Origin of the sequence: Parageobacillus caldoxylosilyticus NBRC 107762, from assembly GCF_000632715.1 — a bacterium.
In the GTDB taxonomy this organism is placed as follows: Bacteria; Bacillota; Bacilli; order Bacillales; family Anoxybacillaceae; genus Saccharococcus; species Saccharococcus caldoxylosilyticus.
Window position 1 is genome coordinate 1 of sequence record NZ_BAWO01000008.1, and the last position, 100,372, is coordinate 100,372.

Annotated in this window: 114 protein-coding genes, 1 pseudogene and 1 riboswitch; of the genes and pseudogenes, 28 read left to right on the forward strand and 87 right to left on the reverse strand. The window is 44.5% G+C overall.

The window, feature by feature from the left end:
- Nucleotides 1-22: 22 nt before the first annotated feature.
- Nucleotides 23-529, reverse strand: coding sequence for a pantetheine-phosphate adenylyltransferase (coaD, locus tag GCA01S_RS03430; protein ID WP_017434683.1), 507 nt, complete (start codon nt 527-529; stop codon nt 23-25).
- 4 nt (nt 530-533) lie between these two features.
- Nucleotides 534-1,103, reverse strand: coding sequence for a 16S rRNA (guanine(966)-N(2))-methyltransferase RsmD (gene rsmD / locus GCA01S_RS03435; RefSeq protein WP_017434682.1), 570 nt, complete (start codon nt 1,101-1,103; stop codon nt 534-536).
- Between the two features lie 395 nt (nt 1,104-1,498).
- Between rsmD and GCA01S_RS03445 the strand changes: the two genes are divergently transcribed.
- Complete coding sequence (locus GCA01S_RS03445; RefSeq protein ID WP_017434680.1) at nt 1,499-1,888, forward strand: DUF7147 family protein; 390 nt, start codon at nt 1,499-1,501, stop codon at nt 1,886-1,888.
- A gap of 58 nt (nt 1,889-1,946) precedes the next feature.
- Here the strand turns inward: GCA01S_RS03445 and GCA01S_RS03450 are convergent, their stop codons facing one another.
- The 8 genes from GCA01S_RS03450 to GCA01S_RS03485 form a co-directional block, all read right to left on the reverse strand.
- Nucleotides 1,947-2,228 carry a YlbG family protein gene (locus tag GCA01S_RS03450; protein ID WP_017434679.1) on the reverse strand — a complete coding sequence of 94 codons (282 nt, stop codon included), beginning with the start codon at nt 2,226-2,228 and terminating at the stop codon, nt 1,947-1,949.
- Between the two features lie 21 nt (nt 2,229-2,249).
- The gene (locus GCA01S_RS03455) at nt 2,250-2,696 is read right to left on the reverse strand and encodes a YlbF family regulator (protein WP_042407271.1); all 447 of its coding nucleotides are present in this window, start codon (nt 2,694-2,696) and stop codon (nt 2,250-2,252) included.
- A gap of 116 nt (nt 2,697-2,812) precedes the next feature.
- On the reverse strand, nt 2,813-3,202 hold the full coding sequence (locus tag GCA01S_RS03460) for a hypothetical protein (protein WP_042407273.1): 390 nt from the start codon (nt 3,200-3,202) through the stop codon (nt 2,813-2,815).
- A gap of 39 nt (nt 3,203-3,241) precedes the next feature.
- Nucleotides 3,242-3,475 carry a YlbE-like family protein gene (locus tag GCA01S_RS03465; RefSeq protein WP_017434676.1) on the reverse strand — a complete coding sequence of 78 codons (234 nt, stop codon included), beginning with the start codon at nt 3,473-3,475 and terminating at the stop codon, nt 3,242-3,244.
- Nucleotides 3,476-3,486: 11 nt separating this feature from the next.
- Nucleotides 3,487-3,876, reverse strand: a complete 390-nt coding sequence (locus GCA01S_RS03470; protein ID WP_042407274.1) for a YlbD family protein — start codon at nt 3,874-3,876, stop codon at nt 3,487-3,489.
- A 103-nt stretch (nt 3,877-3,979) separates the two neighbouring features.
- Nucleotides 3,980-4,996: a CAP domain-containing protein gene (locus GCA01S_RS03475; RefSeq protein ID WP_042407276.1), complete on the reverse strand. Its 1,017-nt coding sequence runs from the start codon at nt 4,994-4,996 to the stop codon at nt 3,980-3,982.
- 131 nt (nt 4,997-5,127) lie between these two features.
- Nucleotides 5,128-5,553: a CBS domain-containing protein gene (locus tag GCA01S_RS03480; RefSeq protein ID WP_017434672.1), complete on the reverse strand. Its 426-nt coding sequence runs from the start codon at nt 5,551-5,553 to the stop codon at nt 5,128-5,130.
- Nucleotides 5,554-5,617: 64 nt separating this feature from the next.
- Nucleotides 5,618-5,869, reverse strand: coding sequence for a CAP domain-containing protein (locus GCA01S_RS03485; protein WP_375781792.1), 252 nt, complete (start codon nt 5,867-5,869; stop codon nt 5,618-5,620).
- Nucleotides 5,870-6,064: 195 nt separating this feature from the next.
- Between GCA01S_RS03485 and GCA01S_RS03490 the strand changes: the two genes are divergently transcribed.
- The gene (locus GCA01S_RS03490; RefSeq protein WP_017434670.1) at nt 6,065-6,424 is read left to right on the forward strand and encodes a YugN family protein; all 360 of its coding nucleotides are present in this window, start codon (nt 6,065-6,067) and stop codon (nt 6,422-6,424) included.
- A gap of 85 nt (nt 6,425-6,509) precedes the next feature.
- Here the strand turns inward: GCA01S_RS03490 and GCA01S_RS03495 are convergent, their stop codons facing one another.
- The 8 genes from GCA01S_RS03495 to cyoE form a co-directional block, all read right to left on the reverse strand.
- Nucleotides 6,510-6,806 carry an Asp23/Gls24 family envelope stress response protein gene (locus tag GCA01S_RS03495; RefSeq protein ID WP_042407277.1) on the reverse strand — a complete coding sequence of 99 codons (297 nt, stop codon included), beginning with the start codon at nt 6,804-6,806 and terminating at the stop codon, nt 6,510-6,512.
- A gap of 122 nt (nt 6,807-6,928) precedes the next feature.
- Nucleotides 6,929-7,384, reverse strand: a complete 456-nt coding sequence (locus GCA01S_RS03500; RefSeq protein ID WP_042407279.1) for a DUF420 domain-containing protein — start codon at nt 7,382-7,384, stop codon at nt 6,929-6,931.
- 43 nt (nt 7,385-7,427) lie between these two features.
- Nucleotides 7,428-8,330 carry a cytochrome c oxidase assembly factor CtaG gene (gene ctaG / locus GCA01S_RS03505; RefSeq protein ID WP_042407282.1) on the reverse strand — a complete coding sequence of 301 codons (903 nt, stop codon included), beginning with the start codon at nt 8,328-8,330 and terminating at the stop codon, nt 7,428-7,430.
- Nucleotides 8,331-8,432: 102 nt separating this feature from the next.
- Entirely contained in the window at nt 8,433-8,765 is a 333-nt protein-coding gene (ctaF, locus tag GCA01S_RS03510; protein WP_017434666.1) for a cytochrome c oxidase subunit IVB, read from the reverse strand.
- A gap of 4 nt (nt 8,766-8,769) precedes the next feature.
- Nucleotides 8,770-9,390 (reverse strand): cytochrome c oxidase subunit III, encoded by a 621-nt coding sequence (ctaE, locus tag GCA01S_RS03515; protein ID WP_042407285.1) that lies wholly within the window; start codon nt 9,388-9,390, stop codon nt 8,770-8,772.
- A complete protein-coding gene (ctaD, locus tag GCA01S_RS03520) occupies nt 9,390-11,261 on the reverse strand; it encodes a cytochrome c oxidase subunit I (RefSeq protein ID WP_017434664.1) in 1,872 nt (623 codons plus the stop codon). The genes ctaE and ctaD overlap by 1 nt, the downstream gene beginning before the upstream one ends.
- Before the next feature lie 28 nt (nt 11,262-11,289).
- Nucleotides 11,290-12,357, reverse strand: coding sequence for a cytochrome c oxidase subunit II (gene coxB, locus GCA01S_RS03525; RefSeq protein WP_017434663.1), 1,068 nt, complete (start codon nt 12,355-12,357; stop codon nt 11,290-11,292).
- A 92-nt stretch (nt 12,358-12,449) separates the two neighbouring features.
- Nucleotides 12,450-13,370 carry a heme o synthase gene (gene cyoE, locus GCA01S_RS03530; RefSeq protein ID WP_042407288.1) on the reverse strand — a complete coding sequence of 307 codons (921 nt, stop codon included), beginning with the start codon at nt 13,368-13,370 and terminating at the stop codon, nt 12,450-12,452.
- Nucleotides 13,371-13,838: 468 nt separating this feature from the next.
- Here cyoE and GCA01S_RS03535 point away from each other — a divergent pair, with 468 nt between their 5' ends.
- Nucleotides 13,839-14,798, forward strand: coding sequence for a COX15/CtaA family protein (locus GCA01S_RS03535; protein ID WP_153018055.1), 960 nt, complete (start codon nt 13,839-13,841; stop codon nt 14,796-14,798).
- A 30-nt stretch (nt 14,799-14,828) separates the two neighbouring features.
- Here the strand turns inward: GCA01S_RS03535 and pyc are convergent, their stop codons facing one another.
- The 3 genes from pyc to GCA01S_RS03550 all read right to left on the reverse strand — a co-directional run bounded on the left by pyc (nt 14,829) and on the right by GCA01S_RS03550 (nt 19,969).
- Complete coding sequence (gene pyc, locus GCA01S_RS03540; RefSeq protein ID WP_042407290.1) at nt 14,829-18,272, reverse strand: pyruvate carboxylase; 3,444 nt, start codon at nt 18,270-18,272, stop codon at nt 14,829-14,831.
- A 64-nt stretch (nt 18,273-18,336) separates the two neighbouring features.
- Nucleotides 18,337-19,548 (reverse strand): FtsW/RodA/SpoVE family cell cycle protein, encoded by a 1,212-nt coding sequence (locus tag GCA01S_RS03545; protein ID WP_017434659.1) that lies wholly within the window; start codon nt 19,546-19,548, stop codon nt 18,337-18,339.
- Nucleotides 19,549-19,675: 127 nt separating this feature from the next.
- Complete coding sequence (locus GCA01S_RS03550; protein ID WP_081161298.1) at nt 19,676-19,969, reverse strand: YlaN family protein; 294 nt, start codon at nt 19,967-19,969, stop codon at nt 19,676-19,678.
- A gap of 231 nt (nt 19,970-20,200) precedes the next feature.
- Between GCA01S_RS03550 and GCA01S_RS03555 the strand changes: the two genes are divergently transcribed.
- Nucleotides 20,201-20,710, forward strand: coding sequence for a hypothetical protein (locus GCA01S_RS03555; protein ID WP_042407293.1), 510 nt, complete (start codon nt 20,201-20,203; stop codon nt 20,708-20,710).
- A 38-nt stretch (nt 20,711-20,748) separates the two neighbouring features.
- Here the strand turns inward: GCA01S_RS03555 and GCA01S_RS03560 are convergent, their stop codons facing one another.
- The gene (locus GCA01S_RS03560) at nt 20,749-22,080 is read right to left on the reverse strand and encodes a PhoH family protein (protein WP_052510012.1); all 1,332 of its coding nucleotides are present in this window, start codon (nt 22,078-22,080) and stop codon (nt 20,749-20,751) included.
- Between the two features lie 140 nt (nt 22,081-22,220).
- On the opposite strand from GCA01S_RS03560, the gene GCA01S_RS03565 reads away from it, so the two are divergent.
- Both GCA01S_RS03565 and GCA01S_RS03570 read left to right on the forward strand, forming a co-directional pair.
- Complete coding sequence (locus GCA01S_RS03565; RefSeq protein WP_017434655.1) at nt 22,221-22,820, forward strand: YhcN/YlaJ family sporulation lipoprotein; 600 nt, start codon at nt 22,221-22,223, stop codon at nt 22,818-22,820.
- A 183-nt stretch (nt 22,821-23,003) separates the two neighbouring features.
- Nucleotides 23,004-23,204, forward strand: a complete 201-nt coding sequence (locus GCA01S_RS03570) for a YlaI family protein (RefSeq protein WP_017434654.1) — start codon at nt 23,004-23,006, stop codon at nt 23,202-23,204.
- A gap of 88 nt (nt 23,205-23,292) precedes the next feature.
- On the opposite strand, the gene GCA01S_RS03575 is transcribed toward GCA01S_RS03570, so the two are convergent.
- From GCA01S_RS03575 to typA, 3 genes are read right to left on the reverse strand one after another with little or no spacing between them, the layout of a single operon-like run.
- Entirely contained in the window at nt 23,293-23,586 is a 294-nt protein-coding gene (locus GCA01S_RS03575; protein ID WP_017434653.1) for a hypothetical protein, read from the reverse strand.
- A gap of 12 nt (nt 23,587-23,598) precedes the next feature.
- Entirely contained in the window at nt 23,599-23,916 is a 318-nt protein-coding gene (locus tag GCA01S_RS03580) for a YlaH-like family protein (protein ID WP_017434652.1), read from the reverse strand.
- 14 nt (nt 23,917-23,930) lie between these two features.
- Entirely contained in the window at nt 23,931-25,775 is a 1,845-nt protein-coding gene (gene typA, locus GCA01S_RS03585) for a translational GTPase TypA (RefSeq protein WP_017434651.1), read from the reverse strand.
- Nucleotides 25,776-25,901: 126 nt separating this feature from the next.
- On the opposite strand from typA, the gene GCA01S_RS03590 reads away from it, so the two are divergent.
- Nucleotides 25,902-26,087, forward strand: a complete 186-nt coding sequence (locus tag GCA01S_RS03590; RefSeq protein WP_017434650.1) for a YlaF family protein — start codon at nt 25,902-25,904, stop codon at nt 26,085-26,087.
- A 31-nt stretch (nt 26,088-26,118) separates the two neighbouring features.
- On the opposite strand, the gene GCA01S_RS03595 is transcribed toward GCA01S_RS03590, so the two are convergent.
- The 4 genes from GCA01S_RS03595 to GCA01S_RS03610 all read right to left on the reverse strand — a co-directional run bounded on the left by GCA01S_RS03595 (nt 26,119) and on the right by GCA01S_RS03610 (nt 28,642).
- Complete coding sequence (locus GCA01S_RS03595; RefSeq protein WP_042407299.1) at nt 26,119-26,913, reverse strand: inositol monophosphatase family protein; 795 nt, start codon at nt 26,911-26,913, stop codon at nt 26,119-26,121.
- A gap of 125 nt (nt 26,914-27,038) precedes the next feature.
- Nucleotides 27,039-27,227 carry a hypothetical protein gene (locus GCA01S_RS03600; protein WP_017434648.1) on the reverse strand — a complete coding sequence of 63 codons (189 nt, stop codon included), beginning with the start codon at nt 27,225-27,227 and terminating at the stop codon, nt 27,039-27,041.
- Nucleotides 27,228-27,392: 165 nt separating this feature from the next.
- Complete coding sequence (locus GCA01S_RS03605) at nt 27,393-27,665, reverse strand: UPF0223 family protein (RefSeq protein ID WP_017434647.1); 273 nt, start codon at nt 27,663-27,665, stop codon at nt 27,393-27,395.
- Nucleotides 27,666-27,682: 17 nt separating this feature from the next.
- Entirely contained in the window at nt 27,683-28,642 is a 960-nt protein-coding gene (locus GCA01S_RS03610; RefSeq protein ID WP_017434646.1) for an NAD(P)H-dependent flavin oxidoreductase, read from the reverse strand.
- A gap of 176 nt (nt 28,643-28,818) precedes the next feature.
- On the opposite strand from GCA01S_RS03610, the gene GCA01S_RS03615 reads away from it, so the two are divergent.
- A complete protein-coding gene (locus tag GCA01S_RS03615) occupies nt 28,819-30,291 on the forward strand; it encodes an aminotransferase class I/II-fold pyridoxal phosphate-dependent enzyme (RefSeq protein ID WP_042407301.1) in 1,473 nt (490 codons plus the stop codon).
- A gap of 133 nt (nt 30,292-30,424) precedes the next feature.
- Here the strand turns inward: GCA01S_RS03615 and GCA01S_RS03620 are convergent, their stop codons facing one another.
- A complete protein-coding gene (locus GCA01S_RS03620) occupies nt 30,425-30,550 on the reverse strand; it encodes a GapA-binding peptide SR1P (protein ID WP_017434644.1) in 126 nt (41 codons plus the stop codon).
- A gap of 218 nt (nt 30,551-30,768) precedes the next feature.
- Between GCA01S_RS03620 and GCA01S_RS03625 the strand changes: the two genes are divergently transcribed.
- Entirely contained in the window at nt 30,769-31,191 is a 423-nt protein-coding gene (locus GCA01S_RS03625; RefSeq protein WP_042407304.1) for a DUF1885 family protein, read from the forward strand.
- Between the two features lie 29 nt (nt 31,192-31,220).
- Here the strand turns inward: GCA01S_RS03625 and GCA01S_RS03630 are convergent, their stop codons facing one another.
- From GCA01S_RS03630 to GCA01S_RS03655, 6 genes are all read right to left on the reverse strand, one after another.
- Entirely contained in the window at nt 31,221-31,463 is a 243-nt protein-coding gene (locus tag GCA01S_RS03630) for a hypothetical protein (RefSeq protein WP_017434642.1), read from the reverse strand.
- A gap of 134 nt (nt 31,464-31,597) precedes the next feature.
- Nucleotides 31,598-33,010 carry a dihydrolipoyl dehydrogenase gene (gene lpdA / locus GCA01S_RS03635; protein ID WP_017434641.1) on the reverse strand — a complete coding sequence of 471 codons (1,413 nt, stop codon included), beginning with the start codon at nt 33,008-33,010 and terminating at the stop codon, nt 31,598-31,600.
- Between the two features lie 5 nt (nt 33,011-33,015).
- The gene (locus tag GCA01S_RS03640; RefSeq protein ID WP_042407307.1) at nt 33,016-34,323 is read right to left on the reverse strand and encodes a dihydrolipoamide acetyltransferase family protein; all 1,308 of its coding nucleotides are present in this window, start codon (nt 34,321-34,323) and stop codon (nt 33,016-33,018) included.
- A 76-nt stretch (nt 34,324-34,399) separates the two neighbouring features.
- Nucleotides 34,400-35,377 carry a pyruvate dehydrogenase complex E1 component subunit beta gene (gene pdhB / locus GCA01S_RS03645; RefSeq protein WP_017434639.1) on the reverse strand — a complete coding sequence of 326 codons (978 nt, stop codon included), beginning with the start codon at nt 35,375-35,377 and terminating at the stop codon, nt 34,400-34,402.
- Between the two features lie 3 nt (nt 35,378-35,380).
- Nucleotides 35,381-36,493: a pyruvate dehydrogenase (acetyl-transferring) E1 component subunit alpha gene (pdhA, locus tag GCA01S_RS03650; RefSeq protein WP_017434638.1), complete on the reverse strand. Its 1,113-nt coding sequence runs from the start codon at nt 36,491-36,493 to the stop codon at nt 35,381-35,383.
- 409 nt (nt 36,494-36,902) lie between these two features.
- Entirely contained in the window at nt 36,903-37,532 is a 630-nt protein-coding gene (locus tag GCA01S_RS03655; RefSeq protein WP_244380864.1) for a YkyA family protein, read from the reverse strand.
- Between the two features lie 117 nt (nt 37,533-37,649).
- On the opposite strand from GCA01S_RS03655, the gene def reads away from it, so the two are divergent.
- A complete protein-coding gene (def, locus tag GCA01S_RS03660) occupies nt 37,650-38,204 on the forward strand; it encodes a peptide deformylase (protein WP_026078418.1) in 555 nt (184 codons plus the stop codon).
- 43 nt (nt 38,205-38,247) lie between these two features.
- Here the strand turns inward: def and GCA01S_RS03665 are convergent, their stop codons facing one another.
- Nucleotides 38,248-39,024 carry a Cof-type HAD-IIB family hydrolase gene (locus GCA01S_RS03665; RefSeq protein ID WP_017434635.1) on the reverse strand — a complete coding sequence of 259 codons (777 nt, stop codon included), beginning with the start codon at nt 39,022-39,024 and terminating at the stop codon, nt 38,248-38,250.
- A 190-nt stretch (nt 39,025-39,214) separates the two neighbouring features.
- On the opposite strand from GCA01S_RS03665, the gene GCA01S_RS20805 reads away from it, so the two are divergent.
- The 3 genes from GCA01S_RS20805 to rnjA all read left to right on the forward strand — a co-directional run bounded on the left by GCA01S_RS20805 (nt 39,215) and on the right by rnjA (nt 41,398).
- Nucleotides 39,215-39,337 carry a hypothetical protein gene (locus GCA01S_RS20805; RefSeq protein ID WP_017434634.1) on the forward strand — a complete coding sequence of 41 codons (123 nt, stop codon included), beginning with the start codon at nt 39,215-39,217 and terminating at the stop codon, nt 39,335-39,337.
- Between the two features lie 181 nt (nt 39,338-39,518).
- The gene (locus tag GCA01S_RS03670; RefSeq protein ID WP_017434633.1) at nt 39,519-39,728 is read left to right on the forward strand and encodes a DNA-dependent RNA polymerase subunit epsilon; all 210 of its coding nucleotides are present in this window, start codon (nt 39,519-39,521) and stop codon (nt 39,726-39,728) included.
- Nucleotides 39,729-39,730: 2 nt separating this feature from the next.
- Nucleotides 39,731-41,398, forward strand: a complete 1,668-nt coding sequence (gene rnjA / locus GCA01S_RS03675) for a ribonuclease J1 (protein ID WP_017434632.1) — start codon at nt 39,731-39,733, stop codon at nt 41,396-41,398.
- Nucleotides 41,399-41,432: 34 nt separating this feature from the next.
- On the opposite strand, the gene GCA01S_RS03680 is transcribed toward rnjA, so the two are convergent.
- The 7 genes from GCA01S_RS03680 to GCA01S_RS03710 form a co-directional block, all read right to left on the reverse strand.
- Nucleotides 41,433-42,098 (reverse strand): potassium channel family protein, encoded by a 666-nt coding sequence (locus GCA01S_RS03680; protein ID WP_017434631.1) that lies wholly within the window; start codon nt 42,096-42,098, stop codon nt 41,433-41,435.
- 108 nt (nt 42,099-42,206) lie between these two features.
- Complete coding sequence (locus tag GCA01S_RS03685) at nt 42,207-42,668, reverse strand: TlpA family protein disulfide reductase (RefSeq protein ID WP_017434630.1); 462 nt, start codon at nt 42,666-42,668, stop codon at nt 42,207-42,209.
- Between the two features lie 262 nt (nt 42,669-42,930).
- The gene (locus GCA01S_RS03690) at nt 42,931-43,482 is read right to left on the reverse strand and encodes a peroxiredoxin (RefSeq protein WP_017434629.1); all 552 of its coding nucleotides are present in this window, start codon (nt 43,480-43,482) and stop codon (nt 42,931-42,933) included.
- 325 nt (nt 43,483-43,807) lie between these two features.
- Nucleotides 43,808-44,050, reverse strand: coding sequence for a YkuS family protein (locus GCA01S_RS03695; RefSeq protein ID WP_017434628.1), 243 nt, complete (start codon nt 44,048-44,050; stop codon nt 43,808-43,810).
- Between the two features lie 55 nt (nt 44,051-44,105).
- On the reverse strand, nt 44,106-45,239 hold the full coding sequence (locus tag GCA01S_RS03700) for an N-acetyldiaminopimelate deacetylase (RefSeq protein WP_042407313.1): 1,134 nt from the start codon (nt 45,237-45,239) through the stop codon (nt 44,106-44,108).
- Nucleotides 45,240-45,304: 65 nt separating this feature from the next.
- A complete protein-coding gene (dapD, locus tag GCA01S_RS03705) occupies nt 45,305-46,015 on the reverse strand; it encodes a 2,3,4,5-tetrahydropyridine-2,6-dicarboxylate N-acetyltransferase (RefSeq protein ID WP_017434626.1) in 711 nt (236 codons plus the stop codon).
- Between the two features lie 73 nt (nt 46,016-46,088).
- Nucleotides 46,089-46,961, reverse strand: a complete 873-nt coding sequence (locus tag GCA01S_RS03710; RefSeq protein ID WP_042407316.1) for a LysR family transcriptional regulator — start codon at nt 46,959-46,961, stop codon at nt 46,089-46,091.
- Between the two features lie 116 nt (nt 46,962-47,077).
- On the opposite strand from GCA01S_RS03710, the gene GCA01S_RS03715 reads away from it, so the two are divergent.
- Nucleotides 47,078-47,821, forward strand: a complete 744-nt coding sequence (locus GCA01S_RS03715) for a sulfite exporter TauE/SafE family protein (protein ID WP_042407319.1) — start codon at nt 47,078-47,080, stop codon at nt 47,819-47,821.
- Here the strand turns inward: GCA01S_RS03715 and cbpB are convergent.
- The 5 genes from cbpB to fadH all read right to left on the reverse strand — a co-directional run bounded on the left by cbpB (nt 47,796) and on the right by fadH (nt 51,386).
- Entirely contained in the window at nt 47,796-48,254 is a 459-nt protein-coding gene (cbpB, locus tag GCA01S_RS03720) for a cyclic-di-AMP-binding protein CbpB (RefSeq protein ID WP_042407322.1), read from the reverse strand. The genes GCA01S_RS03715 and cbpB overlap by 26 nt on opposite strands.
- A 116-nt stretch (nt 48,255-48,370) precedes the next feature.
- Nucleotides 48,371-48,565 (reverse strand): antirepressor AbbA, encoded by a 195-nt coding sequence (gene abbA / locus GCA01S_RS03725; RefSeq protein ID WP_042407325.1) that lies wholly within the window; start codon nt 48,563-48,565, stop codon nt 48,371-48,373.
- Nucleotides 48,566-48,782: 217 nt separating this feature from the next.
- Nucleotides 48,783-49,016 carry a hypothetical protein gene (locus GCA01S_RS03730; protein ID WP_042407327.1) on the reverse strand — a complete coding sequence of 78 codons (234 nt, stop codon included), beginning with the start codon at nt 49,014-49,016 and terminating at the stop codon, nt 48,783-48,785.
- A 54-nt stretch (nt 49,017-49,070) separates the two neighbouring features.
- Entirely contained in the window at nt 49,071-50,288 is a 1,218-nt protein-coding gene (locus GCA01S_RS03735) for an EAL domain-containing protein (protein ID WP_042407328.1), read from the reverse strand.
- Between the two features lie 333 nt (nt 50,289-50,621).
- Nucleotides 50,622-51,386 carry a 2,4-dienoyl-CoA reductase gene (gene fadH / locus GCA01S_RS03740; RefSeq protein WP_017434618.1) on the reverse strand — a complete coding sequence of 255 codons (765 nt, stop codon included), beginning with the start codon at nt 51,384-51,386 and terminating at the stop codon, nt 50,622-50,624.
- 147 nt (nt 51,387-51,533) lie between these two features.
- Here fadH and GCA01S_RS03745 point away from each other — a divergent pair, with 147 nt between their 5' ends.
- Together GCA01S_RS03745 and GCA01S_RS03750 are read left to right on the forward strand one after the other, a co-directional pair.
- The gene (locus tag GCA01S_RS03745) at nt 51,534-52,409 is read left to right on the forward strand and encodes a metallophosphoesterase (RefSeq protein ID WP_042407330.1); all 876 of its coding nucleotides are present in this window, start codon (nt 51,534-51,536) and stop codon (nt 52,407-52,409) included.
- 147 nt (nt 52,410-52,556) lie between these two features.
- Complete coding sequence (locus GCA01S_RS03750) at nt 52,557-52,991, forward strand: YkyB family protein (RefSeq protein ID WP_042407333.1); 435 nt, start codon at nt 52,557-52,559, stop codon at nt 52,989-52,991.
- Nucleotides 52,992-53,119: 128 nt separating this feature from the next.
- Here GCA01S_RS03750 and GCA01S_RS20810 read toward each other — a convergent pair whose 3' ends face one another.
- From GCA01S_RS20810 to corA, 6 genes are all read right to left on the reverse strand, one after another.
- Nucleotides 53,120-53,512 (reverse strand): GGDEF domain-containing protein, encoded by a 393-nt coding sequence (locus GCA01S_RS20810; RefSeq protein ID WP_071997930.1) that lies wholly within the window; start codon nt 53,510-53,512, stop codon nt 53,120-53,122.
- Entirely contained in the window at nt 53,481-53,723 is a 243-nt protein-coding gene (locus GCA01S_RS18970) for a hypothetical protein (protein WP_052510014.1), read from the reverse strand. Before GCA01S_RS18970 ends, GCA01S_RS20810 begins: the two co-directional genes overlap by 32 nt.
- A gap of 87 nt (nt 53,724-53,810) precedes the next feature.
- On the reverse strand, nt 53,811-54,716 hold the full coding sequence (locus tag GCA01S_RS03760) for a chemotaxis protein (protein ID WP_042407335.1): 906 nt from the start codon (nt 54,714-54,716) through the stop codon (nt 53,811-53,813).
- A 156-nt stretch (nt 54,717-54,872) separates the two neighbouring features.
- A complete protein-coding gene (locus GCA01S_RS03765) occupies nt 54,873-55,523 on the reverse strand; it encodes a glycoside hydrolase domain-containing protein (protein WP_017434612.1) in 651 nt (216 codons plus the stop codon).
- Nucleotides 55,524-55,607: 84 nt separating this feature from the next.
- Nucleotides 55,608-56,162 carry a TIGR00725 family protein gene (locus GCA01S_RS03770; RefSeq protein ID WP_017434611.1) on the reverse strand — a complete coding sequence of 185 codons (555 nt, stop codon included), beginning with the start codon at nt 56,160-56,162 and terminating at the stop codon, nt 55,608-55,610.
- A 67-nt stretch (nt 56,163-56,229) separates the two neighbouring features.
- Nucleotides 56,230-57,210: a magnesium/cobalt transporter CorA gene (gene corA / locus GCA01S_RS03775; RefSeq protein ID WP_017434610.1), complete on the reverse strand. Its 981-nt coding sequence runs from the start codon at nt 57,208-57,210 to the stop codon at nt 56,230-56,232.
- A 205-nt stretch (nt 57,211-57,415) separates the two neighbouring features.
- On the opposite strand from corA, the gene GCA01S_RS03780 reads away from it, so the two are divergent.
- Both GCA01S_RS03780 and GCA01S_RS03785 read left to right on the forward strand, forming a co-directional pair.
- Nucleotides 57,416-57,643, forward strand: a complete 228-nt coding sequence (locus GCA01S_RS03780; protein ID WP_017434609.1) for an IDEAL domain-containing protein — start codon at nt 57,416-57,418, stop codon at nt 57,641-57,643.
- Nucleotides 57,644-57,822: 179 nt separating this feature from the next.
- On the forward strand, nt 57,823-58,980 hold the full coding sequence (locus GCA01S_RS03785; protein WP_042407338.1) for an aminotransferase A: 1,158 nt from the start codon (nt 57,823-57,825) through the stop codon (nt 58,978-58,980).
- Between the two features lie 31 nt (nt 58,981-59,011).
- On the opposite strand, the gene GCA01S_RS03790 is transcribed toward GCA01S_RS03785, so the two are convergent.
- The 14 genes and pseudogenes from GCA01S_RS03790 to GCA01S_RS03850 all read right to left on the reverse strand — a co-directional run bounded on the left by GCA01S_RS03790 (nt 59,012) and on the right by GCA01S_RS03850 (nt 75,499).
- Complete coding sequence (locus GCA01S_RS03790; RefSeq protein WP_042407341.1) at nt 59,012-59,986, reverse strand: quinone oxidoreductase family protein; 975 nt, start codon at nt 59,984-59,986, stop codon at nt 59,012-59,014.
- Between the two features lie 212 nt (nt 59,987-60,198).
- Entirely contained in the window at nt 60,199-60,966 is a 768-nt protein-coding gene (locus tag GCA01S_RS03795; protein WP_017434606.1) for a 2-phosphosulfolactate phosphatase, read from the reverse strand.
- Nucleotides 60,967-60,975: 9 nt separating this feature from the next.
- Nucleotides 60,976-62,031, reverse strand: coding sequence for a phosphotransferase family protein (locus GCA01S_RS03800; protein ID WP_042407343.1), 1,056 nt, complete (start codon nt 62,029-62,031; stop codon nt 60,976-60,978).
- 108 nt (nt 62,032-62,139) lie between these two features.
- Nucleotides 62,140-62,241: pseudogene (locus GCA01S_RS19165) on the reverse strand (3-hydroxyacyl-CoA dehydrogenase NAD-binding domain-containing protein); the annotation flags it as partial.
- Between the two features lie 80 nt (nt 62,242-62,321).
- Complete coding sequence (locus tag GCA01S_RS03805) at nt 62,322-62,873, reverse strand: TetR/AcrR family transcriptional regulator (protein WP_081587203.1); 552 nt, start codon at nt 62,871-62,873, stop codon at nt 62,322-62,324.
- A gap of 129 nt (nt 62,874-63,002) precedes the next feature.
- On the reverse strand, nt 63,003-64,622 hold the full coding sequence (locus GCA01S_RS03810; RefSeq protein WP_017434602.1) for a long-chain-fatty-acid--CoA ligase: 1,620 nt from the start codon (nt 64,620-64,622) through the stop codon (nt 63,003-63,005).
- A gap of 16 nt (nt 64,623-64,638) precedes the next feature.
- A complete protein-coding gene (locus tag GCA01S_RS03815) occupies nt 64,639-65,418 on the reverse strand; it encodes an SDR family oxidoreductase (protein ID WP_042407346.1) in 780 nt (259 codons plus the stop codon).
- Nucleotides 65,419-65,434: 16 nt separating this feature from the next.
- Nucleotides 65,435-66,643, reverse strand: a complete 1,209-nt coding sequence (locus GCA01S_RS03820; RefSeq protein WP_017434600.1) for an acyl-CoA dehydrogenase — start codon at nt 66,641-66,643, stop codon at nt 65,435-65,437.
- Between the two features lie 128 nt (nt 66,644-66,771).
- On the reverse strand, nt 66,772-67,665 hold the full coding sequence (locus tag GCA01S_RS03825; protein WP_255212255.1) for an NAD(P)-dependent oxidoreductase: 894 nt from the start codon (nt 67,663-67,665) through the stop codon (nt 66,772-66,774).
- Nucleotides 67,666-67,732: 67 nt separating this feature from the next.
- Nucleotides 67,733-68,518 carry an SDR family oxidoreductase gene (locus GCA01S_RS03830; RefSeq protein WP_042407350.1) on the reverse strand — a complete coding sequence of 262 codons (786 nt, stop codon included), beginning with the start codon at nt 68,516-68,518 and terminating at the stop codon, nt 67,733-67,735.
- Between the two features lie 205 nt (nt 68,519-68,723).
- A complete protein-coding gene (locus tag GCA01S_RS03835) occupies nt 68,724-68,954 on the reverse strand; it encodes a hypothetical protein (protein ID WP_042407354.1) in 231 nt (76 codons plus the stop codon).
- 133 nt (nt 68,955-69,087) lie between these two features.
- Complete coding sequence (gene odhB, locus GCA01S_RS03840; protein WP_042407357.1) at nt 69,088-70,368, reverse strand: 2-oxoglutarate dehydrogenase complex dihydrolipoyllysine-residue succinyltransferase; 1,281 nt, start codon at nt 70,366-70,368, stop codon at nt 69,088-69,090.
- 26 nt (nt 70,369-70,394) lie between these two features.
- Nucleotides 70,395-73,253: a 2-oxoglutarate dehydrogenase E1 component gene (locus tag GCA01S_RS03845; RefSeq protein ID WP_017434592.1), complete on the reverse strand. Its 2,859-nt coding sequence runs from the start codon at nt 73,251-73,253 to the stop codon at nt 70,395-70,397.
- A gap of 269 nt (nt 73,254-73,522) precedes the next feature.
- Nucleotides 73,523-75,499: a methyl-accepting chemotaxis protein gene (locus GCA01S_RS03850; protein ID WP_026078414.1), complete on the reverse strand. Its 1,977-nt coding sequence runs from the start codon at nt 75,497-75,499 to the stop codon at nt 73,523-73,525.
- 166 nt (nt 75,500-75,665) lie between these two features.
- Between GCA01S_RS03850 and GCA01S_RS03855 the strand changes: the two genes are divergently transcribed.
- The 3 genes from GCA01S_RS03855 (at nt 75,666) to yyaC (ending at nt 77,248) form a co-directional block, all read left to right on the forward strand.
- Nucleotides 75,666-75,848, forward strand: a complete 183-nt coding sequence (locus GCA01S_RS03855; protein ID WP_026078413.1) for a DUF5370 family protein — start codon at nt 75,666-75,668, stop codon at nt 75,846-75,848.
- A 92-nt stretch (nt 75,849-75,940) separates the two neighbouring features.
- Nucleotides 75,941-76,612, forward strand: coding sequence for a GNAT family N-acetyltransferase (locus GCA01S_RS03860; protein WP_017434589.1), 672 nt, complete (start codon nt 75,941-75,943; stop codon nt 76,610-76,612).
- Between the two features lie 84 nt (nt 76,613-76,696).
- The gene (gene yyaC, locus GCA01S_RS03865) at nt 76,697-77,248 is read left to right on the forward strand and encodes a spore protease YyaC (RefSeq protein WP_017434588.1); all 552 of its coding nucleotides are present in this window, start codon (nt 76,697-76,699) and stop codon (nt 77,246-77,248) included.
- A 41-nt stretch (nt 77,249-77,289) separates the two neighbouring features.
- On the opposite strand, the gene ptsP is transcribed toward yyaC, so the two are convergent.
- From ptsP to glcT, 4 genes are all read right to left on the reverse strand, one after another.
- Nucleotides 77,290-79,011, reverse strand: coding sequence for a phosphoenolpyruvate--protein phosphotransferase (gene ptsP, locus GCA01S_RS03870; RefSeq protein WP_042407364.1), 1,722 nt, complete (start codon nt 79,009-79,011; stop codon nt 77,290-77,292).
- Entirely contained in the window at nt 79,011-79,277 is a 267-nt protein-coding gene (locus GCA01S_RS03875; protein WP_017434586.1) for a phosphocarrier protein HPr, read from the reverse strand. Before GCA01S_RS03875 ends, ptsP begins: the two co-directional genes overlap by 1 nt.
- 106 nt (nt 79,278-79,383) lie before the next feature.
- The gene (gene ptsG, locus GCA01S_RS03880; protein WP_042407366.1) at nt 79,384-81,414 is read right to left on the reverse strand and encodes a glucose-specific PTS transporter subunit IIBC; all 2,031 of its coding nucleotides are present in this window, start codon (nt 81,412-81,414) and stop codon (nt 79,384-79,386) included.
- Nucleotides 81,415-81,663: 249 nt separating this feature from the next.
- A complete protein-coding gene (gene glcT / locus GCA01S_RS03885) occupies nt 81,664-82,521 on the reverse strand; it encodes a glucose PTS transporter transcription antiterminator GlcT (protein WP_017434584.1) in 858 nt (285 codons plus the stop codon).
- 179 nt (nt 82,522-82,700) lie between these two features.
- Here glcT and GCA01S_RS03890 point away from each other — a divergent pair, with 179 nt between their 5' ends.
- On the forward strand, nt 82,701-83,465 hold the full coding sequence (locus tag GCA01S_RS03890) for an alpha/beta fold hydrolase (protein ID WP_042407369.1): 765 nt from the start codon (nt 82,701-82,703) through the stop codon (nt 83,463-83,465).
- Nucleotides 83,466-83,488: 23 nt separating this feature from the next.
- Entirely contained in the window at nt 83,489-83,617 is a 129-nt protein-coding gene (locus GCA01S_RS20815; protein ID WP_017434582.1) for a hypothetical protein, read from the forward strand.
- Between the two features lie 45 nt (nt 83,618-83,662).
- Here GCA01S_RS20815 and GCA01S_RS03895 read toward each other — a convergent pair whose 3' ends face one another.
- On the reverse strand, nt 83,663-84,811 hold the full coding sequence (locus GCA01S_RS03895) for a cation:proton antiporter (protein ID WP_042407372.1): 1,149 nt from the start codon (nt 84,809-84,811) through the stop codon (nt 83,663-83,665).
- A gap of 262 nt (nt 84,812-85,073) precedes the next feature.
- On the opposite strand from GCA01S_RS03895, the gene GCA01S_RS03900 reads away from it, so the two are divergent.
- Nucleotides 85,074-85,712, forward strand: coding sequence for a nitroreductase family protein (locus GCA01S_RS03900; RefSeq protein WP_017434580.1), 639 nt, complete (start codon nt 85,074-85,076; stop codon nt 85,710-85,712).
- Nucleotides 85,713-85,758: 46 nt separating this feature from the next.
- Here the strand turns inward: GCA01S_RS03900 and GCA01S_RS03905 are convergent, their stop codons facing one another.
- From GCA01S_RS03905 to GCA01S_RS03920, 4 genes are all read right to left on the reverse strand, one after another.
- Nucleotides 85,759-87,021 carry an ATP-binding protein gene (locus GCA01S_RS03905; RefSeq protein ID WP_017434579.1) on the reverse strand — a complete coding sequence of 421 codons (1,263 nt, stop codon included), beginning with the start codon at nt 87,019-87,021 and terminating at the stop codon, nt 85,759-85,761.
- A 113-nt stretch (nt 87,022-87,134) separates the two neighbouring features.
- Nucleotides 87,135-87,380 carry a YueH family protein gene (locus GCA01S_RS03910; protein WP_042407376.1) on the reverse strand — a complete coding sequence of 82 codons (246 nt, stop codon included), beginning with the start codon at nt 87,378-87,380 and terminating at the stop codon, nt 87,135-87,137.
- Nucleotides 87,381-87,440: 60 nt separating this feature from the next.
- Nucleotides 87,441-88,190 carry an SDR family NAD(P)-dependent oxidoreductase gene (locus GCA01S_RS03915; protein ID WP_017434577.1) on the reverse strand — a complete coding sequence of 250 codons (750 nt, stop codon included), beginning with the start codon at nt 88,188-88,190 and terminating at the stop codon, nt 87,441-87,443.
- 149 nt (nt 88,191-88,339) lie between these two features.
- Nucleotides 88,340-89,005, reverse strand: a complete 666-nt coding sequence (locus tag GCA01S_RS03920) for a hypothetical protein (protein WP_042407377.1) — start codon at nt 89,003-89,005, stop codon at nt 88,340-88,342.
- Between the two features lie 172 nt (nt 89,006-89,177).
- Here GCA01S_RS03920 and GCA01S_RS03925 point away from each other — a divergent pair, with 172 nt between their 5' ends.
- From GCA01S_RS03925 to GCA01S_RS03935, 3 genes are all read left to right on the forward strand, one after another.
- The gene (locus GCA01S_RS03925; RefSeq protein WP_017434575.1) at nt 89,178-89,372 is read left to right on the forward strand and encodes a hypothetical protein; all 195 of its coding nucleotides are present in this window, start codon (nt 89,178-89,180) and stop codon (nt 89,370-89,372) included.
- A 192-nt stretch (nt 89,373-89,564) separates the two neighbouring features.
- Complete coding sequence (locus GCA01S_RS03930) at nt 89,565-90,155, forward strand: cell wall hydrolase (protein ID WP_017434574.1); 591 nt, start codon at nt 89,565-89,567, stop codon at nt 90,153-90,155.
- Nucleotides 90,156-90,265: 110 nt separating this feature from the next.
- Nucleotides 90,266-90,454: a YkvS family protein gene (locus GCA01S_RS03935; protein WP_026078411.1), complete on the forward strand. Its 189-nt coding sequence runs from the start codon at nt 90,266-90,268 to the stop codon at nt 90,452-90,454.
- 22 nt (nt 90,455-90,476) lie between these two features.
- Here GCA01S_RS03935 and GCA01S_RS19170 read toward each other — a convergent pair whose 3' ends face one another.
- The 9 genes from GCA01S_RS19170 to GCA01S_RS03975 form a co-directional block, all read right to left on the reverse strand.
- Complete coding sequence (locus GCA01S_RS19170; protein WP_223845317.1) at nt 90,477-90,641, reverse strand: hypothetical protein; 165 nt, start codon at nt 90,639-90,641, stop codon at nt 90,477-90,479.
- A gap of 115 nt (nt 90,642-90,756) precedes the next feature.
- On the reverse strand, nt 90,757-91,254 hold the full coding sequence (gene queF / locus GCA01S_RS03940; RefSeq protein ID WP_017434571.1) for a preQ(1) synthase: 498 nt from the start codon (nt 91,252-91,254) through the stop codon (nt 90,757-90,759).
- A 32-nt stretch (nt 91,255-91,286) separates the two neighbouring features.
- Nucleotides 91,287-92,018 carry a 7-carboxy-7-deazaguanine synthase QueE gene (gene queE, locus GCA01S_RS03945; protein WP_042407380.1) on the reverse strand — a complete coding sequence of 244 codons (732 nt, stop codon included), beginning with the start codon at nt 92,016-92,018 and terminating at the stop codon, nt 91,287-91,289.
- Nucleotides 92,018-92,455 carry a 6-carboxytetrahydropterin synthase QueD gene (gene queD / locus GCA01S_RS03950; RefSeq protein WP_017434569.1) on the reverse strand — a complete coding sequence of 146 codons (438 nt, stop codon included), beginning with the start codon at nt 92,453-92,455 and terminating at the stop codon, nt 92,018-92,020. The genes queE and queD overlap by 1 nt, the downstream gene beginning before the upstream one ends.
- On the reverse strand, nt 92,452-93,117 hold the full coding sequence (queC, locus tag GCA01S_RS03955; RefSeq protein WP_042407383.1) for a 7-cyano-7-deazaguanine synthase QueC: 666 nt from the start codon (nt 93,115-93,117) through the stop codon (nt 92,452-92,454). Before queC ends, queD begins: the two co-directional genes overlap by 4 nt.
- Nucleotides 93,118-93,195: 78 nt before the next feature.
- Nucleotides 93,196-93,241, reverse strand: a riboswitch (PreQ1 riboswitch).
- Between the two features lie 66 nt (nt 93,242-93,307).
- Nucleotides 93,308-94,402 carry a GerAB/ArcD/ProY family transporter gene (locus GCA01S_RS03960; protein WP_042407386.1) on the reverse strand — a complete coding sequence of 365 codons (1,095 nt, stop codon included), beginning with the start codon at nt 94,400-94,402 and terminating at the stop codon, nt 93,308-93,310.
- A 25-nt stretch (nt 94,403-94,427) separates the two neighbouring features.
- Complete coding sequence (locus GCA01S_RS03965; RefSeq protein ID WP_042407389.1) at nt 94,428-95,513, reverse strand: Ger(x)C family spore germination protein; 1,086 nt, start codon at nt 95,511-95,513, stop codon at nt 94,428-94,430.
- A 14-nt stretch (nt 95,514-95,527) separates the two neighbouring features.
- Complete coding sequence (locus GCA01S_RS03970) at nt 95,528-97,042, reverse strand: spore germination protein (RefSeq protein ID WP_042407391.1); 1,515 nt, start codon at nt 97,040-97,042, stop codon at nt 95,528-95,530.
- Nucleotides 97,043-97,289: 247 nt separating this feature from the next.
- Complete coding sequence (locus GCA01S_RS03975) at nt 97,290-98,333, reverse strand: YkvI family membrane protein (RefSeq protein ID WP_042407394.1); 1,044 nt, start codon at nt 98,331-98,333, stop codon at nt 97,290-97,292.
- Nucleotides 98,334-98,599: 266 nt separating this feature from the next.
- Between GCA01S_RS03975 and GCA01S_RS03980 the strand changes: the two genes are divergently transcribed.
- Nucleotides 98,600-100,270 (forward strand): IS200/IS605 family accessory protein TnpB-related protein, encoded by a 1,671-nt coding sequence (locus GCA01S_RS03980; protein WP_042407397.1) that lies wholly within the window; start codon nt 98,600-98,602, stop codon nt 100,268-100,270.
- The last annotated feature ends 102 nt before the right edge of the window (nt 100,271-100,372 follow it).

The following is a 100,372-nucleotide window of genomic DNA, read 5'->3' on the forward strand; positions in this document are numbered from 1 at the left end:
AAACGCTCTTTTAAGTCAGCTGTTAATTGCCATCCCCGTTAGAAGCAATAGCAGCAAATTTCCTTTTCAGCGCTTCTTCGACGACAGGCGGCACTAAATCGGAAATATCGCCGTTATATTTTGCTACTTCTTTCACAATGCTCGAACTTAAAAAAGCGTACTGGCTGTTTGTCATCATAAAAAACGTTTCGATGTTTTCATCAAGGACACGGTTCATCGATGTGATTTGCATTTCGTATTCAAAGTCAGAAACAGCCCGCAGCCCACGCAAAATGGCATTGGCGTTTTTGCTGCGCGCATAGTCGACAAGCAGGCCGTGGAACGACTCTACATATACATTAGGAAACGGACGCGTGACCTCCCGCAATAGCTCTATCCGCTCTTCAACGGAAAACAGCGGTTTCTTGGAAGAGTTGTTCAAAACCGCCACATACACTCGATCAAACACTTTTGCGCCCCTTTTAATAATATCTAAATGGCCATATGTAACTGGGTCAAAGCTTCCTGGACAAACTGCAATGCTCGCCATTTTCCTATTCCCCTTTCTCCTCATCCGTATACCGGTAAATCGAAACCGCGGTAATCCCATACGTCTCCTGTTTCCATTTGTACAGGCCTCCTACCTGTTCAGGAAGGTGTATTTCCGCAGCATGTTCGGCAACGACAACACCGTCTTTTTCCAGAAGATGATGCGCATCAATAAAGGAAAGAAGCGATGGCAACTTTTGCTCTTTGTATGGCGGATCAAGAAAAATCACATGAAAGCAAAGCCCGCGTTTGACAATCGCCTTTAACGCCCGTTCAGCATCATTGCGATATATTTCGGCCTGATCTTGCAGTCCGCATGCCGCTACGTTTTTTTTGATCGTTTTCACCGCCTTGGCGTCATAGTCGACAAAAATGACCAGATCGAGCCCACGGCTTAATGCTTCAATTCCAAGACCACCGCTGCCGCCGAATAAGTCAAGGCCAACACCGCCGGAAAAATACGGACCGATCATATTAAATATTGCTTCCTTCACTTTATCCGTCGTTGGTCTTGTCGACATTCCTGGAACCGCTTGCAGATGTCTGCCTTTACATTTTCCGGAAATGACTCTCATCGTTTTTCACCACGTTTTAACTTTGATGCTATTCAACGTTAATCCTATCATAAACTTTATTATAGTAAAACAGGCGAATTTTTCATAGTGGCATGTATAGAAATCAACAAACTGTCCATAATGAGTAATGACAACATCCACGCGGATGTTGTTGCCAACCACGGAGAAGACTTACGTTTCCCCATAAGTTCTTCCTCCGGTTTCTCCTCTCCCTTTTCTTTTCCTTTCGTTTGCTTGTTCCTCCGATGCGCGGAGGAAAGCAAATGTAAAGGACCCCTGCAGACAAAGTGCTGCAGGGCTTTTTTTGTTTTGGAAACAAACGCGAAATTTTTATTTGAAATTTTGCTAAACAATGATTAAAGTTATGTATGAACCATATCATAAGGGGGATATCCATGATTCAGCGTTTTATCGAGCTAGGTGAAGGCTATTCGGATATATATGAATTAATAGAGCTGGCCCGAGCAAATCGCCATCGTTTATCCGGGCTTTTTGCTTTTCATACAGTGAAAAACGGAAAACCGGTAACGTCCTGCGTCGTCGTCCTGCATCCGACCGATCCAGGGGATTTCCAACCGCTTTACATCTGCCGCGAAGGGATTCCTAATCCATCTGTAAAACCAAACAAGCGCTATGAGCTATTTGCCCAGCTGGCAAAAGAGCTGGGAACGGAGATTATTCATTTGGAAGTAAAACCTTCCACCCTTTTCGCAGAATTGGATCTATATTACCAGCATTTAATCGGCATTATGCGAATGAACCGCTTTATCCCTCCCCTCCAATAGGAAAAAGAAGAGAGGCTGACTTAAAGGCCGGATTAGCAGCCTGCCGGGTCAGCCTCTCTTAGTCGGTCGAATATCCTAACGGATAAGAGGAGTCTTTTTCTTTTTCCTCTTTGGATTCAAACTCCAATTTTAAAAATGGGCGGTAAGATGGTTCTACCCGTTTGACAAACGGTAAGGAAGCAAGCTTTTTCATCATTTCATCGACTTGCTCCATATCGCAATATAAAACGACATATTTTAGCCGTTTCGAAATATAATGAATGTTGCCGAATTTCCGCAAATGTCTACTATGCTTTAATGAATGAAGCCAAACGATAATTCCTTGTCGTTTTGGAAACATATCACCATTCCCCTTTTTATGCTATATGCGGCAACCGCAGCTTCCTCCCGCTCCGCAGCCGCCGGAACAGCTTGCGGACAAAAAGTACGGGTTTCCCGTTGGGACTTTAATTTGCTCGGATACCGCCTTGCCAATTAAGACACTAATCTCGTCCAGCAGCTCCTGAACCGCGTTTTCCGCTTTTTTAAAAGCGGCAATCGTCTCATGAAAATCAAGCTCGCGCTTTGCTTCACGTACTTCTTTCATCACTTGATAATAATCAGGATGATACTTTCCAAAGCGCTGCACCTCTTCATATCGCTCCTTCGCTTTCGCAAAACGAGCGATAATATCTTGGGCAGCGCGGTCTTGCTTCAGCCGTTGCAAGCAGCGGCGGTATTCTTCCGCCACTTCCGATTGTACAACCATTTTCGCTAATGCTTCTGCTTTATCTAAAATCTCGATGCGCTCGAGAGTTGCAATAATCACGTAATTAGCACCTCCACTGTAATGATACCATGAGAAGAAGGAAAATGAGAAGTGAGGAGGATCAGTTGAACAGGCGGTTAACATAAAAAAAGTCTGACTTCCCCGTCAGACTTCTCTTATGGAATCGTTATGGAAAATTCATGCAACATTCCAGTGATTTTTCCATCATTATAAACGAGTTCAAGCCGGATGACATGTTTTCCGGCCGGTAATCCACGCAACATAAATGCTGCTGTATATACCTCATTGATTTTCTGGCCGTTTAAATAGACGTTAATATGCCCGCCATTTTTCCCTTTTTGGAACGGAAAATTGGCGGCGACGCACTCAATCAATACGTCTTTCCCTTTTACACGATGTTTAACCTGGAACGATTTGCTGACTCCTGTCATCGCGTGTACGACGTTAGGCATATTTGTTTGCGGCGTCGGTTTATCATTCCCGCACGCGCCTAACAAAACTACGAAAAATAAACATAACATCATTATTCGTTGCGGCAAAGACATCACTCCTTTGAGAAATAGTCTTTGCCTTTTTGCAAAAAATTAGTCACGCATCGCCTGAAACATATGCAGCATTAAGGAAGCCATCTGCAAAGAATTAGCAATTTTCTCTACTTTATGCGGAATCGTCTGCTTATAGTAATGCAGCGCTTCTAGCTCAAACGAAGGCAGCTTGTGCGGGTAGCGGGAGAGAAGGCGATACCAACGCGGCTGTTCGCGAATAAACGATTGCAGCATTTTTTTCTGGCGAATATATTGCATTACTTCTTTCCTCATTGGCGCCCCCCTTAATCTTTGCGAAACGAAAATGGATGTTCATCTTTTGCCGCACTTATATGCTGCTTTTCCGGCCCTTGAAATTGAGTAATAATATTTTGGATGGCAGCAATCGCTTGCTGAACGCTCGCCAAATGTTTCTGTACCTCATCTGAGTCCATATTTTGCAATATATTAGAAATTTTCTCAAGCCATTTGCTGCTTCCTTTCTCTTTTTGCTTCGCCGGTGACTGCTCTTGTTTATACGGTTCCCACATTTCATCGTCCTCGCCAAATAAATACCAATCTTCGTAAAACTCTTTCCACGTCTTTTTTCCGCTGCGTACTTCCTGAATAATTTTCGGATGTTTTTTTACAAACTGCTTAAACTTTTCCACCGAAGGATGTAGATGTTTGGCCATCGAATACCTACTCCCCCTTTATCCACTCATGCCTATCTACCATATACTATCGCATATATTGGATTGACGTGCGCCCATTTTTTCTACCATGATGGAAAAGTCATCATTCCTTTTGTTCCCACGTCTTTAAAAAGTCTTGCGTATAATAATCACCGGAAACGCCAACGCCAAGATCAGTAAATTGCTCGTTTAATAATGTTTCGCGATGACTTTTGCTGTTCAGCCACTCCTCTACTGCTTCAATGCCGTCCACCTGATGCGCGGCAATATTTTCCCCAGCCATTTGAAATTTTATATTTGCCGTCAATAGTCGATCTTGCAGATCTCCGTGCTTTGGCGATTCATGAGAGAAAAAATGGTGGTCTTGCATATCTTTGCTATGCATGTAAGCGGCGATTGCCGCTTTCTCATGCCAGCGGACCGGATCTACGCGATGGCGGTGCCGGATGACATTCGTAATATCAAAAATTTGCCTTGCGTTCGCCAATTCGACTTCCCGCTGCTTTTTTGCGGATAAAGGAGCGGGATTGGGCAAGATGCCGCGGTATACAAGCTCATACGGCCGCATTTTTACAAATGTTTCCTTTGTCATTAGACGAATGCTTGAAACCTTTCCCGTAAAACGATCGACATATAATTGCGCATAGACATCGCCGATTTTGACAATCGGCCGAGAGGCATAATCCTGTTCCGATAACTCGAAGCGGTATGTTCCCGTGCTTAATTTTATTTCCACATTGGACAAAACAGGCATCATCTTAAATAATTCCGAAAGTGGTTGACCAATGTAAAACGGTTTTGCATTTACATGTTCTCCGCATACAAATGCCGTAACAACCTTTCCGTCCATCATCCCTATTTGGAAGTATTCGCTCGCCTTTCGATTATAAATCCACCATTCATAGTCATAGGCAGAAGCGTCGATTCTGGTTGGCGTGCCAAACTTCTTTTTTACATCTTTTTCTGTTTTTCCAATCAGCGAAACAATGCCGCTTTCGACCTTCGGCTCTTTTACGATATGTTTGTTCGATTCTTCTTGCGGCGGGCTAAGTGGAGAGGGGCTTGGTGCAAAATAATAAAATCCAATTAATAATAACAAAACAAGGAAAAACCATTTCACATGGCAACTCTCGCTTTCCGAAAAAGATATCCTATTGTCATTATAGCCTTTTTCCCACCGCAAAAAAACGCAAAAAGAAAACGAATCCCCCGCTCTTTCAGGGGAATTCGCCTATACAAACTAATTGCATTTTAATGGAGAAAATCCCGTTCCGAAATTTCGGTTAATGCCCGACCGGCGCTTTCATCGGAATAACGGTTTGTGGCAAGGTCGCCAAGGGAAACGATCCCTACAAGCCGGCCGTTTTCCACCACCGGAAGACGGCGGATTTGATGACGCGCCATTTGCTCTGCCGCTTCTTGTACAGAAGCATCAGGAGTTACTGTAATTAATTGATCGCTCATTACTTCCGTCACTTGGGTAGAACCTGGTCGCTTTTCAGCGATTCCGCGCACGACTAAATCACGGTCTGTAATCATTCCGATCAATCGTCCATGATCAACGACCGGAATCGCTCCAACGTTTAAATCACGCATTTTTACTGCTACTTCGTATACGTTATCGACAGGTGTGCAATATTCCACATTGGTTGTCATCACATCACGCACTGTTTGCATGATCCTTCTCTCCTTAATATTTAGTTAGCTATTTCCCAATGAACATTTGTGTCCAATAATGGCCTTATGAACCGCCTTTTGCATAACCGACTCCAATATGAGTAAAATTTTTGTTTAAAATATTGGCACGATGGCCTGGGCTATTCATCCATGCGTTGACTACTTCTTGCGGAGTGCGCTGACCTGCAGCAATATTTTCTCCAGCTGTACAGTAACGAATTCCAAAATTTTTCATCATCGTAAATGGCGATCCATGCTTGGCGTGCCGGCTCCCCATTTCCTGCAATGAATAATAAAACAAGCATGAGTTTTTCATGGCTTACGCCGCCACCTTTTCGCTTTTAGTCTCACCAAATTTTAAAAAAATAACAAATAAAATTTATTTCAAATGGCAAAATGCCGCAAAATAGTAAACAATTCATTGAAAATCCAACCACTTTCATACTATTATAAATGAAGGAATATCTTCTTTTTCGCGTACTAGCATATCGTGTTGTTAGGAGGAATAGAGATGAAATTTGAAAATACTGGAATTGAAAATCAAACCGTCGAGCTTTCCCGCTTAGATGACGTAATGGAACGATTTGGATTCGTTAGAGCCGCCCAATGGGACTATGAAAGAGTTACATACGACCGCAAATTCCAAATCAAGGGAGATATTTTTTATCTGCGCGTGCAAGGATATGCAGTCGAGGGAGACGTCGATTCCCGCTATGCCTTGATCAAATTGCTTACTCCTATTTTAGGCAAATATTATTATCCGCACGGCGTCGAATACGGGGAGGATGAACATTTCCCTTCTTCCCTTGTCAATCAATGTCAAACGATTTTAGCGCAAGTAAAAGAAGAGCTTGACAAAATTCAAGACTAAATGGCTAGTTTCCAGGAAGAAAAACTGTTGCCACGAAATTAGCCCATATCAATATAAAAACGCATGAGCGATTTCTCATGCGTTTTTATATCGCCAAGCGTTTCACCACTACATGTACTGCATTCACGGTAAAAGGAGTCATAAATGCGATTTCCTCTGCAATATGCTTTTGTATTTGCTGGCACAATAAAAGAAGCGGTCCTTCCTGCTTCATCACTAATGATACTGTAACCGTGCAGCGGCCATCATCGGTAACAACGACATGCACTTCACAATCATCAGCGATGATTTCATTTCGGCCTTGCAGACACATCATCACAATCGTGTACAGCGTAGCTTGTGCGGCACTCCATTTGCGGAGGCGGGCGGCAACCGTTTTCATCCCTATCTCCCTCCTGCTTTCTCGCCTCACACCAATCATCGGATGTTTTATAAATAAAATATATGCCGTTTTTCCTCAAGCTGCCACTATGAAGAAAAAACCCGACAAAACGGCTGCCGGGTTTAAAAACCTAAAATCGCCTTAATCATCGACGTCGTTTCCCCACCTTTATAAAATACGTAAAGAAGCAAATAAACAACAACACCGGTTATAGCTGTAAAAAACCATATGACACTGGTAACCGGCCCAAGCCGTCTATGACGGGTCCGTACATCTTTTAAGCCCGTCCAAAGTGTGACAATGCCAAAAATTGCTCCAGCCATAGCCAAAATAATATGAAACACAAGAAAGATCGTATAATACACTTTCACATTGTCAGGACCGCCAAAACTCGTGTTCCCAATAAAAATCGTTCGCGATAAATAAATAATAAAAAACAATAAAGCGAACATCGCTGCAGTTAACATTACCTTTTTATGGGCATCAATGTTTCTCCTCCGTATTAAATACCATCCATACGCTACTAATGCTGCACTAATGACAATACAGCCCGTGCTGATCGTCGGCAAAATCGGCATTTTGTTTCCCCTTTCACGTTATCCACTTTTTTCTCTATTCATATTACTTACCTGGCTGTGGAGAGATAATGGTTTCCACCGACTCTTTTTCCCGCTCTTTTCGATACCAGTCAATAAAAATGAAAAATAACATTGTGCCGTACACAATCTCTTGAATAATTTTCATTAGCACGCCGCCAAGCTGCTGATCATACAGCGGTGGCATCGATAAAAACATTTGCGGACCAGTTAAATTCAACGACGCTAATGTTCCTTTCGGAACACATAATTGTAAGGAGGTAAGCCATGCTTGTGGGTCTGTAAACGTTTGGTACAACGGCGAATTCGCAAAAATAATTAATGCGCATGCCGGCGTCAACAATACCCCATCAGCGAAAATAAATCCAACCTTTCTTAGGCCTGAAAGTGTTTGCCATTGCGGCAATTTGTTTACTAGCGGCCACCACATAAAAAACGCTACGATAAAAATGGCAATCGTGACGACCGCATGATATAAGGCATTGGTGTTAAGAAAATCAAAAATCAATGGAACGTGGTAAAACGAAAACAATCCATTAAACAATAGGAGAGCAACAAGTGGTTTGGTAAAGAACAAAAAAATTCTTTTCACCGCTCTCACTTCGAGCATGCGTTCATATAACCAGTTTGGAATTCCTAAAATAAAACACTGTGGAATAATCAGATATAATATAGCCATTTGGATCATATGTGCGCTAAACATCAAATGACTAAGCAAATCAAGCGGCGATCCTTTACAAAGGTAAAGAAGAACAATCCCTGTTAAAAAATAAGCTTTTTGTTTCGGTGTAGCTGGCCCTTCTTTTGTAAATTTATGATGCCATGGGCCAACAATAAGCATATACATAACCGCGATGCATAAGAGAAACAAAAGAAAAAACGGGCTCCATAATGCACGGAATCCGAACATTTGCAACGATGCAATCATTATGTTCACCTCAATTCTTTTCAAGCAACATTATACTACATAGTCATTTCTTATTCCATGTTGAAAAAGGGGAATCAGCAATACGCTGATTTCCCCTCTTTTTTACCACCAAACAACCGTCACAAATGCCCAAACGGTAAGAAACGCAACAAATACACCTGCATAAATAAACAGCGCTGGAAGTTCGTGTCCTTTATGGCTCATATGCATGAAATAGTACAATTGGAATGCTACTTGCACTACTGCAAGAAGAAGAATAAATGGAATTGAAAACCAATGAGAAAATTCATCATAACCGACCGCAGCAAACGAAATTAATGTTAGCAAAATCATTAATACAAAGGAAATAACTTGATGTTTCATTTCCTCCGCGTTTTTTCTGCGGCGATATGCTAAATCAACACGCTCGTTTCCGGAGTTTGTTTGATTCACCATATATTCACCCCACCATTCCCATTAGGTATACGACGGTAAAAATGAATACCCATACAACGTCGATAAAGTGCCAATATAAACTTGCCACGTAAAATTTTGGCGCGTTATACAAGTTTAACCCGCGTTTGGCATTGCGAATCATTAATGTCAAAATCCAGGACAGCCCGAACGCAACGTGGCTTCCATGCGTTCCGACTAACGTATAAAATGCAGAAGCAAATGCACTTTTCGTGAATACGTGGCCCTCATGAACGTATTCATTAAACTCGTAAATTTCCAACCCTAAAAATCCTGCTCCTAACAAGACGGTGATGCCAAACCAAAGCATCATTTTCTTAAAATCGAAATTTTTCATATGATAAATCGCATAGACGCTTGTTAAACTGCTCGTTAAAAGAAGCATCGTTGCCACAAAAACAAGCGGCATTTGAAACAATTCGTCCGCAGAAGGCCCACCGGCGGTCTTATCTTTCAGCGCCAAGTAGGTAGCAAAGAGGGAGGCGAAAAGAACCGTCTCTCCCCCTAAGAATAACCAAAAGCCAATAAATTTATTTTTTCCTTCGAGGGTGGCTCTTTCTGGTGAAGACGGGAACGTTTCCGCCGTTAATTTTTCTTCCACTTGCATTATGCTTTAGCCCCCTTTTTCTCCAATTCAAGAACTTCTTCTTTATGAATATGGAATCCGTGATCATCAATTACCGAACGCAAGAACATCGAACCGAATGTAATCAGCAATCCGATAATGCCGACCGGCAATCCCCAAGAATGATCGTTGTGGTACGTAAAACCGAATGCAGCAACAAACAAACCAAATGAAATGATAAACGGCAGGAAGGAAGAGTTTGGCATATGAATGTCCCCAAGCGGTTCGGCTGGTGTCAGCTCTTTCTTTCCTTCCATTTTTTCAATCCAATATGCATCCAGCCCACGTACAAGCGGAGTTTGCGCAAAATTATATACCGGAGGTGGCGAAGAAACCGCCCATTCGAGCGTACGGCCGTCTCCCCAAGCATCCGCTTCCGCTTTTTCGCCTTTTACTGTTGTAATAACAATATTAATTAAAAGAATTACCGTTGCTGCTGCCATAAAGAACGCACCAATCGTACTGATAAGGTTGCCTGTTTCCCAACCTTGGTTCGGCAAGTACGTAAAGACGCGGCGCGGCATTCCCATTAATCCAAGGAAATGCTGAATGAAGAATGTTAAATGGAAACCGATAAAGAATAGCCAGAATGTAATTTTACCAAGCGTTTCATTTAACATTTTACCGAACATTTTTGGCCACCAATAATGGGAGCCTGCTAATAGAGCAAACACAACCCCACCGACGATAACATAGTGGAAGTGCGCTACAACGAAATAACTGTCATGATATTGATAATCCGCTGCTGCTGCTGCGTTCATTACTCCTGTTACACCGCCCATGACGAAAGACGGAATGAACGCGACCGCATAATGCATCGGTGTTGTAAATCGGATATTTCCGCCCCACATCGTAAAGAGCCAGTTAAAGATTTTAATACCTGTAGGAACAGCAATTGCCATCGTCGCAACCGCAAAAATTGCGTTCGCAACTGGCCCCATACCGGTTGTAAACATATGGTGCGCCCATACCATGAATCCTAAAAATCCGATTAACACAGTCGCAAACACCATGGAAGAATAACCGAATAGACGCTTTTTGGAGAACGTCGCAAAAATTTCCGAGAAAATACCGAACGCCGGCAGTACAAGAATATACACTTCCGGATGCCCGAAAATCCAGAATAAATGCTCCCAAATGATCGTATTTCCGCCCGCAGCCGGGTTAAAGAAATTACCGCCAAACAAACGATCCATCATCATAAAAATGAAACCAACGGTAAGCGGCGGAAAGGCAAACAGAATAAGCGCAGAAGTAACAAACGTCGCCCATACGAACATCGGCATGCGCATGTACGTCATGCCCGGAGCACGCATGTTAATAATCGTGACAAGGAAGTTGATCCCGCCCATTATTGTACCAAAACCGGAAATTTGCAAACCGAGCACGTAAAAATCAATGCCATGGGTTGCTTTCGATTCAAGAGATAATGACGCGTATGATGTCCAGCCAGCGTCTGGCGCTCCACCTAAAAACCAAGAACAGTTCAAGAAAAGACCGCCGAAGAAGAACAACCAAAAACCTAACGCGTTTAAGAATGGGAACGCGACGTCACGCGCACCAATCTGAATCGGAACGACTGCGTTCATCATCGCGAAAACAAGAGGCATCGCTGCCAAGAAAATCATTGTCGTACCGTGCATGGTTAATACTTGGTTATATAAACCACCGACTAGAAAATCATTGTTCGGCTTTGCCAGCTGAATGCGGATGAGCAGTGCCTCAATACCGCCCATTATGAAGAAAAGACCACCAGCAATCAAATAAAGATGGGCGATTTTTTTATGGTCTACCGTTGTCAGATAATCCCAAATAACGGCACCGACACCCTTTTTACGTGCTAAGGTACTCACAGTGAAACCTCCCTTTGTTCAATCTCTTTTACTCTACTTTTAAGCTCATTAAATATTTCGCAAGAGCATTAATTTGCTCTTCTGTCAATTTACCATATGTACCTGTCATTTTGTTTCCAGGTTTTACACTTTCAGGATTTCTCAACCATTTCTTTAAGTTTTCTTCATTGTGGTCCAAAATGCCAGCAATGCGCTCGCGATCGCCAAAGTTGGCCAAGTTTGGCGCTGTACGCGCTTGTTCTGGACGTTTGTCAACTGGAGTAACAGCGTGACAGCCAATACAGCTTTTATTGAAAATTGCTTCTCCTTGCTTAGCAACCGGATCCGTAACAACCGGTTTCGCATTTTTCATTTTTTCAATCCATTGATCGAATTCTTTTCTAGGAACTGCTTTTACTTTGAAGTCCATCAATGCATGGGAAGGACCGCAAAGCTCCGCACATTTACCGTAGAAAACGCCGCCTGCTTTGTCAGCCGCTTTTTGGTCAAACTCAAGCCAGAATTGGTTTTTGTTCTCTGTATTTGTATCCATTTTTCCACCAACAGCTGGAATCCAGAACGAGTGTTTTACATCGGATGCTTTCAGATTAAAATACACCCGTTCGTTGGTTGGAACGACTAAATCTTGGCTTGTGATAACCCCATAGTCTGGATATTCAAATTCCCACCAATAAAGGTTTGCACGAACATTGACAACAAGCGTATCTTTATCGCGCTTTTCTTTGTTCATCGGTTTGACATCCGCCAGCTTAAACGTTGCGGAAACCGTTGGAACTGCCAAGATAAGCAATAGAATAATTGGAATGACAGTCCAAATGATTTCAAGTTTATGGCTTCCTTCCACTTGTTTAGGAATTTTGTTTTCCTCGCCTTTACGTTGCCGGAATCGAATGACAACGTATACAAAGATAATCGTTACAACAACAATAACGAGAACCATAATGGCCGTGCTAAGCAGCATCAGCGAATATTGCATGTCTGCTACTTCGCCTGCCGGCTGAAGCGTCGATAAAAACGGCTTTCCACAGCCGGCTAACAGAAGCGCCATCACACTGAAAAGAGAAAACAAGCGCCAGTTACGTAGCCATTTCTTCATAGCCTAATCAAACCCCTCTTTCTACTTGATGAAATAAAAATAAATTTATATGAATTCTTTCTCTTATGGAAAGAATTTTAAACCGCTTTTGTTTACCACAGGGTGGCGATGACCATCGTCACAAATAAAATCGTCAAATAGTTAAGTGAATAAATAAACATCCATTTTGCCCACTTTAAATCATCTTTCATTTTAAACCCATAAAGCCCCAGCGCAAGCCACCCCACGTTTAATAACGTAGCAACAGTTAAAAACGGCACGCCTAATGAAAACAAATAAAACGGTAGCGGCAATAAGCACGCAACCCATACAATGATTTGCCGTTTCGCCATCGCAAAACCATGGACAACAGGAAGCATTGGGATGCCTGCAGCACGGTATTCTTCGCACCGCTTCATTGCTAGTGCCAAAAAGTGTGGCGGCTGCCATATGAACATGATTAAAAATAGAATGAGCGGAACAACATGGAAGCTTGGATCTACCGCTGTCCATCCAATTACCGGCGGCACTGCACCAGAAATGCTGCCGATAACAGTATTAAGCGTATAATTCCGCTTTGACCACATCGTGTACAAAAATACGTAAGTTACCATTCCGATCAGCCCAACGACAGCAGCGGTGGCCGTCGTCATTAGCAAGCTAATCGTTCCTACCGTTACTAGAGCGACTCCAAGCCAAAGCACCCGCTTTGGTTCTATCGTTCCCGTTACGGTCGGCCGTGTTTTTGTCCGTTCCATAAACTGGTCGATATCGCGGTCGATAAAGTTATTAATGCTGCATGAACCTGCTATAACAAGCGCAGCACCAAACAACGTAAAGAATACAATATGGAGGTTTTCCAAAAAACCTTCCCCCGTAAAATAGAGAGCCAACCATAGTCCGGTAAAAGTGGTGATTAAATTCGAGTTGACGATTCCTATTTTTATGACGGAGGAAAGCTCTTTCCAAATGGTCCCTATATTTACACGCGGGCGATCTCCCGCATGGGCAGTATTTGTTTTTAAATTTGACATTCTCCTGTTCCTCCTCATCACACCGCCAACTTTTATACGCTCAATGAACGGTGCCATATAAAAAATTTTCTTCATTTCCATCATATCATAATGCATTAGCAATCATCTTTGCAGGAAAATATTTCTTACATTAGAACAAATAAACCTATTTTCTCTTTATATTAAATCACATTTTCACGACATAATGTGAACTTTTTTTGAATAATTTGTGTCAAATTTTCGAATCAAAAAAAACACATTTATTCTCTTCTATCAGCAGAAAACGCTTTTACTACTTATCCCACTAATATTTCTAACAAACTTATTCAACTTATTCAATATGTAAACGTCATTTTGTTTTCTGCGTATCATCATGTAAAATTGTATTTGGCTAAATTGCCGTTTTTATTTCTTTTTTGTAAGATAAATGTATACTTTACTAAAATTATTGACAAAATAATGATTTCTCATTACAAGAAGGTGAAGATTTTGCAACGGTCTTTAAAATGGTTTGCATCGGCTACGACATTGGCAATGCTATTTGTCCTTATCGGCGGGGCACTCGTAACAAAAACCGGATCCGGCATGGGGTGCGGACGATCATGGCCGCTTTGCCACGGTCAATTCATTCCTTCGCAAATTACCCCTGAACTCGTCATTGAATTAAGCCACCGGCTCGTATCCGGTTTAGCTGGAATAATGGTGCTTGTCCTATCTGTCTGGACATGGCGAGCAATCGGGCATATTCGCGAAACAAAGTTTTTAGCGATCGTTTCCTTTGTCTTTCTCGTGTTGCAAGGATTAATCGGCGCCGCTGCCGTCGTCTGGGGGCAATCTGATTTTGTCCTTGCGCTGCATTTCGGCATCTCCCTCATTTCGTTCGCAGCCGTTTTTTTGCTAACGCTTCTTATTTTTGAAATCGACAAAAAATTTGACGCCGAGTCGCTCGTATTGGATCGAAAAATGAAATTTCACATTTACGGCGTCATCACTTATTCCTATATCGTTGTTTATACTGGCGCATTGGTCCGCCACATGCAGGCAAGTTTAGCGTGTCCAAGCTGGCCAATTTGCGCGAAAGCACGCATCATGCCTGTGCAGCTTCATGAATGGGTGCAAATGGGGCATCGCCTTGCTGCAGCGCTTATTATTGTTTGGATTTCGGTAGCAACGATCCAGGCAGTGAAATATTATAAGCAGCAGCGCGTTGTCTACTGGGGATGGATTATTTCTCTCATCCTTGTTTTGTTACAAATGATAACGGGCGCGCTGATCGTATTGACTCAATTAAATTTATATATCGCTTTAGCGCATGCGTTCTTTATTTCTTGTTTATTCGGCGTGCTCAGCTATTTGATGATGCTCGCGCTGCGCAGCAATCACCATCAGCAGCAAGTGAAGGAAACCAATGAGCCGACTAAATCAGTTCCATCAATATTGCTAAAATAAAGCGCTTGGGACAAACCCAAGCGCTTTATTTTATTTCGTCAATTCGATTAACAGGTCACCAGCCTGAATGGCGTCACCATTTTTTACATAAATGTCTTTGACAATACCCGAGAACGGCGCCTGCACTGTCGTTTCCATCTTCATCGCTTCCGTAATCATTAAATGGTCGCCTTTATTCACTTTTTCCCCTTTTTCGACGAGCACTTTCACGACCGTTCCTGGCATTGTCGCCGCAATATGATTCGGATTGGCACGATCTGCTTTAATGCGTTCGACGACTGCCGATTTAATGCTTTCATCGCGGATAATCACTTCGCGCGGCTGTCCGTTTAATTCAAAGTAGACGACGCGCGTTCCGTCCGCCTGCGGCTGCCCGATCGAAACGAGCTTGACAATGAGCGTTTTTCCTTTTTCGATTTCCACTTCGATTTCTTCGCCAAGACGCATTCCATATAGGAAAGTCGGCGTGTCCAACACCGAAATATCGCCATATTTTTTGACCGTTTCCGCATATTCTAAAAATACTTTCGGGTAAAGAGCGTAGGCCAGCACATCAAAATCGGTCACTTCACGGTCAAGAGCATGGTATAATTCTTCTCTTAATCGATCAAAATCTACCGGCTCTAGCAATTCCCCAGGCCGAACGGTAATCGGCTCGCGCCCTTTTAAAATAATGCGCTGCAATTCTTTCGGGAATCCGCCGTGCGGCTGTCCTAAATATCCTTCAAAAAACTCCACAACCGAATCCGGGAAGTCAAGCGTTTCACCGCGCTCGAAAATATCTTGTTCCGTCAAATTGTTTTGCACCATATAAAGCGCCATATCGCCGACGACTTTGGATGACGGCGTTACTTTGACGATATCGCCAAACAAGTCATTGACGCGGCGGTACATTTCTTTCACTTCATCCCAGCGGTCACCAAGCCCAACCGCTTTAGCCTGCTGCTGCAGGTTGCTGTATTGTCCGCCCGGCATTTCATGCATATACACTTCCGTATGCGGAGAATTCATGCCGCTTTCAAACTCTTGGTAAAACTTCCGAACGTCTTCCCAATAGCGGGAAAGCTGCTCGAGTCCATGTATATTGATCTCCGGCGCGCGCTTCGTTCCTTCTAACGCGTAATAAAGCGTATTGGCGCTCGGCTGCGACGTTAAGCCCGCCATGGAGCTAACAGCAACGTCAACGATATCTACTCCTGCTTCAATCGCCTTCGCATACATATAAATGCCATTTCCGCTCGTATCGTGCGTATGAAAATGAATTGGAATATCCACCGTTTCTTTCAACGCGGAAATAAGCACATAAGCCGCCTCCGGCTTTAATAAGCCAGCCATATCTTTAATTGCCAAAATATGCGCTCCCGCCTGCTCCAGCTCTTTGGCGATTGTTTTATAATAATCGAGATTATACTTCGGACGGCTTGGATCTAAAATATCTCCTGTATAGCAAACGGCCGCTTCAGCAATTTTGCCTGTTTGCCGAACGGCGTCAATGGCCACCGTCATTCCTTTTACCCAGTTTAAGCTATCAAAAATGCGGAATACATCAATGCCGGCTTGTGCTGATTTTTCGACAAATTCACGAATGACATTATCTGGATAGTTTTTGTAGCCGACAGCGTTGGCAGAGCGCAGCAGCATTTGGAACAAAATATTTGGAATTCGTTCCCTCAATTTTAACAAACGGTCCCACGGATCTTCTTTTAAGAAGCGGTACGCAACGTCAAACGTCGCCCCGCCCCACATTTCAAGTGAGAACAAATTTGGCAGCAGGCGCGCCGTCGGTTCGGCGATACGAACTAAATCGACCGTGCGCACACGCGTTGCCAGCAGTGATTGATGGGCGTCGCGGAATGTCGTATCCGTCAGCAATACGCGGTCTTGCTCTTTTATCCATTGAACGAGCCCTTCCGGCCCTTTTTCATCTAAAATTTGCTTCGTCCCGCCCGGAACCGGTTCAGCATAACTTACTTTCGGGATGCGCGGTTTATCAAATACCGGTTTTTTCTTTTTCCCGATTCCAGGAAAGCCGTTTACCGTAACCGTTCCAATATAGGTCAACATCTTCGTCCCGCGGTCTTTCCGGCGTGGGAAGACGAACAGTTCCGGCGTCGTATCAATAAACGACGTATCATATTCTCCCGATAAAAACTTTGGATGTTGCACGACATTTTCTAAAAATGGAATATTTGTTTTAATTCCACGGATTCGGAACTCCCGCAAGTTTCGCAACATTTTTCTTGCTGCTTGCTCAAACGTAAGCGCCCATGTGGACAATTTCACAAGCAAAGAATCGTAATATGGCGTAATCACTGCCCCTTGGAAACCGTTGCCCGCGTCCAAACGAACGCCAAATCCGCCGCCAGAACGGTATGCCATAATTTTTCCGGTATCCGGCATAAAATTGTTGAGCGGGTCTTCCGTCGTTACGCGCGACTGAATCGCATACCCGTTGATGCGAATATCTTCTTGCTTTGGAATGCCGACCTCTTTGCTATGAAGCGAATAACCGTCGGCAATCAAAATTTGCGATTGGACGATATCGATTCCTGTGATCATTTCCGTAATCGTATGTTCCACTTGAATGCGCGGATTGACTTCAATGAAATAAAAATCGTTTCCGGATACAAGAAACTCTACCGTCCCCGCGTTCACATAGCCTACATTTTTCATAAGTTTGACCGCAGCTTCACATATTCTTTGCCGCAATTCATCTGATAGCGAGACGCTAGGCGCCACCTCTACCACTTTTTGATGCCGGCGCTGTACGGAGCAGTCCCGTTCATAAAGGTGGACGATATTCCCTTCGTAATCCCCCAAAATTTGCACTTCAATATGTTTCGGTTTTTCAATCAGTTTTTCCACGTACACATCATCGCTGCCAAACGCCGCTTTCGCTTCGGATTTGGCGCGCTCGAACGCTTCTTTTACTTCCGATTTCGCCCGGACGATACGCATGCCGCGGCCGCCGCCGCCCAACGCCGCTTTAATAATGATTGGATAGCCATACGTTTCCGCAAAGCGCACGACCTCCTCCAAACTACGCACCGGCCCGTCGCTTCCCGGAATGACCGGAATCCCCGCCAATTCCGCCTGATGGCGGGCTTTTACTTTATCGCCGAACATATCTAAATGCTCTTCGTTCGGACCGATAAAAATAATTCCCTCTTCACGGCAACGTTTAGCGAATTGAATATTTTCCGAAAGAAAACCGTATCCTGGATGAATCGCATCGACATCGTGGGCTTTGGCAATCTCAATAATTCCTTCAATATCTAAATACGCTTCAATCGGCTTTTTTCCTTCGCCGACTAAATACGCTTCATCCGCTTTATAGCGATGATAAGAACCAGTGTCTTCCTTCGAATAAATAGCGACCGTACGGATGCCAAGTTCCGTGCAGGCACGGAAGACACGAATGGCGATTTCTCCACGGTTTGCGACAAGTACTTTGTTAATTCGACGTGTTTTCATATGTTTCTCCTCTCCTCCTTTCTAATAAAACTATAACGGTTTTCGCTTTTTGTAAATACGTTCTCTAAAAAGTCAGACCTTTTTTTTGCACTTTTTTCACAGTTTTTACCTTTCGTTTATAGTTTTCTTCGTATTTCGTAAACATCGATATGTTGACAAGCACTCCAAGAGAGGTCATAAACAGCATAAGCGAGGATCCTCCATAACTAACAAGCGGCAATGGAACTCCAGTAAGTGGAATCACTCCTGTTACGCCTCCCACATTAATAAACGTTTGAATGCCAATCATGACAGAAATTCCAATCGCAAGAAGACTGCCAAACGCGTCATTGCATTTTCTCGCAATCCACAATCCTCTTAACACAATGAAAGCTAAAAGGCCTAATGTAAATACTACCCCAAAAAGCCCTAGTTCTTCAGCAATAATTGCTATAATAAAATCGGTGTGCGACTCAGGTAAATAGCCATATTTTTGAATGCTTTTTCCTAATCCTAATCCTTTTATTCCTCCTAATCCAATTGCCAAATAGGAATTAACGAGCTGAAACCCTTCGTCATTAGCATATTTAAACGGATCTAAAAAGCTATAAATCCGTGACATCCGCTCCTTGGAAAAAATTTTATCGCCAAGGATAGGGATAATAATCGGGGACACGATAATGAACATAAGCATAAAGAACAGCAGCTGCTTAAACAACAAACGGAGCCGCAGCCCTGATGACAAAATTAAACACGAAGCAATCGCCAACACAATCATCGCTGTGCCAAAGTCGGGCTGAATCGCAATTAAAAAGCAAATAAACAACGTATAGTAAATCGGAAATAAATTGCTTTTTACAGGCTGGGATAATCTTTTTTGTTTATTGGCAAATGCTGCCGCTAAGTAAACGATCAGTCCGAACTTTGCCAGCTCGGCTGGCTGTAAGCTTAACGCGCCGACCCGAAACCAGCTTGTTGCGTTGTTCGCTGTATGTCCAAGAAACGCCACTGCGATTAACAGAAGCGGGGAGACAAAAAAGATTAATTTAACTAACTTTTCCTTCGCCCATACTTTATAAGGAATAATCAGTGTGATGAAAAATCCAATAAATGCTATAACAAGCCATAGCTTTTGCCGCTGATAAAAATAGTCGCTCGGCACCTCGAAGCGAATGACGGCAGTGATCATGCTCGAACTATAGACCATAATCAAGCCGAACAATGAAAGCATCACCACTGCGATAATCAACGGATAGTCGTAACACTTTAGCACCTTTTTCATGAGTTCCTTATCCATCATTCCTCTTCCTTATTTGCTAGTATGTACATTAAAATCATTCGTAATTGCCCTTTGTTTTCCTTCTTAAAAACAGAAAAACTCAAACGATTGCAACTTACCAACCGTTTGAGTTAACGATTTATTTTTATCGTACGCGCTTTTTTGTTACCGCCTCATGCAATGCGGAAAGCTCGCGCTCGAGCCGGTCGAGCAGCGCTTTGCCTTCCTTCTCATTCACCAGACCGAGACGCACGGCAAAATCAATTTCCCGTGATAGACCGAACATTTGCGTATCAAGCACTTCCTCATAGAGTGGACATTGCGGCATCGTCAAATTATCCATTTGCACTTGAATTAGCTTTACAATTTTATCGGCATCCGCTTGCAGAAGCGCGTACGCTTTTTCGCGATAGTTAATTGCATCGCCTGTCACATCCATCCCTCCGTTCTCCCCTAATCCTTCTTTAAATCTTAACGTGAAACATGCAATTTTGCAAGTTGAAACACTTGTCAATTGGAATGATAGAAGCGAATGAACAGCTTTGAGCATCAGCCGTAAACATTCTCCTCATAGTAATAGGAAAAAGATATGAACGCACATTACACATGACAAACTATCCATTTACCATTATACTAAAAACAGCAGCCGATGTAGAGGAGAGGATCAAAAATGAACGATATTATTCTGATAACGGGAAATGTAAAGTTTACCATTACGCTGGACCCGGGAGTATGGATTTTTGATGATCGTAAAATAGATTTACACACATACTTTTTAAACCCTTCCCATGGGCAGCAGCATGAGCAACAGGAAGAAGAAGAGGAAATCAAAAAGTTATCTGCTTTTTGGGATCGGGAAATTCAGGAAGGTGCCGTTTCTCCGCCTACGTTAAAGACAGAAAAACGCTTTTTGAAGGAAAAAATCATTACGGGGACGTTTGCAATGCCGCTCGCTCCCTTTTTGCGCAATGCGGAGCCGCTGCCGGATGCAAAGGAGCTGACAATCGTAACCGAGCATGATGAAATAACGATTTCGCTTCAACAAGCATATGAAGCGATTCTCGGCTTTTCTAAAGATGGAAAACCGTTAAGGGAAGACGGGCCCGTACATTTTTATTTTGGCGACGGTTCCAACCGCGAAACGCCGATTACCCATGTTCGCCGCTTTGTTGTCCGCTAAAGCTGGATGCCCCAGCGCCCTGGGGCATCCAGCTTTTTTTACAGTATATCCGCAGCAAGCTGCGCCAATGCAGAGCGCTCTCCTTTGATCAGGCGGACGTGCCCGGCAATCTTCTGGTCTTTAAATTTCTCCACGACGTACGTGAGGCCGTTGTTATATTCGTCCAAATATGGGTGATCGATTTGCTCCGGATCGCCCATCAAAATGATTTTGCTTTTCTCGCCGACACGCGTTAAAATCGTTTTTACTTCGTGTTTCGTTAAATTTTGTGCCTCATCAATGATAATAAACTGCTCTGGCAGGCTGCGGCCGCGTATATAGGTGAGCGCTTCTACTTCAATCGAACTCATTCCCGCTAAAATTGCATCTAATTCCCCTGTTTTTTTTGTGTTAAACAAGTATTCTAAATTATCAAAAATCGGCTGCATCCACGGGCGCAACTTTTCTTCCTTTTCCCCCGGCAAAAAGCCGATATCTTTTCCCATGGGGACGATTGGTCTGGCGACAAGCAGCTTTTTGTACGTGCGTAAATCTTCCGTCTGCATCAATCCCGCCGCAAGAGCAAGCAGCGTTTTTCCCGTTCCCGCTTTGCCAATCAAGGTGACAAGCTGGATGTCATCGCGCGTAAGCAGTTCAAACGCCATCGTTTGCTGCACGTTGCGCGGGCGAATCCCCCATATATGTTCATGATGAAACACAAGCTTTTTCACTTTTTTGCCGCTGTGATCGACAATGCCTATGGCAGAGGCGGAACCGCCAAACGCATCTTTCATAATGATAAATTGGTTTGGGTAAAAAGGATGATTGGCAATGTCGGCTAAAACGAGTTCTCCTTTTTCATAAAATCGTTGCAAGTGCTCTGTCCCTATGTATAGCTCGAGAAACCCAGTATAAATATGGTCCACATCGACAACGCGGTCGCTTAAAAAATCTTCTGCTTGCAAGCCAATTGCATCTGCCTTCACGCGCACAAGCGCGTCCTTGCTGACTAAAATAACAGAACGTCCATTTTCTTTTGCCTGTTCCTCGATAGATAAGTTTTTTGCTACCGCTAAAATGCGGTTGTCATTTGTTTTTTCCACAAAAATTTCCTGCAGTTGCTGAAAAGAGCGATGATTTAATTCAATGCGCAGCACTCCGCCGTTTTCGAGCGGAATTTTTTCATGCAGCTTTCCGTTTTCGCGCAGACGGTCGATCAGCTTCGATACTTGCCGAGCGTTTCTGCCGATTTCGTCCATGTACCTTTTTTTCGAATCAACTTCCTCGAGCACGACCGCCGGAATGACCACTTCATTGTCTTCAAACGAAAAGATGGAATATGGATCTTGCAGCAGCACATTTGTATCTAATACATATATTTTTTTTCCCAAATTACCACTCTCCCCATTTTTCATTTTTTACTTTCCACTATTGGACAGGAATGGTTGTTATATAAGATATGAAAAAATGCATAAAGATAGAAGAATGTTTGCAAAATAAAGTAAAAAAATGAGATAGAGGTGTGCAAACGATGAACTGGATCCGGTATTTGTTGGTTGCCTTATGCATTTGCTTATTGGGTGGATGTAATATAGGAAATGATGAGCGTGCCAATGACACAGAACGCTCGCTTGTTCGTGTCAAAAACACGACAGATGAAAAAATAACGAACAAGGCAGGCCAAGACATTGCCCACCGCCTCGCTGACTTAGCCAAGCGCGTGCCAAACGTAAACGATGCGACCGTGCTTGTGGTCGGAAAATACGCCATTGTTGGCATCGATATCGATGCAAATATGGATGCTTCGCGGGTCGGAACGATTAAATATTCCGTTGCTGAAGCGCTGCAAAAAGATCCTTATGGAGCTAACGCCATTATCATCGCTGATCCTGACCTGTATGCCCGCTTGAAAAACATCGCCAGACAGGTGGATAACGGTCGGCCTGTTCAAGCGTTTATGAACGAAATTGCCGACATCGTCGGACGGGTCATGCCGGAAGTGCCTAGCGATTTATTGGAAACGACACCACCGGAGCCAACCGACGAAAATGATTCGCAACTAAACAAGAAAGAGGAGCAGCAGCTTCATCGCCGTCAGGAAAAACAATCGAATGAATACTTAAATCAATAAAGAGCTTAGCTCAAAGCTAAGCTCTTTATTGATGAATGGCGTTGCATTGCCGCATATGTATCATCCATGTTCGGATTCATGATATAATAAAATTAAGACAACTCTTCTTCGGCTTACCCATCGGTTAAAGGGAAGTCTTCTTATTTTTCTGATACAAATTTGTATGAGCCAACGAGGTGGACAATGAGAGTTAAATGTGTTCTTTGCGACCGAATCGATACGATTGATGATGAATCGCTGCTGGCAAAACGGCTACGAAACCGCCCTATTCACACCTATATGTGTAAAGAGTGCTACGATCGCATCGCCGAAAAAACGAAGGCGCGGCTAGCAACTGGAAAATTTCGCATATATCGTTCCACATTGTCCGACGATGAATGGTAAATGTCGGTGTAGCCAGCCTTCTTTCCCGCTTGCCAGCAGCATCCTGGATTTTGCATCAAAAAAGCCGGGGACAAAAAACCCGGCTTTTTTAGGAAAGATAGTTGCGATATTTTTCTGGATTCTTTTCTATTTGCTCCAACATCACATCAATCAGTTCCACCGGAAACCGCGCCATTTGTTTTTCCCCGTTTCGCTCGTAGTGAACGATATACATTTCCCCGGCTCCATCTTTGTTGACTTGCAGTTCGGTAATTTGAAAATCGTGCCTTAGTATTTCGTAAAAAAAGGAAGCTGTCTCTTGGGCCGCCATATCGTCCGGACGCGCCTGTGCCACCACATAAATCGTCAGCCAATTATAAAGGGCATCTTGCAACGATTTCATCGCTTCACCGCCTTATTTTTCTTCTTTCATCTCGTGTCCTTTGGATTGGTATAGGCGGACTTTATAAATAATTAATACGAGAGCGGCGACCACCAATCCTTCCGCAATCGGCAAAAATACGGCAAAAAAGGTTAAAATCGTGCAGCCTAACGCCAACAACACATAGATAATGACGTTTTTAAGCAAGGGAAGCTTCTTGGCAAAACCGAGACGGTACACAACGGCAGCCAAAACAAAAATTGTAATGTAAAGAAGCCACATCCCTTTCTCCGGATTTGCGTCCACTTTATATAGCGATGCAAAAAACGTCAGGCGTTCTAAAACATCCACCAAATTCCCCCCCCTTATTTCGCCTGCTGCGCTGCTTTCTTTTTCTTCTCCACCTTTTCGCGCTCGCTTTTATTTAATATTTTTTTGCGCAGGCGAATCGATTTTGGCGTTACTTCGCAATATTCGTCGTCATTTAAATATTCAAGCGCTTCTTCAAGCGTCATTAAACGCGGCTTTTTCATCGTAACCGTTTGCTCTTTTGTCGACGAGCGGATGTTCGTCATATGTTTTTCCCTGCAAATATTGACGACCAAATCGTTTTCGCGATTGTGCTCGCCGACAATCATTCCTTCATATACCTCCGTCCCCGGCTCGACAAAAATCGTTCCTCGGTCTTCTAGCTGCATAATACCATACGCCGTTGCTTTGCCGGTTTCCATGGAAATGAGCACTCCTTGGCGGCGGCCGCCCACTTGCCCGCTTTGCGCCGGCGCATAATGGTCAAATGAATGATTTAAAATTCCATATCCGCGCGTTAATGACATAAATTCCGTTCGATAACCAATCAATCCACGCGAAGGCACCATAAAGACGAGGCGCACTTGCCCATTTTCATTATGGACCATATCCACCAGCTCGCCTTTGCGGGCCCCGATCGATTCCATAATTGCACCGGTGTATTCTTCAGGAATATCAATAATAACCCGTTCCACTGGCTCGCAAAGCACGCCATCAATTTCTTTCATAATTACTTCCGGCTTGGATACTTGCAATTCATATCCCTCGCGGCGCATGTTTTCGATCAAAATCGATAAATGGAGCTCACCGCGCCCGGAAACGATCCACGCATCAGGAGAATCGGTGTTTTCCACGCGCAGGCTGACGTCCGTCTCGAGCTGGGTGCGCAGGCGCTCTTCCAGCTTTCTTGCCGTTACATATTTGCCTTCTCGTCCGGCAAACGGGCTATTGTTCACTAAAAACGTCATTTTCAAAGTCGGTTCATCAATGCGAAGCGGCGGCAATGCTTCTTGATGATCAAGCGGGCATACCGTTTCCCCGACGTTAATATCTTCCATTCCCGCCACCGCGACAATATCTCCTGCTTCTGCCTCGGTAATTTCTATCCGTTTTAAGCCAATAAACCCAAACAATTTGGTGACACGGAACGTTTTCACGGAACCATCCAATTTCATTAGCGCCACTTGCTGTCCGACTTTCATCGTCCCGCGAAAGATACGGCCGATGCCGATGCGCCCAACGTACTCGTTGTAATCAAGCAGCGCCACTTGAAATTGCAGCGGTTCCTCCCGATTGTCCACCGGCGCTGGAATATGATCGATAATCGTTTCAAATAATACACTCATATCTTTCTCTTGTTTGTGAGGATCCAAGCTGGCTGTTCCGTGCAGCGCCGAAGTATAGACAACCGGAAACTCAAGCTGGTCTTCCGATGCTCCTAATTCAATAAATAAGTCAATCACTTCGTCAACGACTTCCTCTGGCCGCGCAAACTCACGGTCAATTTTATTGACGACGACAATCGGGACGAGCTGCTGCTCAAGCGCCTTTTTCAGCACAAAGCGCGTCTGCGGCATGCAGCCTTCATAAGCGTCGACTACCAATAAAACACCATCGACAAGCCGCATAATCCGCTCTACTTCACCGCCGAAATCAGCATGTCCCGGCGTGTCTAAAATATTAATGCGCGTCCCTTTATACTGAACGGCAGTATTTTTGGCTAAAATGGTAATTCCACGTTCTCTTTCTAAATCGTTCCGGTCCAAAGCACGCTCTTCTACGTGTTCGTTTTCACGGAACGTTCCCGATTGCCGCAATAATTGATCCACCAACGTTGTTTTGCCATGGTCTACGTGTGCGATAATTGCAATATTGCGAAGATCTTCTCTTCTTTTTGTCAAGGTGTGTCACTCCTATGTGTAAACTGCTCGTTTATTATATCATAAAGATAGAAAAGCGGCATATTTTCCTGTACACTAAAGAAAACGCAAAATTTTACCGTAAGCACACGAAAGGAGAATAGACAAATGAAGCAAATCCAACCGATTCCGCTTTTATTAGCGATATTCGCGGTCATCGCCATTATGGCCGTCGGCATTTTTATCGCGGAACAAAGCATCATCGGTGTTATTTTATCTGTCGTCGCTTTATTTGTGATTGTCGGCATCGGATTTGCCCGCAAAAAACGAATGCGCGAAAAAGGAATGCTATAGAAAATGGGACAACTTTTCAGTTTGTCCCATTCTAATGATGAATATATTTTTTTAAAATTTCCTCATGCAATCCCGGCTTTGACACAAATACGGAGTTTCTTTCCAGGAGACGAAGCGGCTCACCATATAAATTTGTCACAATGCCGCCGACTTCCTGCACAAGCACAAGCCCACCGGCGAAATCCCACGGCGACAGGCGCATCGTAATATAGGCGTCCAAGCGGCCTGCGGCAACATATGCCATTTCAAGCGCCGCCGATCCGTATGAACGCGTTCCTCTCGCATCTTTGACAAGCGGAGCCAATACGCTCGGATCGATTCGTTTATTTTCGGTCACCCATGTAGCATTTAGCGAGATGAGCGCTTCAGAAACAGATACCGGTTCCAAAGGGGAAAGCGGCTTATCGTTCAAAAACGCCCCTTCGCCTTTGCGTGCGGCATACAGCTCATCCTGCACGACATCGTACACATATCCCAACATTCCGACTCCCTTTTCAAACACACCGATCGAAATCGCAAAGTTTCGCTGCTGGTGGACAAAATTCATCGTCCCATCGATCGGATCAATAATCCAAACAATGCCTTCGAGGGTGGTGATATTATCGCCGAATCCCTCTTCCCCTAAAACACGATGATCAGGAAATGTTTTTCTTATATTTTCAATAAAAAAGCGCTCTGTTTCACGGTCGACATTGGTGACGAGATCGTTGCGGTGCGATTTCGTTTCCACCGTCAGCTTTTCTGCAAATGTAGCGCGGATTCTCGCCCCTGCTTCCCTTATCCATTGTCGGGCATAATGATCAATTTCTTCCCATTTCACTTGCATATCCAGTCCTCCTGCTTTTACGAAATATGTACGCATCAAAAATATTTCCGTCATTAACGAAAGGGATGCTGACACAATTCAAGAAAAAAACGAACCGCTGAGGTGGTTCGCCTTAAAATGTGTTGTCATACTTGAAGGCGCATTAATTCTTGACGCAGTTTTTCCAATCTTCGTTTGCATTCTTTTTTCTTTTCTTCATCGTTTTCCATCATCGCTTCATACAGCGTCGCTAACTCATAATCTAGTTCTAACCGCAATACCGCCATGCGCTTCTCTCCATCAGTACGCTTCACCGAATTCATTGTTTTTTTCATGTGCATAGCACCCCTTTCGCTATGATCCCGAAAATCCTTTTGTATAAATAACGGAATTTTCTGATAGCTATTTTGTTTTATATATATTATGTGAAAAAAAGGGGGTATGCAACAAATTTGTGTATTCACCTACTTTTCGCGCTGTACCATCTCTATGCGGCGCATTCATTCCATGTGAATCCAATCACCGTTTTTTGCTGCTTTCGCTTTTTTCATTACTTGATAGGATGAATAGCCGCTTGCCTGTTCAAATTCATCGCATAACTTTTTTTCTTCGCTTTTGCTTGGAACAATTTCTTTAAAGCGGCGGTATGTGTTCATTAGTTTTTCCCGTTCCATTCCTTTTTCATAGACGGTTTCAATCGCTTCAAAAAATTTGATGACATCAATAATTTCTTGCGTCGACCAGTCATAGGAAAACGGGTAGGAATAATTCATCGCCCACACCTCCAACGTTAGTTTGCCCATCTGCGCCGGATTTGTTCCGCTTCGCCAATCATGCGCGCAAATAATTCTGCTACCGTTGGAACATCTTTAATTAATCCCATTACTTGCCCGGCCCAGGCAAACCCTTCGTTTATTTTTCCTTCGTAAATAAAGCGCCGGTTCGCTTCGCCGCTGATATATTCTTTCAGCTGCTCGTAGGTGCCTCCCTTGTCCTCGATCTCTAATATTTTTTGCGTCCACTCATTGGCAATCGCACGGCCTGGCGCTCCTAACGTCCGTTTAATGACAACAGTATCATGCTCCGATCCTTTCACCAGCATTTCTTTATAGATCGGATGAGCATGGACGCATTCCTTTGTCGCAATAAATCTCGTTCCCATCTCAATGCCTTCCGCCCCAAGCGCCAACGCCGCCATCAAACCGCGCCCGTCGCCGATGCCGCCTGAAGCGATAACCGGAATCGACACCGAATCGACTACTTTCGGAATCAGAACAAACGTCCCTGTATCGTATTTTCCTAAATGGCCGCCCCCTTCCTGGCCGACCACCATCACTGCATCGGCGCCAAGCTCTTCTGCTTTGACCGCTTGGCGAACAGCGGCAACCAACACCAATTTTTTCACGTTTGTCCCCTTTAGTTGTTCAAAAAACGGGGCCGGATTTCCTCCCGTGACGGAAACAACGGGCACACCTTCCTCCAATGCGGCTTCGAGCATATGCTGAAACGGACGGCCGTGCTGCCCGATCGCAAAATTGACGCCAAATGGACGATCGGTTTTTTCTTTTACCTTGCGAATTTCCTCGCGCAATCGCTCCGGGCTTTCCAGCGACATCGCCGTAATTTGTCCTAAGCCTCCGGCGTTAGAGACCGCGGCCGCCAAATCGGCGTATGCTAAATAGGCAAGCCCTCCTTGAATAATTGGATATGTAATGCCAAGCAACTCTGTTACTCTCGTTTTCCAAATCATGCTTATCCCTCCTTCTCACTAAGTATACTATTTTTCTTGTTGACATGGCTATTTTCCTCTTTTATTCTCAATCTATGTAATAGAAATTTTACAATCGATTCATGCTTTGCAAATAAAAAAATACATGCTATAATGCATTTGTTTTATTTTTATGCAAAAAGAGGTGTGAAAAAACATTGTCACAGTTTGAAACACCATTATTTACTGGACTATTGGAACATATTAAGAAAAATCCTACTCAATTTCATATTCCTGGTCATAAAAAAGGAGCAGGGATGGACCCTGAGTTTCGAGATTTTATTGGAGAAAATGCGTTATCGATGGATTTGATTAATATCGGTCCACTTGATGACCTCCATCACCCAAAAGGCATTATCAAGCGCGCTCAAGAACTAGCCGCTGAAGCATTCGGGGCTGATTATACATTTTTTTCCGTCCAAGGAACAAGCGGTGCCATTATGGCAATGGTGATGTCGGTTGCGGGTCCCGGCGATAAAATTATCGTTCCGCGTAACGTGCATAAATCGGTCATGTCTGCCATTGTCTTTTCTGGTGCAACACCAATTTTCATTCATCCGGAAATTGATAAGGAGCTCGGGATTTCTCATGGAATTACACCTGAAGCGGTAGAAAAAGCACTTAAGCAACATCCCGAGGCAAAAGGAGTTCTCGTTATTAATCCGACTTATTTTGGCATCGCCGGTGATTTAAAGAAAATTGTTGAAATCGCTCATTCCTATCATGTTCCTGTTCTTGTTGATGAAGCACACGGTGCCCATATTCATTTTCATGAAGCTCTTCCGCTTTCTGCAATGCAAGCTGGAGCGGATATGGCGGCAACAAGCGTTCATAAACTAGGCGGTTCTTTGACGCAAAGCTCTATTTTAAACGTACGTGAAGGGCTTGTATCTGCCAAACACGTACAAGCTGTTTTAAGCATGTTAATGACTACATCTACTTCTTATTTATTGCTAGCCTCTTTGGATGTTGCACGCAAACAGCTTGCTACACGAGGACGGGAGCTTATCGAAAGAGCTATTCAGCTTGCTGAAAAAACTCGGAAACAAATAAACGAAATTCCTTATCTTTATTGTGTAGGAAAAGAAATTTTAGGAACGGAAGCAACATATCATTACGACCCGACCAAACTGATTATTTCCGTTAAAGAGTTGGGATTAACGGGATATGACGTCGAAAAATGGTTAAGAGAAGCATATAACATTGAAGTAGAGCTGTCCGATTTGTATAACATTTTATGTATTATTACTCCTGGAGACACCGAACAGGAAACGGACATGCTTGTCCGTGCGCTTCGCCATTTGTCGGAGCAATTCCGCCATCAGGCGGCAGAAGGAGTAAAGCCGAAAGTATTATTGCCGGACATCCCTGCTCTTGCTTTAACTCCGCGCGACGCGTTTTACGCGGAGACGGAAGTCGTGCCATTTGACGAATCGGCAGGACGAATTATCGCGGAATTTGTCATGGTATATCCGCCGGGAATCCCGATTTTTATTCCTGGGGAAATTATTACCCAAGAAAATTTAAATTATATCAAAAAGAATTTAGAAGTCGGTCTGCCGGTGCAAGGGCCGGAAGACGACACGCTACAAACATTGCGGGTGATTAAAGAGCATAAGCCAATCCGATGAACCTCTCCTGAAAAAAGCGCAGGCCAAATACTGGCTTGCGCTTTTCTTGTTCTTTATAAAAGTAAAAGGCGCGCATGTGCCCCTTTCACATGCGCGCTATGTGCAAACCTTCCCCCACCGTTTGACCGTTTCTTTATTCTTCCTCTTCTGCAGTCTCATCGCTATTGCATTTGCAACATTTTCCGTAAAGCGTTGTCACTTTTTCGTCTTCAAAATGTGCAATGGTCGCATCACATGTTTGACATACGATTGTGCCCATCCCCAAAACTCCTTTGTGATGATATATTCGTTCGTTAATTTCATAATAATATATCACATTTATGATGTCAATAGCATATTTGTATGTCACATTTATTTTTTATTAAGCAAAATAGGAGTGTTCTTTCACCATTCTAAAAATAAATAAAAATCAATAACCCGCCTTTGCGTAAACATGGTACAATAAAAATCAGGATATTCACGATAGGGGGAGAGAATATGGCGACACATGCTTACATAAAGCTCGTTCCTGCGTCGAAACAGAAAACGATTACATTAGAAGAAGTAAAACAATTGTTTCACTATTACCGAGATATCTTAAGCAAAACAGGGGAGCAGCTCGGTTGGAGGTACGAACAGGCCGCCTTTCCTTATCAGCTGGCGGAAACGGACGAAGGAAAGGGAAAATGGTTTTACTTAAAAGGGGACGGCCACCGGTATCGAGCAATAATCATCGGTGTCGGGCCGCATACGGAAACAGACTCGGAAGCAGAATCATCACTGATTCAAATTACGTTGCCAAACGAGGCGACATACGGTGATAAGGGGAAAGCGAACGAATTCTGCAAGTTTCTCGCCAAAAAACTAGAAGGCGAGCTTCATCTGTTTAACGGAAAGGTGATGTACTTTTGCAAGCGATAGTGGTTCCCGCTATCGTTTTTTATTTTTTCTTATCGAAACGCTTCCCAGACAAAATGCTGACAAGTAAAGTACGTAACAGCCGTCAATGCCGTTGTCCAAAACGCTTTCCGGGTGCGTAAGCCAAGTTTTCGCGCTAATAAAAAGGCCATATATAAAAACACGCAAAGCATCATCCCTTTAAAAAATGGCCGGTCGCGCCCTGACAGCCATTCGATCAGGGAAAAACTGCTCCAAATCATCATGTGCAGTAAAAATGCCACATATTCTTTCATCGATCATCCCCCGCATCTCCTCTACCATAACGATATGAACGAGCAAGGGAAAATATTATTGATCAGTGGACAAGAAAGGTCATTTATAGAACAAAAATAGGTTTCAGACATTTGTCTGAAACCTATTTGTCCACTTACTTAGTGATAATATGGATTGGAGTGCCAAGAACAGCTTCTGCTGCTTCCATTGCAATTTCGCCTAACGTTGGGTGAGCGTGAATCGTTAACGCGATATCTTCCGCCGTCATTCCCGCTTCGATGGCAAGCCCAAGTTCCGCGATCATATCGGAAGCATTCGGACCGACAATTTGCGCGCCGATGATGACACCGTCTTCTTTGCGAGCGACGAGCTTCACAAATCCGTCTGTATCGTTCAAAGAAAGCGCACGGCCGTTTGCGGCAAACGGGAATTTTGCCGTTACCACATCGATTCCTTCGTCTTTTGCTTGTTGTTCAAAATAGCCGACAGAAGCGCATTCCGGATCGGAGAACACAACAGCTGGAATTGCGATGTAATCCACTTCAGACGGTTTTCCGGCGATCGCTTCGGCAGCGATTTTTCCTTCATAAGACGCCTTATGGGCAAGCGCCGGTCCCGGAACGATATCGCCGATGGCGAAAATATTCGGAACGCTTGTCCGGCATTGTTTATCCACTTCAATTAAGCCGCGGTCCGTCATTTTGATGCCGATTTGTTCTAAACCGAGCTCATCAGTATTCGGACGGCGTCCTACCGTTACGAGCACATAGTCTGCGTCAATCGTTTTCGCTTCCCCTTTTACTTCAAAGGTAACCGTCACGCCGTCTTCCCGCTCTTCCACACCTTTAGCAAGCGCATTGGTGAAGATTTCGACGCCTTTTTTCTTTAAGCGGCGTTTCACAATGGCCGTCATTTGTTTTTCAAAGCCGGATAGAATTTCGTCTGCACCTTCAATAATCGTTACTTTAGTGCCAAAGTTCGCATACGCAGTGCCTAATTCCACGCCGATATAGCCGCCGCCAATAACGACAAGCGATTTTGGAATTTCCTGCAAGTTAAGTGCGCCGGTGGAATCAAGCACACGTGCGGAAAACTTAAAGTTAGGAAGTTCGATCGGACGGGAGCCCGTTGCGATAATAGCGTTTTTGAATGTATATGTTTGCGCGCTATCCCCGTTTACGACACGCACCGTATTGGCATCGACAAAATATGCTTCGCCGCGCACAATTTCCACTTTATTTCCTTTCAACAAACCTTCGACGCCGCCAGTTAACTTTTTCACGACGCTTGCTTTCCATTGTTGCACTTTCGAAAAATCAACGGTAACATTTTCCGCTTTAATGCCAATATCTTCCGAATGTTTCGCTTCTTCATAACGATGGCTTGCGGAAATAAGCGCTTTAGACGGGATACATCCGACGTTTAAGCATACTCCGCCAAGGTTGCCTTTTTCTACAATGGTTACTTTTTGCCCCAGCTGGGCTGCGCGAATTGCAGCCACATAACCGCCAGGGCCTGCACCGACAACAAGCGTTTCTGTTTCAATTGCAAAATCGCCAACTACCATGTTTTTTACGCCTCCATTAATAATAATTCAGGGTCATTTAATAGACGTTTAATGTGATTCAACGCTTTTTGCGCTGTAGCACCGTCAATCATGCGATGGTCAAAGCTTAACGACAGCGCTAATACCGGAGCGACTACGATTTCGCCGTCACGGACAATCGGTTTTTCGGCAATGCGTCCAATGCCAAGGATGGCTACTTCCGGATGGTTAATGACCGGAGTAAACCATTGACCGCCGGCAGAACCGATATTGGTGATCGTGCAAGACGCACCTTTCATTTCGTTTGGCATTAGTTTTCCTTCGCGTGCTTTTGTCGCAAGTTCATTAATTTCTTTTGCAAGTGCAAAAATTGGCTTGCGATCCGCGTGTTTGATAACCGGAACGAGCAAACCGCGGTCCGTATCGGCAGCAATGCCGATGTTGTAATAATGTTTATGAATGATTTCTTCCGTTGCGTCGTCAATGGATGTATTTAAAACTGGGAATTCACGCAGCGCTGATGTCAATGCTTTTACCACATATGGCAAGAATGTAAGCTTGATGCCTTTTTCCGCTGCAATCTCTTTGAATTTTTTGCGATGTGCCACCAGTTTTGTCACATCCACCTCGTCCATTAAAGTGACATGTGGCGCCGTATGTTTCGAATTGACCATCGCTTTGGCAATCGCACGGCGGATGCCGCTCATTTTCTCGCGAGTTTCTGGGAACTCGCCTTCTAGCACAACAGGTTGTTGAGCTGCTGCAGCCGCTGCTTTTTCTTCTTTTGCGGTTGGCGCTTCTTGTTTTTGCGCCGCTGCCGCACCGCCGGCAAGGAATGCGTCAATATCGCTTTTTAACACGCGGCCATTTTTCCCGGTTCCTTGCACAAGGCGAATATCGACACCTTTTTCACGGGCGTATTTACGCACAGAAGGCATCGCAATGACACGACGGTTTGGATCGACTTCCGGCTGTCCAGCTGGTTCTGTTTGCGGAGCTGCCGCTTCGCTCTTTTCTTCTTTCGACACTTCTTGCGGTTTTTCCTGCTGTTTCGTCTCATCTTGTTCTTGGCCTTTAAACGTCATGTTTTCATATCCAGGCGCATCAAACGTAATTAACGTTTGGCCAACGGTTGCTACCGTTCCTTCTTCGACTAAAATTTCCAGTACTTTCCCTTTTACCGGAGACGGAATTTCCACAACCGCTTTATCGTTTTGCACTTCGCACAAAACATCGTCTTCATTGACTTCATCGCCAGGTTTGACAAACCATTTGACGATTTCCCCTTCATGAATGCCTTCGCCGATATCCGGCAGCTTAAATTCAAATGCCACTGTTTGTCGACCTCCTATTGTTTTCCAAAAAGTATGAGGGGGGAAGAAGCAATGCGCTTCTTCCTAATTGTCACTCTTAGAAGTTAATGACTTTTTTCGCCGTTTCAATCACATCTTTGAAGTTAGGCAGCCATACGGATTCTGCTTGCGCGAACGGGTAGACCGTATCCGGTGCGGTGACGCGCAACACAGGAGCCTCGAGGCTTAAAATCGCCCGTTCATTAATTTCTGCTACAACGTTTGCGGCAATTCCGGCTTGTCTTTGCGCCTCTTGCACTACGATCGCCCGTCCGGTTTTTTCGACAGAACCGATAATCGTTTCAATATCTAACGGCTGAACGGTGCGCAAGTCGACCACTTCGGCAGAAATGCCTTCTTTTTCTAATTCTGCCGCCGCTTTTAACGATTCATGCACCATTGCGCCATAAGCGATGATCGTGATATCTTTTCCTTCCCGCTTAATGTCCGCTTTGCCGATTGGAATTGTATATTCTCCTTCCGGCACTTCTTGGCGGAACGAACGATACAATTTTAAGTGTTCTAAGAAAATAACCGGGTCGTTGTCGCGGATGGCTGAAATCAGCAATCCCTTCGCGTCGTATGGAGTAGACGGAATGACGACTTTTAATCCAGGCTGTTGTGCAACTAAGCCTTCCAAACTGTCAGAGTGCAGTTCCGGTGTATGAACGCCGCCGCCAAACGGAGAACGAATCGTAATCGGCACGTTGTAGCGGCCGCCGGAACGATAGCGGATGCGCGCCATTTGTCCGCAAATCGCATCCATTGCCTCATAAACAAACCCGAAAAATTGAATTTCCGGAACCGGGCGGAATCCTTGCAGAGCCAGTCCGATCGCAAGCCCGCCAATTCCCGATTCAGCAAGAGGCGTATCAAATACCCGGTCTTCGCCAAACTCCGCCTGCAATCCTTCCGTCGCCCGGAATACGCCGCCGTTGACCCCAACGTCTTCCCCGAATATTAGCACGTTCGGATCGTTTTTCAACTCGATGCGCAACGCATCCGTGATCGCTTGAATCATTGTCATTTGCGCCATGGCTTACTTCGACTCCTTCTCTTTATAAATTTCATACTGCTCTTTTAGGTTAAATGGCAGTTCTTCGTACATAATGCTAATTAAATCCGTTACTTTTTGCTTCGGCGTTTCGTCCGCCTTTTTAATCGCTTCTTTAATTTCTTCTTTCGCTTGTTCAATTACTTTGTTTTCTTCTTCTTCGCTCCATAAGCCTTTGTTTTCCAAAAACTTGCGGAAGCGGACAAGCGGATCTTTTTTCTCCCATTCGTTTTCCAATTCTTTTGTACGATAGCGAGTTGGGTCGTCTCCTGACATCGTATGCGGCCCATAACGGAAGCACAATGTTTCGATAAGCGTCGGGCCTTCGCCATTGATCGCGCGCTCGCGAGCAGCACGCACAGCCGCATATACGGCCAATGGGTCCATGCCGTCGACTTGAATTCCAGGAATCCCCGCTGCTACCGCTTTTTGCGCAAGCGTTTTGGCCACCGTTTGTTTTTCTACTGGAGTGGAAATGGCAAAACGGTTGTTTTGCACGACGAAAATGGCTGGCGCTTTAAATGCTCCCGCAAAGTTGATCCCTTCATAGAAATCCCCTTGCGATGTACCGCCGTCACCTGTATATGTAATCGCTACCGCTTTTTTGCCGCGTTTTTTCAGTCCTAGCGCTACGCCTGCTGCTTGAATATATTGCGCTCCGATGATAATTTGCGGCGGCAGTACGTTTACTCCTTCCGGAATTTGATTGCCGTGGAAGTGACCGCGTGAGAACAGAAACGCTTGATAAAGCGGAAGACCGTGCCAAATAATTTGCGGAACATCACGGTATCCAGGCAAAATAAAATCCTCTTTTTCCAATGCAAAATGGCTCGCGATTTGGCTCGCTTCTTGTCCCGCTGTCGGCGCATAGAAACCTAAACGGCCTTGGCGGTTTAACGAAATCGAGCGCTGGTCAAGAATGCGGGTGTACACCATGCGGCGCATTAATTCTTTAAGCTGGTCGTCGCTTAAATCCGGCATTGCCGCTTCGTTTACTACTTCCCCTTCTTCGTTTAAGATTTGAAATGTCGGAAATTGTTCAGCAATCTTTTCAAGCTGCTCCGTAAAATTGAATCGGGATGCTTTTTTTACACCCATTCTGTTCACCTCTACCTTTCGTAAATTTAAAAATAAGGATTCATTGCAACGACAACGTTGATTCATATAGCATTAATTTACCCAAAATCATAAATAAATAAAAAACAGCTGTTTTTGTTCCACGGCGTAAACGGGCGAACACTGCTGAAAAATACCTGTATTAATCATTTTAATTATTGTAATTAGTACAATTTTGTCCGCGCTTTTAAGTTTACACTTTATTTTACCAATCGTCAATCACTTTGATTTATCATTATTTTTTATAATTTAACTGCTTTTTATTGGAATGGAAAGATATCTATTTAGAATGTGTTATATTACAACACAAAACTCTGTATTAATCCTGTTTTATATTTTTGCAAAATATAAAAGGGGGGGAAAAATACAGCCCCCGCTTTCCTAAATTATGTTATTTCCACATATGATATAATTGCTTTTTTTCCCTATTATACTTTTTTGTATAGGCATTAAATTGTCCGTTTATATCCATTATGTTCCGATAACGTTCATTAATTCGGTCGATTTGCTGCTGAAGCCGTTCGGCCGTTACATCTTTATTTTGCAATAAAATATAAAGTTCTTTTTCTAATGTCAGCATCTCTTTATACTGGACATACAGCTTGTCATACGTTTCATAGCGTTGTTCCGCGACTTCAATGAATTGGTTGATCTGTTGTTTTGCATGTTCATCGTGAAGCCCGCTCATTTCTCTTTTGATCAAATTTAACTGCCGTTTTCCTGAATGCATTGCCTTATATTCTCCGGCAAGATATTTTCTCCGCTCCTCTATGATCGTTAATGCTTCTTTCGCTAACTGCTCCACTTTTGTAAAATGTTTGAAGCCGTACGACATCATGCGGGCATATAATGCATTTTGTTTTTGTTCCAATTCCGTTAGTTTTTTCTGCTCTTCTATTGCGTCCTTTTCATAGGCAGCCATTTTCTGAACAGCCGAAAGAACCTCTTGCTTGCCAATAAGATGACTGCAGCCGGCAAGCAGCAGTAATGCGGCAATAAATCCCATCCACCTTTGCATCATCTTTTGCAACGTTTTCTCTTCCTTTCCCATGTATCTGTTTCATTTTAGTTTACGTCCAAAATATATTTTTGTTAGACTTAATTCAGACATCAACGTCATACAGGGAGTGAAGACATGATGATTACGATGAAAGATATTATTAAAGAAGGACACCCGACGCTGCGGAAAGTAGCCGAACCTGTTCCTCTTCCTCCATCGGAAGAAGATAAACGAATTTTGCAAAGCCTGCTTGATTATGTAAAAATGAGTCAAAACCCGGAACTTGCTGAAAAGTACGGATTGCGTCCCGGAATTGGACTGGCCGCTCCGCAAATCAATGTATCGAAGCGAATGATTGCCGTTCATGTGACCGACGAGAAAGGCACGTTATATAGCTATGCGCTATTTAATCCGAAAATCGTCAGCCATTCTGTTCAACAATGTTACTTAACGAGCGGTGAAGGATGTTTATCGGTCGACCGCGACGTTCCGGGATACGTGCCGCGCTATGCCCGCATTACTGTGACCGGAACGACAATCGACGGCGAAGAAGTAACCCTGCGCTTAAAAGGGTTGCCCGCCATTGTCTTTCAACATGAGATCGATCATTTAAACGGCATTATGTTTTATGACCATATCGATCCACAAAATCCTTTTAAAGTGCCGGACAATGCTATTCCCATCGAACGTTAAACGTAAAAAGGGCTATATCCTGCACTGGATATATGCCCTTTTTTTACGGAATTAACTCAAGCTGCTTTAATCCGTATAATATCCCTTCTTCTCCAACCGGCTTCGTAATGAAATCGGCCGCTTTTTTCACTTCCTCCTGTGCGTTGCCCATCGCAACGCCAGTTCCCACGAACTTTAACATTTCAATGTCATTCAACCCGTCGCCGAACGCGTACACATCCTCCTTGGCAATGCCGAGTTTCTCAATCATTCTCCGGATTCCCTCCGCTTTCGATCCTCCTACCGGCAATACGTCAGTAGATACATTATGCCAACGGACAAAGCGAAACTGCGGATATGCTTTTATATATGTTTGTTCTTCTTCTGCCTTGCAAAATAAAAGCGCTTGATAAATGTCTTCATTTTCATAATAAAGCGGATCAAACGGAGGGTGGGAAAATTTCAAGCTCCCCATGCTGACATGGATATACGGATGATTTTCCATGCTCGCTCTCATCTCATTCGCATTCATAAAAACGAGCGGATGGCCGTTTTGATGCGCGTCTTCTTTTAATTCATGCAATTTTTGCCGTTCAAGCGGATGCTTATAAATAACATCCCCTTCGAATACTACATATTGCCCGTTGAAACTGACGAAAGAATCAATTCCTAGCTGCTTTCGCAAGTTAGCAAACATAAACGGCGCTCTGCCTGTGGCAATCGCTACATACACATTCGCCTTTTTCAATTCCTGAATGGCCCTTACTGTCGACGGCGGGAGCTGTTTTTCATCATCAAGCAGCGTGCCATCAATGTCAAAAAATACAATTTTTCGCTTCACAGTCTCTCCCCTTAACGCTTAATTTCTTCATTCTTTACCGTACTGAAAAAAGCTGAAAATGTCAAACAGCAGGCAAAAGCCTCGTTCCACTTTTATCCATGAAAAACAAGCCTTTGTTCACATATAATATAATATAGAAGAAGGACATTTACTTTCACCAAGAAATGAGTACAATAGGAAGTAAGGAGTGATGAAAAATGTTGAAAAAGCTGAAAAAGAAGCTGCTTCAACAATGGAAAGATCTGCTCCGGAAAAAATCGATCGCCTAACCTTTATGATAACAGCCCTTCCCCTAAGAAGGGCTTCTTTCTAAAAAGCGAATGAAAACATAAAAATTCGTCAAAGATGTTACATATCATGTTTTTCCCCTATCCTTTCTTTTTCCCATTTTCTTTATCCTATATAATATAGTGAAAAAAACATGAAAACCATCCTTACTTTATATATAATAAAAAGGTTAAAGGAATAATCGTTCAATAAGGAGAGATTTTAGAATGATTTTTAAAGTGTTTTACCAAGAAAATCCTGATGAAGTGCCTGTGAGAGAAAAAACAAAAACGCTCTATATTGAAGCGGAGTCGGAACGGGAAGTACGCCAAAAACTGCGCGGTCGTACGATGAATATCGAATATATTCAGCCGTTAGAGGGAGCCCACCTAGAATATGAAAAGAAAAATCCTGATTTTAAAGTATTGGAGATTTGAATATGAAATTTTTAAATGATCAACAAGTCGGTGTATTTGCCCTCGGCGGATTAGGTGAAATCGGAAAAAATACATATGGCGTACAATTTCAAGATGAAATTATTGTCATTGACGCGGGAATTAAATTTCCTGAAGATGAACTGCTCGGAATTGACTACGTCATTCCTGATTACACGTATTTAGTAAAAAACGCAGAGAAAGTAAAGGGACTGTTTATTACTCACGGGCATGAAGACCATATTGGCGGAATTCCATACTTGCTTAAACAAGTGAATATTCCAATTTACGGCGGAAAATTAGCGCTCGGGCTAATCCGCAACAAACTTGAAGAACACGGGCTCCTCAGACAAGCGAAACTTATTGAAATTCGCGAAGATGATGTCATTCGCTTTCATAAAACAGCGGTGACATTTTTCCGGACGACGCACAGCATTCCTGACAGCTATGGAATTGTCGTCAAAACTCCGGTTGGCCAAATTGTTCATACAGGAGACTTTAAGTTTGACTTTACCCCGGTCGGCGAACCGGCAAACTTAACGAAGATGGCGGAAATAGGAAAAGAAGGGGTCCTTTGTCTGCTTTCTGACAGCACCAATAGTGAAATTCCGCATTTTACCATGTCGGAACGCCGCGTTGGGGAAAGCATTCACGATATTTTCCGGAAAGTGCAAGGACGCATTATTTTTGCTACCTTTGCCTCTAACATTCATCGGCTGCAGCAAGTAACGGAAGCAGCCGTAATGAATAATCGCAAAATTGCTGTATTCGGAAGAAGCATGGAGGCTGCGATTGAAATCGGACAAGAACTCGGTTACATTAGATGTCCTAAAGATACTTTTGTCGACGCAAACGAAATTAATCGCCTTCCTGCCAATCGTGTGACGATTTTGTGTACCGGCAGCCAAGGAGAACCAATGGCCGCGCTGTCGCGCATCGCCAATGGCACCCATCGCCAAATCCAAATTATGCCTGGCGATACAGTTGTCTTCTCTTCTTCGCCAATTCCGGGCAATACGGTAAGCGTCAATCGAACGATTAACATGCTGTACCGCGCCGGGGCCGAAGTCATCCATGGGCCGCTGAACGATATTCATACCTCCGGACACGGCGGGCAAGAAGAGCAAAAGTTAATGATCCGTTTAATGAAACCGAAATATTTTATGCCGATTCACGGCGAATATCGCATGCAAAAAATGCATGCCAAGCTTGCAGTCGATTGCGGAGTGCCGGAAGAAAACTGCTTCATTATGGATAACGGCGAAGTGCTTGGGCTAAGCGAAAATGACGCACGCATCGTCGGCAAAATTCCATCCGGCTCCGTCTACATTGACGGCAGCGGAGTCGGCGATATCGGGAATATCGTCTTGCGCGACCGCCGCATTCTATCGGAAGAAGGCCTTGTCATCGTCGTTGTCAGCATTAACATGAAAGAGTTCAAAATCGCAGCCGGTCCGGATATTATTTCGCGTGGATTCGTGTATATGCGCGAATCGAGCGATTTAATTAATGAAGCGCAGTCCCTCATTACGAAACATCTTGAAAAAGTGCTTGAGCGCAAAACGAATCAATGGTCGGAAATTAAAAACGAAATTACGGAAACCCTTGCGCCATTCCTATATGAAAAAACAAAACGGAGACCGATGATTTTACCAATTATTATGGAAATATAAATAAAACAGCTGTTCCGGTTTAGGAACAGCTGTTTTATTTGCTTACTACTTTTTCTTCAAAACGGTCGATGTCTTCATCGGCGCCGATGACCACTAAAACATCGCCTTTGCGGATAATTTCGGATGCTAACGGCGACACGATCACATTTGTACCGCGCCGGATCGCAACAATGTTGATTCCATAACGTGCGCGAATATCAAGTTCTAGCAGCGAATGTCCATCTAAGCGCTCACTGGCGACGATTTCCACAATGCTATGCTTATCCGAGAGCTCCAGATAGTCAAGAACATTGTTGGAAATCAAGTTATAGGCAATTCGCTCTCCCATGTCCCGCTCTGGATGGACAATTTGATCGGCGCCAATCTTCTTCAGCACTTTTTCATGGTAGTCATTTGTCGCTTTTACGGTAATATGCTGCACGCCTAACTCTTTTAAAATCAATGTCGTTAAAATGCTCGCTTGAATATTATCGCCAATTGCCACAATAACATGATCGAAATTGCGGATGCCTAAACTTTTCAACACGTTTTCATCGGTCGAATCTCCTACTACTGCATGAGAAACAATCGAAGCAAACTCATTGACGCGATCTTCGTCAATATCGATGGCCAGCACTTCCATTCCTTGCTCGCTTAACGTGCGGCAAATGCTTCCGCCAAAACGGCCGAGGCCAATGACAGCAAATTGTTTCTTTTTCACATTCATTCCTCCACTATCCACTGTCGCTGTTTCTATATTTTCCCTATCTATTTTAGCAAAAACAAAAGAGGAACGAAAACATCGTTTTTTCGTTCCTCTCGCCTTTCTTTATTGCTGCTGTGCCTTTTCTGTTTCTTCCAATACACGGTTTACTCTTTTTTCCAGCATTTTCATGCCGCTTCCGCCTGCTTGGAAATGACGCAGTTTGCCTTCCGCATCAAATACATAGTAAGCAGGCACGTATTGATTTTCAAAGGCATCGGTAATTTTATGTTCGTTATCCACTAAAATCGGCTGCGTAATGCCATGTTCTTCAGCAACTTTTTTGACCAATTCGATATCTAAGTCTTTTTCTGAACGCGGCATGTGAACGGCAACGACGTTCAGCTTATCTTTATAGCGGTCGCGGAACTCGTTTACTTGCGGCATCGCTTCTTTGCAAAGATGGCAGCTTACCGACCAAAAGTGGATTAATGTTGGTTTTTCTCCAATCAATTGTTCTCTTGTTACTTCGCCGTTGAGCGTTGCCGTAGCACCTGTTAATTCCGGCATTGGTTCACGCAGTTTCATATTCATCCCTCCCTTCAGAACCTCCACACGACTAAGCCGGTGGGTTCTGATGTACTAAAGAGTTTTTCCTACACCTGCTTGCAAGCACTCACTCTTGTTCGGCCAAACTTTCATAGGCAAACACCTCACTGGTGTTTAGCGCCCTGTCGGCTCGGTTCAAAAACCCTTTTCCATTTCATCCCAAAACTCTAGTCACAGGCTCATGGCTATATACTTTTGTAAAGAAAGGTCTAACGTCATGTTAGACCTTTCTTCTTTTTCCTTATTCCACTTTCAATGTTGCTTGGCCTGGTTTCCAGTTTGCTGGGCAAAGGCCTCCGGTTTGCAGCGCTTGAAGCACGCGCAATACTTCATCGACATCGCGGCCAATGTTATTATGATGAACGACAGCGTATTTTAATTCGCCTTCCGGATCGATGATAAATAAGCCGCGAAGCGCAACGCCTTCTTCTTCAATAAGAACACCATAATCGCGGGCAACTTGATGAGTAGGGTCTGCTGCTAACGGATATTTAATTTCGCCGATGCCGTTTTCTTCGCGAGGCACTTTCATCCATGCTTTATGCGAATATACAGAGTCTGTCGAAACGCCGATCACAACGGCATCTAAATCTTCAAATTCATCGTAGCGGTCAGAAATCGCGGTGATTTCTGTCGGGCATACGAACGTGAAATCCATTGGATAGAAGAAGAGCACAGTCCATTTGCCGTTTTTCATGTTTTCTTCAAGGCTGACACGTCCGAAGTCGCCGTTTGGCAATACTGCTTGCATCTCGAAACGAGGTGCTTGTTTTCCTACCATGCGTTCTGCCATATGTACCCCTCCATTTTCTTTATTTGATGGTGTTTTCGTTAATACCACTCATTATATTGACAAATAATATTATAATGATATTGATAATTTTAGTCAATGTTAAATGATAATTAATTTAAAAAGAAAGTTATTTTTTATTACCTTATGCTCCATGCTTTGTATATGGATTCCATTTTTGCGATGCTCATATCCCTCTTTCTCTCAACCGCTTTACTTTTAGTATAGTATCCTCAACTGGTAAAACAAAATCATTTGCTCGTTGGAGCGGGCTGCATTCTCATTATTCACAAAAAACGGGCTGTTGATGCGGACAGCCCGTCAACGATTAACGCAATTTTTCTTCAACTTTTTGGCAAATTTCTTCTGCTGTCAGACCGCTTGCTTCGATAACAGGACCGGCAGTCATCGCATTTTGAATCCCCATTACATTGGCATCTTGGCCTGTAATCACGCAACAGTCGCAGCCTTTTGCATCATTTTCCCCGCGAAGCGGAATGATTTCATGTCCTCTCGCTTTTAACGCTTCTTGCACATCCGTCAGCGAGTGTTCTACCCCAATTTTCGCCATCGCACTCCACCTCCTCATATACATAATGTGCCTTAATGAAGGTGGAACTATACCATTAACCGTTGTTTCCTTTCCACGAAATATACGATGTCAAAAAGTCAATGGCCCGATCGATCGCCGCTTCATTTGGCGCCATTTTGGCATGATGAAGCCCATAAGGGGAATCGACACCAAGCCAAAACATAAACCCCGGAATTTCCGCAAGCATATAACCAAAATCTTCGCCCGTCATTGCTTCTTTGCAGCGGACTATCTGCACTTCCGGATAACTTTGGGCAAACCGGATAAACTCCCTCGTTAACTGCGGATCGTTATATACTTGGTGGTACATCGCACCATAGTCAATTTCCGCTTCGCATTGATACGCAAGTTGGATGCCGCTTACCATCGCTTCAATCCGCTCTTTCACTTTTTTCATCGCGTCGGCCGACAAGGTGCGGATCGTTCCTTCTAAACGAGCCTGCCCGGCAATCGCATTTTGCACCGTCCCGCCGGAAATTTTGCCGATGGTAATCACCGCGCTGTCAAGCGGATCGACATTGCGGGCAACGATAGACTGAAGCTGCATGACAAGAGCGCAGGCGGCAACAACCATATCGTTCGCTAAGTGCGGAAACGCGGCATGTCCGCCTTTCCCTTTTAAATCAATAAATAGTTCCGATGTATTGGCAAACAGCAAACCTTCTTTCGTCGCAACCGTGCCGACCGGATATTCCGGAGCGATATGCAGCGCGATAATCATATCCGGCTTCCACGCTTGCATGATGTCGCTTTCTAGCATCGGTTTTGCCCCGCCCGGCCCTTCCTCTGCCGGCTGGAAAATAAATAATAGGTCGTCTTTGATCGGGTGGTTTGCGAAATAGGTGAGCACTCCGAGCGCGATGCTCATATGCATATCATGTCCGCACGCATGCATATTTCCTTCGTGCTCCGAACTGTATGGCAACCCCGTTTCTTCTTTAATCGGCAGGCCGTCGATATCGGTGCGGTAGCCGATCATTTTTCGCGGCGCTGTTCCCTTTACTTTCACAAAAATCCCGGTTTTCCACGTTTGAATTTCCAACCGTTCCTGCGGCAACGTATGAATATAGCGCAATAAATATTGCTGCGTCTTAAATTCTTGAAACCCCAGCTCCGGAATTTTATGCAGATCGCGGCGAATCGCAACAAAAGGACTAATCAATGACATACTATCCCCTCCATTTGCAAAAAGAGCTGGCCCAAAGATGGGACAGCTTTCGTGTTTGGCTATGTTTATAACTGGCGAAGTTCTTGTTTAATTTCTGTTTTTGCTCTTGTTTTTTCATCAATTTGCTTAATCACGCGCGCCGGCACACCAGCCACCACCGTATACGGAGGCACATCTTCCACTACAACAGCACCTGCTGCAACAACGGCGCCCTTGCCGACCGTAACCCCCTCTAAAATAACGGCGTTCGCTCCAATCACTACATCGTCTTCAACGATCACTGGTTTAGCGGAAGGCGGCTCAATCACGCCTGCTAAGACAGCGCCGGCGCCAACATGGCAGTTCTTTCCGACCGTTGCGCGGCCGCCGAGCACTGCGTTCATATCAATCATCGTTCCCTCGCCGACGACGGCGCCGATGTTAATGACCGCCCCCATCATAATAACCGCATTATCGCCAATTTCGACTTGATCACGGATAATTGCGCCCGGCTCGATGCGCGCTTTTACTCCTTTCAAATCAAGAAGCGGAATCGCGGAATTGCGGCGGTCGTTTTCAATGACATAATCCTCGATCTTGTCTTTATTGGCTTCCAACGCCGCTTGAATTTCTTGCCATTCCCCAAAAACAACGCCCGTATTCCCTGTAATAAACGTTTTCGCGCTTGCGCCAAAATCGATTCCTTCCAGGTTCCCTTTTATGTATACTTTAACAGGGGTGGATTTTTTGCTGTTTTGAATAAACGAAATGATTTCATTTGCATCCATCATCTTCATGGGCCACATCCTCCTTTACATCTGTATTCTTTTTTACTTTAGCAAAACAGAGATAATGGTGACAAGCATAAATTCATGAAACAAAATTTTGCAGCACCTTCTGGAAGGCTTGTACTTGCGGAAGCTGCCATGCTGCTTCCGAGCTTATAAGCCATGTATCTCTCGTCATCCGTTCGCCATGCTTATCTTTTAGCGCAATCATATGAACAAGATGTTGCTCTCGGTCATCTAAAGCAATTTCCGGTAAAATGGCATAGCCAACTCCATGATAAGCAAGCTGTTTGCATGTTTCGATTTGATCGACGATGACCGTTCGCGGCGGAAGGGCTTGAAATTGCTCATGCCACCATTGTTGAATGTGCAGCGAATACGTCGAGTCGCTTTTAAATTGAATAAACGGCCGGTCGGTATGGGGCAACTGCTCTAGAGATTGAATTTCTTGGTCTACTAAATATAACTGATCCGTAAATAAACGTGTCGCAATCCCGCTCCAATTTGGTTTTCCGCGAACAATTCCGAGTTGAAACCGATTTTCATACATGCCGCTTAAGACTTCGCTTGTCCATCCCGTTGTCAACGACACATTTACATTTGGGTATAATATCATAAACGTTTTTAAAACTGCGGGAAGCCAATGCTGCGCAACAATGGAAACAACCGCTAATGTTAATGTTCCACTTATTTGTCCGGCCAGTTGTTCGATCTCTTCTTTTACTTTGTTCGTTTTCTGCACTATTTCTTTTGCAAGCTGGACAATTTTTTCTCCCTCTGGTGTTAACAGTAAACCTCTCTGAGACCGGATAAATATTTTCACATTCCAGCTGGCTTCTATCGCCTGTAGTCGCTGGGACAATGCGGATTGAGTAACATAGAGCTGGGCTGCCGCTTTCCTCATATTTAATTCTTCCGCCAAAACGGTAAGTATTTCATACTCCGAAATATTCAAGCTATCACCCTTTTGATAAGTTTTTCTTATCATTTCCGTCCATTTTTTTAAAATTTTCTTATTGTTATAAAATGAATACAATAGCTGTAGAACGTTTGGAGAAAGGGGTGCCCTGCATGGACTGGGTACTGTTTGTCCTCGTTGGATTTGCGACTTCGTTCGTTGGTACATTAGCTGGCGGCGGTGGCCTTATTGGCATGCCTGTTTTGCTTATGATTGGTGTCCCTATCCATCAGGCCATTGCCGCCGCCAAGTTTTCCAATACAATCAGCTCGTTTTCCAGCTTCTTCGTCCTATTTCGCCAGCAAAGCATTCGTTGGAAACAGTTGTTGCTGATCATCCCTATTAGTCTCGGTGGAGGAGCAACAGGAGGAGTCATCGCCTCGTTGTTGTCTGAACGAACGATGACCATCATCGCCATTATTTTGTTAATGTTCGCACTATGCCTGCAAGTTTTCAAAAAACAGCCTGAGCATGCGGCAGCGGCTCCTTCTCTCCCTAAAACCTTATATCCTATTCTTTACGGCATTAGCGTCTATGACGGAATGTTTGGCCCAGGCCAAGCAACAATGCTCATGTATGCTTATTTGCGCACCGGCATGGATTACCTATCTGCCATCGCTTTTACAAGATTTCAAACTTTTATTAGCTGCTTTGGAGCACTGACATCCTACTTATACAACGGTCATATCAACTGGCATATCGCTCCCTTCTTAGCGATTGGATCATTCATCGGTGCACAATTATCGGTACAAGTGGCGCAAAAACTGAAGCAAAAACAGCTGCAATTTTTATTGCACACCATTACCTTTCTGCTTATCGTTCAGCTTATTTTTAATATGGTTTATGGTAATCATTAAGCTTTCGCAGCTGTTTATTCAATCGTTTAAGTATTTCTCGCCTTGTAAAAATCCCTTCAAAATAGCCGTCTTTATTTTCTACACAAACAAACGGATGGTTGACAATCAGTCCAATTCCTTTAACGATGTCATCATCCAATAAAAGACGCGGAATATCCTTATTCATCACTTCCTCGACTTTCATTGTTTCCAGCCTCTCAAATTCAATGCGTTCCAATCCTAAAATCGCATCCATGATCATTGTCATGCTGATTAATCCATGAAGTTTATAGGAAGTGTCCAATACAGGAATAGCGGAGTAACCGGTTTTGGTTAATACTAATAACGCGTGGTCTAAATAGTTCCCAAGTTGGACGTGCGCTACTTTATCCGAAGGAATAAGAAACTGCGCCACCGTCATCTTGGCAAATTTTTTGTTTTCCAAAACTGTCATACCTGTCTTCCGCCTTTCTCTTTTTAGCGTTTCCCCTCTTCAGTTTATCATATTTTATTGCCTTCCATAAAAAAATACTATCGCTTGCCAGCGGAACGATAGTATTATGTAAAATTCTATGTTTCCTGCAGAAGACGGTCATATAAACGCAAAAGCTGTTGATACCGCTTTGCATCCACTTGCTTATCCCCATTTTCAATGTCAGCAATCTCACAGCGAACAAGCTCTAAGGCATATTGCTGTGTAAACAAAAGATCCAAAAGCAAGCGCTGCTCTTCATGCGATAATATTTCAAGAATCGGCTTTCTCATGTTTCATTCCCCCTTTGCAAAACTATATATATTCCGCAAAAACGGAAAAAAGTCATGGAAAAAAAGACTTCCTTCCTTATAAAGGCTTTTGCTTAAAGGCTTTTGCTGTCCGCCGCCCAGGCGCATTTTGTTTTATTCCCTGCACATAGCTGGGTTATATGACGATAAAGCAAAAAAAGAGCAATCCTTAATAGGACTGCTCCATTGCTTATTTGCCTTACCAGTAGCGCAACGCCAAATAAAAAATAACAACCGCGGCCAGCAAAGCCGCCAACAAATACGCTAAAAAAACAGGATTGCGCAAATAGGCATGCTCCTGCACTGCCTTTGGGATCGGAGCATCTAGTTCTTCCTGCCATTTTTGCTGGCGGCCAAGACGGTACGTATAGACAAATCCGATAACGGCAATAAGAACGACAAGGATGGACAATACAAATATCAGCTGTGCCATTGTTTCTTCACCTCATGCTTACTTTGCCACGAGGCAAAGATTTTATACCATCCTTTAATAATGGACATCATGTTCGAATAAATAATTATACGATAAATCAATAAACAAGTAGTGCCGATCGTCAATCGGGTACGAATACGTGCGGATCGTTTCCCCGGTTTCGATGTCGGCGTATAGATCGGATAAAATTCCGCGTTTGCGCGAGCGCATGCGAATAATATTTTCTAAAAAATACGGACGCCAGCTCCAATTTTTCATATAATATTGCGGCTCAAGCTCCCAGCGGCCGTTGCGCTTAAACATATTGGCAGACTGTTGGAAGCCATCCTCGTCGCAAACATAAATGCGGAAACAAACATCATTCAGCTCATTCGCTAAAAGCGAAATCAGCTCATTAAAATCCGTGACTTTCTTATATTTGGCCAAAAGCGCCGTCAGCCGCTGCTGAAACTGTTCGGAAATATGATAAAGCGTTTCTAGCTTTTTCTTTTCCTGTTGAATAAAATGATGGCATTCCTGACGCAGACGTTCCTTTAACATATCGCGCGGCACTAACTCTGGAGAAGGTTTCGCCAAATAGTACCCTTGGTAATAACGTCCGCCGTTTCGCCACGCGTATTGCAATTGAAAAGATGTTTCGATATCTTCGTATAAAAGCGTGGCGCCGATTTTGCGGGCTAACAGCGAAATAGAATAAACAATGTCTTGATACGCTTGATGCACAGAAGTTTTCCGCAATTGACGCAAATCAATTTTCAAAATATCTGGCGACAGCACGCCGATTCTTTCTAAGTTGCTGCTATGTTCTCCGATGTTGTCTACCGCGATTTTTACTCCATACGTACGGATATAGGTCAATAAATGGCTTAACTGATCTAAATCACCCTTAAAATGCTGCTCATTAATTTCGAGTACAATGCGTTCTAACGACAATCCTCTTGTTTCATATTGAAGAAGCAGCTGCAAAAACGAATCGGCACGGTCAAGCATCAATAAATTCGCATCGCGATTTAAAAAAATAAGCGGTGTATAATCGTCGAGGGAAAGAAAATAATCGAGCGCTTTTTTGGTTACCACTTCATCTACTTCTAAACGGAATTCTTCCGGTATGGTATCATCGTGGAAAAACGGACCTAAACTGACAACCCCTGTTTCAGACTGATATCTTCCTAATACTTCATAGCCAATGACACAATGTTCATCGGCGCTGAAAATAGCCTGATAGTATGGAAAAACTTGCTGCAAATTCGCCATTACATCTAACGCATCCACCTTGCTCACCTCTTTTGCATACACCCTCTTTGTTTTATTATATCATACGTCCACCCCCCATAACTGCATCGTTAAGGCTGTCCTGTCTAAAAAATGTTTGCATGAAATAAACATTCGTACATGCTGTCGAAACAAAAAGCGGTTCCCTGCCGTTAGGAAACCGCTTATCCATGTGAACTACCCGCCACCTGCGCTTCGCTTAGAGGCGGGGTTTCAAGAGGCTTGTATGTTTTCGCCGAACGATAAGCAACATACAAGAACCCTTTACGCTTCACTTTCACTGGTGTTATCGCACCTTCACGTTTAGAAGTGGGAGACTTCTTTCGGGATATGTTAAAACGGGCGCCGATTGAGCCATTGTCCTCCGTCCATCGTAATGCATTCCCCATTAATATAAGCCGCGTCATCCGAGAGCAGAAAAGCAGCAAGAGCAGCGACTTCTTCCGGTGTGCCAAGCCGTCCTAACGGAACGCTTTCAATCGTCAGCCTTTCCGCTTCCTCTGATTCCCACAGCTTCTCTGCTCCTCCCGTCCGCTCAATCGGCCCAGGGGCAATCGCATTGACGCGGAATCCGTATTTTTTTCCCCATTCGACAGCGAGCGTTCTTGTCATCGCCAATACTCCCGCTTTCGCACTTGCAGAATGAATCACCCCTGCGCCGGCGTGCCAGGCATATGTAGCAACAATGTTGATGATCGAACCTTTTTGGCCGCGTTGAATCCAATAGTTCCCGACCTCGCGGCTGCAATAAAATGTACCGTTTAATACGATATTGATCACGCTATTCCAGCCATTAATCGATAGCTTTTCCGCCGGACAAATAAAATTGCCCGCCGCGTTGTTAATGAGTGCATCAATTTTGCCAAATTCCGCATCCGTCCGTTTAACCATTTCCGCCACTAATTCCGGGTCGCGCACATCCATTTGTATCGGCAACACTTTTCCGTTGGGCGATTCAATCTCTTTTTTCGCTTCCTCAAGCGCTTCCAGCCGTCTTCCGGTAATGACGACGTTGGCGCCGTCTGCCGCAAATCGCTTTGCCATATACTTCCCCATCCCGCTCGAACCGCCGGTTACAATAATGACTTTTCCGTTCATATTTCTCCTCCTTCACAAATGACTGATGATTCATTCATTTCTATCTTACTACAAAAATAAAGAATTTTCTAACATTATTTTTATCCTATTGTTCTTTCCTTTAATTTTCCGCTATAATAAAACTAATTGTGAAAGGACGGCATGATAATGGAACATTTGGAAACTGCAAAAATGAACCGGCGCACATTTTTAAAAAAAATGGTTCTTACCGGCCTTGGCGGAATATTGACAACATCATTCAGCTACGGTTACGCCCGTTTCATTGAGCCGGCTCAATTAACCGTTACCCACCATATTATTTCCCACCCGCTGATCCCAAAAGAGTTTACCGGGACAAAACTGTTGCAATTTAGCGATGTTCATTTAGGCCATTATTACGGATTACAACGCTTTCGCTATACGATCGCAAAAATAAACGAATTACAGCCCGATATCGTATTGTTTACCGGCGATTTGCTGCATGAACCAAACAAGTATCCGCACATTGATGCGGTTGCCGACGCACTTTCCCACATTCGCGCTCCACTTGGGAAATTTAGCATTTACGGAAACCATGACCACGGTGGATATGGAACCGATATATATCGCCATATTATGGAGAAAGCCGGATTTCGCATGCTTGTCAATGAGCACGTTCTCATTCGGCGGCAGCATGGGCGGTTCATCGCCATCGCCGGCAGTGATGATATGATGCTTGGTAGGCCAAACTTCGCGAAGATGGTTGAGTCGATTCCTGATTCCACTTATACGATTTTGCTGCTGCATGAGCCGGACGGCGCCATACAGACAAGCCACTATCCCGTTCATTTGCAACTATCCGGGCACAGCCACGGCGGGCAAGTCCAGCTTCCGTTTATTGGTCCGCTAATTACGCCGCCGCTGTCGGAAAAATATTATGAAGGATTTTACCGTATTCGCCATTTAACGCTATATGTAAACCGCGGGCTTGGGACGACAAGGGTGCCGCTCCGCTTTTTGTCACCGCCGGAACTGACTGTTTTTACATTGCAGCATCGTGCATAAAGGGAAAATATGGCATCGTTAGAGAACTTTTTCATTAGGTCCAGCAGACGTATTCTCCTCCTTTTTGACATCCAAAAAAGCCGTTTTGCAAACATATGTTCATTTTGTATAATAAAAAATAAAATAATTAAAAAAGGAGATATGCTGATGAAACCGTTGGAACTGACGGTGGACAACATTGCAAAAGCGATTTTTATCGTCAATCGTCATGCCAAAACGGCATTAAATCCTTCTTTTCTCTACCTTTTGAAGAAAAAAGCGATTGAAAAGCTGCTGCAGGAAGGAAAGGCGAAAAAAATCGGCCTTCATTTTTCCCGCAACCCAAAATATAGCCAACAGCAGTCCGACGTTCTTGTTTCCGTCGGCGACTACTATTTTCATATTCCCCCAACAAAAAAAGACTTCGCCACCCTTCCGCATCTTGGAGCATTAAACGATTCTTACCGAAATCCTGTCACAAGAATGCCCCTGTCCCAGGCGAAAACGCTGCTGCAAGCCTATACCGGGATCAGCGAAACTCCTCCGAAACGAAAACAGCCGCAGCCAAGGCCGGTATTTAAACGGCTTGGCGAAAGCTACTAAAAACGGCTTCCGACTTTCGGAAGCCGTTTTCCCGTTTTAAAATTTAGCAGCGTTCATCTACAGGCTTAGCGACCGTTATGCAGTTTCCGCCTTGCTGCTTTGCGGCATATAGCGCTTGGTCTGCCATCTCAATATTCAAGCGGTTTGGAAGGATCATTGATTTCAACAATCCCGCCCGAGAACGTGCAGGAAATTTGCTGTCCGTCTGTTTGAATCAAATGCGCGCTCAAATCGTTCCGCAATCGCTCGATCACGCGTAAAGCATCTCTGGCCGCTGTTTTTGTCAATAAAACGATAAACTCTTCGCCGCCAAAGCGGACAACGGTGTCCCCTGTCCGCGTCTTCCGACAGAGAAAACGTGCAAATTCCTGCAGCACAATATCGCCAGCAAGATGGCCAAAACGTTCATTCACTTTTTTAAAATGATCTAAATCGAGCATCGCTATGCAACTTAGTTCGTGAAACCGCTCTAAACCGCTCCTCAAGCTTTCATATGCTTTTTTTATAGGAGGCGGCCTCATCTACTGTCCACTTTTGTTGCAGCTGCCCTTCCAATTCGTTGAAAAGTTGATGTGCTTTTGCCTCGATATCATCCCGTCCAATAATAGTTGCTGTTCTTGCCGCGGAACGGAGGAAGCGGAGCAGCTCCTCGCGGGCAACAATTTTTTCTGCTTTCCACCGCTTTATCTGTTCCCGAATCCTGTTTATAAATTGCACCACATACTCATTCATCCGCTCTCCCCCTTATTTTTCCGCCAGACAGCGCTTCAGAACTTGGTAATCTGTAAGGAATAACGGTTCTTGTCTCTCTTAGCGGCATTATAAAACATAGCTGTCCATCATCTCGATCAGCTCGCCAATTTCCGGCTTGCTTACTTGAGCTGTTGCGCCAACTTTCATTCCCTTATGGCGAAGACCTTCTGTAATAAGGGAAGAGAAAATGATAACGGGGAGTTTCTTTAACCTTTCATCTTCTCGAATCCGTTTTGTAAAATGATGGCCATCCATTTGCGGCATTTCAATATCAGTAATGACAAGTTGCACTTCTTCGGCAATATCTTTTCCGTCTGCAACAACCGATTGCAAATAGCGAAGCGCTTCTGCTCCGTTTTCAAAAAACTCGACGCGTCCATAGCTAGCTTCCGACAATGTATCATGAAGCAGCTTCCGCAATAATGGAGAATCTTCGGCAACGATGATCCTTTTTTGTGAACGTTCCCGTTTCCCCAATTTTTTGACTTGCTGTACATTGACACCTAAATTCGGGTTCACATCCGCCATGATTTTTTCAAAATCCAAAAGCAAGAGCATTCGCCCTTCCAGTTTGACAATGCCGATCACTTGCCCTTCTAAACCTTGGTGCATTTGCGACGGCTTTTCGATTTGCGTCCAGGAAATGCGGTAAATGCGCGTGACGTTATGCACACGAAATACAATCTTTTGTTTATTGAATTCGGCAACGATAAATTTGTCATGCTCAGGATGGGCGGAAGCAGGAAAACAAAGCGCTTTGGCCAAATCGACGACCGGCAGCACTTCCCCGCGAAGCTCAATAATTCCTTCCATATAAGGGTGGGAATGAGGAATTTTCGTAATTGGAAGAGGAGTCACAATTTCCCTTACTTTCATCACATTGATGGCGAAACGCTGATCACCAAGCAAAAACTCAATAATTTCTAATTCATTCGTCCCACTTTCCAACAAAACAGGTGATTTTTCCGGCACTGAATCATACTTCCTCCCTATTTTTGATATAGTCAATACAACCTATAATCATTATAGCGTTGGAGGCATAAAATAAGAAATATTTTCTTCCCTGCGGCAGTCAGAAATAGCATGAAAAAAATAGTTGCAGCGAAACAGCCACAACTATTCTGGAAATCAATATAAAAAATCAAGGAGGCGGCGGTCCACCAAATTGGTATCAACCGGACACGACTCGGCATCACGGCCGTATTGCCAAGCCCAGATGTTCGCACTGCAATTTAGGGAAGCCGGCTGATAGCGTGGCGCCTTCTGCTCTGTTGTCGTCCCCGGTCTTGGCGCTGCGCTCCAAATAATCGCCTGCACGGCCACTTGATTGTTTCTTTGTACCGCCTCACAATAAGCAGCCGCGAAATCCCCTTTCGTCGGATCGGCATAAAGCCCTGGCCGATACCCTGTCGGATGCAGCGTTTCCACCCAAGCGACAATCCATGATGCATCAACAGCAAAAAAATCTTCAATGTTCGCAAATATCGCCTTATTTTTTGGAATGCCGAGGCGCCGCGCATGGAATACTGCGTTGCGCGCTGCCACCTGTCCGTTTGCATATCCAACCGCTTCACGAAATGCATTATAAATAGGCAGCACTTTGATTCCGTAATTTCGGAGGCGTGTAATCTCTTCTTTCGTCAATCCATCAGAAACATTCGGGACATCAGATAAATAACGCCCCCAAAATTTTGGGTAGCCAAGCTCGCTTCTGGCACATTGAAACAGCTGTTCCGTTACGGCTTGCGCCGAATCTACTCCCCAAATACCTTTAGCCATCAGCTTCCCCCTTTCTTCTTGACGTTCTCTCTGCCATAACATATATATGAAGCGGACGGCCTGTTTCATACAACCGTTTCCCGATTAATCACCGATTTGTCCGGTATTTTTCATCACATCGATCGGCTCTTCCATTCGTTGAAAAACCAGTTCTACCGCTTCCTTTGCCGAACGGCAAAAGGCGATTTCCACCGTACGACGCTCGTCTAGATAGCCGCCTTCATAGACAACCTCTTTTATTTTGGTCGCCCATCCCCCGGTCGTTTCGATAATCACCACTGGTTTTTTATTCATATATGCCGCCGATAACTCGCCCAGCGTTCCGTTTCCGCCGCGAATCATAATGAGCGCATCGGCGGAATGAACAAGGATCAAGCTGCGGAAGTCAAAATAAAGGCCTGTTGTAATGGGAATGTCGATATAATCGTTCGCGACATCAACGCGGTCTCCCGCTAAAATGCCGACGACAAGCCCTCCTGCTTCTTTCGCTCCTTTCGATGCCGCCTCCATGACGCCGCTTCCGCCGCCTGTTAATAAAACAGCGTTGCGCTTGGCAATTTCTGCTCCCACTTCCTCTGCAATATGTCGCACCTCGTCGGGAATATCCCCTGACTGACCGATAACCGCAATCCGTTTCATTTTCCCTCTCCTTTATGTACTTTTCCTTTATATATTACGCAAGAAGCACTGTCATCAGACGCTTCCATTACCGCCTATCTTTCATATCGTTTCCCTTATGAAACCGGAACCAGCCGTTCCGTTTAAACCAGAAAAACATCGAAAGTGCAATGAAGGCCATTACCCCGAGAACGGTAAAATAGCCGTATTTCCAATGTAGTTCCGGCATATAATCAAAATTCATTCCATAAATGCCGACAATAAACGTTAACGGCATAAAAATGGTCGTAATGACGGTTAATGTCATCATAATCGTATTCATTCTGTTTGAGTTTAACGACAAATAGCTATCGCGAATATCCGACGTAATCTCGCGGTTCGTCTCAATCATTTCCGACAGTTTCAATAAATGATCGTGAATATCGTGAAAATACAATTGCCGCTCTTTCATCCGCTGCAGGCGGTCGGAATGGATAATTCGATACAATAAATCGCGCATCGGTACAATCGTTCTACGCAGCTTCGATAAGTCGCTGCGAATATCAAACACTTTTTCAATAATTTCTTGAATCGTCTCATCATTCGTGTTCTCCTCTAATTCATTCAATACATCTTCAATATGGTAAATCGGTGGAAAATAGTCATCGACAAGTTTATCGATAATGCGGTACATGACATGAAAAGGGCCCTGCTGAAAGTCTTCCTCGTGTTGAATTCTCATCCATACTTCGTTTACGGCGTGAATCGATTGCTTATGAAATGAAACGATAAAATTTTGTCCGACAAACAAATCCACTTCCTCTGCTTCAAGAGAGTTTCCATCAATGGCATGCAACACAACAAACAAATACCGATCATAAAAATCGAGCTTTGGCCGCTGCACATACTCTAAACAGTCCTCAATCGCCAGCGGGTGGAAGTGAAAGAACTCGGCAAGCAGCTTTGCCTCGTCTTCTGTTGGTTCATGAAAATCCACCCAATACCAGGAAACATCGTCACTGTTTACATACGGAAGCGAAACATCATATATAACCTCAAAATCTTTTGTAATGACGCACGTTCGGATCATGAAAACCACCCTGTGCCCAAAATTTGCTTTCTTTACTTTATCATAACCGAAAAGCTGTTATATCCCAACTAAAAAAGGGTATATGTATGGTGTAAAGAAAAAAATGACAAAAAATATTTATCGAAATTTTCTTTACTTTTTAATCAAAAATGATGATAATATAAAAAAGGGAATTTATCGATTCCCAAACAGGGAGGAATCACATATGTATGAAAAACAGTATCCTCACGAAGGCGCTATTTTATTTAACCAAACGGAAGAAAAAAGCAGCTATGGTCCGCTTGCCGAGAAAGTGTTAGCACAAGCAATCTTTCAGTTTCAAAAACAAAAGTTGATGGAAAAAATTGATGAAGCTCTTATCGCACGAAACAAGGCCCTCTTTCTCGAACTTTCCGCCCAATATAATGAGCTTCTAAAAAAATACGGTGCGTAATTAAAGGAGAGAAATATGTTGGAGTGTGAAACGTCAGAGTCGTATTGTCAAATAAGGTGAGTCCCTTTCTCGTCAAATGTTCTGACAAGAAACGAAGGGGACTCACTTTTATTTTTCCATTTTCAGCGGCAAACATGATAAAATGTGGACAGACGATCACAATGGAAGGATGACGATGAGTGGAACATTTGATTCATTCTCGCGTAAAAAATATAGAAATATCAGGGATTCGTAAATTTTTCAACATGGTGGCAGACCGTCCTGATTTAATTTCATTAACGATCGGACAGCCAGATTTTCCGACGCCGGAGCATGTCAAAGAAGCAGGGAAAGAAGCGATTGCCGCCAATTTTACCACTTACACCCATAATGCCGGTTTTCTTGACCTGCGGGAAGCAGCATGCCGTTTCGTTGCTGAAAAGTACGGATTATCGTATGAACCTGATGAGGTGATTACCACCGTCGGAGCAAGCCAAGCGCTTGACATTACCTTCCGTACGATTTTGGAAGCAGGTACGGAAGTGATTTTGCCTGGACCCGTCTATCCGGGGTACGAACCGCTCATTCAACTGTGCGGGGCAAAACCCGTATATGTTGATACACGTGCCAATGGATTTCGCTTATCAGCGGAGTTAATCGCTCCTTACTTGAACGAGCGGACGCGCTGCATCGTACTCCCATACCCTTCAAACCCGACGGGAGTCACTTTATCAGAACAAGCCCTGCGAGAAATTGCCGAACTAGTAAAGGGGCGGCCGATTTGGATTGTTTCCGATGAAATTTATAGTGAGCTTGTTTATGATGGCAGACATCATTCCATCGCTAAATGGCTGCACGACCAAACGATTGTGATCAATGGGTTGAGCAAATCGCACTCGATGACAGGCTGGCGCATCGGGTTCGTATTCGCACCCTCCTTTGTGATGAAACATATGATTAAAGTGCACCAATATAGCGTTTCCTGCACCTCTTCGGTGTCGCAAAAGGCGGCGCTGGCCGCTTTAACGGCAGGAAAAAATGATGCAGTGGCGATGCGCAACCAATATAAACAGCGGATGGAATATACGTACGACCGCCTTGTCCGCATGGGGCTTCAAGTGGAAAAGCCCGACGGCGCCTTTTACTTGTTTCCATCGATCGCTCCGTTCGGTCTATCCTCTTTTGATTTTGCCCTTGATGTGGTCCATAAAGCCGGCGTCGCGCTCGTTCCCGGCAGCGCTTTTTCCAAATATGGCGAAGGATATGTGCGCCTTTCATACGCGTATTCCTTTGATGTGCTGAAAGAAGCTCTCAACCGTTTAGAGCGATACATAAAGGAAAAACAGTGGGCGCGATAAACAAAAGCGCCCACTGTTTTTGTTTGACAAGCTATGGAACAAGAATGAGCTTTCCATGCGTTTTTCGTGACTGAAGCAGTCGATGCACATCCGCGGCTTGTTCAAGTGGGTAGACACCGCCAATCGTCAATGTCAGCTTTCCGGTTTGCACATATGTCAATAATTCATGCAAACTTTGCTGATATAACGTTTGCTTTCTCATGATTTGCGGCAAAAAGAAGCCGATGACCGCTAAATTTTTCCCCATCAGCCGCGCCGGGTTCATGCGCGTAAACTGTCCGCTCGCCACGCCGTAGACGACAAGCCGGCCAAACGGCGCCAGACACTCCAGTGTCTGATGGAAAATGTCGCCGCCGGCCATCTCGAGCGCCACATCGACGCCTTTTCCGTCTGTCGCCCTTATCACTTCGTCCTTCCAACTTTCTTTTGTATAGTCGACAGCGACATCAGCGCCAAGTTGCATTGCCATCTCTCGTTTTTCCTCGGTACTGGCGGTGGCGATCACTTTGCCGGCGCCAAAAAGTTTTGCAAGCTGAACCGCAAGCGTGCCAACGCCGCCTGCCGCCGCATGAACAAGCACCGTTTCCCCCTGTTCTAAGCGCCCCATCGTTTTTAAAATATGGTAAGCACTCAATCCTTGGACGGGAAGGGCGACGGCCTGTTGCACATCCAACCCATCGGGAAGCGGAATGACAGCGCGCTCATCAACGCTGGCATATTCCGCATATCCTCCCGATTCGATTAAGGCAACGACGCGCTGTCCAACACGTACCGTACTTGTTTCTTCGCCAACTTCACAGACAACACCGGCTACCTCTGTTCCCGGCACAAACGGAAGCGGAGTCGGGACGACGTAATGGCCTTCGCGGCGCGCCGTATCGGCATAGTTGACGCCAATCGCCTCCACTTTGATCAATACGCTCCGCCCCGTTGGCACAGGGCGGTCCACCTCGATCACCTGCAATACTTCCGGGCCGCCGTACTCCGTAAATTGCACCATTTTCATCTTTGCTTCTCCTTTCTGTTGCCTCTTCTAGTCTTTCTGCGAAAGAAATAAAAACTTTTTCGGGATTAAACTTATATAGCCAGTTGCGTTTTGTTCTGTAAGTCAGCAATGCGGCGGTTGCGTTCCATTGCCCCATGATCGATTAGTTCGTTAAAGCGGCTCGACAAGCAAGCCATCGATGCCGGTCTTTGCTTAAATGGGCAAAAGCCTCTTCATACAGAAAATGACCGCCTCGTTGCATCGTGAATTTCTCCTCCCAATCCTGTTTTTTCAAATACGGGAACAACGGAAAGTGCGCCATGCTGATTAATATAATCGATATCCCGCTCCAAGCCGTGCGCCGTCATCCATTGTCCGACCCGCGAAGAGGCAAGCACCGTTTTCCCCGCGTTTTCCGTCTTGTATTTTTCGTAAAAAAGCCATGCCGCCATGGCGCTATCGGACAAGTCTCGGGCAGAAACACCGTTTTGCAGCAGGCAGGAAATAAAATAGCCCGCCCCGTAAAAATCTTCTAGACAAAATCGCCCTGATGAACCGGAGCAGATCGCGACAATCGTTTCTGACGCATGCCGTTGGCAAATATGCTCGCTAAGCGCCGGTCCGTTCAGCAGGCTCCCGACGTAAAGATGATTGGCATGCATCGCCTTGCGGATCGCTACCGTGCCATTTGTCGTTGATAAAATAATCGTTTTTCCCGGACAGAACTTTTGCAAAAAAAGCGGCGCTGGAGAATGAAAGCCGTCAATCGTCCGGCCTTCGTACTCGCCGACAAGCTCATAGCTCCCGTTTGGAAGGAGACGGGATTTTTCCCGTGCTTCCTCAGCATTTCGCACTGGGATGACGGAAGCAGCGCCAAACGAAAGCGCTGCGGTAATCGTGGAAGTAGCAAGCAAAATGTCGAACACAACCGCTATTTTCCCGTCTGTTAAAGCTGTTTCATCAATATCTTCTTTACGAAAGACGACATGTACTTTCGCCATGGATTCACCTCAGCTCATTGCTAATTGCCATGCATGTTGGACGAGTGACTGAACAAACTTCCCCAAATCGCGGAAGCGTTCGTCATTCGTCTGTCCGCGGCGGTAGCGATAATAAATTTGCTGGCAGATGACAGCGAGTTTAAAATAAGCAAACGTTAAATAAAAGTGCATATTCGAAATATCCCGTCCGCTTTTTTCAGCGTATGCCCGAATAAATTCCTCGCGCGTATAAAAGCCGGGATAAACGGTCACCGGCGTTCTGCCAAATCCGTTTTTCAACAGCGGCGGATCGTCCTTTTCAATCCAGTAGCTCATCGCCACGGCCAGATCAGCAAGCGGGTCGCCGACGGTCGACATTTCCCAGTCAAACAAGCCGACCATTTGTGTGACATCATCTTCGGCAAACAGCGCATTGTTTAATTTATAATCATAGTGGATAATCGTCGCTTCGCTGTTTTCCGGAATGTGACTCACAAGCCATTTCGTCAGCGCTTCCACTTCTTTAATCTCATCCGTTTTCGCCCGCTTATAGCGTTGAATCCAGCCATGTACTTGCCGCTCCATAAATCCTTCCGGCTTTACCATCTCGACAAGACGCGTTTTTGTATAATCAAGCTGATGTACTTGTACGAGCGTATCGACCATCGTTTCCGAGATTTTCCGGCATCGTTCTTCTGTCGGGGCGATGTGCGCCGGAAACTCCGTATCTAGCACGATGCCACGGCGCCGTTCCATCACAAAAAATGGACTGCCAATAATCGATTCATCCTCGCAAAATAATAACGGTTTCGGAGCCAGCGGAAAAAGCGGATGAATTTCCTTCAGCCATGTGCTTTCCCGCTTCATATCATGCGCTTTCGGCGGAACGGGGCCAAACGGCGGACGCCGCAAAACGGCTTCCCACTCTCCGCATGACAGCAAATACGTTAAATTGGAACGTCCGGCAGAAAACTGTCTGACTTGCAGCGTTCCTTCCGGAAAATCCGGCAGTGTTTTTCTTAAAAAGTCACCTAGTTTTTCAACGGGCAGCTCTTCTCCTTTACGTACAGGGATGATCGCCGTCATGGCTATACCTCCTTTCGATTACAGGCGTTTGACGGTTTGTTGGTCATATACATGCCGTCCTCTTCCCCTTTTTTCAGCCGAGATGTCCCTGTTTCACTTTCTCCTGAATATGTCTTGCAATGTTGTTTTATATCCGCCTAAAGCGCAAAGCATAGCGATTTGGTGTCCCATTGAACCGGCACCGGTCACAGCAACACGTTGAATAGGCATTTTTTCTTCCTCTTTTTTAACTGACCAGTCAGTATGGAAAGTGCAGACTATTTGGCACGTTTATGCCAAGTAGTCTTATTTCACTTTTTCTCCATTCCTTCCAGCAAAATCGCAACCATATGTTCCGCTACCTCGAAATCGCTCAATTCCCCATCAGGCCGAAACCATTGGTAGCTCCAGTTTGCCGCTCCTAAAACGGTCAGCGTTGCAATGGAAGGTGGCAAATCGTCACGGAGCTCGCCGTTTCTCATTCCTTCTTCTATTAACGATTGCAAGTTGTAACGAAACAAGTCCCGCTTTTCTACAATTTTTTTTAAATGTTCTGCATTTAAATGCTTCATTTCGCGGAAAAAAATGCGCGCCTGTCTTCCTTGTTTCTCAATGCTATGGATGAGCATATAGACGATTTCAAACACTTTTTCCTTAACCGTCTTCGCAGCATCTTCCATAATGTTTTTTTGCTTTTCGAGCAGTCCTTCAATATAGCGAAGATGGATATCCATTAATAATTCTTCTTTGCTTTTAAAATAGTAGTAAAACGTTCCTTTTGTCACGCCAAGCATATCCATAATATCTTGAATGGAAGTTTCGCTAAACCCTTTTTGTTCAAATAGAGCGATGCTTGCCGCCATAATTTTTTCTTTCACGCTCTTCCACCTTTCCCTCTATCATGTTCGTTATCGCCATTCTATCATAAAACGGTCAAGCCCGTCTGGCAACAGGCAATGGAGCTTGACCGTTTGGGAAGAGCGGATTTTTTCTTATTTCGAACGGAGCGCCTCTTCACGGAGAGTGCGGCGCAAAATCTTGCCAACGTTTGTTTTTGGCAATTCGGAGCGAAACTCGATCATGCGCGGCACTTTGTAGGCGGCTAAATTTTGGCGGCAATGCGCGATAATCTCCTCTTCGCTTGCCTGCTTGCCGTCTTTTAAGACAATAATCGCTTTTACTGTTTCGCCGCGGTATGCATCCGGCACGCCGATTGCTACCGCTTCTTTTACTGCTGGATGTTCATACAGCACTTCTTCAATTTCGCGAGGATAAATATTGTAACCGCCGGCAATAATCATATCTTTTTTCCGGTCAACGATGGTTACATATCCTTCTTCATCCACGGTTGCCAAGTCACCCGTATATAGCCATCCATCCCGAAGTGCCACCGCTGTTTCTTCCGGCATGTTCCAATATCCTTTCATCACCTGCGGGCCGCGAATAATTAACTCTCCTACCTCGCCTGGCTTAAGTTCTTCTGTTCCGGTAGCAACATCGACAATTTTGTATTCTGTCATCGGCATGCCGATGCCGACCGTTCCCGGTTTCCTTTCAGCAAACGGCGGATTGCAGTGCGTTACCGGCGATGCCTCCGATAAACCGTATCCCTCTAACACAGCAGCTCCGGTTTTCGCTTCAAACTCCCGCATCAGCTCTAGAGGCATCGGCGCGCTGCCGCTGTTGCACGTTTTAATGCTGTTGATGCCGTATTGCTCTACCCCTGGTGTATTCGTAATTGCGACATACATTGTCGGCACTCCAGGGAAAACAGTCGGTTGCTTCTCTTTAATCGTCTCTAACACTTCCTTCAGTTCAAAACGCGGCAATAAAATATTGTTGGCACCGACATAAATCGCCATATTCATGCCCGATGTCATCGCAAACACGTGGAAAAGCGGAATTACCGTAAAATACCGTTCTTTTCCCAACTCATAGGTGCCTTTGAAAAATTCGGCACATTGCATGACGTTCGCTAAAATATTGCGATGGGTGAGCATCGCTCCTTTCGAACGTCCCGTCGTTCCGCCCGTATATTGCAGCACCGCAACATCATGCTCCGGCTCGATCGGAACAGGCTGCACGTTCCCGCTTCCTTGAGCAAGAAACTGTTCAAATGTCACATCGTTTGCATCTAGCGAATGAGAGGAGGATGGCTGAAAGCTGACGACGATGGCCCGCTTCATTGGCGTATGATCACGCACCGCCTGCAGCCGTGGGTAAACGGCATCATAAATCACGATCGTTTCTGCTCCTGAATCCGTCAGCAAGTGGATTAACTCGCGTTCCACAAGCATCGGATTTACTTGTGTCACAATCGCGCCGATGCGCAAAATCGCATAGTAAGCGATCACATACTGAGGACAGTTTGGCAGCATAATGGCAACACGGTCGCCTTTTTGGACGCCTTGCTGCTGCAAGCTCGATGCAAACTTCTCCACAGCATGGGCAAGCTCGCCGTACGTAATCACTTTATCATAGAAAGTCAAAGCTGGATTGTCGCGATATTGCTTGGCCCGTTCTTGCAAAATATCGCATAATGTGATGTTGGGAATATCGAACCGAAATGATACATGTTCTGGATATAATGCCGCCGCTTTCTTTTCATTCACTTTTCCTTTCCTCCTTTTAAGCGCCTGAGGCGTGGCTGCCACCATCGACAACAATTAACGCTCCTGTCACAAAATCAGAGGCCGGAGACGCTAAAAATAATACCGCTCCTTTTAAATCATCTTCGCCGCCAAATCGTCCTAACGGCGTATTTTGCAACACTTTCTGCCCGACTTGCTCAAGGACGACTTTTGACATTTTCGTTGGAAAAAACCCCGGCGCGACCGCATTGACATGAATTCCGTATCTTCCCCATTTTACGGCCAAATCTTTCGTAAACGTAATGACGGCCCCTTTGCTTGTGTTATAACCAATGGTATTTAATATTTCCGGATTCGTTCCGCCAAGTCCTGCGACAGAAGCAATATTGATGATTTTGCCGCTCCGTTGCTTGATCATTACTTTGCCGACCGCTTGGCTCATGAGAAATGTTCCGGTCACATTGACGTTGATGACTTTTTGCCATGCCTCCAGCGGCATTTCTTCCACTGGTGCTCCCCATGTCGCGCCGCTGTTATTGACTAAAATATCAATTTGCCCAAATTCATCCACCGTTGTTTGGACGACGCGCTGCACATCCTCTGGATTCGTGACATCGCATTTTAATGCAAGCGCTTTTACGCCAAGCTGTTCTAACTTTTCTTTCACTTGTTCGCACGCTTCCAGTTTTCGCGAACATACAACGACGTTGGCACCTGCCTCTGCCAGGCCGGTGGCAATCTGTTCGCCAAGCCCGCGTCCCCCTCCGGTAACGATGGCCGTCTTTCCTGGTATTTTAAATAAGTCTAGTACATGCATGACTCCTCTCTCCTTTTTATTGATATTGTCGTAACTCTAATTTAGCGATTTGATTTTTATGCACTTCATCCGGCCCGTCGGCGAGGCGAAGCGTACGGGAGTTCGCCCATAGCGCTGCGAGCGGGAAGTCATTGCTGACTCCAGCGGCGCCAAATGCTTGGATGGCCCGGTCGATCACTTTTAAGGCAACGTTTGGCGCGACGACTTTAATCATGGCAATTTCTTTTCTCGCCTCTTTATTGCCGACCGTATCCATCATGTATGCCGCTTTCAATGTAAGCAGCCGTGCTTGTTCGATTTCGATCCGTGACTGGGCAATCCAATCGCGAATGACGCCTTGTTCTGCAAGCGGCTTTCCAAACGCAACTCTTTTTTGCACGCGCTGGCACATCAACTCAAGCGCCCGTTCGGCCGCACCGATCAGCCGCATGCAATGGTGAATTCTCCCCGGACCAAGCCGCCCTTGGGCAATGGCAAATCCTTTTCCCTCTCCCCAAATAATATTTTCTTTTGGGACGCGGACATGGTCATACGTAATTTCTGCATGGCCGTGTGGAGCATGGTCATAGCCAAACACCGGAAGCATCCTCTCAATTTTCACGCCTGGCGTATCAAGCGGTACTAGAATCATAGATTGTTGCTCATATTTTGGAGCATCCGGATTTGTTTTTCCCATGACGATGGCAATTTTGCAGCGCGGATCGCCAGCTCCTGACGACCACCATTTCCGTCCGGTAATAACATATTCGTCTCCATCGCGGACAATGCTTGCAGAAATGTTCGTCGCATCACTGGAGGCAACGTCTGGCTCTGTCATGGAAAAACAGGAACGGATTTCCCCGTTTAATAACGGAATCAACCATTTTTGCTTCTGCTCTTCCGTGCCGTAGCGGACGAGCACTTCCATATTTCCCGTATCCGGAGCGCTGCAATTAAATACTTCCGGCGCAATCAGCGAACGGCCCATGATCTCGCAAAGCGGCGCATACTCCAAGTTCGTCAGCCCTGCCCCGTATTCACTATCCGGCAAAAATAAATTCCAAAGCCCTTCTTTTTTCGCTTTTGCTTTTAATTCCTCCATAATCGGCGGAACGCCGGACCATCTGGATTCTTGTGCATTCAGCTGTTCCTCATATACCTTTTCATTCGGATAAATATAGTCTTCCATGAAAGCGCTTAATTTCTTGATCAACTCTTTGACTTTCGGCGAATAAGAAAAATCCATCGCTTCCCCTCCCTTTTTATACTAACCGGTTAGTATGTAACCTTATTTTTACTATAACCCTATTTAAAGAAATATTCAATATTTTTTGATAAATAGCAATAAAGCAGCATCATTAGGATGATGCCGCTTTATTCTTGGATATAGCGTTTGTATAAAGCTTGCGTGCCGCTGTTTTCTTCCCCTGCTTTTGCCAGCTCCTCATACATTGATTTTGCCAGCTCCAGCCCTGGCAGTTGCAAATTCATTTTTTCTGCTTCTTCTAACGCAATTTTCATATCTTTAATAAAATGCTTCACATAAAAACCTGGCTTGAAGTCGCCGGAAAGCATCCGAGGGGCTAAATTGCTCAACGACCAGCTCCCCGCCGCTCCCTGGGAGATGCTTTCTAGTACTTTAAATGGATCCAATCCTGAACACTTCGCATAGGCAAGCGCTTCGCAAACACCGATCATGTTGGAGGCGATCGCAATTTGGTTGCACATTTTTGTGTGCTGACCGGCTCCTGCTTTTCCATGAAGAATAATGTTCGTTCCCAGTCTTTCTAAAATCGGCTTGCACGCCGAAAACACTTCTTCATCCCCGCCAACCATAATCGTCAATGTTCCTTGTCTCGCACCGATATCGCCGCCGGAAACCGGGGCGTCAAGCGCATAAATATTTCTTTTTTTTGCTTCTTGATAAATTTTTTTCGCAAGCGTGGGGGTAGAAGTGGTCATATCAATGACATAGGTTCCTTCTTTCGCATTCGCCAAAATTCCTTCGTCGCCAAAATATACTTCTTCGACATCTTGCGGATACCCAACCATCGTAATCACTACATCCGCTTCTTTGGCAAGCTCCGCAACTGTTTCTTTCCATACTGCCCCTTCTTCGATGAGATCATTGGCTTTCTCTTTCGTCCGGGTGTAAACAAGTAGCGGATATCCCGCTTTTAATAAATGGCGGGCCATGCTTTTTCCCATTACGCCAAGACCAATAAAACCGATCGCTTTCATTTTGCTTTCCCCTCCCTGCTCGTTCACAAAAATGCCCCTTGGAAAAAATAAGGCATCATTCTTCTTTTGTCAATTCAAACAGAAACAATGGTGCTTAAATCGCTTTCACCATTCCTCCGTCAACGATCAACGATTGGCCGGTAATATACGAATTCGCTTCGGAAAGAAGGAAAGTAACCACATTAGCAAATTCTTCCGGTGTGCCATAACGGCCGAGGGGAATCGCGCTTTTCATCCGCGCTTCCATTTCTTCTTTCGAAATTCCCAATTTTTCGGCATTGATTTTGTCTAAAAAGGCAACCCTCTCCGTCGCGATGCGCCCCGGCGCTACTGTATTAATTAAAATATTGTACGGTGCAAATTCCACAGCCAATGTTTTGGTTAAACCGACGATGCCAGTGCGGAACGTATTGGATAAAAGCAAGCCCGGAATCGGCTCCTTAATGGAAGAAGAAGCGATGTTGACAATTTTGCCGCCCTTTTTCTTCAAGTATGGGAGCGCTTCTCGAATCATGCGGATATAGCTAAGCAAATTCAATTCAAACGCATGATACCAATCTTCGTCGCTAATCGTTTCAAACGTTCCCGCTGGAGGTCCCCCAGCGTTGTTCACTAATAAATCAATGGTTCCATAAGTGTCTACCGTTTTTTGCACAAGACGACGAATATCTTCTACCTTCGTAATATCTGCTTGAACGTGGGCAACTTGTCCTTTATGTAAATCTCGTAATTCTTTTTCCACCTCTTGCAGCTTCTCTTCATTTCGGCTTGTAATCATGACATTTGCCCCTTCCAACACAAGCTGGCGGGCAATGGCTTTCCCAAGGCCTTGACTGGATGCGACGACAAGTGCAGTTTTTCCTGACAAGCGCAACTCCATATCTTTTCCTCCTTGTTGTTATACATGTTTTTATTTAAAAGTTATTCGCTATATTTTATCGCTTTTCCTTCTTTACTTTTATAGATTAAAAAGGTGTTCCTTTCTTCGCCACAAAAAATCCCCTCCCAAGTAGACTCCTAAGAATATCATATCAGATGTTCTCTTTTTTCGCTGTCTACCTGTAGGGGATCATACCACTTTCGAATCAGCCTCTTTTTTCTCCATCCATTATGGAACGAAATTGTTTCATTTCTTCATCTACATTCACTTTCGCTACATGAAATGGATTTTCTTGGTTGGCTAGTTGCAACGGGCCTATATCGCTTCGCACTCCTAATGTATCTCCTTCTGTCGCGAGTGCATCGTTTAGAATTCCCTCTCTTTCCCCATCGAAATGAAAATCATGAGGGTGATCGTTTCTTCCGCGCTCTGGCATGCTTATACCTCCTTTTCTGTCTATTTTTCCTTCCAATCGAACAAATCATTCCTTTTACAGTGGCGCGTTGTTTTCCATAATACGAAAAAAGAGGCGACCCCAAAAACGATTTTTGGAGTCTGCCTCCTTTTTATCAGCTTTCTAATAGAAGGTCTTCTGGATTTTCGATCAAGTCTTTTACCGTTTTTAAGAAGCCGACCGCTTCTTTCCCGTCAATAATTCGATGGTCATACGATAACGCCACATACATCATCGGACGATTTTCGATTCGTTCTTCGTCAATCGCAACCGGACGAAGTTTGATAGCATGCATCCCTAAAATCCCAACTTGCGGACCGTTCAGCAGCGGCGTAGAGAAGAGCGACCCGAACACTCCACCGTTGGTGATCGTAAACGTTCCACCCTGCAAATCGCTCAGCGATAATTTGTTGTTGCGCGCTTTCGCTGCCAACTCGGCGATATCGCGTTCGATTTCGGCAAAATTTTTCCGGTCGCAATCGCGCACCACCGGAACGACTAAGCCCTCGTCGGTAGAAACGGCGACACCGATATCATAGTATTTTTTCAAAATAATTTCGTCGCCTTGAATTTCCGCATTCACATAAGGATATTTTTTCAGCGCTGCTACCGTCGCTTTGACGAAGAATGACATAAATCCGAGACGGACGTCGTGTTCTTCGAAAAATTTATCTTTTTTCCGTTTGCGCAGTTCGATGACGGCAGACATATCGATTTCGTTGAACGTTGTCAACATCGCCGTAGACTGTGTTACTTCTAACAAGCGCTTCGCAATCGTCTGACGGCGGCGCGACATTTTCTCGCGGACAACCGGTTTACCGTCATCTTGTTTGAAGGCAGCTGGGGCCGGCTGCTGAACCGGCGGGGTAAATGAGGCCGGTTGCGCATGCGGCTGCACTTGCTGCTGGACAAAGGACTCGACATCTTGTTTGCGAACGCGTCCTAGCGGATCGACCGTAGGAACTTGCGTTAAATCGATGCCTTTTTCACGTGCGATTTTCCGCGCTGCCGGCGAAGCAATCGGGCGCTGTGCCAGATGATTGCCAGCCATGACTGGTTGTTCTTGTTTTTCTTCCGTTTTGACCGCTGTTTCTTTTGTTTCTTGCACTGCTTCCGGCGTTGCTTTGGCTGCTGCTTCTTGTGCAGCCGGCTGAGCAGCCTGTCCTTCGCCAATGACAGCGATCGCTTGCCCTACGGCGACCGTATCCCCTTCATTTGCTAAAATTTGCTGCAATACTCCGGATTCTTCCGCCATAATTTCGACGTTCACTTTATCTGTTTCCAACTCGCAGATCGATTCGCCTTTTTCGACGTAGTCGCCAGGTTTTTTCAACCATTGCGCAATGGTTCCTTCTGTGATAGACTCTGCTAATTCTGGAACTTTGACTTCAGCCACGTTGATGCCCTCCTCAAAATCTTGCGTTATTGTTCTTTTTTCGTTAATGCACATCGAATAATGCGTTCTTGCTCTTTCCGGTGAACAACAGGATCGCCTTCTGCCGGGCTTGCCCGTCTGCGTCGGCCGATGTAGCTGACATCTACTCCATCCGGTGCGATTTCGCGCAGTCTTGGCTCCATATAACCCCAGCTTCCCATGTTTTGCGGTTCTTCTTGCATCCAGACGATTTCTTTGACATTTGGATAACGCACGAAAATCGCCTGCAGCTCTTCTTTCGGGAATGGATATAATTCTTCGACGCGTACGACGTGGAGCCAATCGAGTCCTTCCATTTTATTGATTTGCTCTGCTAAATCAATCATCAGTTTTCCAGTACCTAAAATAATTCTCTCGACTTTTTCATGATCTTTGCCAAGCCCTGTTTGTTCAAGGACTGGATGGAACTGACCGTTGGTAAACTCTTCCACCTCCGACGCTGCTAACGGGTGACGCAGCAAGCTTTTTGGCGTCATCAGCACTAACGGACGGACTTCTTCCCTTTGCAAAATGCCTGCTTGTCGGCGCAAAATATGGAAGTACTGCGCAGCGGTAGACAAGTTTGCTACTGTCCAGTTGTTTTCCGCCGCCAGTTGCAAAAACCGTTCTAAACGGCCGCTCGAATGTTCCGGCCCTTGCCCTTCATAACCATGCGGCAGCAGCATGACGAGACCGGATTTTTGCCCCCATTTCGCACGTCCGGATGAAATAAACTGGTCAAACATCACTTGCGCCATGTTGGCAAAATCGCCAAATTGCGCTTCCCACAGCACAAGCGTTTCCGGAGCAAAGACGTTATAGCCATATTCATAACCGAGCACAGCTGCTTCTGTCAACGGGCTGTTGTAGACGACAAAAGAAGCTTTCGCATCGCTGATGTGGTGCAGCGGAACAAACTCCTTGCCCGTTTTCATATCATGAAGCACGAGATGGCGCTGAGCGAACGTACCGCGCTGTGAATCCTGTCCAGTGAGGCGGATCGGCACGCCATCGCGTAAAATTGTTGCAAAAGCAAGAATTTCCGCATGCGCCCAGTCCACTTTCCCTTTGCCGTCAAACACTCCTTCACGCCGTTTTAAGATGCGCTCTAGCTTATTAAACACGTGAAAATCGGCAGGGAACTGCAGCAATTCTTTGTTTAACCGCTGCAATATATCTTTTTCCACGGACGTTCTGACAACCGGCAATTTGCATGCAACCGTTTTCGGCGGATCCATAATAAAATCGAGCTTCGATTCATCTTTTGGAACTTTTTCATACGCAATTTTCAGTCTTTCCGCTACTTCCCGTTCCATTTCTTCTACCGCTTCTTTTGCAACAATGCCTTTTGCGATCAGCTTTTGCGCGTAAAGCTGACGAACGGTTGGATGTTGCTGAATGATGCTGTACATCGTCGGATTTGTCGCCATCGGTTCATCCATTTCGTTATGGCCAAAACGGCGATACCCGATTAAATCGATGACAAAATCTTTTTTGAAGCGCTGACGGTAGGCAAAAGCAAGATTGGCCGCCGCCAGGCATGCTTCCGGATCATCGGCGTTCACATGCACAATCGGCACTTCAAATCCTTTGGCAATATCGGACGCATATTTTGTCGAACGAGAATCATAGCTTTCTGTCGTAAAACCGATCATATTATTAGCAATAATATGAATCGATCCACCCGTCCGATACCCTTGCAATTGGCTCAAATTCAATGTTTCGGCCACAATTCCTTGCCCAGGGAATGCCGCGTCTCCGTGAATCATAATCGCAAACGACGAATCCGTATTTTGCAGTGGTTTTCCGGCGTTTTTGCGATTTTCCTGAGCGGCGCGCGTAAAGCCTAACACAACCGGATTCACGACTTCCAGATGGCTTGGATTGTTTGCCAGCGTAATTCTTATTGTATGTTCATTTTCATTGCGCAGACGGCGAGCCGCCCCTAAATGGTATTTCACATCCCCCGTCCAGCCGTAGGTAATGGCTACCGATCCTTCCGAAGGAATAAAATCTTTGCTTTCCGCGTGCTGGAATTCGGCAAAAATCATTTCATATGGTTTGCCAAGGACGTGGGCAAGCACATTCAAACGGCCGCGGTGCGCCATGCCAATATTTACCGCATTGATTTCCTTTTCAATCGACTGGCGAACAAGTTCGTCTAATAGCGGCACCATAGCATCTAAACCTTCAATCGAAAACCGCTTTTGTCCGACAAATGTACGATGAATAAATTTTTCAAATCCTTCCACTTCCGTAAGGCGGCGGAGCAATGCCACTCTCTCATCGCTTGTTAAACTCGGATAATATGCTCCTGACTCAATTTGTTGGATGAGCCAGTTTTTTTCCTCCAAATTATGTACTTGTGAAAATTCAAACGCAATTTTATCTGTATATACTTTCCGTAAATGATTAATGGCATCCAATCCATTTTTGACATGCGCCGGTGCATGCGGACAAAGAAACGCGACAGGAATTTGTTTTAAATCTTCCTCCGTCAAATCATATTCGCTTAATTCGATGCGGCGCGTGTCTTTATTTTGTTTGTTTAATGGGTTAATATCGGCTGCCAGATGGCCGTAACGGCGGATATTGTCCGCTAGTTTTACAGCAGCAACAAGCTTGCTGAATATCGTTGGATTTTCCGGGAGACGGAACGTCTGATGCGTTTTGGCGATCTCCTCGCTTGGCACAAACGGTTCTGTTTCCGTTGTCGGAGCTCCCCACTGCTCGAATAATTGCCTCAACTCAGGGTCAACCCTGTCTGGATCCTCAAGATACTGCTCATACATTTCCATCACGTACCCGAGGTTTGGCCCATAAAATTGACTCCATGGTTGTGCATCGTTGATCGTCTGCTTTGCCATTATAAAAACCTCCAACCAGTTTTCGTTTATTTGGGATCGTTTGGCGCCCCCATACGCATCAAGAAAAATTGCGAACAGGGCCCGCTTGCCTTCTTCTCATTGTTCCCAAATAAACAAGGAAATAACTTTATAAACGTTTTCAATGTATATTGTAGCACTATCATTCATTAAAATCGACGATTAAACATGAAAATCTCCAATAATTTATTTTTTTTTTTGAAAAAAGAGAAAAAAAGTGGCAGCGATAGAACGCACGCAACAATCCATAATCATGATATTTTAAATTTTTCTACTAGTTTTTGCAGCTGCCGGCTCATCTCGCTTAATTTTTCTGCCGATTCCGTCACCGTTCCTAACGCCTGCAGCTGATCATCGGCGGATGCCGCTACTTCTTCCGCCGCTGCCGCGGACTGCTGAGCGACGGCGGAAATATTTTGCATCGCTCCAATGACATCCTCTTTGCTTTCATTCATTCGCTTTGCTTCTTCTGTAATTTCGGCAATCGCTGTTGTTAACTCTTCCATCATCGTGACGATCTTGACAAATGAATCGCCTGTTGTGTGGACAGCTTGCTGCTGCTGTTCGTACATGTCTTTCGAGTGATTCACCGCCTGCATCGCCAGACTCACTTGCTGCTGAATCACGGCAATCGTTTGGTGGATCAGCTCGGTTGCCCTTGCCGACTGCTCCGCTAATTTGCGCACCTCATCCGCGACGACGGCGAATCCTTTTCCATGTTCTCCCGCCCGTGCCGCTTCAATACTCGCATTTAAGGCAAGCAAATTCGTCTGTCCGGAAATGGCTGTAATTGTTTGGATCACCCCATCAATTTCTTCCATCTTTCTTACTAAATCTTTCATTACTTTTTCTACCGCAAATAGTTCTTTTTTCGCCTCATCGGATTTTAGCTGCAGCATATTTAAATTTTCTAGGCCGTCATAACTAGCCGCTTTCGTTTCATTCGACAGCGTTTGCATGTTTGCCGTCGACTGTGTTACCGTTTCGATTTGTGCAGACAACGCCGCTGTCCGTTCATTGATCGTATCTAAATCGCCCGCTTGCTCCGTCGTTCCTTTGGCAATATCATTAATGGCGCTGGCCACTTGTTCGCTTGTCGCCATCGTTTCCTCGGAAACAGAACTAAGGTGGTCAGCGGAGGCGGCGAGCTCCTCTACCGATTCATTGACTTGCTGAATGAGGGCCCGCATTTGCGCAATCATATGATTGAAGTGATCGGCCAGCTGCCCTATTTCGTCTTTTGATTTTACGCGCACATGCACCGTTAAATCCCCTTCTGCGACTTTTTCAGCTTGGTGCTGAAGCGCAATGACCGGTTTCGAAATCGAACGGGCGAGGAAATAAATAACAACAATGGCAAGCAATAATGCGGCCACGGTGATGATAAACATTTTCATGGCAAGGGAATTGCTCATCGCCAATAAATCTCTTTCTTTATATACGGTGCCGACTTTCCATCCGAGTTCAGGAATCGTCGTAAAGTACACCACCCGCTTTTCGTTCCCGGATGTATATGTATAAAAGCCGCTTTTATTCTTTAACATATATTGGACTTCCGCGTTTTTCGCCATATTTTTTCCCTTATATTGCGGATGAACGATCGCGACTCCCTTGCTGTCAAACAGCACAGGGTACCCATGGTAGCCAACCTCGCTATTGTTGACAATTCTCTCCACTGCATCCAGCGTCATATCGATCCCGAGCACAGCGATGACGCGGCCGTTTTCTGTTACCGCTTTTGCCAATGTCACGATATTTTTTCCTGTTATCGCATCGATGTATGGCTCGGTCCAAACGACTCGATCCTGGTTTTCCGCCGCTGTTTTATACCATGGACGCGAAGTCGGGTCATAGCCGTCAGGCAATGGCGCTGCCGGCGTCGTATACATTTTTTTCGCGGCCGTTCCAATGTAGGCAAGTTGAACGTTTTCGTGGATTTTTAAAAATGTGCGAAACTGCCGGTCAAGCAGCGGCCAGGCATCTTCTTTTTTGATCATTTCCTCGACGATAGGCGATTCGCTAAACTGAAGCAAGCTATTTTCCTCGCTTTGAAAACTGTCGCGAATATCGCCTAGCACCCCGTTTAAAATGGATTGTGCGCGTTTTTCAACGTCCTGGCGGATCATTTTTTTTGTTTCGACCACTCCGACAATCTGGGTAGCGGCCAGGGAAACAATCATTAGCAATGCCATTAGAATGATCAACTTGATCCGCAATGTTTTAAACACCACTTTGTTTCTCCCCTTTTTTGTCGAAATTTGCCTTCATTATACAAAGGACTATCGTCATGCGTCTATAGGAGCAGATTCTTATTCAGCGCATGAAGCACGGGCAAAAACGAGACAATAAGAAAGAAATCTTAACGGACAGGCAGGTGAGAGACGATATGGGGCTATCGAACGGGATGGATATATTTTTGATATCGAATATAGCGTCATCCAGCAAAAAGGGGCACTGCATGTATACCGCGACGGGGTGCTGATTGATGAAGTAACGTTCCATTTCACTGGAAAAAAGCCGAACGAACAGCAAATCGAATCATTAATCGATCATTATATCGATCAGCGCAGCGACTAAACTGCTGTACAAACAGCAGTTTTTTCTTGCTGATTTTGCCATCATTCTTATATGATGGAAACAACGATAGATTGATAGACAGGGGGATGAAGATGTATTGGAAAGAATTGTATGTGTTTGACGGCGATGTCCCACATAAAGCCATTATTCGCAACTATACAGAAAAGGATTTCCCGCAATTAATCCGCGTTCAGCAAGAAAGTTTTCCGCCGCCGTTTCCGTCCGAACTGTGGTGGAATGAAGAGCAGCTTACTAATCATGTTTCTCTTTTCCCTGAAGGAGCACTTTGCGTGGAAGTAGACGGACGCATTGTCGGATCGATGACCGGCCTGCTTGTCGATTTCGACCCGAGCCACCCGACGCATACGTGGAAAGAAATAACAGATGGCGGCTATATCCGCAATCACCGACCTGATGGAAACACATTATATGTTGTCGATATTTGCGTTTCCCCTCCTTACCGTAAACTGGGGCTTGGAAAATGGCTAATGCAATCGATGTATGAAGTAGTCATCCGCTTAAATGTCGACCGCCTCCTTGGCGGCGGGAGAATGCCTGGCTATCACCGCCATGCTGAGCGACTATCGGCAGCGCAATATCTCGAAAAAGTATTAAAAGGAGAGCTGAAGGATCCTGTTATCACCTTTTTATTGCGGTGCGGCCGCACCCCGATTCAAGTCATCGAAAATTATTTAGAAGACGAAGAGTCTCTCAATTATGCTGTGCTCATGGAGTGGCGCAACCCGTTTAAGCGCTGTGTATAAAAATTTAGCAGTTTATGAGAGAAGGATTTTATTGCAGACGCCGCGAATAAGAAGGGAAAGGATAATAGAAGGGAACGACTGGCGATGAAGCCCATTTCCTATGACAATCCATTAGCTCCTTTGCTTATTCGCAATCATCTTTTTTCATTAATTCCGCCGTATGTTGATCACCTCATTGTGTTATGCATCGGCAGCAACCGCATTAACGGGGACAGTTTAGGGCCGTTTGTCGGAACCCTGTTGGCCAATCTTTATTCGAAACATATGACTGTCATCGGGAACTTGAAACAACCGGTCGATGCGATGAACATAAAAGAAATGATAAAACAAATCCGTACAACCCCATCAACATATACGATTGCGATTGATAGCGTTGTCGGCGTTTCCGACTATATCCATACGATTGTCATCCGCGCTGGATCGCTTGCCCCAGGCTCTGCCCTTGGCAAAAAACTTCCTGCTGTCGGCGATATGAGCATTATGGGGGTAATGATGGAAGATGATAAAGACGCTGCGGCGCTTCCATATACAAACTTACATGTCGTGTATCAAATGGCAAAAGCCATCGCTCTAGGAATTTCCCTTACCGTACGGCAGCGGTTTGGCTACGAACCGGCCTCTTCTATTCTTGCTTAAGAAAAAACTAGCGGTGAAGAAGCCACTTCACCGCTAATTTTTTATTCAATATGAAATGTTTGTTTTACAAACGCCACAACCTCTTCGGCCGTGTTCATCGAGAGGACGGTTTCTTTAAAGCGCGCTGCTTCTTCTTTCGATAATTTTTTCATTTGCGCGCGCGCCCGCAAAATGGAAGTCGCACTCATGCTGAATTCGTCCAATCCTAACCCAAGCAAAATCGGAATGGCAATCGCATCGCCCGCCATTTCTCCGCACATTCCGGCCCATTTTCCTTCTTTATGCGCCGCATCAATGACGTTGCTAATAAGGCGCAAAATCGCTGGATTATACGGTTGGTAAAGGTAGGAAACACGTTCGTTCATGCGGTCGGCCGCCATCGTATACTGAATTAAGTCATTGGTGCCGATGCTAAAGAAATCGACTTCTTTGGCAAATTGATCGGCAAGCACCGCAGCCGCCGGAATTTCCACCATCATGCCGACTTCAATATCGTCAGCCACTGGTACGCCTTCACGCTCCAGTTTTTCTTTTTCTTCTAAAAGAATCGACTTCGCTTGGCGAAATTCATCAAGCGTCGCAATCATCGGGAACATAATTTTCAAATTCCCGTACACGCTTGCCCGCAGCAAGGCGCGAAGCTGCGTGCGGAACATATCTTGCATTTCTAAGCAAAGGCGGATGGCGCGGAATCCTAAAAACGGGTTCATTTCTTTTGGCAGATCTAAATATGGCAATTCCTTATCGCCGCCGATGTCCAGCGTGCGCACGACAACTGGTTTTCCTTCCATTCGCTCCAGCACCGTTTTATAGGCTTCAAATTGTTCTTCCTCTGTCGGCAGCTCGGAACGGCCCATGTATAAAAATTCCGTACGGTACAGCCCGATTCCTTCCGCCCCGTTTTCCAGTACCCCTTTGACATCATCCGGCGTACCGATATTTGCAGCAAGTTCGACATGATAGCCGTCGCTTGTCACCGTTTTTTCATGAACGAGCTTCGCCCATTCCGCTCTTTGCGCTTCATAGCGCGCGCGTTTTTCCTCGTAGTGGGCAAGCACGTCCGGCGTCGGATTGACAACAACTTGTCCATCTAGTCCATCGATAATAACGATATCACCATTTTGCACTTCCGCTGTCACTTGTTTTGTGCCGACAACTGCCGGGATTTCCATTGATCTTGCCATAATAGCAGAATGGGATGTACGTCCTCCGACATCTGTAGCAAACCCTTTGACATATTGACGGTTTAACTGAGCCGTATCAGACGGGGTTAAATCTTCCGCGACAATGATGACTTCTTCGGCAATCAAGCTCGGATTCGAAATCGCCACTCCAAGAAGATGGGCAAGTACGCGTTTGGTGACATCGCGGATGTCAGCAGCGCGTTCCTTCATATATTCGTTATCCATCGCTTCAAACATGGAAATGAACATCGATGCGGTTTCATGCAATGCATATTCGGCGTTTACCTTTTCAGTTTGGATTTTTTCTTTTACCGGATTTAGTAATTCCGGATCATCTAATACAAGCAGATGAGCGGCAAAAATCGCTGCTTTGTCTTCACCTAATTGCTTTAACGCATGCCGTTTGATGGCTTCGAGCTCTTCCTTGGCTTGTGCTACCGCTGTTTCGAAACGCGCCACTTCTGTTTGTGGATCCACAATTTCTTTTTTCTCTACAACAAGGTTAGGGGTTTCTAAGCGGTACGCCTTCGCAATGGCGATACCGCTCGATGCAGCAATCCCTTGGATCGTCTTTGTCATTATTGTGCAAGGCCTTCCTTAGATAAAGTTTCTGTCAATGCTGCCATCGCTTCTGCTGCATCTGCCCCCTCGACCGTAATTTTGATTTCAGCTCCTTTTGGAATGCCTAAAGACATAACGCCCATAATCGATTTTAAGTTTACCGTTTTGCCGTTGTACTCTAAATGAATGTCGCTGTTGAATTTGCTCGCTGTTTGAACAAGAATCGTTGCCGGGCGAGCATGGATTCCAGATTCTGAAGTTACTTTAAACACTTTTTCAGCCATTGTCATCATTCCCCTTTTCCTTATATTTTTCTTTGTCATCATACCAAATAATATTGTCTTTCTTCAATGAAGAACTAATGAAATTCGCCGAAGAAAATTCACACCGTTAACCGATTTCAGCGATGCGGTCTTCTCCTTTTGTAACCGCTCCTTGTTTTGCTACACGAATCGCTTCTTGCGTCTGCAAATTCGTGAAAATGACTGGTGTTACTATCGAAGGAGCGTTGTTTTTCACGTATTCTAAATCCACCTGTAAAATAGGCTGGCCTTTTTTCACTTCATCGCCTTGTTTCACCAGCGCTTCGAAGCCTTGACCGTTCAACTTGACTGTATCGATGCCAACGTGGATTAAAATTTCATGACCTGCCGCCGATTCGATGCCGATCGCGTGTTTTGTCGGGAATACGTTGATAATTTTTCCGTCAACCGGAGACACGACGGTTCCGTCTGTCGGCATAATGGCAAAGCCGTCCCCCATCATTTTTTGGGAAAAGACTTGGTCCGGCACTTCCTCCAGCGGAACGATTTCCCCTGTCATCGGCGAAGCGATCGCTTCCGCTTTTACGTCTTTTACGTCGTCTTTTGTCTTCTCCGCTGCCGCCGGCTCTTCTTTTGTCCGTGCTGGAGCTTTTCCTTCCATAATGTCTTTGATTTGCCCTTTTAACATATCGGATTTTGGTCCGAAGATCGCCTGTACATTGTTTCCAACTTCCAAAACACCCGCTGCGCCTAACGCTTTTAAGCGATCTTTATCGACTCGTTGAATATCGTTGACCGAAACCCGCAAACGGGTGATGCATGCGTCTAAATGGGCAATGTTTTCTTTGCCGCCAAGCGCCGCCAGCACTTCGTACGGAAGATCGTCCGCTTCTGCTTTCACCGTTGGCGCTTCTTCTGTCACTTTTTCACGCCCTGGTGTTGCTAAATCCCATTTGCGGATCGCAAAGCGGAATCCGAAGTAGTAGATGACGGCAAACACTAATCCGACCGGAATGACAAGCCACCATGCCGTCCGGTTTGGCAGTACGCCAAATAGCAGGAAGTCAATAACCCCGCCGGAGAAAGTCATGCCGATTTTGACATTTAATATGTGCATAATCATAAACGACAGTCCGGCAAAAATCGTATGGATCGCAAACAATGCTGGTGCAACGAACAGGAACGAGAACTCAATCGGTTCCGTAATCCCGGTCAAGAACGAAGTAAGCGCCGCTGAGCCCATAATGCCGGCAACCACTTTTTTGTTTTCCGGACGCGCTTCATGATAAATCGCAAGCGCCGCTGCTGGAAGACCAAACATCATGAACGGGAATTTTCCTGTCATAAACGTTCCCGCTGTTAATGGCACTCCATCTTTTAATTGTTCGAAAAAGATTTTTTGGTCACCATGCACTACTTGTCCGGCCTTATTGACATATTCGCCAAATTCAAACCAGAATGGCGCGTAGAAAATATGATGCAATCCAAACGGAATTAGCGCCCGCTCAATAACTCCGAAAATAAATGCAGCTAATGTCTTATTAGCATCAATCATATTATGCGAAAACGCATTTAAACCGTGCTGAATCGGCGGCCATACCCATGTCATAATAATTCCAAGCAATACCGCAGATGCTGCTGTAATAATTGGCACAAAACGTTTTCCGGCAAAAAAGCCTAGGTATTGCGGCAATTCAATGTTGAAATATTTATTATACATGTAAGCAGCCAATATCCCGACAATAATCCCGCCGAATACACCAGTTTGTAATGTCGGAATTCCTAATATATTCGCAAATGCAGGATTGTCCCCAATCATATCTGGCGTGACGCCTAATATCACGCTCATGGTGATATTCATAATTAAATAACCAATAATTGCCGCAAGCCCGGCAACACCGTCACCACCGGCTAGTCCAATCGCTACCCCAACGGCAAAGAGGAGCGAAAGGTTCGAAAACACAATGCCGCCTGCCTGTTCCATGACATTGGAAACAAGCACGATCCAATCCGCTTTTAAGGCAGGAATTTTATCGGTTAATGCCGGGTTTTTCAGCGCGTTACCAAACGCCAGCAAAATCCCGGCCGCCGGCAAAATCGCTACCGGCAACATCAGCGCTTTACCGACTTTTTGCAGCGTGCCAAACACTTTTTTCATCTCGATAACCTCCTTTTCTTTTATATAAGTTTTGCAACAAACGTTACGTTCATGTACCGCAATTTCATTTCGTAGACTGTTTTTCACAGCGAATATAATCCGCTTTCATAAAAAACAAAGGCATAAGCAAAGAACGACAAAAATAGAACGCTTACAACAAGAGAAATAAATAACCTCTCTTGTTGCCGCCCTACTTTGTCTTCTTTACTCATGCCTGATCGAATCAGTAACACGTAAAGCGAGACAATTTTATTCGATTGTTTCCGCTTCCTTTTTCGACAATCTTTGCAAATGCATCGTTAAATATACGGCTTCTGCGTCGTCTACTGGCATTTGCAACGTTTGTTGCATCACTTTTATTAATTTCCACGCCGTATTATAGCATAGTGGATACGCTTCTTTCAAGATTTTCGACAATTTTTTTGGTTCTTCGACTTTTTCCCCTTTTTTGATCCGTTCAATCGCATAGCGCAAATGACGGACAAACCTCAAATAATGAATGCTGTTGTGATCGATCGTAATATCCAATTGTTGTTCGACAATTTGGACAAGCTTGGCAATCAATTGGGAATGTTGGTTGACTTCAGAAAGGCTTTGCTTGGAAATAGCGCTATGAATATGGAGTGCGATAAATCCAGCTTCCCCTTCCGGTAGCTTTACTCCTAATTTTTTGTTAATCATCTCGACTACTTCACAGGCAATTTCGTACTCCAGCGGATATAAACTTTTCGTTTCCACTAAAAAAGGATTTTTTAAATCGAGCTCTTGTTTCAAGCGCTTTAGTGTGAATGAAATGTGATCGGTCAGCGCAACATGAATATGCTCGTTTAACGGAGCGTTTAGTCGCTGTTTAATGTGCTGGATCACTTCATTCATCAGCCCAATAAATTCTTCATCCAGTTCCGGGAGCAATTTTTTATATTGTTCTTGTTCCCGCTCATTTTTTAAAATGAAACATTTTTCCACCGCATTTTGTTCAATATAGTCACCTTTTTTCTTTCCAAATCCAATGCCTTTTCCTAGCAATACCACTTCATCATACGCTGGATGTGAAGCGATCAATACGTTATTATTCAGCACTTTTTCGACACAAAACGACTCCGTCACAAAAGTCCACTCCTTTAAAATGAAACGTCTGCAATATTATCATCTTACTCGACTATTATAAATTGTCAATGAACATGCGCTCAAATGAAAAAAATGTTAACGGGAAAGGCTGCGCTTTTTGGATAGTTTTCGATGCATCTATTCATACTATGAGAGATTAAGAACAGGGGGGGATTGGAATGCCTTACATCACCGTAGAGAAAAACGTTCATCTTTACTACGAGGAAACAGGGAGCGGAACGCCTCTTATATTTATACATCCACCCGGAATGGGTCATGTCGTTTTCTGTCGCCAGCAATCTTTAGCCCATCATTTTCGCGTCATTATGTACGATATGCGCGGCAATGGAAAAAGCAGCTCATCGAATCGCCCTATTACCATTCCACTATTGGCCGATGATTTACACGTTTTGCTTGATGCGCTCCATATAAAACAGGCGGTGATTTGTGGCTATTCAAACGGTGGTTCGATCGCATTAGAATTTGCACTGCGCTACTCTGATAAAGTAAAAATGCTCGCTTTAATCGGAGGATTTCCTGAAGTGTGTACTCCACTGCTTCGTTACGAATTTCTGCTTGGCATCTATACAGTAAAACTCGGTGCTATATCTTTACTTGCTAACATACTGGCAAAAGCGCACGGAAGCAATAAAAAGGAAAAACGGGAAATTAAACAATATGTACAGTTAGTCAACAAACGCGATTTAGTAGACATGTATGAAAAAGGGTTAATATATCGCTGCACGACGCGACTTTCATCGCTGCGCATGCCGCTCCTTCTTATTTACGGCGCCAGCGACTACTATATGCACCCATATGCGAAAATTTTCAAAAAAACCGTTCCCCATGCAAAGGTAGTCTACATTGACAAGGCGCGCCACCAAATTCCGATCAAACACCATTGCGAATTAAATGGAATTTTAAAGACATACTGTATAACGTAATATGGAAAAAAGGAGGAAACACTATGTCTAAAAAAGGGCGGCAAAATAAAGTAAGCCAGGAAGTAGCCAATCCGACCGTTTCTAAAGCAGAAGCAGAAATGGAAAAAGATAGCGTTGACACAGCCAAACAGGCGAAAAAAAATCGTTCGTGAAAAAAACAAAGGAGGCGCGATTCCCATTCGCCTCCTTCGTTTTTGCTACGCCGCCCGTGTGGAAGCTTGCTTTCGCTTGAAAATCGCCTTTAATAACGGAGGGGTAACAATGGTTGTTACAAGCACTACCACGACAAGAACAGCAAACAAATCAGGCGGCAACAGCTTTGTCTCCAATCCGATTCCGGCGATAATTAACGCCACTTCACCACGGGAAACCATTCCGGCCCCAACAGCAAGCGCGCTATTCCAGGAAAATCCAGCCAGTTTTGCTCCCAACGCAGCGCCGACCAGTTTCGTCAATACGGCTAATACGCTTAATCCGAGCAGAAGCCAAATATGCTCAAACACGCCGGAAAATTCGACGGCCACCCCGATGGAAGTAAAAAAGACTGGTACAAAAATGGCGTAACCAATCGTTTCGGTTTTTTCAAACACTTCTTTCCTATAATTCGTAAAACTGACAGCTAATCCAGCGATATATGCACCGATAATCGCCGCCACTCCCGTGACTTCCGCAAAACAGGCAAAAGCAAAGCAGACAATCAAGCCAGCAGAAATAACCGATTCCGTCACACGCAACGGGGCAAACAGCCGCAACACAAGCGGAACGACTCTCCATGCCAATAAAATGGCAACGACAAAGAACGCAACCTTTTTCAAAATGATCGCACCAAGATGGACATCGCTGCCGGTCAAACTCATTAAAAACGCAAGCGCAATGATGACGAGAATATCGTCAATGACCGCCGCCCCTAAAATTGCCGAGCCTTCCTTCGATTTCAGCTGATCCATTTCCTTCAATGCCTGCACGGAGATGCTGACGCTTGTCGCTGATAGCAACAGGCCAAGGAATACTGCCTTTTCAGCCGATAACCCCATTCCCGCTCCGGCTGCATATCCCAGGACAAGCGGAACAATGATGCCAAGGACACCGACATATGTCGCAGCTTTTCCTGTCCGCTTAAATTGTTCTACATCTGTTTCTAATCCAGCAATAAACATTAACAAAATAACACCGATTTGACTGATTTCCTTTAAAACTTCCGTATCCTCCACAACCCCTAATACGCTTGGCCCAAGTACGATACCAATCAACAATTTTCCAAGCACAGCCGGCTGTCCGCACCGTACGGCTACATCCCCCGCAATTTTCGAGGCAAATAAAATCGCTGCTAACTGGGCAATTAACATTGCTCACTCTCCTTTTTCATTATTTTTGTCTCAATTAAAATACGGTTAGCATGTATAATGGTTTCATCTTAATGAAAAACTGGAAAACGCCTGTTCCGTTTTCTTCTGAAAATAACATGTTCCTTATGCTCCGCACTATATCCACATTTATGTCGTATCGAGTAAAAAAATTGACAATAGGAAAAGTTAGATATATGTTGATAACAAATCCTTTTTGTTACAAATTGTTATTTCAACCAGACAGCGAATGGAGGCAGTAAAAATGACCAGCACGAATACTACATCTAAAAAAGATTTTTTTACCGTTATTAACGAACGGAAATCTGTGCGGAAATATGATCCTAACGTTTCCATTAGCAAAGAGGAGCTGCGCGATATCATTGAAACGGCGGGAAAAGCACCGTCAGCATGGAATTTGCAACATTGGCATTTTGTCGTTATTCACGGAAAAACAGCGCAACAGCGCCTATATCCGATCGCCTATCATCAGCAGCAAATTCTTGATGCCTCTGCCGTGATTGCGGTGTTGGGCGATTTAGAAGCGAATCGAAACACAGACGCAGTATATGATCCATTAGTGCAACAAGGACAAATATCAAAGGAGACGAAGGAACGGATTGCTCAACAAATTGAAATGGCATATACCAATAAACAGTATGTTCGCGACGCGGCATTCCAAAACGCTGCGCTTGCCGCCATGCAGCTGATGCTGGCAGCGACGGCAAAAGGATGGGCAACATGCCCGATCGGCGGTTTTGATGTCAACCAATTTAAGCAGGCTTTTCATATTTCCGACCGCTATATTCCAACTATGCTTATTACGATTGGCAAAAGCATTGCCCCTGCCCGCCATACAACACGGCTGCCAGTTGAGGCCATTACGACATGGGTGGAGCAATAACGGTATAACCGGATCATCTATCAAAAAAGATGGCCCGCTTTGCAGGTCATCTTTTTTGATAAGCTGGAAAAGCTAAATGAACCGTTGTGCCTTTGCCGATTTCACTTTTGATTTCCAATTTCCCTTTATGTTCCTGGGCAATTTTCATGCTGGTGGTGAGTCCAAGCCCCACCCCTTTTTCTTTTAGCGTAAAAAACGGTTCGCCAATTTTTTTCAGCCGCTCTTTCGAAATGCCGACACCAGTATCAGAAACGGTGATATGAATGACTTCCTCTTCCTCCCATACGCGTAAACGAATATCTCCTCCATTTGGCATCGCTTCAATCGCATTTTTTATGATATTGATAAACACTTGGATAATTTGATTCTGATCACCATACATGCACGCTTTTGGCACATTGTTATGCACGGAAATAGAAACGTTGTTCAATGTAGCCTCGTGCCCGATTAAATTAATGACATATCCGATCACGTCGCTAAGAAAAAACGGCTTATAGTCATGGCTTTGCGGCTTGGCTAACACTAGCAGCTCGCTGACAATTTGATTAATCCGTTCCAGCTCGCTCGATATAATATCCATGTAGACGTCGTTTACTTCCCGAGTTTCTCGCATCACTTGAATGAATCCTTTCATCGAGGTCAACGGGTTGCGGATTTCATGGGCGATTCCCGCGGCAAGTTCTCCTAATACAGACAGCTTTTCTTTTTTTAATAACAGCGATTCTGCTAACTTTTGCTGCGTAATATCACGGCCGATCGTCAACAGCCCTTTTCTGGCTCCGTTTTCTTCAAAAAGCGGCACTTTGATGACATCGAATGTTTTGATCTCACAGTCAACGGTTTGGAACGACTCCTCACAGCGGGTCAGCTTTCCTTTTTCCCACGCTTCTTGATCTGATTCGATGCATTGTTCAAACGCCTCTTTAAAGAACGGCACCATCTCGCCAAGTTCCCGGTCCGTTTTTCCTTCATACTCCACGTTTTCTAAGCAGTAAAGCCGCCGCCCAAAATCGTTGACGCGCAGCCAGCGCCCTTGGCTATCTTTAAAACAAACAAAGTCAGGCATCGAGTTAATCAACGTGGAAAGCTGCTGTTCATTTTCCACCACTTTTTCTAGCTGTTCACTCTTTTTTAGCATATGATAAAGAAAAATAATAGAAAGGAGAACAAAAACAGCTCCTTTAGCCGTGCCAATGATGACATACAAATCATGACTAATATGGGAGAAATGAAGAATTCCATCCGTTACAATCAACCAGCAAATGCTAAATAGTGAATAACCTGCAATAACTTTTGATTTTGCGGACACCGTATCATCGAACTCCTAACTTGCAAAATGGTAATCAATGTTGGAATAGGGAAAAAGCGGCGAAGCTAAAAAGCGCCCCACCGCTTGTCCATCTCTCGCGTCTTTTGCTGTGTTTACATTTCATGCACCCAATATAGCAATTTATTGACAAGCATCTCGAGCTGTTCTTGTGCAACTACCCTTTTTAATGAAGAAGCTAAACGCTCTCTTAATGTTTCCGGTTCTTCTTCGTAACGAAGGAAAAAGGACCATTCCAGATCAGGGATCGCCACCACCATGTATTCTTCTTTTTTATTTTCATAAATGTAAACTTTGGCCGGTGTTTGCTCGTCCGATATGATTGCTTTTCGAATTTTCATTGTGATCCCCCATCCTTTGCAGCATCTTATATTTTCTATATTTTAACAAATGGATGCCGTCTACTCAACATAAATCATTTTCCGCGTCATCCCGCCGTCAATGACGATATTTGTCCCAGTAATAAAATCGTTTTCATCATGGCATAAATAAAGACAAGCGCGTGCAATATCTTCCGGCTTGCCGACACGCCCGGCCGGATGCTGCGCATGATCTATTTCTCGCAACTTCCCATAATCCCCTGTTTCAATCCATCCTGGACTGATCGCATTTACGCGGATATAATCGCCGGCAAACGAAACGGCTAAAGCATGGGTTAGCGATAAAATTCCGCCTTTCGAAGCAGCATATGCTTCTGAATTCGGTTCAGACATGAGCGCCCTTGTAGACGCAATGTTGACAATCGCTCCGCCGTTTGCGTTTTTTCGCATATATTTTGCCGCCTCACGCGAGGCAAAAAAGACGCTGCGCAAATTAGTGTGAAGCACATCCTCCCATTCTTCCACCGTCAGCTCATATGGAGATTTCCATCTTGATACACCGGCATTATTAATTAAATAATGCAAGCATCCATACGTTTCAAACGCTACTTTCATAAGGCGTTCAATTTCGTCCACTTTTCGAACATCTGTTGGAACAAAACGGGCTTCCCTTCCTTTTTCCCGCAGCGCTAACGCAAGCTGTTCTCCTTTTTCTTCCGCAATATCAGCGATGACAACCTTCGCTCCTTTTTCGGCAAACATAGTGGCGATCGCTTTTCCAATTCCATTCGCCCCACCAGTTACGATGGCAACTTTTCCGGAAAAATTCACTGCTCCTCAACCTCTTCTTTCTTTATTTTAACTAGTCAAGGACTGCTGCATGAATGCGCTATTCCATCCTCAAACAATTAGTATATCATCTGTACGGTAAAAATTCATTTCACAAAAAAGACCGCAGCAGTGCGGTCTTTTTATAAAGGTTAGCGGTACGGCATATATGGAACTGAGAAAAACGGACTGTACGGCGCCATCCCTCCATAGTAGGAAGTCGGGCCATAATACGGCATTGCCCCATACGGCATCATTGAACCGTACATAGGAAACGAAACAGCCGGAGCCATTCCTGTTGTCGGAAACATTGGTGCCGGCGCCGGAGCAGCAGGGCTTGCCATCCCACTAACTGTTCCCGGCATTTGTCCTGTATACGGGACAGCCATTTCTCCATCCTGCATCGGTGCGGAAATATGGTCATCGCTGATCGGTGCAGCAGCCATATTTGGCATCGCTTCCGTGCCAATCGGCATCGCGTGAGGAGCCATGTCAGAACTCATGTCAGAACTATCGATATCGCCATGCATAACGTGCGGAATGCCTCCTGCGACTGGATGGCACCAATGGATCGGCGGACAGCAATACATCGGCATCACTGGATAAAAGGCGGTTGGCATCGGTGTCGGCGGTGGGGCAATGTTGGAAGCAACCGGCATCGGTGCCATCGGCGGGATATTGTTGGAAGCAATCGGCATTTGTTCCGGCGGTGGGAAATTGTTGTCTACTCTCTCCATTTCATCATCTATTCTTTGTTCTCCATCATAGCCTTGTTCAGAAAAAAATGGATCATTCATATACGAATCCCAGTTATTCATATTCCTCTCCCCTTCATTTTTCTTCAGGTATGCCTATGATACATACCCATCCATATTGTATGTGAGAACAAACAAAGGGTGTTTACCTAAACAAAAATGGGTATTTATCCTAAATCGTTATTGCGCTATGATAATGTCTGTCATCACATTCATCGATTGAGGTGGGCAAACGATGGATGAAGCATTAGCAGCTAAGCTTCTTGATGAATTGCGTCACGGGAAGATTTCGGAGCTGCTAGTAAAAAAAGAAGATTTTCTTACCTTTCGCAACGTTCTTGTAAGGCAAAGCGACTTTAAACATTTCCGCGGCATTGCCCAGCGGGGGGGAGACGTTATTTATCACTATCTTCAAACCCCACGAAGCTAACTGTTCATCCATTTCCAATGAATGCCGATTTCCTTATGTGGAAATCGGCATTTTTTCGTGACGGAGAAATTTCCAGCATGTCTATCAAACTAGTAATATCAATGGATGACGCGATTTTCCAACATTTAGATAATGATAGAATCAAAAATCCTTGTTACTCTAGTAACGAACTCACAAGAAGGAGGGAATTTTATGAAAAAGATAAGGAAATGGATATTAGCTCCTGTTCTCTGCGGCGCCTTTCTATTTGGAGGCCATGCGGATGCAGCGACTACACATACAGTAAAACCAGGGGAAACGCTCTGGAAGATTGCCAAACAACATGGGGTTCCACTAAAACAGTTGCAAAAGCAGAATAATAAGTATACCGATTTGCTATTCCCTGGCGAAAAGCTAGTTATTCCGAATTCCACCATTTCTGCGAGTGAGAAAGATTTATTGGCCCGCCTTGTTCACGCTGAGGCGAAAGGAGAGCCGTATGCAGGAAAGGTTGCCGTAGCAACCGTTGTGTTAAACCGTGTCGACCATCCGGATTTTCCGGATACGATTCGTGCTGTCATTTATGAGCGCTCTGGCGGCCATTATGCATTCACGCCGGTCCAAAATGGAACGATTAATGAACCAGCCGACCGTGAATCGTATCGCGCCGTTGAAGAAGCCCTTGCTTTTCGCGGTTTAGGAAATGGTTCCTTGTACTTTTATAATCCAAAAACGGCGAAAAGCAAATGGGTAAGCTCAAGACAAGTCACTGTTGTAATTGGAAACCACGTATTTGCCAAATAAGAAAGGAGCTTTTTGCGAGCTCCTTTCTTTTTTCATAAAAAACTTTACTTAAACAAGAAAATAAGGCAAACTATAACAAAAGAAAAAATATGAAAAGGAGAATATGGATGATGAAAAAAGCGAAAATTGGCGATATTATCGAGTTTAAGAACGGATTGCGCGGGATTGTGGAAAAGGTAAATGAAAACTCTGTCATCGTGGATCTAACGTACATGAAAAATTATCGGGAATTAGATTTACAAGAACGAACTGTCGTCAATCATAAGAATTACAAAATTGTTGAAGAGGCTGCTTTCTAAAACAGCCTCTTTTCGCTTTTAGTTAAAAAATACAAGCTAACTGATCTGATTCATATATATGCGTACCGGCTTGGCAAGAAATCGCGCTGTAAAACATCGCGAGAGCAAGCCGTTTGACATTGACCTGCTTATATTTTTTCCATTTTCCGGGCTTGCCCCAAGCAATTAAAGCCGTCCTGCGCTCCAAAGCCAATACCTCTAACCAAAAACTTCAATGTTCATTATATATAACTTTGGCCAAAAAGACTACTATTTTTTTCTTGCACAAATTGGCATAACGCTTTATGAATGGAAAATGCCGATCAACGGTTATCGACTTTTTCCGGATACAAATCGTGGTTCATTAAGCGATATTCCGCCATTTTCTCATACTTTGTTCCAGGACGGCCCCAGTTGCAATACGGATCGATCGAAATGCCGCCGCGCGGCGTGAATTTCCCCCATACTTCAATATAGCGCGGCTCCATCACTTTAATTAAATCGTTCATAATAATATTGACGCAGTCTTCATGGAAATCGCCATGATTGCGGAAGCTGAATAAATACAGTTTCAAAGATTTGCTTTCGACGCATTTTTTATCGGGAATATAGCTAATGTAAATCGTCGCGAAGTCCGGTTGTCCGGTTTTTGGACATAGAGATGTGAACTCCGGACAATTGAACTTCACGAAATAATCACGGTCAGGGTGTTTATTTTCGAATACTTCCAACACCTCTGGACTGTATTCGAATAAATATTTCGTGCCTTGGTTGCCTAATAGCGTAAGATCTTTTAATTCTTCCTCTTTTCTGCCTGCCATCGTTTTTCCCCTTTCCTCATCGTTCTTTGAATTTACACGCCACGTTTGTTTCCCCACAGGAGGGTGTGCAACTGCGGCAAGACGCGCACGTCATTTAGTTCGTTCGACTGCGCCACTTTTTCCACGAGCCACTCCAGCCTTGCCAAAAGCTGTGTGCGCAGCGCGGCATCGTCCGCTTCTGCTGTATCGGCATTGCCGACTTGCAAATAAAACGGGATGCCCGGATAGCGCCGGTGCACCCTTTTCGCATAGTCGAAATCGATGTCATCGAACACGACGACCTTTAAGCTCATATGAGACGCCCGTCCCGCGTCCGCCAACTTTTTCACGATGTGATCGAGCATGGCAAAATCAGTATCCATGCCTGAACTTGGCGGTTTTGGCGAAATAGTTACCTCATCGATATGGTACAGCCAGTCCTGCCAACGGCTTCCTTGCGTTTCGACGGCAAGACGAATCCCTTTCTTTTTTAAGAGCAAAACGAGTTCTTCTAGCGCTGAAATAAGAACAGGATTTCCTCCCGAGATGGTCACATGGCTGAAGCGGTCACCGCCAAGTTCATACAGCCGTTCCCAAATTTGCTCCGCCGTCATTGGCCGAATTTCCTCTTTTGCCGACCCGTCCCATGTAAAAGCGGAATCGCACCAGCGGCAGCGGTAATCGCAGCCGGCGGTGCGGACGAACATCGTTTTTTGCCCGATCACCATCCCTTCGCCTTGGATCGTCGGTCCAAAAATTTCAAGCACGGGAATCGTTTTCTCCATTATCGTTCCCCCGCTTTTGGCCGATACACAACATAGCTTGTCGGCGTTTCCCTCACGAACACTTGCAAACACGTTGGTTTATTCGGCAGTGTATCAAGATACGCTTGCACCGTTTCATATATTTTGCGGGCGATGACCTCGCTTGTCGGAAAATCGTTGCTGTTTTTATCATTGAACCAATCTTGGTGTTCATTCATTAGCGAATGATCCAGTTTCCCATGAATAAGCTTTTTCAACTCTTGAAAATTTACTAAAAACCCCGCATCATCGAGTTCGTCGCCTGCCACCGTAATGTTTACGGTGTATATATGGCCATGCATGTTTGCGCATTTTCCCGCTTTCTCATGAGGAATAAAATGAGCGGCAGCAATATGCATATCTTTATTCAATTCGTATCGGTAATTGTGAAATACTTGCGGATAAAGTTGATGTATCATAATTGAGTTATCCCTTCCTTTTCTTTCATATACTCTTCAAGCCCTCGTCTTCGCAACACGCAAGCTGGACATTCCCCGCAGCCGTCAGCGATGATCCCGTTATAACAAGTTAACGTTTTTGTTCGCACAAATTCAAACGCGCCAAGCTCATCGGCGAGCTTCCACGTCTGCGCTTTCGTCAGCCACATTAATGGCGTATGGATGACAAATTGGTAATCCATCGCTAAATTCAATGTTACGTTTAATGATTTAATAAATATATCGCGGCAATCTGGATAGCCGCTGAAATCCGTTTCACATACGCCTGTGACAAGATGGCGCGCACCTTTTTGCTTTGCGAGCACCGCGGCAAACGACAAAAACAATAAATTTCGCCCATCGACGAACGTCGACGGCAATTGCCCCTCCTTTTGTTCGATGGCGATCTCGCTTCTTGTCAAGGCGTTTGGTGCTAATTGATTCAATAGCGACATATCGAGCACCGTGTGAGGAACATGAAGCTCCTTGGCAATCGCAGACGCCACTTCAATCTCCAAGCGATGGCGCTGTCCGTAATCAAACGTCACCGCTTCTACTTCCGCAAATTGCTTTAGCGCCCAAAATAAACATGTCGTGCTATCCTGGCCGCCGCTAAAGACGACTACCGCTTTTTCCATTTTCATTTCTCTTTGCACTCCCTTCCGCTTTTTCCAGAAGAAGAGGCATTCTAAAACAAAAAGACTATACCCCCAAGGATATAGCCATCCCTAGTTTTTTATAGAGGGTTGTTCTAGAAACCTCTCCCGTACGTTCGTACGGATTTTTTCTTCTGTTTTCCCTCTTAACTATACCACATTTAGCTTTTTGGTTGCATTATTTTTTTATTTTATTGGCTGCCGTCACATATATGTATAAAGCTGGAATATAGAAAACGACGATATACAGGCCGATCGTAGAGATCCATTTGTTTAACCGTTCGATTTGTTCTTTTTCTTCGAACCACAGCGTCCCGATAAATAATAATAACAAAACCATGGGAACAAAACGGCGCTGCTTGATGGAAAACAATTTTTTCGCAATGCGCGAAGCCGACCATACCGCGATGCAAATAATCGGAAATACCACCAACACATAAACGGAAATGATAATGTATTCCATCCTTTCAATAAACGGTACTTCCGGAATTTTCGCCAGTGTTAATGTAGGCCAAGTGATATGCTGGATTTGTTCCTCATTATAAAAAGTAATCGCGATCAGCATCACACTTAAATAGAGAAGAGTCGTAAACGCATTGCCCCATTGCGCCCATTTAAGCGACTTTTCCGGCTGTTTGATAAACGGGTAATATACAAGCAGCATTTCCATTCCCAAATATTGCAGTGACATTGCTTTCGCGCCCGAAAAAATTTCACCGATAGAATGATCAAATATCGGCAGCAAATTGCGATAATGGGCGTATTCAAGCGGGAAAAACAACATTGGGAAAATGGTGAGCAACGGAATCACAACGCTCCAAAAACATAACCCCGTGACAACGCGAAATCCTCCTAATACGGCGTAATAAGTCAGCACTAAAAAAATAAGGCTGAACTGCCATGCCCCCATCAGGGGAAACATCCAAATTTTGATAATCTCAATATAGGTTTGCAATACCGTAAACGCCAATAAAGAAAAATAAACAAGCAAAGCGAAACTAAAGACAAAGCCGGCCCATTTGCCGAAATAGCGTTGGTGTATAGAAACGATATCTTCAGCGTTAGGGGAATGAGCGAAAAGTTTATACATGACCCAAATTAATAAATGGGCAATGATTCCTGTTAGGATAACAGCTATCCATGCATCGTGCCCCGCCTCTTTCATCACCAAGCGTTGAAAACTGAGCATTCCAATTCCTACTTGAGTGCCAGTGATGAGAAAAAACACCAAAAAGGGCGAGACAAGAAATCGTTCTTTCGTCGCCTGACTCATATAAATACCTCCCTATCCGCTCGTGTCACTCACCGATCCCTGTTTGTATAATGTCGACAGTTACATGCGGTTTGATTTCTAAATCTTTATATTCACGATAAAACTCGACTGCATTCCAATTTCTTGTTTCGCTGCGAACAAATTCGCCAATGCCAAGCGGATCAATCTCTTTTTCTTGAAAATAACGGAGCAGGCGGCGAATATCGTTCTCCATTTCGTCTTCCATCTTCTTTTTCACCATAGAAAAAATCTTTTTATGCGGTACATCTAGCCAAGATGGATAATCTCTGACAGAAGCGTGAATATGGACAAAAATATGCAGAACATGGCGGTGGCCTTTCTTTTTCCACTCATATTTGGATGTCGCAAATAAATTTTGTAGCATCACCCGGTCTTCGCCTTGTTTTCCCCGATTCCCTACTTTTAACTGATATACTCCATTTTTTGTTTCATTTAATAAAATTTTTACCAAAAAAGAATCACGCAAACTCACTTTTCCCACATATTTCCCATCTTTAAATAACGCAAGCCCTTCTAATTTTACAAAATTCCCCTTTTTCTCAAAATAAGGCAAAAACGGATCGCTTCCTTTTGAAAAATAGTTGTATAAAAACAAATGTAAATTCGTTTTTGGCAAATTCATCGAACTGGCATTTTGTTCGACTAGATTAGGCAAGTAGAGAGTATCGCTTAAAGTAGTGTTCGTCGTAATATCCAATAGCTCACGTGCGCTTCCTGCTGATACGCCTAACAGCAAATGGCTTCCTACCTTATTGTTGCGGGCCAAACTATGGACGATTTGCGTAATTCCCCGTTTCGCAAATTCTTTGCCAAACAAAATTAGGCGAAGCTGCCCTTCCTCAATCGGCAATGCCGACTTGGAAGAAAGGCGGGGGATTAAATCATAAACGGTTGGCGAAGACGTCGTTAATAAGTTTGGCTTCGTCATCGGTCCTTGTTTAAACGTCGGGTATACCGCCGTTCCCACATATTTTCCGTCATGAAAGTCATAGCCCATTTCTTGAATAATTTGAACTTCATCAATAACGCGCGAGCTTTTGCAGCCGGCAAGCAAGAGCAGCGATGCGGCAATGACCAAAGGCAGCCTCATATTTGACCCCTTTCTTACTCATCGATATCGTCTTTTTGTTTCGCTTTCAGCGGATTATAACGGAACAAAGCAAGCGGGCGAAGAAACGTCGGTCGCTCTGCTGTTTGGCTGTATGAGGAACGAATAATACTATCTTTGAAATTGCGAACGCGCAGCGGATAAAACGGAACTAAATATGGATTGCCAAATGATTGAAGCCTTCCTAAATGAATTAATAAGAAACAAACGGCGAAAATAATCCCGACTCCGCCCCAAAGCGCCGAAAATAAAATAATTGGAAAGCGGATGAAGCGGATTGTATTAGACATTTTAAAAATCGGTGTCGTAAAGGAAGCTAAAGCGGCGAGTGAAACGATAATAAGCATGATGGTGCTTGTCAACCCCGCTTCCACTGAAGCTTGTCCGATAACAATACCGCCGACAATCCCGAGCGTTTGCGCTACTTTTGTCGGCAGACGCGCCCCTGCTTCACGAAGCAGCTCGATGGTGATTTCTAAAAATAATACTTCCAATATCGGCGGAAACGGCACGTTAGAACGGGAAAAGATAATCGGCCCAAGCAAATCTTTCGGAATCATTTCATAGTGATACGTTAATACCGCAATATAAACCGGCGAGGCCAGCACGGAAAACATAACGCCAAAAAAACGGATCAGCCGGAAAAAGGAGCCAAGCACCCACGGCAAATAATAATCTTCCGGCGAGGTAAAAAAATCGAAAAAAGTCGACGGGCCGATGACAACATACGGCGAGCCGTCGCAAAGAATAACAACTTGACCAGATGCGAGCGCATAAATGGCACGGTCAACCCGTTCCGTTGAGATAAAAAGCGGAAACGGAGAATTCGAGTTATCGGAAAGTATTTGATCAATAAGGGAATTGTCAAAAATAATGTCAAAATTGATATTTTCGAGCCGCTGGATCACGGTTTCAATCGTCTGCTTATTCGTAATGCCATCGATATACGCGACGACAACTTTCGTTTTTGACATCGTACCAAGCGGCATTTCCCGAAACACTAAATTTGGGGTTGCAATTTGCCTTCTGATTAAATGCAAGTTAGTCCCAACGTTTTCGACAAATCCAACTTTCGGGCCGACGACACTAAATTCATTTTCTGAATCATTGTTCGGCCGCAACCCTAAACTTTCATTCGCTACATTAATGAGTGCGACACGGTTATCTGTCTTTTGAAACTGAACAGCCACAAACCCTTTTAATATTTTTTCTTCGATCATCTGCACATCGTTCGTTACTTCAATTCGCTGAATCGGAATGATTTTTTGCAAATCCTCGAGCGTAATAGTTGGATGCTTCGGCACGTCATTTTGCAGATGGCAGAGAATGTGTTGCTGCAGCACCTTCGGATCCACTAGCGAATCAAAATAGTAAATGGCAAGCAAATGACCGTTTACGGCAAACTCGACTGTTATGAAATCACTAGATTGCCGCAGCTTATTCAATAATTGCTGCAGCGTTTTTTCCTCACCGTTTGTCTTCGTTTCTTTAAAAAAGGAAAAAATGGACATAACGATCCCCTCGTACTTGCCGTTTAAGAGATAGTCTTCCAATCGGACTTTTGTTTTATTCGCTTCATATATACCTAAATATTCTGAATGTATTGAAAGAAACAGATACTAGGAGGAGAGCAATGGTGAGCCAGCTGACAAAACGACGACGGGCGAAACAAGGCTAGAAAAAATCGTACATCGCTTTCATGAATCCTTGGCAAAACAGCCGTTTTCCCGCATGATTGGTGCGGAAAAACGCCTGCTGTTACGGACGCGGCACTTTGCGCGCCCATAATAGAAAAAGAAACGCAAAACTAATGTAGCCAAATAGCGGATACAAAAACGATAAGAGCTCACTGTAGCGGAACAAACTGACAATATATAGGACGATAAACAGCACGGCAAGAAACAAGGTGTTAGGAATAGAAACGAGCGTGCGCGCCTGCCGCTGCAGGCCAAAAATGCCGCCGATAATGGACGTAAAAATTTCCCCGTAAATCACAATAATATACACCCAGTAAAAAACGGCAAAAAACGAACGGATCACTTCCGCCATCGGAATATCGTAATTCATTGCATACGGAAACGATAAGAGAACAAAATGGCTGCTTAATAAAATGCCGGTAAGCAGCAGCCCTCCAAGCACCGCGCCGCGCCGCACTGTGCGTTCGTCTTCCGCCTCGCAAGCCAGCGGCACGAGCACAGGCTGCGCCATCGCCAAGTTAAACGCCGCATACGAAAATGGGGAAAGAAATGCTTTTAATGAATAATCTGTCGCTTCAAGCCCCGTTCCGCACCATTCGCCCATGGTGATCAGCTTTCCAAGCGCAATGGCGCTAAATAGCACCATCATCGGAACAATCAAGGCGTTTACGCCAAATAGCCCTTTTATATCGTACATCATGACCAGCAGCGATAAACATAACGTCGCTACAATTCCGATTTGCCGCGGCAGCCCAAGCTGCTCCTCAAACACCGCCCCTGCTCCGGCCATCATCACGGCGGTGACTCCGATAATCATCAACGTCATCATGATAGAAATAACTGGGCTCATTGCCTTGCCAAATAAATAGCGGTTAAACTGTTGATAAGAAGCGGCCTTCACTTTCCGCGCCATTACCATCATGCGCGCGCCGCCCCACGTAAACAAGCTGCCGCTAATGATAATGCCGATCGTTCCGGACGTTCCGTATTGCGTAAAAAATTCAATAATCTCTTTTCCCGTGGCAAATCCCGCGCCAACGACGGTGCCGACGTAAACAGCGGCGATTTGCCAAGCATCCGACCATTTTCCAGCCACTTCTGCCATTCCCCTCTCCTTGTCCACTATTTACTCCCATATATATGTCGGCATGATCCAATAAAGACGGGATGACAGTAAAAAAGGATGCCGCTATATGGACATCCTTTTATCTTTTTTGCCGAGAAGACTCCCACCTCTAAGCGAAGCATAGGTGGGGGATGAATCGGCATTTTTTGTTTTTTTGTAATCGTAATAGTTGAAAAACTTTCTTCTTCTGTCATAAAATATAAATAAATATACCGAACTTATGTTCTGTTAAAGGTGAAGAAAAGATGAAAAAGGCTTATTTTTCGAGAAGATTGTATAAATCAGAAATGGATATTCTTCATGTGACAGAAACATCTTATGCATTAGAGTTATTCAATCAAGCGAAACGTTTCGCTTTTCAAACGCTGGTCCGGGAAAAACGATGGGGACGAAAATGGTATCCAAGTCTGCATATCGCTGTGAAGGAAAAATACGGACTGAACGATTATTTCGCCAACAGCGCAGTCCGGGAAGCAAATGCTCTTTTCTCCTCTCTAATGGAATTAAATAAAATACACGTTCAACAGACAGAAGAAAAAATAAAAGATGTGAAGAAAAAACGGAAAACAGAACGAACCAAACTGACGAAATTACTCAAAATGAAAGAGAGTTGTATCAAAGGAAACTTACGGTTTCCAAAAAATACAAACTTTGTTTTGCATAAGAGCGGAATCATTTCTCTTGAATTAAAAAACAGATCTTTGATTTGGATGAATTCCTATTTGTTTGAACATCGTTATTTAGATATGAAAATTAAACGGACTAAAGCAAAAGTCGGTTGTTTAAAACATCGTTTAGATAGATTAGAACAAAAGAAAACGAAATTAAAAGAGCATATCCCAAGTGTCGTGTTCGGAGGCAAAAAGTTGTTTAAACAACAATTTACGAAAGAAGAGTTTATAAAGGATCACGAAGCTTGGAGAAAGCGCTTTTTAGCTGCGCGAAATAAAGAAATGATCATCTCCGGGCGGAAAGATGCTGGTTCTGGGAATTTTGTCTTCCATTACAATCCAGAAACCAATGAACTGCATATGACCTCTGTAACAGGAAAGATAGTCACTTTTTCTGGAGTGGTGTTTCCATACGGCCAAGAAATCGTAAATAAAGCTGTGACAGATCAAATCCAATGTAAAAACAAAAAAGAATACGGAAAACCAATCGCTTGGTCCGTGGAAGATCACGGGGAATACTATATCATCAAATGTTTGGTGGATGTGGAGTCGAATCCATCTATTCATTTCTCCACCTCTGACGGAGTGATCGGAGTAGATTGCAACTATAATCACATTGCTTGGACAAATGTTTCGAAAAATGGTAACTTTTTGGAAAGTGGAAAATTAACGTTTTCGATAGAAGGTAAAACTTCTGGTCAGATTACAAAAATCATCGAAGCAGAAGCCATTGCTTTAGTGGATATTGCGGTTCGAAAGAAAAAACCTATTGTTTTGGAAAAGTTAGATACCACCTTATCCAAAACAGGGGATCGATACGGCAACAAAAAAGCAAATCGAATGAAGAGTATGTTCGCGTATCGAAAAATGATACAAGCAATCGAAAGCCGTGCCAACAAAATGGGAGTTGCTGTGACAGAAGTGAATCCGGCTTTTACTTCTGTCTCTGGGAAGCTGAAGTATATGCGTAAATTCGGTATCTCTATCCACCAAGCAGCCGCATTTACAATTGGCCGTCGAGGATTAGGATATAAAGAAAAAGCACCAAAAGTGCTTAAAAGGTATATCCCGAAAGATGCTTCTCATCATTGGAAGCATTGGTCTGTTTTAAATAAAAAGTTTTCTGTTCGTACACATATGCTGTACCATCTTTTTAATGTGAACCAACCACACCAAGGAATAGATGTATTTCACCCATCGTTGTTAGAAGAGGAAAAACATCAACTAATAAAAGCTTTAGCGTAATCAACAATGAGATTTCATTATCGCTTAGCGCTTTAAAATAAAAGAACGCATTGTACCAGTCTCTTACTCTCGTCACCGGAGCAGATGGCGATTCTAGGAGCT

Excerpts from the sequence above, each read along its gene's own strand:
- queC (WP_042407383.1), bottom strand. The coding sequence starts at position 93,117 with ATGAAAATGGAAAAAGCGGTAGTCGTCTTTAGCGGCGGCCAGGATAGC.
- GCA01S_RS03700 (WP_042407313.1), bottom strand. The coding sequence starts at position 45,239 with ATGTCATTGATTAGTCCTTTTGTTGCGATTCGCCGCGATCTGCATAAA.
- dapD (WP_017434626.1), bottom strand. The coding sequence starts at position 46,015 with ATGAAGATGATGGATGCAAATGAAATCATTTCGTTTATTCAAAACAGC.
- GCA01S_RS03900 (WP_017434580.1), top strand. The coding sequence starts at position 85,074 with ATGACCAGCACGAATACTACATCTAAAAAAGATTTTTTTACCGTTATT.
- GCA01S_RS03845 (WP_017434592.1), bottom strand. The coding sequence starts at position 73,253 with ATGGCAAAGCAGACGATCAACGATGCACAACCATGGAGTCAATTTTAT.
- GCA01S_RS03895 (WP_042407372.1), bottom strand. The coding sequence starts at position 84,811 with ATGTTAATTGCCCAGTTAGCAGCGATTTTATTTGCCTCGAAAATTGCG.
- pdhA (WP_017434638.1), bottom strand. The coding sequence starts at position 36,493 with ATGGGTGTAAAAAAAGCATCCCGATTCAATTTTACGGAGCAGCTTGAA.
- GCA01S_RS20805 (WP_017434634.1), top strand. The coding sequence starts at position 39,215 with ATGAAAAATGTTGAAAAAGCTGAAAAAGAAGCTGCTTCAACAATGGAA.
- GCA01S_RS03965 (WP_042407389.1), bottom strand. The coding sequence starts at position 95,513 with ATGAGGCTGCCTTTGGTCATTGCCGCATCGCTGCTCTTGCTTGCCGGC.
- GCA01S_RS03830 (WP_042407350.1), bottom strand. The coding sequence starts at position 68,518 with ATGGAGTTGCGCTTGTCAGGAAAAACTGCACTTGTCGTCGCATCCAGT.
- GCA01S_RS03835 (WP_042407354.1), bottom strand. The coding sequence starts at position 68,954 with ATGCCAGAGCGCGGAAGAAACGATCACCCTCATGATTTTCATTTCGAT.
- queE (WP_042407380.1), bottom strand. The coding sequence starts at position 92,018 with ATGGAGAAAACGATTCCCGTGCTTGAAATTTTTGGACCGACGATCCAA.
- GCA01S_RS03805 (WP_081587203.1), bottom strand. The coding sequence starts at position 62,873 with ATGGCGGCAAGCATCGCTCTATTTGAACAAAAAGGGTTTAGCGAAACT.
- ptsG (WP_042407366.1), bottom strand. The coding sequence starts at position 81,414 with ATGAAAAAAGTGTTTGGCACGCTGCAAAAAGTCGGTAAAGCGCTGATG.
- ctaG (WP_042407282.1), bottom strand. The coding sequence starts at position 8,330 with ATGATTGCATCGTTGCAAATGTTCGGATTCCGTGCATTATGGAGCCCG.
- GCA01S_RS03690 (WP_017434629.1), bottom strand. The coding sequence starts at position 43,482 with ATGGCAGAACGCATGGTAGGAAAACAAGCACCTCGTTTCGAGATGCAA.
- GCA01S_RS03545 (WP_017434659.1), bottom strand. The coding sequence starts at position 19,548 with ATGGATAAGGAACTCATGAAAAAGGTGCTAAAGTGTTACGACTATCCG.
- GCA01S_RS03500 (WP_042407279.1), bottom strand. The coding sequence starts at position 7,384 with ATGCCGATTTTGCCGACGATCAGCACGGGCTGTATTGTCATTAGTGCA.
- GCA01S_RS03770 (WP_017434611.1), bottom strand. The coding sequence starts at position 56,162 with ATGAAACGGATTGCGGTTATCGGTCAGTCAGGGGATATTCCCGACGAG.
- GCA01S_RS03600 (WP_017434648.1), bottom strand. The coding sequence starts at position 27,227 with ATGAAAAAAACAATGAATTCGGTGAAGCGTACTGATGGAGAGAAGCGC.
- GCA01S_RS03715 (WP_042407319.1), top strand. The coding sequence starts at position 47,078 with ATGGACTGGGTACTGTTTGTCCTCGTTGGATTTGCGACTTCGTTCGTT.
- GCA01S_RS03670 (WP_017434633.1), top strand. The coding sequence starts at position 39,519 with ATGATTTTTAAAGTGTTTTACCAAGAAAATCCTGATGAAGTGCCTGTG.
- GCA01S_RS20815 (WP_017434582.1), top strand. The coding sequence starts at position 83,489 with ATGTCTAAAAAAGGGCGGCAAAATAAAGTAAGCCAGGAAGTAGCCAAT.
- GCA01S_RS03875 (WP_017434586.1), bottom strand. The coding sequence starts at position 79,277 with ATGGCTGAAAAAGTGTTTAAAGTAACTTCAGAATCTGGAATCCATGCT.
- GCA01S_RS03750 (WP_042407333.1), top strand. The coding sequence starts at position 52,557 with ATGAAACCGTTGGAACTGACGGTGGACAACATTGCAAAAGCGATTTTT.
- GCA01S_RS03960 (WP_042407386.1), bottom strand. The coding sequence starts at position 94,402 with ATGAGTCAGGCGACGAAAGAACGATTTCTTGTCTCGCCCTTTTTGGTG.
- def (WP_026078418.1), top strand. The coding sequence starts at position 37,650 with ATGATTACGATGAAAGATATTATTAAAGAAGGACACCCGACGCTGCGG.
- ptsP (WP_042407364.1), bottom strand. The coding sequence starts at position 79,011 with ATGACAAAGACGATCCAAGGGATTGCTGCATCGAGCGGTATCGCCATT.
- GCA01S_RS03595 (WP_042407299.1), bottom strand. The coding sequence starts at position 26,913 with ATGCAAGTGAAATGGGAAGAAATTGATCATTATGCCCGACAATGGATA.
- GCA01S_RS03695 (WP_017434628.1), bottom strand. The coding sequence starts at position 44,050 with ATGGCGAAAATTGGGGTAGAACACTCGCTGACGGATGTGCAAGAAGCG.
- GCA01S_RS03605 (WP_017434647.1), bottom strand. The coding sequence starts at position 27,665 with ATGAATTATTCCTACCCGTTTTCCTATGACTGGTCGACGCAAGAAATT.
- GCA01S_RS03685 (WP_017434630.1), bottom strand. The coding sequence starts at position 42,668 with ATGAAACTGCGTGAACCAATGCCGGAATTAACAGGTGCTACGGCAACG.
- GCA01S_RS03450 (WP_017434679.1), bottom strand. The coding sequence starts at position 2,228 with ATGTTTCCAAAACGACAAGGAATTATCGTTTGGCTTCATTCATTAAAG.
- GCA01S_RS03745 (WP_042407330.1), top strand. The coding sequence starts at position 51,534 with ATGGAACATTTGGAAACTGCAAAAATGAACCGGCGCACATTTTTAAAA.
- coaD (WP_017434683.1), bottom strand. The coding sequence starts at position 529 with ATGGCGAGCATTGCAGTTTGTCCAGGAAGCTTTGACCCAGTTACATAT.
- GCA01S_RS03445 (WP_017434680.1), top strand. The coding sequence starts at position 1,499 with ATGATTCAGCGTTTTATCGAGCTAGGTGAAGGCTATTCGGATATATAT.
- GCA01S_RS03970 (WP_042407391.1), bottom strand. The coding sequence starts at position 97,042 with ATGTCCATTTTTTCCTTTTTTAAAGAAACGAAGACAAACGGTGAGGAA.
- pdhB (WP_017434639.1), bottom strand. The coding sequence starts at position 35,377 with ATGGCGCAAATGACAATGATTCAAGCGATCACGGATGCGTTGCGCATC.
- GCA01S_RS03565 (WP_017434655.1), top strand. The coding sequence starts at position 22,221 with ATGAACTGGATCCGGTATTTGTTGGTTGCCTTATGCATTTGCTTATTG.
- lpdA (WP_017434641.1), bottom strand. The coding sequence starts at position 33,010 with ATGGTAGTTGGCGATTTTGCAATTGAAACAGAAACGCTTGTTGTCGGT.
- GCA01S_RS03765 (WP_017434612.1), bottom strand. The coding sequence starts at position 55,523 with ATGGCTAAAGGTATTTGGGGAGTAGATTCGGCGCAAGCCGTAACGGAA.
- GCA01S_RS03550 (WP_081161298.1), bottom strand. The coding sequence starts at position 19,969 with ATGGATGTGACAGGCGATGCAATTAACTATCGCGAAAAAGCGTACGCG.
- GCA01S_RS20810 (WP_071997930.1), bottom strand. The coding sequence starts at position 53,512 with ATGAGGCCGCCTCCTATAAAAAAAGCATATGAAAGCTTGAGGAGCGGT.
- coxB (WP_017434663.1), bottom strand. The coding sequence starts at position 12,357 with ATGAAGAAATGGCTACGTAACTGGCGCTTGTTTTCTCTTTTCAGTGTG.
- GCA01S_RS03930 (WP_017434574.1), top strand. The coding sequence starts at position 89,565 with ATGAAAAAGATAAGGAAATGGATATTAGCTCCTGTTCTCTGCGGCGCC.
- GCA01S_RS03815 (WP_042407346.1), bottom strand. The coding sequence starts at position 65,418 with ATGCATGTACTAGACTTATTTAAAATACCAGGAAAGACGGCCATCGTT.
- GCA01S_RS03860 (WP_017434589.1), top strand. The coding sequence starts at position 75,941 with ATGTATTGGAAAGAATTGTATGTGTTTGACGGCGATGTCCCACATAAA.
- GCA01S_RS03980 (WP_042407397.1), top strand. The coding sequence starts at position 98,600 with ATGAAAAAGGCTTATTTTTCGAGAAGATTGTATAAATCAGAAATGGAT.
- GCA01S_RS03655 (WP_244380864.1), bottom strand. The coding sequence starts at position 37,532 with ATGATGCAAAGGTGGATGGGATTTATTGCCGCATTACTGCTGCTTGCC.
- GCA01S_RS03935 (WP_026078411.1), top strand. The coding sequence starts at position 90,266 with ATGAAAAAAGCGAAAATTGGCGATATTATCGAGTTTAAGAACGGATTG.
- cyoE (WP_042407288.1), bottom strand. The coding sequence starts at position 13,370 with ATGTCAAATTTAAAAACAAATACTGCCCATGCGGGAGATCGCCCGCGT.
- GCA01S_RS03800 (WP_042407343.1), bottom strand. The coding sequence starts at position 62,031 with ATGACGGCGATCATCCCTGTACGTAAAGGAGAAGAGCTGCCCGTTGAA.
- GCA01S_RS03575 (WP_017434653.1), bottom strand. The coding sequence starts at position 23,586 with ATGAAATCGTTGCAAGATGCCCTTTATAATTGGCTGACGATTTATGTG.
- GCA01S_RS18970 (WP_052510014.1), bottom strand. The coding sequence starts at position 53,723 with ATGAATGAGTATGTGGTGCAATTTATAAACAGGATTCGGGAACAGATA.
- rsmD (WP_017434682.1), bottom strand. The coding sequence starts at position 1,103 with ATGAGAGTCATTTCCGGAAAATGTAAAGGCAGACATCTGCAAGCGGTT.
- GCA01S_RS03910 (WP_042407376.1), bottom strand. The coding sequence starts at position 87,380 with ATGAAAATTCGAAAAGCAATCATATCGGACGAGCAAACACCGGCCAAA.
- corA (WP_017434610.1), bottom strand. The coding sequence starts at position 57,210 with ATGATCCGAACGTGCGTCATTACAAAAGATTTTGAGGTTATATATGAT.
- GCA01S_RS03465 (WP_017434676.1), bottom strand. The coding sequence starts at position 3,475 with ATGAGGAAAGAAGTAATGCAATATATTCGCCAGAAAAAAATGCTGCAA.
- GCA01S_RS03890 (WP_042407369.1), top strand. The coding sequence starts at position 82,701 with ATGCCTTACATCACCGTAGAGAAAAACGTTCATCTTTACTACGAGGAA.
- queD (WP_017434569.1), bottom strand. The coding sequence starts at position 92,455 with ATGATACATCAACTTTATCCGCAAGTATTTCACAATTACCGATACGAA.
- GCA01S_RS03590 (WP_017434650.1), top strand. The coding sequence starts at position 25,902 with ATGAAGCAAATCCAACCGATTCCGCTTTTATTAGCGATATTCGCGGTC.
- GCA01S_RS03630 (WP_017434642.1), bottom strand. The coding sequence starts at position 31,463 with ATGAAAGAATATGTGGCATTTTTACTGCACATGATGATTTGGAGCAGT.
- GCA01S_RS03490 (WP_017434670.1), top strand. The coding sequence starts at position 6,065 with ATGAAATTTGAAAATACTGGAATTGAAAATCAAACCGTCGAGCTTTCC.
- GCA01S_RS03925 (WP_017434575.1), top strand. The coding sequence starts at position 89,178 with ATGGATGAAGCATTAGCAGCTAAGCTTCTTGATGAATTGCGTCACGGG.
- yyaC (WP_017434588.1), top strand. The coding sequence starts at position 76,697 with ATGAAGCCCATTTCCTATGACAATCCATTAGCTCCTTTGCTTATTCGC.
- GCA01S_RS03610 (WP_017434646.1), bottom strand. The coding sequence starts at position 28,642 with ATGATTTGGAAAACGAGAGTAACAGAGTTGCTTGGCATTACATATCCA.
- rnjA (WP_017434632.1), top strand. The coding sequence starts at position 39,731 with ATGAAATTTTTAAATGATCAACAAGTCGGTGTATTTGCCCTCGGCGGA.
- GCA01S_RS03620 (WP_017434644.1), bottom strand. The coding sequence starts at position 30,550 with ATGGGCACAATCGTATGTCAAACATGTGATGCGACCATTGCACATTTT.
- GCA01S_RS03795 (WP_017434606.1), bottom strand. The coding sequence starts at position 60,966 with ATGGCGAAAGTACATGTCGTCTTTCGTAAAGAAGATATTGATGAAACA.
- GCA01S_RS03920 (WP_042407377.1), bottom strand. The coding sequence starts at position 89,005 with ATGAATAACTGGGATTCGTATATGAATGATCCATTTTTTTCTGAACAA.
- GCA01S_RS03790 (WP_042407341.1), bottom strand. The coding sequence starts at position 59,986 with ATGAAAATGGTGCAATTTACGGAGTACGGCGGCCCGGAAGTATTGCAG.
- GCA01S_RS03730 (WP_042407327.1), bottom strand. The coding sequence starts at position 49,016 with ATGGCACAGCTGATATTTGTATTGTCCATCCTTGTCGTTCTTATTGCC.
- pyc (WP_042407290.1), bottom strand. The coding sequence starts at position 18,272 with ATGAAAACACGTCGAATTAACAAAGTACTTGTCGCAAACCGTGGAGAA.
- GCA01S_RS03780 (WP_017434609.1), top strand. The coding sequence starts at position 57,416 with ATGTATGAAAAACAGTATCCTCACGAAGGCGCTATTTTATTTAACCAA.
- cbpB (WP_042407322.1), bottom strand. The coding sequence starts at position 48,254 with ATGACAGTTTTGGAAAACAAAAAATTTGCCAAGATGACGGTGGCGCAG.
- GCA01S_RS03820 (WP_017434600.1), bottom strand. The coding sequence starts at position 66,643 with ATGGATTTTTCTTATTCGCCGAAAGTCAAAGAGTTGATCAAGAAATTA.
- ctaF (WP_017434666.1), bottom strand. The coding sequence starts at position 8,765 with ATGGTGAATCAAACAAACTCCGGAAACGAGCGTGTTGATTTAGCATAT.
- GCA01S_RS03480 (WP_017434672.1), bottom strand. The coding sequence starts at position 5,553 with ATGCAAACAGTGCGTGATGTGATGACAACCAATGTGGAATATTGCACA.
- GCA01S_RS03975 (WP_042407394.1), bottom strand. The coding sequence starts at position 98,333 with ATGGCAGAAGTGGCTGGAAAATGGTCGGATGCTTGGCAAATCGCCGCT.
- GCA01S_RS03495 (WP_042407277.1), bottom strand. The coding sequence starts at position 6,806 with ATGAAAACGGTTGCCGCCCGCCTCCGCAAATGGAGTGCCGCACAAGCT.
- fadH (WP_017434618.1), bottom strand. The coding sequence starts at position 51,386 with ATGAACGGAAAAGTCATTATTGTAACCGGCGGTTCGAGCGGGATGGGG.
- abbA (WP_042407325.1), bottom strand. The coding sequence starts at position 48,565 with ATGAGAAAGCCGATTCTTGAAATATTATCGCATGAAGAGCAGCGCTTG.
- ctaE (WP_042407285.1), bottom strand. The coding sequence starts at position 9,390 with ATGCAAGTGGAAGAAAAATTAACGGCGGAAACGTTCCCGTCTTCACCA.
- GCA01S_RS03555 (WP_042407293.1), top strand. The coding sequence starts at position 20,201 with ATGAACGATATTATTCTGATAACGGGAAATGTAAAGTTTACCATTACG.
- queF (WP_017434571.1), bottom strand. The coding sequence starts at position 91,254 with ATGGCAGGCAGAAAAGAGGAAGAATTAAAAGATCTTACGCTATTAGGC.
- GCA01S_RS03570 (WP_017434654.1), top strand. The coding sequence starts at position 23,004 with ATGAGAGTTAAATGTGTTCTTTGCGACCGAATCGATACGATTGATGAT.
- GCA01S_RS03470 (WP_042407274.1), bottom strand. The coding sequence starts at position 3,876 with ATGGCCAAACATCTACATCCTTCGGTGGAAAAGTTTAAGCAGTTTGTA.
- GCA01S_RS03460 (WP_042407273.1), bottom strand. The coding sequence starts at position 3,202 with ATGTCTTTGCCGCAACGAATAATGATGTTATGTTTATTTTTCGTAGTT.
- GCA01S_RS03485 (WP_375781792.1), bottom strand. The coding sequence starts at position 5,869 with ATGAAAAACTCATGCTTGTTTTATTATTCATTGCAGGAAATGGGGAGC.
- GCA01S_RS03625 (WP_042407304.1), top strand. The coding sequence starts at position 30,769 with ATGGCGACACATGCTTACATAAAGCTCGTTCCTGCGTCGAAACAGAAA.